Source organism: Corynebacterium coyleae, from assembly GCF_030408635.1.
In the GTDB taxonomy this organism is placed as follows: domain Bacteria; phylum Actinomycetota; class Actinomycetes; order Mycobacteriales; family Mycobacteriaceae; genus Corynebacterium; species Corynebacterium coyleae.
The window spans coordinates 1-115,343 of record NZ_CP047198.1 but is presented as its reverse complement, the minus strand read 5'-3'; the positions used below and the strand labels follow the sequence as shown (position 1 = coordinate 115,343).

Below are 115,343 nucleotides of genomic sequence, written 5' to 3'. Positions count from 1 at the left end.
CCTGATCAAACAGCTCCCTTCCGCCCTGTCGGTCCACATCTACCGGCTCGTGTGGCGCCAAACGCTGTTCCTCGCCCACAACATGGTCATTTGGGTGATCCTGGCGCTGATCTTCCGCATCCCCATCACCCTGAACACCCTCCTGTTCTTCCCGGGTATGGCCCTGCTGCTGGTCAACGGCGTGTGGGTCGCCATGTTCTTTGGCATGGTGGCCACCCGCTTCCGCGACGTCGCCCCGCTGCTCGAAGCCCTCGTCCAACTCCTCTTCTACGTCACCCCAATCGTGTGGACGACGAGGACGCTGAAGGACCAGGGTGGTGTCGTCGAGAAGCGTGCAATGCTCGCCGAAATCAACCCCCTGTTCCACTACCTCGAAATCGTCAGAGCACCGCTTATCGACGACCCCGTCGCCACCTACAACTGGCTCATCGTCATCGCCTGCACCATCGTCGGCGTACTCATCACCCTGCTGGCCATGAAACAGTGGCGCTTCCGCGTGCCGTACTGGGTCTAGGAGTTACACATGGTTTCCATCGACACCTACAACGCCTGCGTCGACTTCCCCATCTTCGACGCCAAATCCCGCTCCCTGAAAAAGGCCATGATGTCCTCGGCCGGCGGCAAAATCGGCCAGAACGCCTCCAACACCGTCGTCGTCGAAGCGCTCCGCGACATCAACCTGCATTTAAGGGAGGGCGACCGCGTCGGCCTCGTCGGCCACAACGGCGCAGGTAAAACCACCCTGCTGCGACTACTGTCCGGCATCTACGAACCAACCCGTGGCGTCGCCGACGTCCGCGGCCGCGTCGCCCCCGTCTTCGACCTCGGCGTCGGCATGGACCCCGAAATCTCCGGCTACGAAAACATCATCATCCGCGGCCTATTCCTCGGCCAGACCCGCAAACAGATGAAAGCCAAAATGGACGACATCGCCGAATTCTCCGAACTCGGCGACTACCTCTCCATGCCCCTGCGCACCTACTCCACCGGCATGCGCGTCCGCCTGGCGTTGGGCGTGGTCACCTCCATCGAACCCGAGATCCTGCTACTCGACGAAGGCATCGGCGCCGTCGACGCCGCCTTCATGTCCAAAGCCCGCGTGAGGTTGGCCGAAATGGTCGAGCGCTCCGGCATCCTCGTGTTCGCCTCCCACTCCAACGACTTCCTGGCGCAGCTCTGCAACACCGCGTTGTGGGTGGACAAGGGCGAAATTAGGGAGGCCGGCCTGGTTGCCGACGTCGTCCGCGCCTACGAAGGCCCCGAAGCCGGCGACCACGTCGCAGAACTGGTGCAGCGCTTCCACGGGTAGGTGTCAACCATCTCCCGAAGAAAGTTCCCCGCCCGGGAACTTTCTTCGATTTCGGCCCCCAAAAGTTTCACTTTCCCCAGGACGCCGGGCGACACACCCCATAAAAGTTCCACGAATCCCATTATCGCTGGGAACTTTTTTGCATCAGGGACTCGACGAGGCCCAGGCATTCAAACATCGTCCTGGACGAGCACCTCGCGGGCGTCCATCCCGCCAAGGTCATCTTGAGGTTGATGGAGGAGTCTTTGTTGCGCTGCTTATAGTCCGAGTGGTGTTCGCCGTCGTACATAACGGCAATCTTCAGATCAGGAATGGCCAGGTCAAACGTGGTCACTGTCCTGCCGTCGACGACCAGCGGCACCTGCTCCTGCACAACGTGGCCATACCGGGCCGCGAGCACCGCAACGAGAAGGCGCATCTCGGTCTCCTTGGGGGAATCGGCAAGAGAGCTGCTGAGCCGCAAGACCTTCCCCAACCAACTGGCGTTGATTTTGTGGCAGGCAGCGGCCTTAATGTCGGCGGGTGTGATGTCCCAGAAGCGGCGGACACAGTCGACGAGTTGCACCGCTCGGACTTCCTCGGCAGACAGGCCCTCTACATCGACGACATTCCAACAGTGCTCCCCGCGTTTGACCTGGATCAACGCCTGGACAACTGCCGCCACTGGGCTAGCCGTCCGAAGGCCAACGCCACGGTGGGTGACTTTCCAAATGGGGAAGGTTGCTCGGGAGTGGCGTCGGATCGTCGGTAAGCAAGGCCCTGCGAGTTGGTTGCGTCCCGAGGAGGCGAGCAGCGTGGTGTCGGCTCCTTCGACCAGGTAGGGCAAGCCATAGAGGGCGAGTGCCGAGAAGCCGGAGACGATGCTGCCGGGGCGTTCGACGGCGTGGGCGATGGCACGGGCGGCGGCGCAGCCGTGGTAGCGCACGCCGCGTGGGTGGTGACGGGCGTCGTTGTCCACCCGCCATTCTTCACGGCAGTGTTCGGTGGCGAGGTAGCGGTCGGCGCTGACTTGGTGGTAGGTGAGGTCGGGTGTGCGTTGTTTGTCGTGGATGAGGATTGCTTCGATGTCGACACTCATGCCGTTTCGTAGGTTCGTCATGGTTATTAGACGCAAGAGCGACGGTTTGGGATCCCTCGGGCACAATAAATGTATGACTGCCTTGAATCGCAACGGTACGACTGCTGCCGTGATTGTGACCCATAAGCGCGTTGACCTGCTGCGACACTCGTTGGAGCAGGTGGTGTCGCAGACGCATCCGGTGGATTGGGTCATTGTGGTGGATAACGGTGATGAGGATGCGGTGCGTGTGCTTGTCGGCGAGCTCGCCAACGACAAGGGCGTCTACCTACCAAGCAAGACCAATCTGGGCGGGGCGGGTGGCTTCGCCTACGGATTCTTGCACGCGCTGGCGTTGGGGGCGGATGCGATTTGGTGCGCGGATGATGATGGTCGCCCGAAAGACCACACCGTCCTCGAAGAGCTCTACCGAACCGCAGAGAAGCATCAGTTGTCGGAGGTGTCGCCGGTGGTGGCGAACATTAACGACCCGGAGAAGCTGGCGTTTCCGCTGCGGCAGGGCACGACGTGGCACCGGCGTGTGGATGAGTTGCAGGGCGATTTTCTGCCGCAGTACGCGAGTTTGTTTAATGGCGCGTTGATTTCGGCGAAGGCGATGGAGCGCATCGGCGTGCCGGATTACCGTTTGTTTATCAGGGGCGATGAGGTGGAGTATCACCGTCGTCTGGCGCAGTCGGGCCTGAAGTATGGCACGGCGTTGACGGCGTTTTATCTGCACCCGGATGGGTCGGACGAGTTCCATCCAATTATGGGTGGGCGGGCGCATGCGCAGTTCCCTGACAATGAGACGAAGCGGTATTTCACATACCGCAACCGTGGCTACATCATCAATCAGCGCGGTATGAAGAAGATGCAGTTGCAGGAGGTTGTCCGGTTCGGGTGGTTCTTCCTGGTGGAGAAGAAGGATCCGAAGGGCTTCGTCGATTGGCTGAAGTTGCTTAGGCGGGGGGCGCGAGAGGACTTTCGTCGCCCTTAGCGTCCTTAAAGATCCAGTAGCGCTGGAGGAGGAAGTTGGTAGTCGTCGCTACGCCTTGTGCGATGACGAAGGACACGGCGTTCTTCCACGAATCTTGCAGGCCTAGCGACGACAACGGCTCGTCCGTCACCCTCCACAGCAGCATCTGCACCGCAAAGGTGGTGGCGTAGAGGATGAATACGGCGCTGGCTTTTTTGGCGTCGATTTTGGCGTTGAAGGCGAACTTGGAGTTCAGCACGTAGGCGGAGATGGTGCCGAAGACCCAGCCCACGGCCTTGGCAAGGTCGCGCTGGACGTCGAGGGCTTGGTCGAGGGTGTTGGTGATGCCGAAGTCGATGACAGCGCAGCCGATACCGATGACCAAAAACGGGATGAGCTGCTGTTTTAGGGAAGCGTTCGAGGACACGGGCGTTTACCCTACTAGGCTCATGTGCCATGAGGAAGCATTACAAAGGTGATGACCCGGACGCGATCCACGAGGCAGCACAGCGTGTGGAGGTCCCCCTGTCCGACTTCATGGTGCGCCTGATGGCCGAGGAGCTGCCGTTTGTGGACTCCAAAGGCCGCACACGTATCTATGAGATTCTTCGCGAACACGACGGACCTGTGATTTCGAGCCAAGAAGAACTGCCCGCGGAGATTCGTAGCATTATGGATCTCTAGTCCGGCGGTAGGGTTGTGGGCATGGAACTGACAACCCAATCCCTCTACGGATGGGGCCGTACCGCCCCATCTACCGCCCAGGTCCTGTCCACCCCTGACGTGGACACGATTGCGGAGGCAGTCAAGCGGGTCGCGGATGAGAACGCGGACCTGCCCGAGCACAAGCGCCGCGGCGTCATCGCCCGTGGTCTGGGTCGCTCCTATGGTGATCCCGCCCAGAATGGTGGCGGTTTGGTCGTCGATATGACGCCGCTGAACCGGATCCACTCCATCGACCCGGATTCCGGCATTGTCGACGTCGACGCGGGCGTGAGCCTTGACCAACTCATGAAGGCCGCCCTGCCGTATGGCCTGTGGGTCCCGGTGCTGCCGGGTACCCGCCAGGTCACCATTGGTGGCGCGATCGGCCCGGATATTCACGGTAAGAACCACCACTCTGCGGGCTCGTTTGGCAACCACGTGTTGTCCATGGAGCTGCTGGTGGCGGACGGCCGCGTGCTGCACTTGGAGCCGACCGGCGAGACCGCTGAGCTGTTCTGGGCCACTGTTGGCGGCATGGGCCTGACCGGCATCATCCTGCGCGCCCGGATCCAGATGACCAAGACGGAGACCGCCTACTTCATCGCGGACACCGACCGCACCAACACGCTCGACGAGACGATCGCGGTGCACTCCGACGGCTCTGAGGTGAACTACACCTACTCGTCGGCCTGGTTCGACGCGATCTCCGCACCGCCGAAGACGGGCCGCTCCACCATCTCCCGCGGCTCGCTGGCCACCTTGGATCAGTTGAAGGAGTTCGCCCCGAAGCTGGCTAAGGACCCGTTGAAGTTCAACGCCCCGCAGTTGATGACGGTGCCGGACATTTTCCCGTCCTGGACCATGAACAAGCTCTCCCTGATGGCGATCGGCGAGGCGTACTACATGATGGGCTCCCCCGCCCGGAACCAGGTGCTGAACCTGACGCAGTTTTACCAGCCGCTGGACCTCATCGGGAAGTGGAACCGCGGCTACGGCAAGGCTGGCTTCCTGCAGTACCAGTTCGTCGTCCCGACCGACGCTGTGGAGCCGTTCAAGGACATCATTTACGACATCCAGTCCTCCGGCCACTACACCGCCCTGAACGTGTTCAAGCTGTTCGGCGAAGGCAACCAGGCACCGCTGTCCTACCCGATGAAGGGCTGGAACGTGTGCGTGGACTTCCCAATCCGTCCGGGCCTCAACGAGTTCCTCGACCGCCTGGATGACCAGGTCATGCAGTTCGGCGGCCGCCTCTACCTGGCTAAGGAATCCCGCACCAGCGCGGAGAAGTTCCACAAGATGTATCCGGAACTGCCAGGCTGGTTGAAGACCCGCCGCGACATCGACCCGACCGGCGTGTTCGCATCCGACATGTCCCGCCGTCTTGAGCTCAACTAAGGAGTACCCATGCTGAACGCAGTAGGCCAAGCCCAACACATCCTCCTCCTCGGCGGCACGAGTGAGATCGGGCTCGCGATTGTCAGCGAGCTCGTCTCCCGCGGCGGCAACCCCACCGTCACCCTGTGTGCGCGCAAGGACTCCCCGCGTATCGACGACGCCATCGCCGAAGTCCAGCGCGCCGGCGCCGGCCATGTACGCCTGGTCGATTTCGACGCCCTGGATTTCGCCTCCCACCCTGCGGTGATCGAGGCAGCCTTTGAGGACGGCGAGGTCGACGTCGCCGTCGTCGCCTTCGGCACGCTCGGCGACCAGGAGCAGCTCTGGCAGGACCAGGCTGCCGCCGTCGCTTCGGCGCAGACCAACTTCACCGCCCCGATGTCGGTCGGTGTGCTGTTGGGCCAGGAGATGAAGCGTCAGGGCCGCGGCAACATCATCGCCCTGTCGTCGGTGGCGGGCCAGCGCGTGCGCCGTTCCAACTTTGTCTACGGCGCATCCAAGGCCGGCATCGACGGCTTCTACCTGCAGCTCGGTGAAGCTTTGAAGGACAGCGGCGTGAAGGTCACCGTGGTCCGTCCGGGCCAGGTGCGCACCAAGATGACCGATGGTCTCGACGAGGCCCCGCTGACCGTAAACAAGGAGGACGTCGCCGAGGCTGCCGTGGAGGCCGCCCTGGCCGGCAAGCCATCGGTGTTCGTGCACAAGCTCTTCGGCCCGATCTCCCTGGTCCTGAAGGCGATTCCGGCGCCGATCATGAGCAAGCTCAACTTCTAGCGCCAAAATAGTTCCCAGCCGGGGAACTTTCTTCAACAACGACCTGCAAAAGATTCACTTCCTGCAGGTCGTTTTCGTCTTGGTGGAAGATAGTTCACACCCCGGGAACTATTTTCTAGTCGTTAGCCCTGCCCATCCCCATCAGCACCTGCTCGCGGAGCCGACCGGTCCCCACCACCGCCAGGACACAACCAACCAGCGCAACCGCAACAAGCGCAGCGAACAGCGCCACCTTGTCCAGCACGTTGACGTAAACCACGACCATGATGGTGCCCATCAGGCCACCCATGCCGAATCCCAGCAGGGCCACCACCAGCATGGGAACCCCAACCTCGCGCACGGCAACCTTGGTGTGGAACGCGGCCGGCGCGCCAATGAAGTAGAGCGATTTGGTCAGTTGCTTCTGCTCCACCACGGAAAGTGCCTGGGTGAGCAGCGTGGACGACACCAACAGGACCGCCGCGAAGACAGCGGTGATGACCACGCCGGAGGGGATGTCCCCTGTGATCATCTTCAGGGCGGGCTGGTCGTCGATCTCCGGCACCGCGGAGATCCAGGCGCCGACGCCGCCGATGAACGCCACGAAGTACAGGGCGGTGACGCGCTTCCAGGTGGTTTTCGCTCCCCTGCCGACCCGGCGCGTGGCCACGTAGTTCGCGGCCCCGGGGACTCGGTAGCTCAGGCGTGCGAGGAGTTGGATCAAACCGACGGCGATCAGTGCGTTGACGGTGAGAATGCCGCCTGCGACCACCAACAAGGCGCCGAACTCCAACGCGTCTGCCTGCGGAGCGATGGTGAGCGAGCTTAGGTAGCGGTACAGCACCACCGCACCAACCACTGACAACACCAGCGTGATCATGTTTTGTCCCTTCGGCGGGATTTTCTTGGTGACGCCGAGTGGGGTGACGGCGACTCGTCGCAAAGCAAGCCACACGGAGCAGGCGGCCAGCACGAGCACGACGATCCAAGCGATGGGGATGACCCACCAGGTGAGCATCTCCCAGGCGCCGACGCGCTTTTCCTGGAACGTCAGCAGCGACCACGCCGGGCACGTAACTATGTACAGCACCGACCCGAGCACCAACCCAACCAGGGCCTGGCGCAGCGACTCCAGGATCATCATTCCGCGCACCTCGCCGGCGGTCGCGCCGATGAGGCGAAGCACCGCCAGGTGCTCCTCGCGCCCGCCGAGGTTCGCCCGCGCGGCTTGGGTGAGCAGCCCCAACAGGCTTGGCACGAGGAGCACGCACGCGAACAGCGCGAGGAAGATATACGCGATGGAAATCGGCCCGCCCATCGACTCTGCGATTTCCACCAGCGCCTCGTGCGGGTGCAGGTCGCGGGCGAGGAACATCCAGGTGCCGCCCATGAGCGTGCACAGCATCCAGGTCGCTACGGTTACCGCCACCAGCGACAACGCACGGACCCAGCGTTCGCCGATCTGCCGTTGCGAGCGCCCTTCGCTTGTCTGCGACACCGCCGAGCGCATCAACGTCACCGCACTCATCGTGTCACCTCCGAGTGGATCAGGCCGTCGCGGATTTCGACGCGGCGGCTGCACCAGTCGGCGATCTTCGGATCATGCGTGACCAGCACGAGTGTCACACCGAACTTCTGCGCGATTGCCACGATCTGCTGCATAACCTCATGCCCGGTGGCTTGGTCCAACGCCGCCGTCGGCTCGTCGGCAAACACGACCGACGGCGGCCCGGCCAACGCGCGCGCGATGGCCACGCGCTGCACCTGGCCGCCGGAGAGCTGCCCCGGGTACCGATCTACAAAGGCGCCCAAGCCCAACCGGGTGAGCATGTCGATGGCTTCAGCGTGTGCCTCGGCCCGCGACACCCCGCGCATGATCTGCGGCAGGGCGACGTTTTCGGTGGCGGTCAGCTCCGGCAGCAGTTGGCCGTCTTGGAAGATGAAGCCAAAGTTTTCCAGGCGCAGGCGAGACCTTTCGGCGTCGCTCATTGCGGCCACATCGCGGCCGTCGAAAAGCACCTGGCCGTCGTCGGGCACGAGCACGCCGGACATGCAGTGCAGCAGGGTCGACTTGCCGGAGCCTGAGGGACCCATGATCGCGACGGATTCGCCTCCGCCAACCGTCAGGCTGATGCCTTCGAGAACCCGTTGTTGGGTGAAGGACTTCGTGATGTCGTTGAGTTCAAGCATGGTGTCTATTCCACAGGTGGTCGTCGATAAGCGCTATGGCCCTGGGTCCCGAATATGGGTAGTGCTAGCTCTACCTGGCTACGCTCGGGGCCATGCGGCGACATAAACACGAGGAGCGAGCTGCCACCAAAATCCACCAACTGACGGTTTCGCGGCGCAGGATCGCGGAGGCGTATGAGGTGGAGCGGCTGCGCATCGAGCGCGATCTGCACGACGGCGCGCAGCAATATTTTGTGGCCGCCGCGATGAAGTTGGGCGAGGCAAGGTTGGACATTGCATCGCAGCTTCTCGACGACGCCGCCCGCGACCTCCACAACGGCCTCGACGCACTCAGAAGAACCGTACGTGGCATCCACCCGCGGGAACTGTCGGACCACGGGCTGGTTGCCGCGATCGAGACCGCAGCCGCACAACACGGCCCGCATGTCACGGTCCGAGCCCCGCACGAGCTGCCGCGTATCGACGCCTCCGTCACCGCCGCCGCCTACTTCTTCACCACCGAAGCCTTAACCAACGCCGCGAAGCATGCACCCAAGGAAAACGTGAGCGTGCTCGTGACCTGCGACCACACGTTGAATGTTTCCGTCACCGACCAGGGCGGCGGCAACGCGCGCATCACGCCCGGCGGCGGACTGGAGGGCATGCGAGAACGCATCGCCGCGTTCGGCGGTGAGATGGAGCTGCACTCGCCGGACGGTGGCCCGACCACTGTCACCGCACGTATTCCGTTGCTGTTGTTCCGAGGAGAAAGTGGGATTGCGCCATGAGGATCGTCATCGCGGACGACTCCGCGCTGCTGCGGGAGGGTGTTGCAGGGTTGCTCACCCGGCGCGGCCACGAGGTTGTGGCGCAGGTGGAGAGTGCGGATGAGTTGCTGGGGGTCGTCGATAAGCATGGGCCCGACTTGGTGATCACGGACGTGCGCATGCCGCCGAACATGCGTGACGACGGCCTCCAAGCCGCCCTGGAACTGCGCAAACGCGGCCCAGTGAATGTGCTGGTGCTGTCGCAATACGTCGCGCCTGCTTATGCCCGTGAGTTGTTTGCGGACGGCGACGGCGGCACCGGCTACCTGCTCAAGGACCGCGTCGCTGAGGTGAAGGACTTCATCCAGGCCTGCGAAACCGTGGCAGGCGGCGGCGTGGTCATCGACCCGGACGTGGCGGGCGCACTCATGGCGGCGAGCTCACGCTGGTTAACCACGCTCACCCCTCGCGAGGTGGAGGTGCTCGAACTTATGGCAGAAGGCCTGTCCAACAGTGAGATCGCGGGCAAGCTCTACCTCTCCGGCGCGGCGGTGGCGAAGCACGTGTCCAGCATTTTCTCCAAACTGGGGCTCACCCCAGACGAGGACAACCGGCGCGTGCGCGCCATTCTTATGTACCTGGCGGAACGTGGCGTGGGGTGAGTGTCGGCAGCGTATGCGACACTATTACGCATGACTACCGCTTATCATCCCGACGAGCTGTCACCGGGGCAGGCAGCCGTCCGTACCGTCGCGGCGGGACTCGCAGGCGGCATTCTCGCGCTCGCTGCGTGGTTTGTGCTGCACCGGATCTCGCTGCCGGCGTTCAATACCTCCATGGTGACCAGGTCGTTGGCCACCGGTGTGTCGTTCGTCCTGTTAGGCATTGCTGCTGTGTTGGCGGTGCTGTGGACGCGCGGGAAGAAGCACTGGATCATTTCGGCGGTGATGGCGTTGGTGCCGGCGGGGTTGGTCGTCGCAACGCTTGGCATTCCGCTGTCTGCCACCAAGCTGTATCTCGACGGCATCCAGGTTGACCAGGGGTTTAGGACGCAGTTCCTGTCCCGCATGACTGAAAACCTGGGCCACGCGGACATGGCCTACAAGGACCTGCCCACCTTCTACCCGATGGGTTGGTTCTGGGTCGGCGGGCGTGTGGCCAACGTGCTGGGCATGGACGGTTGGGAGGTGTACCAGCCGTACGCGATTGCCACCCTGGCGGCGGGTGCGGCGATGCTGACGCCGATCTGGCGCAGGCTCGTCGGTTCCCTGCCGGTTGCTACCGCGATTGCCGTGGTGACCACCGCGATCGTGCTGACGGAAGTCCCAGAGGAGCCTTACGCGGCAATCGTGGCGATGTTCCTCCCGGCCGCGGCGGTGTGGGCCCACAGGGCGCTGAGTGGCTCGTGGGCAGCCACCGCCGCGTTGACGATCTACCTGGGCATTTCCGCGTCGTTCTACACCCTGTTCACCGCCATTGGCGCGCTGACCGTTGTAGTGATCGCGGTGGTGATGTTCTTCACCGGCGAGCGCACCCTGACCCCGCTGAAGCACCTGCTCATCGTCGGGTTCGCCTCCATGGCCATCGCTGCGATCTCGTGGGGTCCGTACATCTGGCGTGTAGTCACCGGTGACGAGGCGCTGAAATCTACCGCGAACCACTTCCTGCCCATCGAGGGCACCTACTTTGCCCTGCCGTTCCTGTCGTTGTCCCTGGTAGGCCTGCTGTGCCTGTTCGGCCTCATTGGACTTATCGTGCGGTTCCGCGACCCGGAGATCGCCTCCCTGGGCGCGGCGATTGGCGTGAGCTACGTGTGGGCGCTCGCCTCCATGGCGATCACGCTGCTGGGTACCTCCCTGCTGGGCTTCCGCCTCGAGGTGCTGGTTGTGTTGCTGTTTGCCACCCTCGGCGTGATTGCGGTAGCGAACTTCCGCCTGACCTGGCTGGAGCAGCAGGTGAAGAATAAGACCGCCCTGAACGTGGTGGCGATCGTCCTGGTGGCCGTGGCGTCGCTGCAGATGGTGCAGCACATTGCGGTGAAGAACGAGGCGTACATCGACCAGGCCTACGCCGATACCGACGGCTACGGCGAGCGCGCGGACCGCTTCCCGCCGGATGCGGGCCGGTTCTACAACGAGATCGCCGACTACATCGAAGAGCACGGCCACATGAAGAACGACGCGGTGATCTACACCGACGAGATCAACTTCATGGCCTTCCAGCCATTCTTCGGATTCAACGCGTTTACCAGCCACTACGCCAACCCGCTCGGCGAGTTCGAGCAGCGCAACGGTGAGCTGGAGTCGTGGTCGCAGATTTCTTACGACGACCCGAAGAAGTTCACGGAGGCTATCGACAACAGTCAGTGGGAGCCGCCGACTGCCTTCATTTTCCGCGGCAGTGAGGATTCTGACTTTAAGACCCACATCGCCCACGACATTTACCCAAGCCAGCCAAACGTGCGCTACCAGGGGTTGTTCTTCAACCCGAAGGCGTTTGACAAGGCGAATTGGGACGTGAAGTTCATCGGACCGTTTGCTGTCGCGGTGAGGAAGTAAGGTGACCGGAGTGAAAACTGGATCTACTCGTCTTATTGCGACCGTTTCTGGTCTCATCGCGTTTGTGCTTCTGCTGCTCACCCCGTTTTTGCCGGTGAAGCAGACGGAGGCGAGCGTGTCGTGGCCGCAGAACGACACGGTTGGTTCGATCAACGCGCCGCTGATTTCGTTGGCTCCGCAGGACCTTGAGGTCACGGTGCCGGCCAGCAGCGTCGGCGAACTGCGTGAGGGCCAGAGTCTGATCTTCGGTACGTTGCCGGAGTCGTCGAATAAGGCGAGCGACCGCGGCCTGTTCATCACCGCTCCCGACGGCGGTTTGGTGGTGACTTCCCTCAACGACGTACTTTTCGAGCTCACCCCAGCCGAAGTCCGCAACCTCCCCGACGATGCGAAGCTGCATGTCAGCGTGACGCACGAGGAGACCACGGTTGAGATCCCGGGCACGTCCCACTCGGAGACCAGCGAGGATGATTACCGCCCGCAGGTCACGGGCATGTACACGGAGCTCGAGAATAAGCACACGCTTATCGACGACGGCCTTGCCGCCCACATGAACATCAACTCCCGCTTCACGTCCTCCCCGACGCTGATCAAGAGCATTGCGATGTGGGGCGGCCTGCTGAGCGCCCTGGTCAGTTTGTGGGCGTTGCGGAAGTTGGATGGTCCGGCGCGCTATCGTCGTCGCCAAGCAAAGGGCTTGAAGCCTCTCGACGGCGTCGTAGCCGGTGTCCTTGGCTTTTGGCACATCTTCGGCGCGAACACCTCCGATGATGGCTTCCTGCTGACCATGGCGCGCGTGGCCGCGAACACGGACTACATGGCCAACTACTACCGCTGGTACGGCGTGCCGGAGGCCCCGTTCGGCTCCCCGTTCTACGACGTGTTGTCGTTGCTGTCGGAGGTCACCACCGCGTCGATGTGGATGCGCCTTCCGGCCCTGTTTGCAGCGCTTGGCACGTGGTGGTTGCTGTCGCGCGAGATCCTGCCAAAGTTGGGCCCGGAGGTCGCCGAGCGCAGAGTCGCCCACTGGACGGCGGCGTTTGTGTTCCTGGCGTTCTGGTTGCCGTACAACAACGGCACCCGCCCGGAGCCGATCATCGCCGTTGGCCTGATGGCTACCTGGGCGCTGTTCGAGCGCGCGATTGCCACGAACCGTCTCACCCCGGCAGCCTGGGGCACCGTGACCGCCGCGTTTACCCTGGCGTGCGGCCCGACCGGCCTCGCAGCGGTTGGCGTGTTCCTGATTTCGCTGCCTGCGGTGCTGCGCATGATCGGTTCGCGCCCGCAGCCCCGAATTTCTTACGTCGCGCCGTTTATGGGCGCGGGCCTGGCGGTGATGGTGCCGGTGTTCCACGACCAAACTCTGGCCACCGTGCTCGAGGCGACGGAGGTGCGCTCCGAGGTCGGCCCTGCCCTGAGCTGGTTTGAGGAGTGGACCCGCTACGCAACGCTTCTAGAGCAGACCGTCGACGGCTCCATGTCGCGCCGCTTCCCCATGTTCGTGCTGCTGCTGTGCACCGGCCTGATCCTGTGGGCGCTGGCGAAGGGCGACAAGACCACCGGCACGACCAAGCGCATGATGCTGATCCTTGGCATGGCGACGTTCTTCCTGCTGTTCACCCCGACGAAGTGGACGCACCACTTCGGCATCTACGCGGGTCTCGGCGGTGCGATCGCGGCTGTGGGTGCGGTGGTGCTCTCCCGGATTGCGATGAAGTCGGACCGCAACCGCACGTTCGCTATGGCTGCGGTGCTGTTCCTCATGGCGTTTACCCTGGCGGGTTGGAACGCGTGGTGGTACGTGTCCTCGTTCGCGGTGCCGTGGTGGGACCGCACTGTGCAGTTCAAGGCCATCGAGGCCAACACCGTGGTGCTGGCGATTGCCCTGGTGGTGTTCGCAATTGGTGTGGTGCAGTCGATGCGCGGCCCGCGCGCGATCAGCACCCGTTGGTCGGGCGTGATGGCTGCGCCGATCGCCGTGTTTGCGATCCTCATGGTGACGTTCTCGTGCCTGACGTTTGTGAAGTCGTTCGTCTCCCAAGCCCCGGCGTATTCGGTGGGTATGGGCAACGTGAAGTCGTTCAAGGGCGACGTGTGTGCCCTCGGCGGCGACGTGCTTCTGGAGGACGACACGAACGAGTCCTTCCTCACCCCCGTCGGCGGCGTTCCACTGGGCAAGTCCCTGGATGCGGGCAAGAACATCGGCTTCACTCCGGACGGCGTGCCGGCGTTCATCGCTTCGGAGACGGCCGATACTTCGGACCGCACGCTGAGCGACACACAGTCTGACGACGACACCGCCGACGTCGATCCCGCTTCCGACGAAGCCCAGTCCACCTCCCGCGTGAACACCCAGGGCAACCGCCCGAAGTCGATGCGCGGCGTGAACGGCTCGACCGTGCGCCTGCCGTTCGGCCTGGACTACAACCGCATCCCGGTTGCCGGCACCTTCGATGACGAGCCGAAGCAGTCCGCGTCGCTGGAGACCACGTGGTACGAGTTGCCGCAGCTTAGCGACGACCGCCCCCTCCTGGTCACCTCCGTCGCCGGCCGCATCGCCCACCACGACATCAATGGCGTGGAGCAGGAAGGCACCGAGCTGAAGCTGGAGTACGGCACCAACAAGGACGGTGTGGTGCGCAAGCTCGGCGAGGTAGAGATGCTGGACCAGGGCCCAACCCCGCTGTGGCGTAACCTGCGCTTCCCGCTGGCGGACCTGCCGGAGGAGGCGAACGTGGTGCGTCTCGTCGGCGAGGACACCTCCCTTGCGGAGAAGGACTGGCTGGCGGTCACGCCACTGCGCAACCCGAAGCTGATCCCACTGTCTGAGCGTTTCGATTCCGACACCCCGGGCCTGCTCGACTGGACCGTCGCGTTCCAATACCCCTGCCAGCGCCCGTTCTTCCACGCCAACGGTGTCACCGAGATTCCGGAGTTCCGCGTCATGCCGGACGGACCGGGCAAGCAGCAGCTCTCTGGCTTCATGGACTTCCTCGGCGGCGGCGCGCTCGCCCCTGCGGAAGCCGTGAACACCTCGTACGAGATCCCGGGCTACCTCAAGGACGATTGGCAGCGCGACTGGGGTTCGGTGGCGCAGTACGAGCCGCGCCGCAACTCTGTCGGCGACGTTCCCGAGTTGGCACACGTGGACACCGAGGTGACCACACGTTCCGGCCTGTACACCCCCGGACCGATGAAGGTGCGAAACCCTGACGAGCAGGGTTAGGATGCACATGTCATGAAACTCAGAAATGTTCTCGCAGCCTGCGTCGCTGCCCTCAGCGCCATCGCCACCGCAACCACCACTGCGGAAGCACAGCCCTTCAAGCAGCAGGGGTGCTCCGCGCATTACCTGGTTGCGGTGCCGGGCGGAGCGAACACGGCTGAGGGGATCCCCGACTACGTGCCGCACGGTGGCAACGTGTTCATGACGGGCATCCTGACCAAGCTCGGCACCGCCGGCGAGATCGATCCAGTCTGGGTTTCGTACCGCTCCACCCCGTTCGCGGCTACCCCGTACAAGCAGGCGTCCGCCACTGGCTACAACAAGGCGCGTGCAACTGTCACCCGCCTAGCCAATGCGTGCCCGGACGCCCGCTTCTCCTTCACCGGTTACTCCCTCGGCGCCGACATCGCCGCCCGCTTGACCAGCGATATTGCGCACGGTCGCGGCCCGATCGCGCCGGAGAAGGTCTCGGGTGTGGCACTGTTTGCCAACCCGTACCAGGGCGACAACGGTGCGGTGCTGTCCCACGGCACCTCCCCGCACGCACGCGGTTCCCTCGGCCCGCTCCCGGAGGGCTACGGCGAGCTCGGCCCCCGCGTGCTGGAGATCTGCAATGCCGGTGACCTGGTGTGCAACATGAACGAGGCGCACCGTGGTCTTGTCTCCCCGGCGATGCGTACCAACGTGGCTGCGGGGCAGATCCCGTTCGGGGAGTTCAACAACCTGTTCCGTTCCCTCGGGTTGGGCGCGTTTGCTGTCTTCCACGACATTGGTTTGCACGGCAGCTACACCCTCGGCCAGCAGCGGGAGGCATCCAACTGGATTATTGAGCAATCTTTGGCCCCGATCCAGGTGCCAATTCCGTAGCATGGTGGCATGCATGACCTCTTTGAAGTAGTAAACGGCGAGTGGGTCGCCAACCACGAAATCCCCGCTGACCGCGGCATTGACGGCGCGTTTTACGCCCTGCGCGATAAGGCGGAGGAAGATGTCCACGCCATTCTTGCGGACGGCAACGCCCTCTACACCTCCTTTATGGACGTGGATGCGGTCAACGCTGCAGGCATCGACGCCCTCAACGCCGACTTGGAGTTGATTGAGGTGGCGAGCGTTGAGGAGTTCGTCGAAAAGCTAGGGCTCTTGGAGCGCACAGGCATTGGCGCACCGCTAACCTACTGGGTGGAGAAGGATTCCCAGGGCGAGGATTCCGTCCCGTACCTCGTGCAATCGGGGCTTGGGCTTCCCGACGAGGCCTACTACCACGAGAAACAACACGCACAGACGCTCGCTGACTATGAGAAGCACGTCGCGCGCATGCTCGAGTTCCTCGCCCCGAAGTACCTGCTGGGGCTGAGCCCGGAGATCGCCGCACAGCGCATTATCAACGTGGAGAAGGCGCTGGCAGACTCCCACTGGGATGTGGTGAAGTCGCGCGACGCGATCGCCACCTACAACCCGGCCGAACTCTCCGACATGCCGCCGCTGGTGCAGAAGATGCTTCGCGCCTCCGGCCTCCCCGACGGCCGCGTCATCGACATGATGCCCTCCTACACCGCGGATCTGGATGCAATGCTGCGCCGCGAAACGCTCGCCGACTGGCAGCTGTGGGCTGCGTGGAACATCCTGCGTTCCCGCGCCGGCGTGCTCAGCGAGGAGATCGGAAAAGCAAACTTCGAGTTCTACGGCAAGAAGCTTTCCGGCGCGACCCAGCAGCGCGACCGCTGGAAGCGCGGCGTGGCCCTCGCAGAATCTCTCATCGGCGAGGACATCGGACGCGAATACGTCAAGCGCCACTTCCCGCCGCAGTCCAAGGAGCAGATGCTGGAATTGGTGCAGTACCTTATCGACGCCTACCGCACCCGCATCGCCGACCTCACCTGGATGAGCGAGGAAACCAAAAAGAAGGCCGCGGAGAAGCTTTCCCAGTTCAACTCCAAGATCGGCTACCCCGACAAGTGGCGCAGCTACGAAGGCCTGGAGTTCACGGACAACCTCGTCGAGAACGTGCGCCGCGGTGCCGCGTTTGAGCACGACTACCAGCTGGGCAAGATCGGCAAGCCATCCGACCGCGACGAGTGGGTGTCCAGCCCGCAGACCGTCAACGCGTTCTACAACCCGGTAGTCAACGACATCACCTTCCCGGCCGCGATCCTGCAGCCGCCGTTCTTCGACCCCGATGCCGACGCCGCCCAGAACTTCGGCGCGATCGGCGCGGTGATCGGCCACGAGATCGGCCACGGTTTCGACGACCAGGGCTCGCGTTACGACGGCCAGGGCAACCTCAACTCCTGGTGGACCGAACAGGACCGCGCCAACTTCGAGAAACTCACCTCCAAACTGGTCGATCAGTTCAACGGTCTCGTCCCGTCCGTCTTGGAGGGCACCGACACCTCTGGAGTGAAGGGCGAGTTCACCCTCGGCGAGAACATCGGTGACCTTGGCGGACTCGGCATCGCCGTCGTGGCGTACAAGAAATACCTCGCCGACAAGGGCCTCGAAGAAACCCGCGAGGGCTTCCAGAACCTGTTCTACGCGTGGGCTCGCGTGTGGCGTTCCAAGGCCCGTCCGGAGATGGCGGCACAGCTGCTGGCCATTGACCCGCACGCCCCGAACGAGTTCCGCTGCAACGTCATCGCTGCGAATATCGACGAGTTCTACGACGCCTTCGACGTAGAGAAGGGCTCCAAGATGTGGATCGAGCCCGAGGACAGGGTGATGATTTGGTAAACGAGTACCCGCTCAACGAACAGGGCGACCCGAACTTCAACGTCGGGGGCGTTAAGCGCGACCTGCCGCCGGAACTGCAGTTGGAGCAGCTCACCTCCTACATCGAGGCGACCTACGAGGACGGCCCGAACTACCTGGCACTCCTTCCAGACAGGATCACACACGCCGCCATGCTCATGCTTGGCAGTGCGGTGGATCATGCGATGCCGGCGACGAAGTGGTCGGGTGAGGTGGTCGTCGAGAAGCATGAGCTCGGTGTTGTATTCACACCGAGCAACCCGACCGGCGCGTGGGCCGTCTCCGTGTGGGACGGGCCCGACAATGCCAAAGAGATGCTGTGGCGCCCCGACGTGGCCGCCGCCGCTGAACTCTCCGGCACGACGATCCTCGACGTCGACCGCGCAGAAGACGCCCAACGCGCCGTCGACCAACTGCCCGGCCCCGTCACCGCCTGGGTGCTTGGGGATACCCCAGCCCCCACCGCCGACGACTACGTCTTCACCTTCCCCACCACCAACCGAGAGGGATTCGTGCAGGTCCCGGCAGGTTCAGGGCTCGAAGGCACCGAGTACTACGCCAAGGGGTTCATTTCCACACCGGCAGAAATCCGCCGTCGAGTGCAGGATGTCGCGGAGCATCTCCGTCGTTGACCTGGTTGATACCCACGTTGGTATCCACCGTGTTTTCATAGGCGGTGCCGTACGTCAGTGCGGCCACCGCCCACGTTTCCTTGCCGATCTCACCCCAGGACACCGAGCCCGTCGCACTCTCTCGGTCGTCTGACCAACCCATCTTCGAGCCCTTCACACGCTTCAACCGGGCCGTGCCAAACCCCTGGATGAAACCGTCCGACGCCACCGCGGTCTGCTTCTCCATGCCCGCGAACAGCGGTTTCGCCGCCGGGTCCCACACAATCGACGCGATGAACGTGGCCAGATCCCGCGCCGAAGTTTGCGACTTCCCCCACGACACACCACGTGCCGTCTGCTTCAAGTCAAAGTCCTCGGCAATCTGATCGATCGCCTCCGGATACTTCGCATCCAACGTGCTGGCAATCCCGTCATCAGAGGAGGCAATCATCTCCTCCACCTGCTTCTTCTCAGCCTTCGTGCCGTTGTACAGCACGTAGTAGCCCAGATAGAGCTTCGCCAGCGACAGCGCCGGCCGGGCCTCCTCCGCCTTCGGCGAAATGGACACACGTCCGTCCGGATGCACCACCGCAAGCCCCGTCCGATCCCTGTTATACGACGGGTCCACGTGGTACGCACTCAGCGGAAAACTTAACGACGCCACCAGCAACGCCGCCCCTACACGTTTCACAGCACAGAGTCCGCTTCGCTGATCTCCTCAAACGTGGGTGTTTCAACCTCGACGATGAAGCACTGCGCCCCATTCGGGTCCGCAATGCCCGCCATCGGCCCAAACGCGCCCTGGCCAGGCCCGACGAGCACCGTGCCGCCGTGCGCCTCGACCGCCTTGCACGCCGCCTCGAGGTCTTCCACACCGAAGTAACTCACCCACGACGCCGCCTCGCCGACGTACATACCCAAGAACGGCGCACCGTCCTCGAACGCCAGGAAGTAACCGTCTTCCTCGCGGATCTCCCAGTCGAACAGGTCGCCGTAGAAATCGATGGTGGCCTGGTCCGTGGTCACCAACTCGTACCACACCGGCACCCCCGGCTCACCGGCCGCGACGAAGCGTTCCTCCGGATCCATCAGGCCAAACAGACCGCCGGACGGGTCCTCACACAGCGTCAACTCATCGTCGGCGCTCAGGACACGGCCACCGAGCTTTTCCACCTCGCCGCCGCCCATAAACGACGTCACCCAGCCATCAGCCTTACCCGACACCAGACCCGCCACCGGCAACCCATCCTTGCGAGCAGTGCCGTCGACAATCTCCCAGCCGAATACGTTGCTGTAGAAGTGCGTGGACTTCAGCACATTCGTGGTCATCAGGTCCTGCCAAAACGGCATGCCGTCCTTGCCTTCGAATGCAGGCATTACATGTTCCTCCACTTCTCCGGATCGAAATCGTCGTTGGCGGTGCGCTCATCGAAGTAATCGTCACCGTCCGAGTCCGCCATCACTGTTGCGGAGGCGTCGCCGATCGAGACGGTGTCTTCGTCGTAAAGCAAATGCCCCCGCGAGGTGACCACATCACCGTTGACCAGCACCTCTCCCCCAGCAATCGCTTCCTTCGCGTGACCACCGGATTCCACCAGGTTGGCCAGTTTCAAGAACTGCCCGAGCTTGATTGATTCGCCCGAAATCGACACGTCCATATGCATGTAGGGCAGTCTAGCGGTCTGCCTGGTCGACCGGCATGATGCTCATCGTGTCGATGTTCACCCGCTTCGGCAGGCTCGCCACCCACCGCACCGCCTCCGCAATGTCCTCGGCGGTGAGGTTCACGTTGCCCTCGTAAACCTTCTTCGCACGCTCCTCATCACCACTGAACCTGTTCAGCGCGAAGTCGGTCTTGACCCGGCCGGGGTCGATCTCGCACACGCGAATGTTGTTCTCCGCCTCTTCCCTCCTCATCGCGCGTGTGATGCCGCGCAGGCCGTACTTGGCGGCGTTGTACCCCGAACCGCCCTTGTACGCGTCGGTGCCCGCCACCGAACCAATGTTGACCACAAGCCCCTCCGACGCCTTGAGCTGCGGATACAGCGCACGCGTAACCCGCATGGTGCCCATCACGTTGGTTTGGAACATCCACTCCCAGTCCGCTTCGTCCGCGTCCCGCAGGTAGTCAGTCTCCTTCGCTCCACCCGCGTTGTTGACCAGCAAGTCCACGCGTTCCAGGCCCGCAAGCCTATCGACGCTCCCCTGGTCCGTCACGTCCAACTCCACCGCAACGCCGCCGATGTCGTCGGCAATCGCCTGGCACTTCTCCAGACGCCGAGCCGCCACGATGACCTTCCAGCCGTCGGCGGCAAGGGCCCGACACGTCGCCTCGCCAATACCCGCGGAACCACCTGTAACTACTGCAACCTTTTGTTCGCTCATGCGCCGAAGTGTAGGCCCTCCAACAGCATCCATGTGGCCAGAAGAATAAAGATGACGCCCGTGACCACGTCGATCCACCTGCCGTAACGCTCAATCTTGGAGGCCATCGCGCGGACTGCCAGTGCGAACCCGACGAACCAGACGATTCCGGTAGCTATCAGCAACGGAGCCGCCCACCAGCCCACGTGTGCGAACTGGGCGAAGATCGCCCCGAAGAACAGGACGGCCTTCGGGTTGGACAGGTTCGTCGCCACACCGGTGAGGAACGGTCTGCTCACCTGCTGCGCTTCCGGCAACTCCGGGTCGCTCGCCCGAATCGCGCCTATGCCCATCCACAACAAGTAGGCGCCACCGACGATCTGCAGCACCGACAGGATCTCCGGGAACGCTTGAATCAACGCACTCAGACCCGCCAGCGACGCGACGATCCACACCGTGTTGCCCAGCATGATGCCGAGCGCGCACAGGATGCCATCCCGTCGATTCTTCGCGCCAACCCGGATGATCTGAAACAGGTCCGGACCTGGGCTGACGATTGCCGCGAACCAGACTCCAAGCAGTGCGATCATCACTTCTCCATCTGTCGCATAGTGATGTTGAGTCTTCCTTCTAGCAGCGTCGACGTCCCCTTCTTTGCCCCCAGCACGCCGTGTCTCGCGCGGCGGGCTGGGCCACCGAACACGAGGGCATCCCCGGACATCAGGAGAGTATCGTGCCCCTCGATGCGGAACACACAGTCCTGACCGAACGACAGGCTGACCACCGCGTTCTCAGATTCTTCCTCCGCATCGACGTGCATGCCCATTCCTTTGCCCGGCGGGTAGAAATTCACTAACGCCGTTTCCACACGTGGAGTCTCACCAACCCGCGGGTCGATCTCGCGTGCCCGATCCATCACCTCCCCTGCGATCCGCTGGAAATTCTCCGGCACCGGCGGTACCTGATATCCATCGACTTCCTGCAGCATGCGGTACGGGTTCGTCGCCCAGAACCACCCGAGCGACAGCATCCACGCATCCATCTTCCCTTTGCCTACCCGTGGTTGGCGCATCGCCACCGGCGTGCCGGCAACCGACCTCGCTAATTCGCGCGCTTGTTCGATAATTTCCCGCTGCTCATCAGAGGTGAAAAACGCAGGTAAATGCACCACCCCAGGCATGACGCGGTTGGGTTCGCGTGGGATCACGGTGGCGTCGAAAAGCAATTGCTCCACCTTGCGTGTCGTGGCCGTTTTGTATGATCTTCATGTCAGATGCGGGTTTTTGGTACCGGTGTTCCGGAGACCCGGTACTGCTGTGTTCCGGGTAGTTGGTACCGGGGCCGGGCCGACGGAGTCGGCCCGGCTGTTTGTCTTATTCGTCCGGTTCTATTGGGGCGGTGGCCTTGCGCATGTCGAAGTCTCCGATGCGGATTCGGTGGCCGTTGTTGAGGCGGCTAACGAGTGAATCGGCTCCGACTCTGTCGGGGAGGGCTTCGACCCAATAGGCGGCGGCCGATTGGGAGGAGATCAGTGTTGGGAGTCGACCGTCGCGGTCGAATATGATCTTGCTCAGGTCTTCTTGCCCGCGCTGGTTGATGCTCATGGTCATAAAATCGTCGATGATAAGGACATCGACATTGATCAGTTTCCGCATCTTATCGAGGTAGTTTTGGTCAGTCGGTGAGAAGACCGCCAACATGTCTACGAGTTGGTCTAGCCGGTAGTAGGCCACGGAGTATCCGGCTTGGCATGCGGCGACGCCGATGGCGCAGACTATGTATGTTTTCCCTGTTCCGGTCGGTGCGAGGATGTGAATGTTGGTCGGGTTTTCCCGCCAGTTGGTCGCCGCGATTCGTTTCAGTTGGCGCATGTTGATGCCGCGTTGTTCTGCTCGGGTGACTTCAGCAAGGCTCGCGTCCGGGTATCGGAATTGTGCCTGGGTGATGGCTTTGGCGATGTTGCGTTGTTGCCGTTGTGTGTAGGCCTCTTCGACTGCTGCGAGGAAGATGTCCTCTGGTAGCGCATCCGCGTAGGCCTCGTCGTTGACAATCTCGTAGAAGACATCAGCGAAGGTCGATACGCGAAGCTTTCGCATTTTTGCCCGTACTGTTTCGTCATTGATGTTGCTCATGGTTCACGCTCCTTCTAGTTTTCGTAGTGGTCAGCAGGCCGGATGAAGACGGCGTCAGCTGCGTCGCTGGTAAGCGGGGCGCTTGGGCGTTGTTGGTTCTTCGTCGCGGGCTGTGTCTTTCGCCCTGGTGCAGCAGGGTGCTGCTGAGCGTGCGCAATGTCAGTCTGGATGCGCTTGATCACAGCCATAGTTGGAGCCAGCTTCTTTTCTAAGACCTGCTGGCACGCCGGCTCGAGGGTGGCTTTGCTGTGCTTTTTGCCCAGGTTGGCCAGCACGTTGCGAGCTTGAAGAAGTCCGCGGGGTACGGCGGCACTATTACGATCGAGGATCATCGCTATGACTGTGTGCGTTGCAGAACCGAACGACGAGGCCCAAGCCAAGAGTTCGTCGCGGGTGAGCGCCTTGTGGCCTTCGTCATCGCTGCTTGGCCCATGGTTGGGATCAGTGGAGTACCGGTATTTGAATCCGTGAAGGCGTGTGTGTTCAGCAACTAGTTGATCACCGTTGAAGATGCTCACCAGTTGCGGGGTGAGCCTGACCGTCACTGCCTCTCCTACCAGCTGAAATGGCACAGAATAGTACTGGTAGTCACAGGTGATGTGCCAATTACGGTCGACTTTGAGCCGCTTGTATGACACTTCCGTAAACGGTGTCGGCGGCAGATCGCGCATCACTGGTGCTTCTTCTTGCTCAAAGCGCATGCGCCGTGTTGTGCCATCAGCCCGTGTCATTGCGCTGTTGATATCGGCAAGCCGGTCAGCGATTGCCTCATTGAGTTCATCGAGATTGTAGAAGACCTCGTCGCTGAAATACCCGAGTATTTTGGTGTAGGCGATTTTCACAGCACGTTCTACTGCCGCTTTGTCGCGTGGCCTGCCAGGTCTTGTCGGCACAATCGTGACCCCGTAGTAGTCGGCAAACGCTGCGTAGCGGTCAGTGACCATCCGGTAGCCTGAATGCTTCCTCGGCCGGTAGGTCGCCGTAGAGGCATTATCCGGCACGATGACCGCCGGTAATTTGCCAAGATAGTTCAACGCTTTGACGTGGCATGCAATCCAAGCCGGCATCTTCTCATTCGCAGCAGCAGTGACGTACATCAGCCCTGAGTACGGGCATACCGCGACAAACAGCGACGCCTTGAATGCGGTATCACCACTGGCCTGATCCACCACCGGCACTTTGTCGCCAGCCCAGTCGACGTAAAGCTCTTGCCCCGGCTCATGGGTGACGACTTCGACAAGATCATGAGCACGGAGAAATTCATTGAGCCCACTGCAAAACTGGGAGTACTGGTACTTTGTCTTGTCCGTCGGACACGGCTGCGACAAGTAGTCCATCCACAGCTTGTGCCTGGTCACGTGCTTTTTGCTTTGGAGCTTGCGTGCAAGGGCTTGAAAATCAGGCTGGTCGTAGGACATCGTCCGCTTACTCCGGCCGTCGCTGAATCGATCATCGAACCATCCCGGTGGGAGTTGGCGGAAACGCTCTGGCGTTAGTGCCTCATCAGCGATGACTTTCTTTGCGCGGGATACTTCTCGTCGTGAACATCCCAATGCGTGTGTGATCTGCGCGTAGCTTGCACCGTCAAGGCACATCGCGATGATCTGTTTGAAGTTAGCCACAAGGACCGGCTCCTTCCAAGTAGATGTTGACGCGACACCACCGGATTGTGGTGTCGCCAACATCAACTATGAAAGAAAACCCCTTGCAGTACCGGGTACGTGGAACACCGGTACCAACTACGCGGACTCGCGGTACCAACTACCCCGAATCGACACTTCACACAATAACTCAAAGTGTGCGAACGGGCAAACGTATTTTTTTCCATTTCTGCTGGCTAATCCTCTGACGCTCGGTCGTGTGTTCGATATTGCTATTGACAACCCTGCAAATGGGGCCATGACTACGGCAATCGAACCGATGTTTCGCAACCAACGCACTAACGACCCGCACGCAAGCGGCGCCCAAGCGATCCGCGACATCTACTGGGGAATGTTCCGCATGTACGCGTACGAAGGCCACGTTGAAGACGACTTTTACATGATCTACCTCGACTGTCACTTTCTTGACGTAGCCGCGGCTTGCGGATTGGCAGAATGCGGACTGCACAGGCTTCGTGGCTGTAGTGGTCGTCTTCTTCGTGACTTCTAGCTGACGCCAAGAGCCTTTTTCCAGACAGCGAAAGTACTCCGCCGAAACAATTAGCTCAGTTCAGGAGAGCTATAAGTTCCGCCCTAGAGCTACAGTCCATTTTTTTCAGAAGAGAAGACACTATTTTCTTTATATAGGATTCAGAATAAAATAACTCTTTTGCTATTTGTCTATTGCTGTTTCCTCGGCGCAACAATTCCATGACAGCTTCCTCATTATCGGTTAATGAAGCGTGTGCCATTCGTTCGACAAACCGTCCCCACGGGGATTGAGCTACCAGCCGTTTCACGCATTGGGGTGAGAGACTGGTCCCTCCGTTAAGCGCATCTCTGAGTGCCTGAATAATTACCTGCGGAGGTTGTCCTTTAATGACGTACCCGGACGCCCCACGCGCAAGAGAAGTAATCATCGTGTCGTCAGTGTCGTAAGCTGTCATCACAACAAAAACAGGTGGTTCATCGAAACTGTTCGTCTGTTTCAGTAATTCGACTCCATCCATATCGGGCATGCGGACATCGGACAACACAACGTCACAGGTATGACTATCGAGCCATGTCAGCGCGCAGCGCCCGTTCGCGGCGGTGGCAACAACCTCTAGGTCTGGGGTTTTAGAGAAGTAAAGCGGAAAGGATTCCCGGATTACGGGATCATCATCAACAAGGAGGATCCTGGCGCTCATTTACTACACCAAGGATGGGTTTGACCTTTACTGCACCCCAGCCAGTCCTTAATAATCTGGTATGTATGAGTCACCGGTTTCCTCTCAGCGGGAGGTACCTCGACTGTTACGGGGGATCCTGCCACAAGGCTAACGGTAAGCATAAGAGAGATCACGGAATTCATATTTACGACGAAACCTTTCAGACGGGGACATGGAAAGTAATCGACCAACGGGCGTCAGCGCTATCCAGTGTCATGCTTCCGCCTACGGCGGCAATCGTTCGCTGCATAGATACTAAACCAAAATGGCTGGAACCAGCTCGCCCACGCCCCGGTCTATAAGTGTTAGCGATAGTCACAATGATTTGTTTGGCATCTGCAGTTGCAGTCATTCTCACCATGGAATCAGGGACGGCATACTTGATGATATTGGCACTGGCCTCAGACAAACATCGACTGAGCGCCTTGTCGATAGACTCAGTGCCGGGATCCACGCTGACATTCGCGGTGGATTCAACATGAAATCCGGCCTCCTGAAGCGCGCGATTAGTTTGTATCAGTGTCGTGGTTAGCGCTGGCACAGTCGCTTGCTGATGATTGATCGCCTGGGCATTGAGCTCGTCCACTAGCGCGCGAATACCGCTTATTGACTTACGCGCTGTGGTAGCACACTTCTGTAGAGCTTGCTCTATCTCCGGCGTGGAGATCGCCAATGCTTCAAGCCTAACTATCAGCGCAGTTAGATCAGCAGCTACCGTGTCATGGAGAAGCCCAGCTACTTCTGCCTTACGTTGGCGTATCTGGAGATGCCGTTGCCTTTCTTTTGTATTCACCGTGTTGATAAACCACCCAACGGCAAATGCGCAAACCATCATGAGGCTAAAGATGGTCACAGACTGCGAATCCACACTAAACGACTTTTTATCCGGGGAGTAAAACCCAAGTAGCGTCGTAAAAACTGCAAGGACTACTCCAGTCTTATACCTGCGTTGCGCAGTAACTACAGTAACCATCAGAATGGACGTCAACGTCACCAAATCTGGAGAACGAGCGGAAAAGCTTGCGACCGCAAACAGCGCAAGATGCCCCAGAGCGGCGACAGTAGGCCGATATGCCGCCAGAGGCAATGTAGCTGCTAGCAAGAAGAAAAGCACCCCAGTGCCAATGTCGACAGGAGCGACTACCGAAACGCGCAAGCCCCACAGAGTAAGAGCCAGCAAGCACAACACCAGCGCTATTACTACGCGGCCAGAATGAAACGCCTTAATAAACACATTAAGCACCCAGAGTTGCATCGGTGGAAACCATAGAAGAAGTGAAGCATGAAAGTTACGGTTCGTCCCGCCACCCAGCAATCGAATTTTCAACTATCAACTTATCGACGTTGAATCAAAAGCGATGCCAGAACCGGCCGATCAGAACCCCCAATATCCAATCGAAAAGCGAGGCGATAGCACTTCAAACTAGAGCACCCCTAGGCTTTGTTCCGCGACCCAAAGTACCTTTCCACTCTCCTTGATTCTCTCCCTCGTCGTTGGCCAGTGTGTAAGACAGCATCGCTAGAGATCACCCCCATTCTGAAGCCCATGGGGCGCTGTCCATGTTTTATCTGTTTGGCACCATCCCAGAGCCTCAACAAAAAGGGGGACAACGACCAGCAGTACCCGAACCAGGGAATTTGCCACCTTCGCGGTAAAACTTTCCCAAGATAAGCAAACTAGATAGGGTCGCATTTTCCATTTTTAGCATCTCGTTTCTGCAGCTCAACAATTGATTCGGTGAGCGAGAAGTCCGGATTGTCTTGTCGGAACTGCTTGATTGCAGACGCCGAGGGGATGGGTAGGCTCGAATCGATTTCTTGGGCCTTCGAGAGGTTTCTGTTTGGCTTTAGTCCCCACACTCCGATGATTGCGAGAACAAGCGCTAAGACGAACTGCCCCGTAACGATGGCCACTACTGCCGCCCCAATTGACAAACAAGACCCTATGTACTCTAGTTTTTCGAGCATATCTTCCTCTTGTGCAACTATTGCTACATGCGTGCGCTAGTCGAAGCACTTTTCCTGCACGCCAGCGATTCCTACGAGCTCCGCCGCGAGTGCACCGACAGCTCCACCGAGAGCTTGCAGCTTCTCGTAGCTGAAGCTCGCCCCCCACATGACGCGAACGGCTTCCGCCACTCCTCCAAGTTCTTTGATATAGCGCTTTATCTTGAGAAGTTTGGCGGCTCCAACCAAATTACCTGCGATCATCCCCGTAATTGCCCCAGTACACCCAAGAACACTGGCGTAAGTAGTTACCCCCGGTGTCCCTGTCACAAGGTTTTGCTGGACCCATGTTTGAGTAGCAGCATCGCCTTGAAGGAGGACTTCATCTGGAATAGACATGATGGTTTTCAGGTCGGCTTCCATTTGCTGTGCCTGTTCGGCAAATGCAGGGTCAAATTCAGTGCTGGTGCCCGCTGCATGCTTCGTGGAAATCCCTTTACCATTGCTCTTTTGAGTGCTGATAGAGGGGGCGTCGGTGGGTGACGGAGTAGCGTACGCGGCTGACACTGACGCGACCGAGCATGCAATGGTCAGCGTGACTGCCCCTGCGAGGACACGATTACGGTGAAAAAACATAGTACCTCTCTAGTGGTGGACTGGATTGGAGACACTTTTGAAACTAACCGCCTACCTGCAGAAAGGGCAATAGTTCAGATCACTTCTGGAACTTTAGTATCCACAGTGGTTCCAAAGGTTGCACTCCTTTTTGGAGCGCCTTAATCTTTTCGGCTCAAAAACAACTTGACGCTGTCGCCGTTGGCGCCCCAGGGAGTGGTGGGAAATAGATCAGTGGTTAAAGAATTCGCCCAGAACCAGCCGAACGACAGCATCCACGCATCCATCTTCCCTTTGCCTACCCGTGGTTGGCGCATCGCCACCGGCGTGCCGGCAACCGACCTCACTAATTCGCTCGCTTGTTCGATAATTTCCCGCCGCTCATCAGAGGTGAAAAACGCAGGTAAATGCACCACCCCAGGCATCACCTGGTGTGGCTTGCGCGGGATCACGGTGGCGTCGAAAAGCATCTGCCCAACATACCGTGTCGTGGCCGTTTTATATGATCTTCAAAATAGCCACCCAGGATGTTCGAACACCTGAACTCTTTATTCTTCATTATTCCGTTATACCCCCTTGCGTATCGCTTGTTTGTTCGATACTATAGCACCATAGACGAAAGGGGGGACCATGACAACGGCAACCGCACCACCGAAAATTTTCCGCAGTCAGCGACCAGATGATCCAGACAGCCGAAACGCTCAAATGATTCGCGATATTTACTGGACAATGTTCGGCGAGTACGCATATCCGGGCCTCGAGGTGGATGATTTCGACCTCACTGTTGAGAAGGTGCAATCGGCCACCAGTTGGAACAAGGGGTTTGTAAAGAACGCGATCCTCGGACATGCAGTCCTACAAGAACTTCCACGGCTTCGCGCGCTACAGAGCAACACACGGGTGATGGACATCGGCCACCTGACCGCTGCATATACCGCGATCGAGGAGCTCGGCCCAGATCCAGACGAGGAAGCACTCACGCTTATCGACGAGATCCTGGTTGACACCTTCACCCCCAAGCGCAACAACCAGCAGGTTCCGCAACGCAAGACGGTCACCGACCGCATCCGCGCTGCAATTAAACGCCTGGACAAGTCGCGCGGGTACAACGCAAAGAAGCGCGATGAACGCGAACAGGATACGAGCGACACGTTCCGGATCGACTGCTTCTCATTCGGTGGAGAGGACCGCGCGTCGATAGAGATATTCACCAACCCAATCGCCGCAGGTCGCGTCGGCGCAAGTGTGAAGGCTGTCGCCCGCGAACATGGCATCAGCATGCCCGAAGCCGCTTTGAAGTTGCTGTGTGGTGAAATCGCCGGCACATCCGTCACACCGGTGCTCAACGTGTACAGCCCGAAAGACCGCGAGGAAGGCGACCCGGTTTTTCTGCCAGGTTTGGGTTGGACCGATGCTGAAACCACCGCAGCCTTCGAAGACTGGTTGGCGTCCACCGACCACGTCGAACGCGACCTCGACGCAGCAGCCGTACAGAAACTAGGTGGCTACGCCCCGAACGAGGCGATGCGTCACGCTGTCATCGCCCGTGACGGCACCTGCATTTACCCTGGCTGTAACCGCGCCGCTCAGCAGTGCCAGCTCGACCACCGCATCCCTTACGGCGAAGGTGGCGAAACCGCAGTGGAGAACCTGTTTGCACTATGCCAGCACCACCACAATCTGAAAACGGATCGTCGCGGGTTCTACATTCCCGATCCGGTCACCGGTGACATCGTCTGGCTTTTCGAGGACGGAACATACGAAATCTGCACGCCGGAAGGCCTCCTCCACGAGCAAGTCACTCCGACGAACCCGCGGTGGAAGTCCAGCCTGGCCAACGTACGTAAAAACCGTGCCCGGGCCGCCGAGTTCTACGCCAAAGGCCACCGAATCCTGGACATTTTCGACGACACCCTCGACGAAGAAGCAGCCACCACCGCGATCGAAGAACTCGAGCAGGAATACAACATGGAATTCCCATTCGCACCCGAAATGCCGTGGGAAGAGCCACTCCCTCCAGAACCGGACGACGAGGAACCGCCGTTCCCAGACCCGGAAGACTACTACCCAGAGGAAAACCCGTTCCACGAACAACCAAAGATTGATCTGCCTTACTTCGCTCGCAGATTCAGATTTGATGACCTTAAAAACCTGGTGCTTGATATCGATGGGGACAACTTTGGGCTGGCAACGTAGATCACCGCAGGTAGAACTTGTCCACCACGTCGTATTTCGGCCCGCCACTTCTCCCCTTGCCCAGGTGGGACTCGAGCAGGAGCACTTCGTCGACGGCGAATTCTGGTCCGGTGTAGATGGCGAGGGCGTGGGCGTGGTCGTCGAGAAGCAATGGGTCCCGAGTTCGCGTCCCGGTGCGGGCGACGGTGAGATGCGCACGTTGGCGGCGGTGGGCATCTGGGTCGAGTTGGCAGTCCGCCATGAGGTCTTTCAGAGGTGCTTTGTCGCCGCCGACTCCGATCCACATGGTGCGGCGTTCGAAGCAGCCGGCGCCCCGCAGATGCAAGCGGAGGGGCCGAGTGAAGGCAGTCGCTTGGGAGAGATGGTCCGTGACCAGGGCAGCATCGTTGGGCTGGTTGCCGTAAAACGCCAGCGTGATGTGCCAATTGTCGGGGTCAGACCAGCGCACTTCGGTGCCGGAGAAGTCCCGGATGGGGCGCAGGGCGGTGATGAGGTGTTCGCGGACTTCGTCGGGTGGGACGATCGCTGCGAAGAGGCGTCTCATGCCCCACACGCTACCCTGGATTGCCATGTTCGACCTGGCGAAAATCGGCCGCGACCTTCCGGTGTCGCAAGTCGTGGACAAGATCCCCCACCGCGGTCCCCTTGTAGTGGAAGCGCCTCCGGGTACGGGCAAGACGACGTTGATCCCGCCGGCGATCGCAAATATTGCCGGAAAGACGCTGGTCACGGCACCACGGAGGGTCGCGGTGCGGTCGGCGGCGAGGAGGCTTGCGTTTCTCGACGACACCCCGCTGGGCACCAAAGTCGGCTACTCCATCCGCGGGGAGCACAAGGACAGCTCCGAGGTGGAGTTCGTCACCCCCGGGGTGTTGCTGAATCGCCTGCTCAAAGACCCCGGCTTGGAGGGGGTTGGGGCGGTGGTGATCGACGAGGTGCACGAGCGCCAACTGGACACGGACCTGGTGTTGGCGATGTGCATGGAAGTGGCGTTGCTTCGCGACGACCTCTACCTCGCCGCCATGTCCGCCACCCTGGACGCACAGAAGTTTGCCGACCATATGGGCGCGCAGGTCCTATCCACGGAGGCGGTGACCCACCCGCTGGACATCACATATGCGCCGCATTCGGACAGGATCCGGGGCACGCGCGAGTTCTACAAACACGTGGCGCAACAGACGCACGGCACGGAACGGACCTTGGTGTTTGTGCCGGGTGTGCGCGAGGTGGATTTGGTGTGCGGGTTCCTGGACGATGCAGTCCCCCTGCATGGACGGCAGAGCAGCAAGGAGCAGGATGAGGCGCTGAACGGATCCAAGAGGGTGGTTGTTGCGACGTCGGTGGCGGAGTCGTCGATAACTGTGCCGGGTGTGCGCAAGGTGGTCGACGCTGGGCTGTCCAGGGTGCCCAAACGTGACAACAGGGGCATGACTGGCCTGGTCACGGTGTCGGAGGCGAAGACAAGCGCGGATCAGCGAGCCGGTCGCGCGGGCAGGCTCGGGCCGGGCGAGGTGGTGCGGGTGTTTTCGCGCGACGATTACGCCAACTTCCAGGCGGACATCACACCCGAGATCCTCACGGCGGATCTGACGGGTGCGTTGCTGACTATGAAGGCGTGGGCGTCGCCGGACCTGCCGCTGTTGGATCAGCCGAAGGACTACACGGAGGCGGAGCAGAATCTGGAGGCGATTGGGGCGCTAAGCAACGGAAAAATCACCGATTTTGGCAAGAGGTTGGCCAGTTTCCCGCTGGATCCGCGGCTGGGCGCGGCACTGTTGACGTTCGGTTCGCAGGCGGCGGGCACGATCGCGCGGCTTGCTGGTGAGGTGGATACGAAGCGGCTGCGCAGGCTTGTCGACGACAAAGGCCCGGCGGACCCCGGCGAGGTGATTGCGGCGGCGTTTCCGCAATGGATTGCGAAGAAGGTCGGCGAGGGCGAGTACCTGTTGGCGTCGGGGACGCGCGCGAAGTTCAACTCGCATAGTGAGTGGATCGCGGCGGCGGAGATCCAGCGCACACCGACACAGGTGATCATCCGAGATGCCGAACCGATCGCGTTTCCGCAGGACAGGGTGACCGAAACCAAGAAAGCAATGCTTGTCGACGACAAGGTACGCGGCCGGCTCGTCACCTCCGTCGGTGCGATTGAGCTCTCCTCCACCCCGATCAAACTGACTCCCGACGAGGCGGCGGAAGCGCTCACCCACCTGCGGTTTGAGGACTTCCCGCTCAACGACAAGGAGCAGCACCTGAAGGAACGGCTGGACTTCCTGCACGCCACCCTTGGGTGGCCGGATGTGAGCGAAGGGGACTATTCGGTTGAGGTTTCCGAGGTGGCGAGGGGGTCGTCGATAGGCAATTGCGATATGCGGGCGGCGATGTTGCGGCAACTGGATTGGAAGCAGGTTGCGGAGTTGGACCAGGTGGCGCCGAAGGAGTTTGAGTATGCGTCTGGCAGGCCGGTGAAGCGGGTGAAACTGCAGCACATGTTTGGCAAAAACGGCCAAACAGTCGCGGGTGTGAAGGTGCTGTACCACCTGCTGTCGCCTGCGGGTAGGCCGCTTGCGGTGACGGATGACCTGGACAGTTTTTGGGCGGGGCCGTACCAGCAGGTGCGCAAGGAGATGCGGGGCCGCTACCCCAAGCACGCGTGGCCGGAGGACCCTACTTCACACACTGGGAAATAATCGCGCCTGCGCCGGCGAGGCCTGCGACGGCGAGGATGGCGGCGATGCCGAGGTCAACGTCGCGGGAGTTGAGATCCCGAAGTTTCAGATCGACGCTCAGGGCGTTCTCGACGACCAAGTTGAGGTCGTTCTGACGCGCGGCCAGCGGCAGGCTCATCTGGGAGGCGAACCCAAGCGGCAGTAGCACGAGCAGTGGCAGGCCGACGCCGATGGCGGTGGCGGAGCACTTCGGGGAGACCTCGGGGGCGTATTCGACGAGCGCGTCGATGATCGCGCCTTCCTGGTTGAGTTCCGACGAAGCGTCCTTGCTGATGGTGACGCGGACGGGGAAGACTCGCTCGGTCTCGTCGGCAAGCACTGCGCGGACGGGCCACTCGTACACACCGGGGGTAACCCCCTCCCCCGGCGTGAGGTGGATGGAACCGTCGGGGTTCAAGGTTGCCCAACGCGGTAAGTCTTCGGCTTCGTACCAGGCTTCGCCGATGGGCAGGGGTGCCTCGATGGTGGCGGTCAGGCCCGGCACGACTGCTGTTTGTTTGTATCCGTCATCGGCATACGCTGGGGAAACGGTTGCCAACGACAGTGCAATGGCACATGTCATTGCCGCAATTTTCTTGCGCATTTGCCGCCTCCCTCAGTTGTTTATGCTTTAAACGTTCTGTATCGATTGATGATTGTAGTAGACAACCCCTGGGGTAGTGTTAGTCGCCATGACAAAGCGCACCGTTTCGGTCTGGACGCTGGTCTCCCTCATCATCGGATCGACCATTGGTTCCGGCATTTTCGCGCTCCCCCAAAACATCGGCTCGGTCGCGAGCCCCGGAGCGATGCTTGTTGGTTGGGCAATTGCCGGCGTCGGCATGTTGTCCATTGCTTTCGTGTTCCAGATCCTGGCGGTGAGGAAACCCCACCTGGACTCCGGCGTGTACGCCTACGTGCGCGCCGGCTTGGGTGACTTCATCGGATTTACCGCAGGTTGGGGCTACTGGCTCGGCTCGGTGATGGCCCAGGTTGGGTATGCCACCTTGTTCTTCGGCACACTGAGCCACTATGTGCCGGTGCTGCAGAACCGCTGGGTGTTGGCAATCGCGGTGTCCGCAATGAGCTGGCTGATCCTGTGGGGGCTGACGCGCGGCCTGAAGCAGGCGGCGGTGATGAACGTGGTCACCACCGTGGCAAAACTCGTACCCATCCTGGCGTTTATTGTGCTGGTGGCGTTCCTGGGGTTCTCGTGGGACCGCTTCACCACCGACTTCTGGGGCAACGCCAACAGTGCGCCGTTTAGCGCTCAGTTGAAGGGCATCATGCTGTACACGGTGTGGGTGTTCATTGGTATTGAGGGCGCGTCGGTGTACTCCAAGCAGGCTCGCCGCCGCAGCGATGTGGGCCGTGCGACCATCATCGGCTTCCTGTCGGTGTTGGCCCTGCTCGTGGCGGTGTCCACCCTGTCCTACGGTGTGCTCAGCCAGGAAGAGTTGGCGGCGCTGCCGGACAACTCGATGGGTGCCGTGCTTGAGGCAGTTGTCGGCCCGTGGGGTGGCGCGCTGGTCTCTATCGGTCTGTGCTTGTCGGTGCTGGGTGCGTACGTGTCGTGGCAAATGCTGTGTGCCGAGCCGATTGTGATGATGGCCCGCGATGGGTTGTTGCCCAAGCGATTGGCGACGACCAAGAACGCCCAGGTTCTGTCCACCATCGTGATCCAGCTGTTCGTGGTCGTGTTCTTCGTCTCGGCGGCGTCGTACAACGGCATGGTGCAGTTGGCCACGATCATGTACCTGCTGCCCTACATCTTCTCCTCTATCTACCTGGTGCTCATCGCGCGTGATCATCACGTTCACCTGGTGGTGGGGTTGATCGGTTCGGTGTACTCGCTATGGCTGATTTACGCGGCGGACCCGGTATACGTGCTGTTGGGCGCGCTGGCGGTGGTGCCGGGCATGGTGCCGTACGTGGCTACCCGGCGCGCCAACAACGAGCGTTCCTTCAACACCTTTGAGTGGTTCGTTGTGGCGTTGGTTCTGGTCGGCGCGGTTGCGGCCATTTATGGCCTAGCCAATGGCTCCCTGGTCCTTGAGTAGTTTCACGCACAGCACCACCACGAGGATGAGCAGGGCGACGCGCACCAGTTTGGAGCCGCCCTTGAGCACCGTTCTCGTGCCGATCTGCGCGCCGATCACGTTGGCCACCGCCAAGATCAGCGCCAGTTTCCAATCGATGTAGCCACCCACGCCAAAGACAATCAGCGCGCCGAGATTCGTGGCGGTGTTGACCACTTTGGCCATCGCCGCCGACTGGAGAAACTGCTGCGTGAAAATGGCGGTGAACGCCATGATCAAAAACATGCCGGTGCCCGGGCCGAAGATGCCGTCGTAGGCGCCGATCAGCGCCGCTGCTGCGACTCCCAGAGCAATTCTTATCGACGACACCCTTCTCTCCCCGGTCGTCCCAAACGTCGGTTTGACCACCACGAAGATGCCGACGGCGATTAGGAGGGTGATGATGATCGGGTTGGCGATGGAGTCGTCGATAAGCGAAACTGCAGTTGCTCCAAGCGCGGCGGCGATGCCTGCGATGAGGGCATAAATCCACGTGAACTTGGGCACCCCGACGCGGCGCACGAGCGACACTGCGGCCGAGGCGGTGCCGCTGATCGCCGCGACCTTGTTGGTGGCGAGCACGGATGCGGCGGGCATGCCGGTCGTCGCCATGAGTATCGGGATGAGCACGAGGCCGCCGCCGCCGATCACCGCATCGATCCAACCGGCGAACGCTGAGGCTGCGATAAGGAAGGCGAGCATACGACTACTATGCACCACATGAACCGTTGGATCGTCGCTGCCCCGCTGTCGGTGCTGTGCGGTCTCGTGTTCACCTACCTTCACGTGCCGGCCGCATGGATTCTCGCCGGCATCGTTGGTGCTGGAACGGTCGCGATTGTCACTGAGCGTGACCTGCGGATCAACGAACACCTGTTCACCCTTGCCCGCGGTGTGATTGGCGTGGTGGCGGCGCTGCCGCTGGTAGGAATTCCACCGGGTGATTTGCTGCCGTTCTTGGTCCCTGGCCTCATCGCGGCGGTGTTGGTGATTGCAGTGGCGTTCTTCGGTGGTTTGGTGTTGGCGAACCATGGCGTCTCCAGGAAGACGGGAGTGCTGTCGCTGCTGCCTGGTGGGGCGTCGCTGATGCCGGCGCTCGCGCGAGACCTAGGGGCGGACATGCGCTACGTCAGCCTGAGCCAATACCTGCGGTTGCTGACGGTGTCGATAACACTGCCGGTGGTGGTGTCATTTTTGGATGCGCCCGCCGCCGGCGAAGTCATGCACCTCAAACCCTACTGGTGGATGTGGCTGCTGGTCCCAGCACTGATTGTGGTGGGGATTCCACTCGGCAAGGTTTCTCGGCTGCCCAACCCGTCCATTTTCGGACCGATGCTGGTCACGGTACTGGTTGGGTCGTTCGCGGACTTCACCATTGTTCCCCCGGAACCACTGAGCATTACGGCATTCCTAGCGCTTGGCTGGATGTGCGGCGGCGGCCTGTCCGTGCCGGCGTTGAAGGCGTTTTCCAAACTGCTGCCGGCGACGATGGCCTACATCGTCGGCCTCATGGTGTTCTGTGCGGGCATCGGGTGGGTCGTAGCCAAGTGGCTGGGTCTGACCCTCTACGAGGGCTACCTCGCCACCACACCCGGCGCGCTCGAGACCGCGCTGGCACTGTCCGCCGAGGGTGGAGCCGGACCCGCCGTGGTGGCACTGCAGCTCATCCGGCTGATCTGCGTGTTGATCTTCGCCGGGTTCGTCCCCCGAATCCTGAAACGAATCGAGCGAGACGACTAGTGCAGGATCGCGTGGGCCAGGATATCCATCGGCATTGAGCCCAGGCTCAGCGCCTTCGTGTGGAACTCGTCCTGAGTCATGCCGCGGCTGAGAGCCTGGTCGCGCAGGTCGATCCAGTCCTTGAAACCCAGGGCATACGACGGGGCTTGGCCCGGCCAGCCCATGTAACGGTCCAGCTCGAAGGCCAGGTTGGCTTCCGCCATGGCGGTGTTGTCGCGCAGGAAGGCCTTGGCGTACTGGGCGTCCCACACGCCGGTGCCTTCCGGGGTGGTCTTCTTCAGGTGTACGCCGATGTCCACCATCACGCGCGCGAGGCGCAGACGCATGGAGTCGAGTAGGCCCATGCGGTAGCCGAGGTCTTCGCGGTAGCCATCCATGAGGTGCTCGGCGTAGAGCGCCCAACCTTCGCCGTGGGCGGAGTTCCAGCAGACGGAGCGTCGCCAAATGTTCAGTTCACCGCGGTTGAGCAGGGCGTAGGCGTGCTGCAGGTGGTGTCCCGGGATGCCCTCGTGGAACACGGTGGTCAACTCCTGCCAGGTGTGGAACGTCTCCTGGCCTTCTGGGACGGACCACCACATGGTGCCGGGACGGATCATGTCGTCGCTTGGCGGGGTGTAGAAGATACCGCCGGAGCCGGCGCGGTCGATGGCGCACTCCACCGGGGGCATGCCCTCGGGGATCGGGAACACCTTGGCCACGTCTTCGTTGACGCTGTTCATCCAGGCGAGGAGGTTGTCGGTGCCGTGGATGGTGTAGCGCTCGTCCTGGTTCAGGTGGCGGTATGCGGCGGCGACGGAGTCGTCGTCGTAAAGCTTGCGCGCGATCTGCTTCTGCTTATCGACGGTGCGCTTCAGTTCCTCCTGCGCCCAGGCGTAGCCCTCGTCGAGGTCCACATTGCGGCCGTGGAAAAGTTCGGCGAACAGTTCGTAGCGCTCGCGGCCCACGGCATCGTCGTGGGGCGACTTGGGTCCGAGTTCGGTGGAGAGCCAGTCGGCCATCTGTGTGAACGCGGCCTTCGCCTCTTCGACGATCTTGGACTCCGGCGGGAGGCCCAGTTCGTCGAGTTGGGAGTCGCTTTCGCCCAGCGCCTCGCACTGGTTGATCACGGTGTCAATCTGGCGGTGGGATGCCACATCGCCGGCAGAGGCAGCCTCTGCCAGGGATTCGCGGTAGCCGGCGAGCGCTGCCGGGATGCGCGACATGCGAGAGGCGATGGCGTCGAAGTCCTGCTCCGTCACGCGCGGCATCAGCGCGAACGAGTCGCGGATCTCCTGAATCGGTGAGGCAATGTTGTTGAGCTGGCGCAGGAGCTCGCCGCGGTGGTGAAGCTCGAGCTTCATACACAGGCGGTCGCGCAGGATGGCGGCTGTGAGGTTGTCTACGTCGTCGAAGTCGTCTTCGTCGTCGGAGTCATCGGTGGAGTCGTTCAACGCGTCAACGTCGGCGATGAGGTCGCGCATGCGGTCTGCGACCCGGTCCCAGTACTCGGGGGAAAAGTCCTGCAATTCGCCGTCGTGGCCATCGATGCCAATTTGGGTTGCCAGCGTGGGAGAGATGGCTGCGAGGTCGTAAACGAAATCCTCGCAGGTGGCGTCGAGAAGCGACGGCTCGCGCATGGGTTGGCTCATGCTGGGCGATTGTATAGGAGCTGGCCAAATGGACAATTCGTCGCACCATCCAGTAAATATATTCATCATGACTTGGGCTTCGTTTTCTCGTCCACGTACCCCCGCGGCGAAATGCCTGCACCTCATTCGCCTGCAGGAACTCACCTCCCGCAGCGAGCTCGTCCGCGCGACCGGCCTGTCCCAGCCCACTGTCACCCGCGCAATCGCGGCGCTTGTCGACGCCGGATACGTCACCGAACGCAACGACCTCACCCAATCCCAAGGCCGCGGACGGCCCACCATCCCGCTCGAACTCGCTGAAACCACCGAAACGCACGCGGGTGTGTCCGTGGGCACCGACTCCACCTACATCGCCCTGTTCGACCTCAAGGGCCGCACCCTGCGCAGCGTGGACGTGGACCTGCCGGTCTCGCGTATGAGCGAGGACGACTTCATCCAGCACATCATGGCCGGCCTGAACAAACTGACCACCAGCGTCGGCCGCCCGCTCGCCACCGTGGGCGTGACCACATCCGGCACGGTGCGCGGCAGCGGCGACGTCTACGCCCCCAACCTCGGCTGGGACGGGGTAAACATCGGCGATCAGATGCGCGAGCAGTTCTCCGTGCCGGTGCAGGTCACCTCGATTTCCAGCGCGATTGTCGGCTCTGAGATGCAATCCACCGCAGACCTGGACACCCCGTCGGTCATGGCGCTGTTTGCCGACGACTCCCTCGCCTGCGCCATCTCCAGCCCCGAAGGGGTCAACCCCATCGAGGTCGAGCAGGGCGAGCTGACCACCCAGGGCCTGCTGGACGCCATCGATGTGCCCACGATCCGCACCCTGCGCCAGGCGGTGGAGGACGCCGGGGAGGCAACCCGTTCCGCGCTCGACAACCGCGCCCGCGGCCTTGGCACGCTCGTGGCTGGGCTGTGCTCCGACCACTGCCCCAACACCGTGGTTGTTGCTGGCAGTGCGTTTATCGACGACCCCCTCGCCTCCGCCCCCTTCGCCCGCACCGTCCGCGAACATACCTCCGGCCCTATCGATCTGCGCCTGATCCCTAGCCACAAGGATGTGGTGCGCGACATCGCCCGCGCCGTGGCGTTGGATTACGTGCTTCGCGAGCCCCTGGCGGTTGCGGGGGCGTAATGCGCAAGGTCGCCTGGGTTGCCGTGCTACTGCTGGCCGGCTGTTCCACAGAAGTTCCGGTTGAGCCGTTTCAGACCGAGGCAGTACCGACGCAGACGCAGGAGCAGTATGAGGGCCTTGAGGGGGTCGTCGCAAAGATTGAGGAGGCGACAAACACCGAGGTGGGCGTCGCTCTTTACGACGGCACCACCCTCACCCAAGCCGGCTCCCTGGACACCCTGCCGGCCTGGTCCACCATCAAAATCCCCATCGCACGCGCCGCCGAACGGCACTGCGAATACGACCACGCCACCATCGCGGACTTCACCCAGGCCTCCATCGAATGGTCCGACAACGACTCCGCCCGCGCCCTGTGGGACTGCATGGGCGACGACCTCGAAGCCGCCAAACTCGTCGGCGAGGAAATCGAAAAAGCCGGGCCGCACGTCAACGTGCGCGGCGCGTTTGGCACCACCAGCTGGACGTTCGCCGACCAGGCGAAATATGCCCACTACTTAAGCACCCGCGACCAATCCCAACCCGTCCTGGCGGACATGCGCAACATCACCGAAGACCAGGCCTACGGGCTCGGCCAGTTGGGGGTTCCGTTCAAAGGCGGCTGGTCAGACGTGGAGGAAGACGGCTCCTGGCACACCCGCCAACTCGGCTGGATCAAACACGTTGGGGTAGCCATCGGCGCGCGCAGCGCCGACGGCAGCTACGAGGACACCATGGATGCCCTCGACCAAGTCGCCGAGGCTATCGCCCCATAAACTTATCGGCGATCGGGCGCAGGTACGGCTCGATGAACTTCACAATCGCGGCCAGGATCGACAGCACCGTCAACACAATGCCCACGGTCCGGCGCACGTCGTCCGGCGACTTATCGCCGACACCCGCGAAGACCAACTTCTTCGGCGTGGTGTTCGGGGTTTCGTTGCCATCCGCCGGACGGTGCAGAACCACCTTCTGGGAACCCTGCGGCATGGATTCCACGTCGGTCGGCTTGTATCCCACCACCGCAGCCGATGCCTCGCCCTCAGCGGTGACCGCACCGGCGAAACCGACACGAGTCACGGTGGGGTTCAGGAACGTGTGCAGGTGGCCGGTCATGCTGTTCTTGTCGTCGGACCACTTGCCGTTCAGACGCTTCAGGTCCGCCAGCTCGCCATAGCCCCACCCCTGCATGGCGCGGCTCATGTTAGCCGTGCTGTGCAAGTTCGCGCCCCAGCCTCCTTTGCCGCCGATGGTGGCGGTGTCCTCCGGGCCGCAGTTGTCCGTACACGTTGCGTTGAACGGGCGGACGTGCGCGAACTTCTTCGCCGCCTCCACCGCACGCTGCAGTGCGATCAGGTTGTAGCCGGTGTCCAGTTGCACCGCGTTGACGTACTTCTCGCGGGTATCCAGGCCCTGTTCTGCAGCAACCGTGCGGAGCGTTTTTCCGTCGTATGGCACGTTCTGGTCCCACATGTCGCCGCGGAGCTTGCGCAGTTCACTGATGCCGGTTTCCGCATCGTTGGTCAGGTTGAACTTCGTCTCAAGCGCGATGACCTGGTCGGCGGGCTGGTTGAGTTCCACGCCGGTAACGGGGGCCGGGTCGGCGGAGGCTGCTGGGGCGAGGACGAGTGCTGTGGCTGCCGCGGTCGCTGCGGCGTATAAACGGATGCGCATAACCCGAGGGTAGCGCGTACCACGCCATAAAGAGCACTGGCACGGCAATGTAAAGGAACTGCGGGGCGCCAGGCCAGAGCACCACCGAAGCGTACGGGGCCATCAGCACCATGAGCGCCACCGAGCCGTAGCGTTCGAAGACGAACACGCCAAGCGGCACGATCCATACCCAGTGGTGGTACCAGGAAAACGGACTAACCAGGCACGCGGTCAGGCCGATGAAGGAGACGGCGAGGGGTGCGGGGGCTCGTCGACAAGCAAGAAGCGCAAGGATGGTCACGGCGGCACACAGCGTGAGCCACAGCAGCGTCGAATCCATCCCGGCGCGGGCCAGCACTTGGCGTATGGACTGCGCCCCCGGATTCTCGTCCACCCCAATCCGTTGCGTGCTGAAGATCGCGCGCGTCCAAAAGTTCGGCGCGTCCACCACATTCATCCCGCTCGCCGCAGTGCACACGAACGTGAACGCGGCAACGAATGCCGAGCCCCACCTGCGCTGATAGATCAACAACACGATGAAAAACGCGGGCGTGAGCTTGATCCCCGCAGCCAGGCCCGTCCCGATGCCCGGCAGCCTGTTCTTCGGCAGGAAATCCAGGCACACCAGCCCCATGAGCAGCAGGTTCACCTGCCCGAAGTACAGCGTGCCCTGCACCGGCTCCGTGCACAGCACGAAAAAGGCCACCAGCGGCACCACGTGCTTCTTGCTTATCGACGACCCCCACACCACCCCGGCCAACACCACCACACTGACCAACTTCCAGGCGACGCCGAACCACTCCTCGGTTGGCAGCCACGAAAACACCACGCCCGCAAACGGCGGATACGTAAACGGCAAGCCCGGCAACAGGTCGTGCGCATAGAGCGGCAGGTGGTCCTTCACCTGCTGCCCGCCCAGCACGTAGACGTGGAGGTCACTTGGGTAGGCGGTGGAAAACGCAGTCTCCAACGGCGTAGTGACGTAACGATAGACCGCTACTGCAACAACAATGAGCAGGAGAATCACAAGTCGAGCCCGTCCAGGATCGCATCCATGGCGTCAGCGACGTCAGTGCGCCACAGCGTGTCCACCTTCGTATCCGCACGCCCCGGCCCGCCATTGATCACGGCGGTAGGTTTGCCCTGCTTCTTCGCATCCAGGATGAACTTGTAGCCGCTCATCACCGCAAGCGACGTGCCAATCGCAACCACACCCGTCGACTCCGCCAGCCACTGATCCGCCAGTGTTCTCGTGGCCTTAGGCACGTTCTCGCCGAAATACACCACGCTAGGCTTCAGGCGCTCCGAACCACAGTTCGGGCACGTGATCATGCGGAAGCGCTCCACGTCCTCTTGGCGCAGTTCCACGTCGCCGTCCGGGTTGATCATCGTCCCGACCACCTCGACAGAATTGAAGTAGTTGGGGTTGGCGGCGGTGAGGAGGTCGTCGATAAGCGATCGCTCATGCAACACATTGCAGTCCAGGCACACCACATGCTCCATATCGCCATGCAACGCAATCACGTTTCGCGAGCCCGCCTGTGTGTGCAGTCCATCGACGTTTTGCGTGACAATGCCACGAATCAGGCCGGCCTGCTCGAGCTCCGCAAGCGCAAAATGCGTCCGGTTTGGCCGCGCCGCCCGCATGAACTGCATACCGACGAACGCACGCGCCCAATACCGACGCACCTGACGCGGCGAATGCGCGAACTCCTGAAACGTCATCGGACGGCCCTTGGTCAAACGGCCGGTTTCGGAGCGATAGTCGGGAATGCCCGAATCCGTCGACACGCCCGCGCCCGTGATGACCAGCGTTTTTGGGTTCCTTAACTGTTCTATGACGCGTTGCTGCGCGTTCGGGGTCGGCGTTGCCGTTTCCTTGACCACCCGCTCAATCGAACGCACAGCGGACCGATGCGCCATCGCAATCGCGGGGTCGTCGAAGAAAGTTTCCATCGCCAGGCAGTGTACAAACCACCTAGGATTTCCCGCATGGGGGAATGGAAAACCGAAATCAGAACCAACCTTGTCGACGTCCGGGGGCAGACATATCTCAGCAGCGACCTACTTCGCCTATCCACGTCACACGCGCTGGCGCGCCGCTCGTTCGACGCCTTGAAGGTCCACCAGCAGCACTGGGCCCGGGCCTACTGCGCGGGCCTTGCCGTCCACGCCGCCGTGATCACCGGTCGCGCCTCCGCGTACCTCAACGACATGTGGGTCGTGAACACGCCGCTAGACCAGGTCGCGCTGGTGTTGCCGTCGGTGCCACGGCGCTCAACATGGCCCGCCGGCGTACGCTACGTGCAACGCACACTCCCCGCCTCCCGGATCCGCCGCGGGGAAGCCATGTCCACTACGTCACCATTGCAAACCTTTCTAGACATTGCCCGCCTCGACGGCTTCACCCACGCACTCGTCGCCGCAGACTGGCTCGTCCAACGCGGTGGCTTCACACCGGCCCAGCTTCAGCACCTCGTCGAAACTGAGCCGCGCTTCCCAGGCAAACCCGCCGCCCGCATGGCGGCGAGGCACGCGTCGACCCTGTCCGAATCCGCACCCGAGGCCTACGCGCGCGCCCTGCTCATCGAAGCCGGCATCACCGACGTCCGCGCCAACGTCACACTCACCCGGTGGAGGTACCGCGTTGACCTGCTGATTAACGGGTGGTTGGGAGTTGAGATCGATGGGCGCGTGAAGTACGACGACACCACCTTCGGCCCTGCGCACAAGGCACTTCTCGACGAGAAAACGCGCGCCGACCGCCTCGGCAACGCCGGCCATCCCCTGCTCCGGTACGCGCCGCGCTACCTGGAGGAGCACCCCGAGGAGTTCGTCGGAGCGGTGCGGGCGCGCCTCGAACTTGGCCGTTAGGTGTGCGGGGTTTTGTTCATATGCAGGGCTCGATATGCGTAAGTGCAGGTCAGCGCGTTTTCAGAAATTTCGGCCAATTTTCCGCAAAACGCCGTGACCAGGGGTTACGCATATCGAGCCCTGCATATGAAGCCGCGAAGGGCCTACCGGAACGGGACCTCACCGATCGTGCGGCGCAGCTTCCGGGTCCGGAGACGTTCGGGGCGCCGGGCAAGCTTCTCCATCGCACGCACGGCACACATGACGTGGGCTTCCTTCGAGTTGGAGTAGAACGCCTGGGCGCCGGCGGGCAGTTTCGGCACAGCGTGCAACGGCAGGTCGGATACGGCCAGCAGGGTGCCGTAGGGGACGCGGTAGCGGTAGCCGTTGGCGGCGATTGTGCAGGACTCCATGTCTACGGCTGCGGCGGTGGATCCCCGGAGCCATTCCCACAGGTCCTGCGGGTCTTTCCACTCCCAGTTCCGGTCGCCGGTGGACAGGACGGTGCCGGTGCGCATCAACGACGCGTCGTCGCCGTAGACCTTGGTCACGGCCTTTTCCAGGGTGCGTTGCACTTCGGGGACGGCGGGGATGGGCAGTTCGCGGCGCAGGTAGTCGTCGAGAACGTGGTCGTGGCGTTCGTAGGCGTTGCCGAGGATGAGGTCGCCGATGCGCATGCGGGCGTCCAGGCCGGCGCAGTGGCCGATCATGATCCACGCTTCCGGACGCAGAACGGCCAGCGAGTCGGTGATGGTTTTGGCGTTGGAGGGGCCGACGCCGATGTTGATCATGGTGATGCCGTCGCCGTTTTCGGTGATCAGGTCGTAGCGCGGCATCTGGAACTTCGACCCCAGCTCCAGGTCTTCGAGCGCGACGGTGTCGGAAACTGTTTCGCCGGAGGGGAGGACGAGGCGGGTGTAGCGCGAGTCGGGGTCGGAAAGTTCACGCAGGCCGAAGCGCACGAATTCGGTGACGTGCATGGCGTAGTTGGTGAACAGGATGTAGCGCTGCAGGGTGTCCACGTCGATGCCGGTGTAGTGCTCGAGTCGCGCGATGGCGAGGTCGAAGCGTTGCGGGCCGAAGTGGAACAGGGGTTTTTCCGGACCATGGAAGGCGTCCCAGTGGCCGTCGACAATGGCGTCGTGGACGTCGTCGAGGGCGGGTCGGGGCAGGTTGCGTGTTTCGTCGATAGGCGGTGTGCCCTTGATGTAGGCGGGCGGGATGACGATATCGGAGTACTCCACACGCATGGAGCACGGATAGTTCGAGGTCAGCGCTTCGAGTTGGGCGGTGAGGTAGTCCTCGAGCAGATCGGGGCGGGAGAGGACTGCGGAGTAGGTGCCGGCTTCGTCGACGTAGCCGAAGGTTTTGGAGCGGTCGATGGGGCGCCATTCGAGCACGTCAACGGTCAGTTTGGGGTAGCGCACTTCCCCGTAGCGTTCGAAGTCCCCGGCGCGTGCGATGTCGCACGACGTGTTGTACAGGGCTTTTAGCTTTTCGACGACCTCACGTGCCTGGTTCATACCCCGCCAGGCTACTCACGAATGAGCACGCGGCGCACGGCTTCGGCGCGGCGACCAAACTCCTCTGCGGGAACGCCTTCGCGGATGCACTGCTCAATGAGTTGCTGCATGCCTGCGATGTAGAACCGGGCCATATCGTCGACAAGCTTCATGTCCGCGTTTTCCCAACGGGCGGCGCGGGGCAGGAGTTGTTCGCGCATGGTGGGCAGCATGACCTCGTAGACCTGGTTATCCAGGAGGCTGTGGATCGGCGAGTCGATGATGCGCGTGGCGGCGGTGTAGTGACCAGCGGTCGCCTGTGCCAGTGCAGTGACCGACGCTTCAAAGTTCTTGTCAATGCTGAATCGTTCCGCGAAACTGCCGTAGGCCGCCAAGACCCACTGCGCTGCGGTGGCGAGCACGAGGGCGTCGCGGTCCTCAAAGTGCTGGTAAAACACCTGACGGCTCACGCCTGCTTCTTTCACGATTTGCGAGACATTCAGATCAGCGACCTCGTAGTCGTTGAGAAGGCGCATGGTGGCGTCGATAAGCGCCTTTCGCGTGCGCAGCGCGCGCGGGTCTTGGCTGTCCGAGCGGCGGCCCGGGAGGGTAGTTTCAGTCATCCCATGTCTCCAAAAGATTTCCGACATTAGTGTTATGTGGTATGAGCCTAACCGATGACACCCTGGAACTGTTACATGCCCTTATTAGAAATGGATGCGTCAACAACCTAACGGCAGATTCTGGACACGAGGAAAGAAACGCCCGCACGCTGCAGGAATTCTTCGGGGATACCCGTGTAAACGTGGAACGCTTCGAACCCCATCCGGGTCGAGTTTCTGTAGCGTTTTCCATCGAAGGCACCGACCCCAACGCCGAGCCACTCACCCTTTTGGGCCACACCGATGTCGTGCCCGTCGACGAGGACAAATGGACAGTTGACCCGTTCGGGGGTGAGATCAAAAACGGCCGCATCTACGGGCGCGGCGCCACCGACATGCTCTACATCACCGCAGCGATGGCGGCGGCTGTGCGCGACGTTGCCCTCTCCGGCACGCAACCCAAAGGCACCCTGACCTTCGTGGGGTGTGCCGACGAGGAGGCCCGCGGTGGCCTCGGCGCGGCGTGGCTCGCCGAAAACGCGTCGTTCGCCTGGGCGAACTGCCTATCCGAGGAGGGCGGCTCACACCTGCCTGTGTCCGACGGCTCTGACGCACTCGTGGTTGTCGTTGGCGAGAAGGGCGCCGCACAGCGCCGCTTGACCGTGCATGGCGACGCCGGCCACGGCTCCGCACCCTTCGGCCGCGACATGGCGGTCACCAAGATCGGCGAGGTCGCCCGCCGCATCGCCGCCATCACGCCCGAAGTGCGTAGCGACGACATCTGGGAGGGCTACGTCCGCGCCTGGAAATTCGACCCCGACACCGAAGCGGCCCTGCTGCGCGGCGAAGGCTACGAGACGTTCGGTCAGCTGCAGAGCTACTCCCACGCCATGAGCCACCTCACCATCTCCCCCACCGTGCTGCGTGCCGGCGAGGCGATCAACGTGTTGCCGTCCGTCGCTTGGATGGAGCTCGACATCCGGCCCTTGCCTGGCCAAACGCAAGAAGAGATCGACGATCTGCTGCGGGAAGCGCTCGGCGACCTTGCCGACGAGGTGGAGATCACCCACCTCATCACCGAACCCGGCACCGTCTCCCCCACCTCGGGCCCGCTTTACGACGCCATCGTGGACACCTTCCACGAATTCTTCCCCGACGTCCCCGTCGTCCCGACGATCGCGGCGGGTGGATCCGACCTGCGCTTTGCTCGTCGTAAAGGTGGCGTCGGCTACGGATTCGCCCTCCACGGGCGCGGCGAAACGCTGGGGTCTGTTCTAGGTGAGCTCCACAGCCACGACGAATCCGTCTCCCTCGAAGACGTCGACCTCACCGTCCGGGCGTACCGTTCCCTGATCCGCCGCTTCGTCGGGGCATAGTTCCGCTATTTCGGTTCATATGCAGGGCTCGATATGCGTAACCGCTGGTCACCGCGTTTTCCGAATTTCGGCCACAATTTCTCGAAAACCCCCCTACCTGGACTTACGCATATCGAGCCCTGCATATGAAGGTTTCACGCCCTTCCAAGGCTCGCACCACCTGTCACATCTGCCCCATCCGTGACATACTGTCCCGCATGAAGTTTCGTACTCTCGCTATGACCGCGGCGCTGGCCGGCACGATCGCCGCCGCGCCGACCGCCCAGGCTGACGCCATCGACGACACCCTGGCGAAGCTGCCCGCGGGTCCGATCTCCTGCGACCAGGCCTCCCGCTACTGGACCAATGACGCCGACTACCAGCAAAAAGTCCGCCAGGCGCGCACAATCGCGATGTTCGACCGTCGCGGCCCGCAGATCCTGGATGCGCTTTCGCGTGTCGACGAAGCCGCCAACCGCTGCGGCCTCAAAGGTACAACCGGCGGCAACAACAGCAACTCCAACAACGCCAACAACACCGCGCCGAAGCAGAACGCGCCCGCGCAGCAGCCAGCACCTGCCCAGCAACCAGCCCCGCAGCCAAAGCAGCAGCCGAAGATTCAGCCGCAGTTCCCGGAGCGCATCAACCTCACCCCGGCTGGTATGCCGTCGGTGGATGTGCCGGTCGCGGGCGTGACCACGCTGCAGTTGCCGGACCTGCTGAAGTTGCTGCAGGACGCGTTGGCGCAAATCCTGGCTTACTTCAACATCCAGCTGTAAAGCTCGTTGCCGTCGGCGTGGATTCGCACGCCGGGCGTGGGGTCAAGCCACAGGTCGGTTTGCAGTGAGTGTTCGCCGTCGGTGCAGGTAAACGAGATCGTTTCGTTGGTCTTGTCCAGCACCTCAACGCGAGCCCGCGTGAGCCATGCGTTGCGACGACGCACCCCAATCAGCTTCTGATACTCCGTAAAAATCCACCCACCCAGTGGTGAGAGTTCCGCCGGGGTGGCTGGCAGGGCGGGCCGGACGGCGTCGTCGGCAGACCAGCCCTCCCCGCGGGTGCCGGTGAAGCCTTGCTCGTCGCCGTAGTAGATCGACGGCATGCCAGGCACCGTCATCAGGATCGCGGCGGCGAGGACGAGTTTGTTGGTTCCAACCGTGGAGGCGATCCGGTCAACGTCGTGGTTGCCAATGAACGTGTTGGTTAGCAGGTCGGCGGGGTGGCGTTCGAGGGCGTGGGCGAGCTCCCAAAAGTTGGCGTCGACAAGCGATGACCAGATGGCTTTCCATAGTTCATACTGGGTGACTGCGTCGAGCGTGCCAGCTGCGGCGATCTCTTCGTAGTCGCCGTGGATGACCTCCCCGAGAAACATTGCGTCAGGGAACTCCTCGCGAACGCGGGCGAGCACGTCGCGCCAGAATTCGGGCGGGACGGCGTAGGCGACGTCGAGGCGCCAACCCGCAATGCCGCGTCGCAGCCAGTGGCACATGATATCGACGACCGCGTCTCGAATTGCCGGCTCATCGTGGTGGAGGGTGGCCAGTTCGTTGTGTCCCTCCCAGTCCGTGTCGCCGGCAAGGCCTTGCTCGACCCAGGGGTGGGTGCGGGCCACGTGGTTAAACACCCCGTCGAGCATGATGTTGATGCCACGTGTGGTGCAGGCGTTGATAAGCCAGTCGATGTCGGTGTCGTCGCCAAGCCGTGCGTCAATGCGCATGTGGTCGAGGGTGTCGTAGCCGTGGGTGACCGACTCGAAGATGGGGCCGAGCAGCAGGCCGTTGCAGCCGAGTTCGACCAGGTAGTCCAGCCACGGCTCGAGGCCGCGCAGGCGGTGTGCGGCGTCTTTTGTGTCGCGGATCGGGGCGCCGAGCGCGGCCAACGGGTAGACGTGCCACCAGATTGTGCGGTCCAACATGAGCCCGAGCCTACGCACCGAGCAGCGCCAGCGGTACGACCGCGATTCCGTCGGGGCGGCGGTAGGCGCGGTTGCCGGTGGTGAGGATCACCGCGTCCACAACATCGTCCGGGAGTTTCTCGCGCAACCAAAGCAGGTGCTTGACGTCGTCGTCACCCACGTTGGCGGCCAGTTTGACCTCCAATGCCACGATCGCACCGTCTTGGTCCTGCGCAATGAGGTCGACCTCTCGATCCCCTTTGACCGTGCGGAAGTGGCCGACGGTACCGAAGGATGCTTGCGCCGCTACCCGCACGGTGAGGGTGGCGAGCGACTCGAACAGTGGTCCGAGCAGATAGTTGAACCGCCCCGTGAGTTTCGCAGCTGGAATCTCCAGCAGACGCAGGACAAACGCTGGGTCCGCAAGCTGGTGTTTCGGTGCTTTCGCGAGGCCAGCGAACGGGGAGCGTCGCATGTCCCAAGCTGGCACGGGGTCCAGCATCCACAACTCGGCGAGTTTTTCTCTGTACACCATCGTCGTGGATTTGGCGGGTTTGTTGGTTTGTCCGGGCGTGGCTGCGTCGAGAATCTCCTGGTAGCTCGTCGTCGTGGAGCTGGCTGCTGCGTACGCCGCTAGCCAGTTCATCAACGCTGTTGGGTTGCGCGCGGTGTAGCCCTGCTCAGGGAGGTCGCGATCCACCACACGGGTGAGGTAGGAGTCCAGCTGCTGGTTGCGGAGTACCGGTGGCGCTTCATAGAACCCCGGGAAGCCGCCGGACGCTATCGCGTCAATGTAGTCTTTCAGGGTTTTGTCGGTCTCGCCTGCGATGGTTGCGTCGCCTTGAAAAAGTTCGCGCATGCTTATCGACGACTCCCAGCCACGCCGTTCAAACAACGCCAACGGTCTCATCCGCATTGACAAGATGCGCCCTGCTCCGCTGTGAGTATCAGTCCCGGCTACGGGAGTGGCTGAGCCGGTCAGGAGAAAACGCCCGGCGGGAGCACCATTATCCACCGCCCGCCTGACGTAATCCCAGGACTCGGGGTGGCGCTGCCATTCATCGATCAAGATCGTGCCATCAGGGCTTGCGGTGAACGCCGGATCGGAGGCGAGAACTCCGGCACCCTCATCCGTGTCGAGCTTGAGCACCGTCGGCGCTCGCCGGCGCGCAGTTTCGGTTTTGCCGACACCTTTCGGCCCCTCAACCGCAATAGCAGACGCATACGGAAGGAGCTGGTCAAGTTGTGTGTCTACAGCCCGTTGCAGGTATCCCATAGATATGAACCATACCAATTTTCCGTCTTGAATCGGTCGTTTTTTCCGTCATGAATCGGTCGAATTTTCCTCCCTGCGCCCGATGAGCGGCTGCAGACCCTTGGCAATGCGTTCCTTCCATGCGGAGGCAATTTCCTCGTAACCGCTGTCGTGGGGGCGCATGCCGCGGTGGGTGAAGTTGACCTTGGTTTTGCCGGACTCGTCCTCTTCGATGTCGAAGATAAGCGACGTGTCGTCCCACTCGTGGTCTTCCTTGGGGTTGTCGGTTGGTTCGACGTCCCAGACGATGCGCTTGCCGTCGTCGGCTTCCTTGACGGAGAAGCCGACGTAGCGGTCGTCGTCGGAGTAGTGGAACTCGGAGCCTTGTTCGGCGGCGTCGCCTTCGACGCGTTCGTCCCACCAGGTTTTGGGTTTGGTGATCGCTTGGTAGACCTCTTCGCGCGTGGCGGGGACGGAGAAGGAGGCGGTGAAGTCGCGGATGGCTTGGGCTGTGGTGCCGTCGGCAAACTCGTAGTCCGACAGCGTGTGGTCCGGGTCGTAGATGGAGATGTTGTAGCCCTCGTCCCGGTACTGCATGAGGCCGTCTTTGATCAGGTCGCGGCCGGCCTTGTTAAACGCGGTCACGCCAGAGACGTCAAGGATGAGGTTTGTGCTGGTCAGGCGACGCTGGGAAAGACCACGGAGGATCTTCTCAGCGGAGGTGAACGTGATCATGCCTTGTAGTTCGACGATTTCGGCGTCATCGCGGCGTTCGATGCGGCGGATGCCCGGCGCGAAGTAGAAATTCGACGACAGCAGGTTCAGGCCCATGGAGCTGGACAGTTCCTGGAAGATTTTTACTCCGCGCACGGAGTTGCCCTGTTTATCCAGGCGCGGGCTTAGCGACGCAATACCTAACTGGCCCGGCAACGTCCCGATCAAGCCACCGGCCACGCCTGACTTCGCGGGGATGCCGACGTTGACCATCCAGCGCCCGGAGGCGTCGTACATACCGGCGGAGACCATCACGGCTTGGGCGAGTCGGGCCGCTTCCGCCGAGACGATGCGCTCCCCGGTGACGGGTTGGATGCCGGCGTTGGCAAGGGTTGCCGCCATCACCGCGAGGTCCTTGACGGTGGCCAGGATGGCGCACTGGGCGATGTAGGAGGCGACGGCGTCGTGGGCGTCGTCGCTAATGGTTCCGGCTTCGCGCAGCATGTGGGCGAACGCCTTGTTGCGGTCGGCAGTGGCCTTTTCGGATTCGAATACCTGCTGGTCGATGCGCAGTTCGCGGCCGGCGAGGCGGGAGAAGTAGGCGCGGATTTTCTCGCTGCGCTGCTCCACGGGGATGTCGGGGCCACCGATGAGTTGGTTGACGGTGATGGCGCCGGCGTTGATAAGGGGGTTGGCGGGCCGGCCTTCGCTATCAAGCGAAAGTGCGTTGAAGGCCTCGCCGGAGGGCTCGACGCCGACGTGGGTGTGGACCTCGTCGGGCCCGTACATGTCCAGCGCGAGCGCATAGACGAACGGTTTGGAGATGGACTGGATGGAGAACTCGTAGTCGCAGTCCCCGACCGCGTAAAGCTGTCCGTCTGCGGTGCACAGCGCAAGGCCAAGCTTGTCGGGGTCGGCGTGTTTGAGCACGTCGATGTAGTCGGCGCGGTGGCCGGAGTCGTGGTCACGCACCGATTCGACGATGTCGTGCAGGTATTCAGTCACAGGCGAACGCATGCCGCAAGTGTAGGACCTGCGGAGGATACTAAGGCCGCTTGGTCAGACGGGCCCCGCACTCCCCTGGCCGGTCGTGGGGGCGCAACTGCACCTTGAAGCCGTCGAGGCTTTCCTCCAAGAACCCTTCGTGCAGCGCACAGATGACCGGGGCAGGGCGCTTGCCACTCTCCGTGATGAAGGGACAGGCGTTGAGGCCGAGTTCCCGCACTTTCCGCGTTGTGGCGTCGGGGCGGTGCAGCGGATCGAAGCCCATCTCCCGCAGCATCTCGGCGGCCTGTCGCTCCGCACAGTCCAGGTCTGTTGCGGTACCGCTTTCAGGGCGGGCGTTGATCCGGTTGGCCCATTCGCGGCCGATGGCCTTAGCGGTGGTGGCGGTGGCGTCGTCAGGCAGTTTGCTCGCAAGCACCTCCACCAGTGCCACAATTGCGCGCGACGCACTGCTCGTGCGTGCAACCCGAGCGGTGTACACGTGCGACGGGCGGCCCCTGCCAGATCCGGTAGCGACGTGGCGGCTGACCACGCCTGCGCTCATCAGTTCGTCGAGGTGGCCGCGCACTGTGTTGGGGTGCATGCCAAGCGCCTCGCCGATCTCGGCGACTTGGACTCCCTCAGGGTGGCGCTGCACCTCGTGGAACACGTCGACCTGTTTCGCGGTCAGCCGGTGAACGGCTGCGATCAGCTCACCAGATGGTCGCGGTGCATGTCTGCGTTCCATGCGCATTCTCCTGGACGTGTTACGGGCATTCCTGAAATTATATGCCTTACTGAGTTGTATCCCAATTTGATTTTCACGGGTCGTACAATGAGTTCTACGCAAACTCACTACTAAGGAGCCGTCCGTGGCGCGCAACACCCACATCGCAGCTTGGTCCGTGGTCGCGGCACTCATAGCTGGGACTGCATCCGCAGCAACACTCCTGGCGCCTGCCCAAGGCGAGCTTCCAACTGGCGACGACGTCGTCCACGTTGATGTGGACATCGAAGGCATGCGGTTTATCCCCGACCGTGTCGAGGTTCCACGTGGCATCAAACTCGTGGTCAACCTGACAAACTCCGGCGACAAAGAACACGACCTGAAAGTTGGCGAGGGATACTCGGGCCGACTCAGCCCAGGTGAGAGCGCGAGCGCCTATTACGGCGAGTTCAACGTTGACACGCTCGGGTGGTGCACCATCGCCGGGCACAAAACAATGGGGATGCTCTTTAGGGTCGACGTGACGCCTTAATCAACGCCACCTGCGCCTTCACGGCCCGCGCGAGCAGCGGAATGAACGCCACGAGCACGCCAAATACGACGAAGGACAGCACAATCCGCGCGTAGGAATTGTTCACCGCCAGCCATGCCAACAGCGCCACATTGAACAGGCCGACGCGCACGTAGGCAGCCCGGTTGAGTTCACGGAGCCCGGCCTTCACCGCTGCCGGCCCACCGCCCATCATGGTTGGCATGAGGTAGCTCATCGCGCCGATGAGCAGTTGTGCTGCAAACCCGAGCAGCAGCGGCAACGTTGGAATGTCGGCAGATCCGCCGAACAGGCGCACTGCGTACCAGGTCAGCCCGCCAATCAGCCACGCAACCGCGAACAGGGCCGATAGCGCTGGGTAGGTGATGCGACCTCGGGGATCGCGAAGCACCGTCAGCGCGTTAACCACAAAGCCCTGGTAGAGCCACGCCCAGCCCGCAACGATCACCATGGTGCCGATGCCGGTAACCACGGACATCCGCAGCAGCGCACCCGCGACCGCCACGGTGACGCCAGCGCCAGCGAGCACCAGTGCCACACCGACCCTCCCCACGGCGCGCGTGCGCCACATCGCGGGAAACAGCACGCTCAGCGCGCCCATGGCTGCAAAGCCGACGAAGCCGCCAACGTTGATGAACATGTGCGCCTGGCGCACCGCACCGTGCCACTGACCAGGCAGTCCGGCCGACAGCGCCGCGCCGAACAGCGCACCGACCGGCAGACAGCACGCCGAGGCCACGAAGCCGTACACACTCGCATTGCTTCGTTGCGACGCCCTGACCTGCCCCGCCAACACCACCGCATGCCACGCCACCACAACGCCGACGACCAGCGCGCCGACCCAGGTCAGCCAGTACCACAGCAGCATCTGGCCAATCAGCGTTGCGACGATGCCGGCGTTGAGCAGATAGGTGCGGGTGAGTTGGGCGGGGCGGGTGGCGTCGTCAAGCTTGCGCCCCAGGAAGCGCTCAGTGAGCGTCTGCGACCACAACAGGATCGAGTTTGTCAGAATGCCCAGCGTAAAAATGTGGATGAGCAGCCACGATCCCTCAGGGATGAACGGGTGGACAAGCCCCACGATGATGAACACGCCCATCCAAATGCTCACCGGCTTGGAGGCTTTGCGGTGCCACGCCCGCGGATTCATATCAGGCATTGACCGACCCCGACTTCGGGTTGTCGCGGAAGCACCACCACGTGGCCGCCGCGAACACAACCGCAGATACGGCCAGCACGAACAGCACATTCTCGTACGACTCGGTGTACGTCGCGCCACCATCCAGACCCCGCTGGAGCAGCGAACCGGTCAGCGCGACGGTGGTCAGGGTGCCGAACTCGTAGGAGACCTCCTCCACACCCGCCGCCATGCCGGAACGGTTCATCGGAGCCGCGCCAATGATCGCAATCGACGACACACTCATCACCGAGCCCACCGCAAAGCCCAACACCGCAAGCGACACAACCTCGAACAGCACGCTATGCGACGACGCGCCCACCACCAGCAGACCAGCCCCCACCACCGATAACGCGAAACCACCAGCGATCAACGGCATGAAGCCAACCTTGTGCAAAAACGCACCACCGAGCGTCGACGCGGGAATGGCGGCCACGGCCATGGCGACGACGGTGGTGCCGGCCTTCAGGGGCGTAAATTCGTCGACAAGCTGCAGCTTCTGCGTCGTCATCAATTCCGCGCCCGCCATGATGAACATGCCACCCGCCGCGGCAACAACGCCGCCGGTGAACATGCGGGACCGGAAGATGTCGAAGGTGAGCAGCGGGTCATCGAGGCGCGCCTGACGCCGCACAAACAGCCACGAGCCCAACACGCACGCCACGATCGAGCCGACCAGCAGCGCGACGCTTTGGGTGTTCGCAGCCTGCTTGATCGCCATCGTCAGGCCCGACAGCGCAACCAGCGAATACAGCGAAGATATGACGTCCCACGCCTTGTTCGGATTCGGCAGATTCGGCGGCGCCAGCCACACCGTAAGCACGAGCGCAAGCAACACAATCGGCACGTTGATGAGGAACACCGAACCGACCCAGAAGAACTCCAGAAGCAGACCACCAACCACCGGTCCGAGCGCGCCGCCAACCACGGCAACCGCGCCCCAAATACCGATGGCAAGGTTGCGCTCGCGCTCGTCGGAAAACGTCAGACGGATCAACGCCAACGTCGCCGGCATCATCACAGCCGCACCAACACCCAACATGGCGCGCGCCGCGATCATCTCAGCCGTGCCCGGCGCGAACGCCGCACCCAGCGACGCCACACCGAAAATCCCGAGACCGATCAGGAACATCTTGCGGTGGCCCACCCGGTCCCCCAGCGTGCCTGTGCCAAGCAAAAGGCCCGCAAGTGCAAGCGGGTAGGCGTTAATGATCCACAGGCCCTCGCTGGGACCTGCGCCGAGACTACGTTCAAGCGCGGGCAACGCCGTGTACAAAATTGAATTATCCAGCCCGATCATGAGCAGGCCGAGAGATACAACAGCAAAGAAGCCCCAGCGCTGCGCGGGTGTGCTGGTGGATTCCATGCGGGGAATACTACCGCGCGGTTCTTTTTCACCTTGTCGCAGGATCTACGCCAGGTAGGCCGCACCTTGCTGCATAAGTCGCTCTAAGTACAAATAGCGCTGCTTAGTCACCCAACCACTGCCTTTACCGGACGCAGTATTTTCAATTTCACTTGGCAAAGTCCGATGCGCTCCAAGTGGTTGCGTTTCGTCCTTTGAGGTCAACACAAACGCTTGATACCGACCTTCAACCCCACTGCCATCACACCATCCATTTTGAGATAGCTCTTCAATGGCTTGCGCGATTTTCCGCAGTTCAGGCCTGTTGCGGTCTTTTGCCTCTTTCCTTAAGAGCCGCGCCTCGTTCAAATTCCAGGTGATATTGTCCTGCCGATACTTGACCGCAGGAATCTCAGTTTGAATCTTTCTGTCAACATAAAACGCAAGATGACGCACAGGACGAAACGTTCGTCCTGATTTACAGACATACACAGACGTCTTTTTATAAAGCTCCCATTCCTTCTTTCCAGGAACTAACAAAGTATCTGCTGGTTCGGTCGGGCGCCGGTTGTACAGGGACTCAACGCGGTCTACTGCCCTAAGAAAATGCTCGAACGCAGGATCAACATAGTTCGCTACGGCAAAAATCCGATCGCATTCAAACGGGACATCGGTATCAAGAATCGAATCGTGGTGAGCCACGCGATTACGAAAGTTTCTAATCCCTTCCACTGCGGCGCCGACTTCGCTACGGCTTCGGGCATAAGGGAACGCACCTTGCAAACAGAGGCGCCAAAGCTCGTCGTTGCCTTTTCCAAGCATTCGAGTCCAAAATCCGAAATGCAAGTTCGCGGTTATCTGCTCCCGCGAATCTCGGTGGTGGGGACTTAATCCCTCCCTTGTGTCTTCAACCCTTTCCCGGACTCCTTCTCCAATTAAAGGATTTCGAGAGAATATCCACGGCACTGAGCCAGCATCGTGTTCGAAATGCTCCCTAAGAGCCTTATCGATGACGTTTCTCAGCCCAACTTCAAAATGGGCAAGTAACTCCAGACCTGCAGCGGCAACCTCCCCAGCCCACAGATAAAGCTCTCTAGCTTTCTGCACATCGTTGTTTGCTTCCTGCAGATACGGCGCAAAGCGCGAGTCACTGACGAGCTTTGAGAAGAAAAACTCGGAGCCAGAACCTTCAACCCCATCTAAGGACCCCAAAGTGTCAACCCCCTTGACCTTTTATAAATGTGCGCACAAATACAGCACCTATGCTTGGACGTAGCGCCCTTTAAGTGTAATCTCTTTCTCGTACGCCCCGGTGTCGCCTCTGCTCAAGCAAGCGCCCGGGGCTTAAAATTTCCTACCACCTTCAGGGGTCAAAACAGCAAAAGTCCCGACCCACACTCCGGGGAGTATGTGTCGGGACTTGGTTTGTGCCCGGGGGGGGTGTCTGGTTCGGTGACATCGTTCCGCATGTCTCATGAGATCGTTCCGGTTTGTCCTGCGGGTATGTCTCGCCACATCGTTCCGGTTTGTCCTGCGGGTATGTCTCGCCACATCGTTCCGGTGGAAAACGAGCCCACTGAAAATGCCCCACCGGGCCGAAAACCGATGTCTCGAGTCATCGTTCCGCCCATGCTTATCGGATGGAGAAACCAGGCAAGCCCACACCGAAAATCATCATCCAGACCATGCTCGCCACAGGCATGAGCCAAGCCGAGGCGGCTGAGCACTTCGGCGTTTCGACCCGGTGGATCAGAACACTGCAAAAGCGCTACCGAGAAGGCGGCATGGACGCGCTTACACCTCGATCAAAACGGCCAAGAACAAACCCAAGGGCGCTCGACAAAACAGTTGTCGACCGCATTCTTCAACTGCGCGACGAACTCACCCACCGCGGCACCGACGCCGGCGCTCACACCATCCGTTGGCACCTACAACAAGACGGAATAGACCCTCCACCAGCAGTATCAACCATCCACCGAGTGCTTGCCAACAACGGACGCATCACACCACAGCCCCAAAAACGCCCACGCAGCTCTTGGCGTCGCTTCCAGGCAGACCAGCCCAACGAAACATGGCAAATGGACTACAGCGACTGGACCATCGCCGGACACAAACGCGTAGCCATCCTGACCATCCTCGATGACCACTCCCGATTCATCATCTCCTGCCGCGCCTACCACACAGCCACCGTCACAAACGTCATCACAAGCTTTATCGCAGCAGTTCAGGTACATGGCTGCCCACAATCAACGCTCACCGATAACGGCCGAGCATTTACCACCAACACCGACCGGAAAAACCCGTCACGAAACGGCTTCGAGCAACTGCTCATCGACTTGGGCATTACCCAGAAAAACGGCAAGCCCTACCACCCGCAAACCCAAGGCAAAGTCGAACGCTTCCACCACACACTCAAACTCGCGCTAAACAACAAGCCACCAGCACAAACCATCGAGGAGCTCAACGAAGATATCAACGAGATCATCGACTACTACAACTACAAACGCCCACACAGAGCACTCGCCCGCATCACCCCAGCCGAGGCCTACAGCGCACTGCCCAAAGCCAAACCGGCAGCAGCAAACTTCGACCACCACTACCGGCTACGCACCGACAAAGTCAGCATCAACGGCAAGACCACTCTGCGATGGGGCGGGAAATTACGCCGCCTCTACATCGGCCGACGCTGGGGCGGCGAACCCATCACCATGGTCTGCGTAGACAACCACGTCGACATCAAAATAAACGCCACCGGGGCACAAATCGCTGCCTACACACTCACCGACGAAAAGATCTACTACAACCAATCAGACAACGAACTAAACCCCAAACGGGGCAACTCCAAAAACAAAAATCTCGAGACACCGTAGGAACGATGTCTCGAGACAACACATTGTGCCCGGGGGGGGACTTGAACCCCCACGTTCTTGCGAACACTGGCACCTGAAGCCAGCGCGTCTGCCAATTCCGCCACCCGGGCGGGCGACTTGATAAATATAGAACGAGCCGTATGGAAATTACAAACCGCCAGCCCACACTATGTTTTAGACACGCGCACTGCGTTTTCAGATAGGTCGTGTCGGGGTGGGCACCTATACTGTCCGAGTTACTTAAATTTGCATGTGAAGAAAGGAGGTGCGTGGGAAGTGGCGGTAATGGACAAGCTGGCAAAGCTCGATAGTTCTCTGCAGCGCGGCTTGGATAACTCTATGGCTGCGCTGTTTGGCGGCAAGGTTGTGCCGGAGGAGATTGAGGTGCTGGTCAAGCAGGAGGCACAGGACTCGCTGGTGGTCACGGATCGGGACGAGTATGTCGCCCCGAATGTGTACGCCGTGGGTGTGTCTTCGAAGGACTTGGAAAACTTGTCCAAGAATCGTGACCTTCCTGCGGACCTCGCCGATCAGCTCATGCGGTACGTACGCAACAAGCAGTGGTTCTTGGATGGGCCAGTTGTTGTGCGTATTGCCGAGGAGTCGGGTTTGAGGACGGGCCAGCTCCGTGTGTCGTCGTATATCGACACGATGCCGGATGTGGTGAGTGGATTCGACGCCATTGTGGCGGAACCGAAGAAGCGTGCCCGTGCCTTGGGCTCGGAGAGTAAGGAGGATGCAATGTCCGAACCGAATACTGGCGAGTCAACTGGGCAGAATGCCACGGTGAGCCTGCTGCTGCAGGATGGCTCTTCGCGTACGTACTTGGTGCACGAGGGGTCCAACATTTTGGGCCGTTCGAATGATTCTGATTTCCGTCTGCCGGATACGGGTGTGTCGCGTCAGCACGCTGAGATCACCTGGGATGGCCAGGTTGCGGTGTTGGTGGATTTGCAGTCCACGAACGGCACGACGGTCAATGATGAGCCGGTGGATAACTGGATGCTGGCGGATGGCGACGTGATTACGCTGGGCCATTCCAACATCGAGGTTCGTATTGTTGGCGGCCAGGATGAGGTGCCGATGAATGCGAATGAGCCGGACTTCACGGATTCGGTGTCGCACCCGAGTACTGAGTATTTCCAGCCGTAGAGCACCGGAAGGTTTGAGATGGATTCCACAATTATCCTCAGCGCGCGTTTTGGTTTGTTGGCGCTGTTGTGGGTCTTCATCCTGCTGGTGATGTGGACGCAGCGTAAGGATGTTGTCTCGGCGGGTGGGGCGGTTCGTCGCCAAGCGGTGGCTTCTTCGCCTGCGCCGAGGGAAAAGGCGCGCACTCTTGCGGTTGTTGCGGGCCCGTTGCAAGGCTCCCACATGGAGATTGCCAGCTTGGAGGAGTTCACTGTTGGTAGGGCTGGTGACAATGACTTCCAGCTGGGTGACGATTATGCGTCGTCACGCCATGCGCGCCTGTTCCGGCGTGGCAGTGACTGGTTTGTGGAGGACTTGGATTCGCGCAACGGCACCTTTGTCAATGGGGTGCGAATTGATCAGCCTGAGCGGGTGACCGTGGGTATGGATATGAAGATGGGACGCACGATTGTGAGGCTAATGCCGTGAAGCTCGCGCTAGATTTCGTCGCCGCGTCCGATCGCGGCTTGGTCAGGACTAATAATGAGGACTCGGCGTATGCGGGTCCGCACTTGTTGGTGCTTGCGGATGGCATGGGCGGCCACGCTGCTGGTGAGGTTGCTTCCCAGTTGATGGTGGAGCACATGGAGCACCTCGACCGCGACCCGAAAGATGCCGACATGTTGGCGTTGTTGGGTGCGGCGGCAGAGGACGCGAATGCGTCCATCGCGGAGTCTGTGGGGACTCACCCGGAGCAGGCTGGCATGGGTACGACGCTGACGGCGTTGATGTTCAACGGCCAGCAGTTCGGTCTGATTCACGTGGGTGATTCGCGAGGCTATTTGCTGCGCGACGGAAAACTTACGCAGCTCACGGTGGATGACACGTTTGTGCAGTCGCTTGTCGACGAAGGCAAGCTCGCCGCCGAGGACGTGTCCAGCCACCCGCAGAAATCCCTGATTCTCAAGGCGTACACGGGCCGCGAGGTCGAGCCCCACCTGGAGCTCGTAGAGGTCAAGCCGGGCGACCGCGTGTTGTTGTGCTCCGACGGGTTGTCGGATCCGGTCACGCGCGAGACGATCGAGATCGCGCTCGGCGACGGCACGCCTGAGATGGCAGCGCAGCGCCTGATTGAGTTGGCGTTGCGTTCCGGTGGTCCGGACAACGTCACCGTAGTGGTGGCCGAGGTCATCGAGGTTGACGACGACGCGGACGTCCCCGAAACACCCGCCGCAGTGAAGGCCGGCGCGTTGGTGCCGGCTGTGGAACAGACACACCCAGATTCCTCCGCGAGCCGGGCCGCGGCGCTGCTGCGCAAGTCGGAGACGATCACCCCGGACCACAACCGGGCGAAGACGCAGGAGTCGGATTCCGCCGACTCCGACGAGGAGTCCCACTCAGCAACCGCGAAGGCTAAGCAGCCGAGCTCGGTGTGGCCGTGGGTCGTCGCCACGCTTGTGCTGCTGTTGGCGCTGGTTGTTGGCGGTGCGGTGTGGTCGAAGTCCCGCATTGTGGACGAGTACGCGCTGACAGTAAACGACGACAGGCAGTTCGTCGTGGAGCACACCTCGCGCAGCAACCCATTCGCCGCAGAGAAGGTCGAGCGCATCCAGCACGCCTGCCTGGGCAAGGACGGCGATCTGCGTGTGATTTCGGCGAACTCGACGCCGGAGGACTGCCACCTGTTTAGCGTCGATGACCTGCCGCAGGAAGAGCGCGAAGCAATTGTCGACGAGGGCTTCACCGGCACGTACGACGAAGTGCTTGGCCGGTTGAAGGACTTGGCGGATGATGCCTTGCCGGGTTGTGTGGATAAGCAAAAGCCCGAGGACAACAAGTGCCGGGAGGTTCAATGAGCAGGCTGACTGCACGTAGCCGCGAACTGCTGCTGCTCCTGTTCGCCACCGGCCTGCTGCTGCTCATGCTGTTCGGGCTGGAGACCAGCCAGGGGCACACCCTGTCCACCGAAATGCTGTACCTCGTGGGCGGGTTCATCGGTGTGTACGCGATCGCGCACCTGTCGCTGGCGTTTCTTGCGCCACACGCGGATCAGGTATTGCTGCCGATGGTGGCGCTGCTCAATGCGATCGGACTAGTGGTGATTTACCGGCTTGACCTCGCCGAACGCCCTGGATACGGGCCTTTGGCAGAGCGGCAGATGATGTGGTCGCTTGTCGGCGTGGGGCTGATGGTGCTCACCCTGCTCGTCGTGCGCGAGCACCAAGCGCTGTCGCGGTACTCGTACCTGCTAGGCCTGGTTGGCCTAATTTTCCTGGCGCTGCCACTGGTGTGGCCGCAGCCGGAAGGCCACGCGGATGCCCGCATCTGGCTGTGGCTTGGTCCGTTTTCTATCCAGCCGGGTGAGTTTTCCAAGATCCTGCTGCTGATCTTCTTCGCTCAACTGTTGGCGCAGAAACGCGCCCTGTTTACGGTGGCGGGTCGCAGGTTCCTGGGGTTGACGTTCCCGCGTGTGCGCGACCTCGCGCCGATTCTGATGGTGTGGGCGATTGCCATTTTGATCATGGCGGCATCCAACGACTTCGGTCCGGCGCTGCTCCTGTTCGCCACCGTGCTGGGCATGGTGTACTTCGCCACCGACCGCATCTCCTGGCTGGCCATCGGCCTGGCCCTCGTGGCCGTCGGTGGCTACGCGGTGTACCAGGTGAGCGGGAAGATTCAGGAGCGAGTGGCCAACTTCATCGACCCGTTCGCAGACTTTGAAGGCATTGGCAACCAGCCCGCCAACGCCCTGATCGGCCTGAGCTGGGGCGGTATGACCGGCACCGGTTTGGGCTACGGCCACCCAGAACTCGTGCCGGTGGCGCACTCCGATTACATCCTCGCCGCGATCGGCGAAGAGCTCGGCCTGGTCGGTATCGCTGCCGTGCTGTGTCTGTTCGCCATCTTCATCACCCGCGGATTCCGCACGGCGATGCAGGTGCGCGACTCCTACGGCAAACTGCTGGCTGCGGGCCTTGCGCTGACGATTGCGATCCAGATCTTCGTCGTCGCCGGTGGTGTGTCTTCCATGATGCCGATGACAGGCCTGACCACGCCGTTTATGTCTGCCGGTGGTTCGTCGGTGATGGCGAACTACATCCTGCTCGGCCTGCTGCTGCGCATCTCTAGCAGCGCGAACCGCCCGGCGGAGTACGACGAAAGCACACAGCGACGCCAGGTGGTGGGTGCCCGATGAACAAGTCGATCCGTTACGGCGCCGTCGTCTCCTTGTTGCTGATTACCGCGCTGCTTGTGAACTTCACCATCATCCAAACCATGCGTGAAGACGAATATGCCCAGGACCCGCGCAATTCCCGCACGGTGATGGAGCTCAAGCAGATCAACCGCGGCAACATCAAGGCCGGAGATCTGACGCTTGCAGAGTCGTTCAAGAACGAACAGACCGGCTACTTCCAGCGCACCTACCCGAACATGCCGTGGTCCTTCGCCCCGGTGGTCGGCTACGTGTCCGACCAGTACGGCACCGCCCAGCTTGAGGCGGGCCTCAATGGGGAGCTCACGGGTGAAGGTGGGTCGTCGTCACGCTTCCTGCGCACCGGGCTCGAGGATTCGAAGAAGGGCGACGATGTCGAGCTCACCATCAACCCGAACCTGCAGGCGCTCGCTTTCGACCAGCTTGCACAGCCTGGTTACAACGGTGCTGTGGTGGCGCTGCGGCCGTCGACGGGCGAGGTGCTGGCCATGGCCTCGACACCGAGCTACGACCCGAACGAGATCGCCAACCCTGCTACTGCCGGCGACACGTGGGCGCGGGTGAACAACGACCCGGGCCGCCCGCTGCTCAACCACGCAACGCAGGAGCAGCTGCCTCCGGGATCGATCTTCAAGATCATCACGACTGCCGCTGGCCTGCGCAACGGTTACACGCCAGAGTCGCCGCTGACCGGCGACGCGCAAATCATCCTGCCGGGCACCGACAACCTGCCGCTGACCAACTACGGCGGCCAAGCCTGTGCGGGCGGCGGCCAGGTGCCGCTGCGCACCGCGTTCGGCCTCTCATGCAACACGGCGTTCGTGCAGATGGCGCTCAACCTTGGGCCCGATGCGCTTCGCGACGCCGCCGCCCGCTTCGGCGTCGGCCAACAATACGACCTCGGCCTGCCCAACGCGGCAGGTTCCCTGGGTGACCTGCCCGGCGCGGCGGAGCTTGGCCAGTCCGCGATCGGCCAGCGCGACGTCACCATGACCGCCCTGCAGGCTGCAGTGATGACGGCGGCGGTGGCGAATAAGGGCCAGCGCATGAATCCGTTCGTGGTCGCCCAGGTGCGCGACGCGAACGGCAAGGTTTTACGTGAAACAAAGCCGAAGTCGCTCGGCGAGGCCGTAACGGAAGAGGAAGCCGCGACGATCACGGACTTGATGTACGGATCTGAACGCTGGACCTACGGTTACGACGGCAACGGCTTCGCCTCGAAGACCGGTACCGCCGAGCACGCCGAGGGCGCCGCCCCGCACGTGTGGTACGTGGCGTTTGATCCGCAGAAGGACGTGGCGGTGGCGGTCGTCGTCAAGAACGGCGGCAACTTGGGCGAAGCCGCGACCGGCGGCCAGGTCTCCGGACCGATTGGCCGCGCCGTACTGCGCGCTGCACCAGCACCTGCACCCGTGGAAGGAGACAAGTGATGAACACCGAAAGCCGCGAGGACCTGCAGAAACTTATCGGGTCGAACTACGAGCTGCAGTGGATCATCGGCCACGGCGGCATGTCCACCGTATGGCTCGCCGACGACATCAACCGTGAGCGCGAAGTGGCCATCAAGGTGCTGCGCCCGGAGTTTTCCTCCAACGAGGAATTCCTCACCCGCTTCCGCAACGAGGCCCAGTCCGCCCAGGGCATCAACTCCGACAACGTGGTGGCCACCTACGACTACCGCGAGGTGGAGACCGAGGGCGGGTTCACCGTCTGCTTCATCATCATGGAGTACATCCGCGGCGAGTCGCTGGCGGACCTCATCGCCCGCGAGGGCCAGTTGGATGAGGCGGTCGCGCTTGACGTCCTCGAGCAGGCCGCGCACGGTTTGGCGGTGATTCACCGCATGGGTCTGGTGCACCGCGACATTAAGCCGGGCAACCTGATGATCACCCAGAACGGGCAGATCAAGATCACGGACTTCGGCATTGCCAAGGCGGCGGCCGCAGTGCCGCTGACGCGTACTGGCATGGTGGTGGGTACTGCCCAGTACGTCTCCCCGGAGCAGGCCCAGGGTATGAAGGTGACGTCTGCCTCCGACGTGTATTCGCTGGGTGTGGTGGGCTACGAGATGCTCTCCGGCAAGCGCCCGTTCACCGGCGATTCTTCGGTGTCGGTGGCGCTCGCCCACGTGTCCGCCGAGCCGCCTGCGCTGCCGATTTCGGTGTCTGCCCCGGCGCGTGAACTCATCGAGATCGCCCTGCGCAAGACCCCCGGTCAGCGCTTCCGCGACGGCAACGAGTTCCAGCTCGCCATCGCCCAGGTCCGCCAAGGCCTGCGTCCCGCCCAGCCTGGTGGGAACACGCAGGTGGTGGCCATGGAGCCGTCCGCCACCGCGTCGACTCAGATGTTGGCCAACGTTGCCAGCGAACGCACTGCCCGTCCCGCCGGCGCGTACCCGCCGTCCGCAGCTCGCGCAGTTGCTTCTCGACGACCCCCCGCACCCGCACCCAAACCAGCCCCGGCTGCCCCGGCTCCGCAGAAGAAGTCGGCGGCTGGGCCGGTCGTCGCTACGCTGCTCGGGCTCGCGCTTGTTGGTGTGATCGCAGCTTGGGCGTACACCGCAGGCGTGTTCGACCGCTTCATCGGCGGCTCCACCCCGACCACGACTCCGACCGTGGCCACCCAAACCGCAGTGGAGGAAGAGGAGCCCGAGACGGAAACCGTGGCTACCACCACGCACCACGAGCGCACCACGGTCACCGAGACGCACGCGCCCGGCACCGTGAGCTTCGTCGAGCCACCTGAGCAACACGAACCGACGCGGGACGACGAGGCACCCGAAACAACCGCGCCGACCTCGGCAGAGCAAGCCCCCACGTCGGCACCGGCAACCAGCGTGGCACCAGCCCCGACGCAGGAGACGAATGCGCCGGCGCCTGGGATAGAATTGCCAGACCTTGAAAACTTGTTCGGAGGTGGCAGGTAAATGCTGATCGCGGACCGATATGAACTCGGCAACATCATCGGCACCGGCGGCATGTCAGACGTATATGCCGCCACTGACGTCGCGCTTGGGCGCGACGTCGCCGTGAAGATGCTGAAGATCGACATGGCGCGCGACGAGAACTTCCGCGAGCGCTTCCGCCGCGAAGCCCAAAACTCGGCGCGGCTGAACCACGAGAACATCGTGGCGGTCTACGACACCGGGTCGGTGGAAACCTCCGGTGTGGACGTGCCGTACATCGTCATGGAGCGCGTCAACGGCATGAACCTGCGCGACATCGTGCGCAACGAAGGCCCGCTTACGCCCGAGCGTGCGGCGAAGCTGCTGCTGCCGGTCACCCGCGCGCTGCAGGCCAGCCACGACGCTGGCATCATCCACCGCGACATCAAACCCGCCAACATCATGGTCACCAACACCGGCTCGGTGAAGGTGATGGACTTCGGCATCGCGCGCGCGTTGGACGATTCCACCTCCGCCATGACGCAAACCTCCGCGGTGATCGGCACCGCTCAGTACCTCTCCCCCGAGCAGGCCCGCGGCAAACCGGCCGACGCACGCAGCGACATTTACGCACTCGGCTGCGTCATGTACGAAACCGTCACCGGTGTGCCGCCGTTTGAGGGCGAATCCCCCTTCGCCGTCGCCTACCAGCACGTGCAGGAGGACCCGGTGCCGCCGTCCGAGCGGATCCCGAACCCGCTGACGGACAACGAGGCCGTCAACGTGGATTCCGTTATCCTCACCGCGATGGCAAAACACCCGGCGGATCGCTACCAGACCGCCACCGAAATGGGCGAAGACCTGCAGCTCCTTGAGCACGGCAACGTCACCACCGCTGCGCGTAATCACCTGTCCGCCGCCGAGCACGACGCGGGTGCGCATGCTGTGGACAACACGGTTGTGGTTGAGGGTGCGGTCAGTGGGCCGGCTCCGCGTCGCAGAGAAGCAATGGCTCCAGAGGCCGCACAGCACACCCGTTACGCCGACCACCGCGCCGCCAACGAGAAGACCTCCTCGAACACGCTGAAGTGGATCGCGGCGCTGCTGAGCCTGGTGCTCGTCGGCGCAGTGTCCTGGTTTGCGTACGACTACTTCTCCGAGGGCAACAAACCCGCCATCACGCAGGAAAAGATGGTGCAGATCCCCGATCTGACCGGCAAGCCGCGCAACGAAGCCGTCCAGGAACTCGAACGTCTCGGCTTCCAGGTCTCCGTCATGGACGAGCCGAGCCCGGACATCAAACGCGGCGACGTCATCGCAACCAATCCGGCAGCAGGCTCCGAACTGAAGCAGGGTGCGGTGGTGAAACTGACCGTTTCCTCCGGCAAGGAGATGACAGACGTGCCAGACGTGACCAACCTGACCACGGACGAAGCGATCGAGGAGCTGGAGAAGGCGGGCCTCGAGCTCAACCCGAACGTGCGCCGCGAATCCAGCGACAACATCGAAGAAGGCATCATCCTGGGCCAGCAACCCGCTGGCGGTACCCAGATTGCCAAGGGCTCGCGCATCGCAATCACCGTCTCCTCCGGCCCCGACATGGTCCAGGTGCCGTCGCTGGTGGGGCTGAACGTGGAGCAAGCCACCGCGACCCTGTCGTCGCTGCAACTGCGCGCCACTGTGACCAAGGTGGATTCCGAGCGTCCCGAGGGTGAAGTGCTCGCCGTCGCCGGTGAAAACACCGACGTGCCCACCGGCACCACCATTGAGCTGCGCATTTCCAACGGAATGCTGATGAAGATGCCGAAGATCACGCACCTCGAGCCGTCGGACGCTGAGCGCGTGCTGCGCGACGCCGGCTGGAGCGGCCGCATGGTCGCCGGGCCCACCGTGCCCACCGGCGCGCTTGTCGACGCCGGGCAGATCGGCCACCAAGAAATCCCCGCCGGCGACCTGATCCGCAAAGACCAGGCCATCAACTACAACCTGTGGAAGTTCGACGCCGGCGCCTTGCTGCCGCAAAATAACGCAGCTGCAGGTGAGGCTGATACAGTTTCACCCCAGAACGCGGTAAACGCGGCAAACGCGGTACGCAACATGGAACGCAGGCTCGGCCTGTAACCCCAGAAAGCAACGGAGACAACGATGCCTAAAGCGAAAGTAACCAAGGACCCGGTCCGCCCGGTCAGCAGCACCTCCACCGGCGTGTCCCGTACCCCTGTCAAGGTCAACACCGGTGGCACCCCAGTGTGGTACAAGGTCATCATGTTCGGCCTCATGATTCTCGGTCTGGCGTGGCTGATCCTGTACTACCTCGCCGGTGACCAAATTCAGTTCCTCGCCGAACTCGGCCCGTGGAACTACGCCATCGGCTTTACCGGCATGATCCTCGGTCTGCTGATGACCATGGGCTGGCGCTAAACCGGTTTTCCCTGCTTAAACGGGGCGTCGCGGAGTGTTTCCGCGGCGCCCCGTTTGTTTCGTTTACCCCCGGATTCGGTGAATTCTACAACAGTTTTCTGCACAAACCTGTGCACTCGATTATCACTTTATCAGTGAGAGTTAAATCTCACCTCAACGTTTTCAAAGGAAAAGTCACCGAGAAAGGACCGCCCGTGCGCGCAATCCGTTCCGCCGTTGCAGCACTCGCAGCCGTCGCCATCGCCGGCTCCGCAGTCACCGCAACCGCTCAAACCCTTGAAGAGTCCTATCCGGAGACTCCGGCAACCAACGATGCTCTGCCGATCATCCACACCTACCGTGGTTCTGACCACCTGAAGGCCAACGTCCTCAACCCACGTCCGGTCTGCAACTCCACCGAGGACTACCGCACCGTCGTGTACAAGGTGAAGGACAACTTCCTGCCGGTGGGCACCATCTCCACCACCAACCTGTCCGACAAGGCCATCCCGCTGTCCCAGGATCTGTCCCGTACCCAGTCCATCTCCGCGTCCGTCAACGGTTCTAAGACCGAGACGATCACGCTCGGTGGCTCTGGCTCCAAGGACGGCCTGCAGGGCAACATCGGCTACTCCCTGGCCAAGTCCCTCGGCTGGGACGTCTCCGGCTCCCTGAGCTGGTCCGTCGGTCAGCAGATCGGCCCGTACGAGGTGCCGGCAGGCAACACCGGCGAGGCCACCTACGGCTTCCGCACCGTCACCATGACCGGTACCCAGCAGCGCTGCCGCCCGAACGGCACCTGGGCCACCCCGACCGCCTGGATCGCCAATATGCCGGTCAAGAACGAGGTGCGTGTCAAGAACTACGCCACCCCGGCCGGCTCCTGGGCACCGAACAAGGGCGCACAGGTGACCACCCCGGTGGACAACCCGAACCCGGCGTACAACGAGGACGTCAAGAAGATCGAGACCGGCGCGAACCTCGATGACGTTGACAAGGTTGAGGACGACAAGGCAGCAGACGTCACCAACAACGACATCACCGACGAGGGCACCAACATCATCGACGAGGTCGAAGAGACCAACACCGGTGAGGTTGAAGAGGTCATCGAAGCAGAAGAGAACGCTGTGCGCGAGCTCGACCTGCAGCCGCACTTCACCACCTCCACCTGGAAGGCTTCCGGCTTCGCAGGCTCCGTCGCACTGCGTGTGAAGAACGTCGGCGACAAGCGCTACTGGGGCGAGTTCCCGGCCGTGACCTTCCGCGTTGAGGTCGGCACCTTCGCCGGCCCGGAGGGCGTCGACCGTCTGATCACCACCACCCGCTACAACGGCTCCCACGTCCGTGACCTTGGCTACGACTTCGACCGCAACGTCCGCGTCTTCGAGGTCACCCTGTCCAACCCGGTCAACGCTGGCGACGACATGCTGCTCGCCGGCTTCTCCTTCGGCGACGGCAACACCAAGGAAGGCCGTCTCCACAACACCCTGACCGTCACCCAGACCGGCCGCCTCGCAGGCGACACCTCCCTGTACAACGACCAGAAGGTGTCCTCCCTCGACGCAACCACCTCTGACTTCGGTCGCCAGGTCCGCGGTACCTTCTAAACCCTTCTAAAACCGCGAAGCTGACAAAGCCCGTTGAGTCTGTTGACTCAACGGGCTTTACCTTGCGCTAGTTGTTCTGTGCCGCGCGCTTCTTCGCCAGCGACTCACGAACCCTGGTCTCAAGGTCAGCATCGACCTTGCCCCAGTACTCGTAAACGCGCTCCTCGACGTCCTTGTTCTTAATCGCCATCATCTTGTTGGTGATGTTGTGAACGAAGCGCTCCTTCTCCCCGTCGTCGAACACGTCGCGGTAGAGCGTGCCGGCCTGGCCGAAGTCGTCGTCCTCCGCGTGCTTGACGTACGCAGCACGCACAAGGTCAGTACCCTCCGGATCCGGGTTGACGTAGAGGTTCTCCGCCTGGCCGTAATCGGTGAAGTTGGAGGAGGAATCCTCGCCGTTGTCCAAGTAGCCGGCGCCCTTGTCGGTGCGGTTCGGCGAGTAGTTCGGCTCATTCTCCTCGTTGAAGAAGTACGCCATGGAACCACGCTCCGCGTAGGTGTTCACCTCGTTGATCGGGCGGTTGACCGGCAGGTCCTTGTAGTTCGTACCGATGCGGTAACGCTGCTGATCCGAGTAGGCAAACACACGCGCCTGCAGCATACGGTCCGGCGACAGACCCACACCCGGCACCAGGTTCGCCGGATCAAGCGCGAGCTGCTCGATCTGTGCGTGGAAATTCTTCGGGTTGCGGTTCAGCACAAAGTAGCCGACCGGGATCAGCGGGTAATCCTTCTGCGACCAGGTCTTGGTCAGGTCGAAGGGGTTAAAGCGGTAATCCTTCGCCTCCTCGAACGGCATGATCTGCACCTTGACGTCCCAGATCGGGTAGTCGCCGTCCGCAATCGCGTTGAACAGGTCCGCACGCTGGAAATCCGGATCGGTACCGGCCTTCTCGGTGGCCTCCTCGTCGGTGAAGCACTCCCAACCCTGACGAGTCTTGAAGTGGTACTTCACCCACACCGGCGTACCTTCCTCGTTGATCCACTGGAAGGTGTGGGAGCCGAAACCATCCTGGTGGCGCGACGTCTTCGGGGTGCCGCGGTCGCCCAGGAGGTAGGTCACCTGGTGTGCGGACTCCGGGGTGCGGGTCCAGAAGTCCCACTGCATCTCGTCGTCACGCAAGCCCGAGTTCGGCTGACGCTTCTGCGAGTGAATGAAATCCGGGAACTTCATGCCGTCGCGCAGGAAGAACGTCGGGGTGTTGTTACCCACGATGTCGTAGTTGCCGTCCTCCGTGTAAAAACGCAGCGCGAAACCGTGCACGTCACGCCAGGTATCCGGCGAGCCAGCCTCACCCGCGACCGTGGAAAAACGCGCCGCCATCGGCGTAACGGTGCCAGGCTGGAACAGCTTCGCCTTCGTGTACTGCGACACATCCTCCGTGATGTGCAGCTCACCAAACGCGCCATGACCCTTCGCGTGCGGAATACGCTCCGGGACGTTCTCCCTGTTGAAGTGGGCTAACTTTTCGATCATGTGGACGTCGTTAAGCACATTCGCACCCTGACGACCCTGCGTCACCGAAATATTCTCCGACGCAACCGGCTGACCACTCAACTCAGTGGTACGGCCCTTACCCGCAGGACGCTCGCCCTTAGCGACGATCTCCTCCGCCTTGCTCTTGTCAGTCACGACTTGCTCCTTACTTCACTGTTGTTGACATGTACCCCTCCCAGGGTAGGTACTTCCGCATGAACCGGTTGCCGAAACATTCGTAAGCAGCCTCGACGGTGGCTACCAAGTACGTTTTCTACGCTTCTCCACGTCGCCACCAGAAGGCGGCTCCACGTTGTAGCCGAGGTCTCGAAGCGCCTCCGCTGCCTCCGCAGGATGATCCCGAACCGCAGCGCGGAGCTGCTTGTCCAGCCACCCCTCTCGCGACTGCAGCAATTTGCTCTCCCACCCAGGTTTTCCTCGGAAGCCACATTCGCGGACAACGAAATATAAGAAGTCCTCCAGTGAAGGACGGAACCGTCGCCCTCCTACGGGAAAATGCAGGGCTTGTAGGTCGCCTTTGCGCCTGTCCTTGGCCTTTGTTCCCTCGAAGTTCGCCATAAGGGCAACACTTAACAACCCGGAGATCCCCGAAGAGTGAATATGCGCCGTAGGGGCAGAGGTATATCCGCGTTCATACTCGAACCTGATACCAGGTGAAGTGCGGACGCGGATCTCGAACTTGCTTCGATCGACGGCCAGATACTGTTCGCCTGAACCGATCGCGAGCTCATATTCGATAAAAACCTGATAGATCGCACTGTAATCAGATCTTGAAACCCCCTGATCAGACTGTCCAGCTCCGTAAACAAGTGGCAGTTGAAAACTACCGACAACGCGATCTTCATCCGTATTAGATTCGGCGTTGTACCGAACGTCGCGAATGGACGCGACTGGCAATACATCAAGCGCCAAGTCGAGCGCCTGCTGCAGGAACTCTACAGCCTCTTTCTCCACGCTTAACGCTCCCCGAGAAGTGACTCCACCCTGCGCAACTCGTCGTAGATGTCTCGCTGCTCGTAGGTGAACCCGCCTGACCAGGCAAGATCCTTCAGTACGTCATCAGATGGCAACGCCATCCCCAACGATTCAGTTAACTTCGCGCGCAAACCGCGTTGGCGTGCTCGCAGCTCTGCATTGGTAAAGCGGCGCACTTTCAGCTTCATGAGAATCACCTTCTTCCTTTTGGCTTTGATCCTAACCAACGGCAGCGACATTGCTCTCCCGTTATTCGAACACTAACTATCCACACCTGTGGATAACTCTGTGCACAACTCCACAGGCGCCGTGGATGTGCTGGGGATTATTCGAAAACACCAGGTAACTTCGGCGTGTCATTTTCACTGTTCGACGTGTCGTTCGAGGAACAACACGCGTGTAGTTCTCCACATTGTGGATAACGCTTGTGGATAACTCCGGTTAGTACACAGGGATCGTCGACGGCAACGTCAACACCCACACCACCGGCACCGCAGCCACCAACGCCGAACACGCCGCCACCCACCGCGTGCGCACATTCGGCGAGGTCAGCCACCACCCCACAACCAGCCCCACCACAAGCCCACCCAGGTGCCCCCACAGCGACACCGTCGGCGACATCAGCGAATACGCCACGTTCACCGCTACCAGGGTGAGCGGGGCGCGCAGGTCAGTTGATCGTCGATAAGCAACTGCGATGAGCACCGCCATCAGCATGTACAACGCCCCCGACGCACCCGCCGTCGGCGTTGTGAAATTAAACGCAAGCACGCTAATCGACGACCACAGCACCCCCGCGCAATACGCCACCACAAACGGACCCGACCCCACAAAGCGCTCCACCTCCGCGCCAATGAACACCAACATGAACATGTTCAACGCAAGATGCGTAATGTCCAGGTGCAGAAAACCCGCGCTCAACGTGCGCAAATAGCCCCAGTCGTACACCAACGGGCCAAACAGAATCATCTGCTCCCCCACCGGCGAATCCCAAATCACGTCCATCACACTTCTCGACTGCACCGCCGTCACCACAAACACCAACGTGCACAACGCAGCAATAACGGAGGTGGCCGGAGCATTCTTCAACGTGTTCTTCATGGCATTGGGGAACATGGCCCTCAGCGTACTTTGGGCACGAAAAAGCCCCCGCCAACTGGCAGGGGCTGGTCGAGACGTGTTACTTGACCTCGACCGAGTTGATCACAACATCCTCAACCGGACGGTCCATGCGGCCGGTCTGCACGTTCGCGATCTCGTCGACAACCTTCTTCGACGCCTCATCCGTGACCTCACCGAAAATGGTGTGGCGGTTGTTCAACCACGGGGTAGCGTCCACGGTGATGAAGAACTGGGAACCGTTCGTGCCCGGGCCCGCATTCGCCATAGCCAGCAGGTACGGACGATCAAACTGCAGCTCCGGATGGAATTCATCCGCGAACTGGAAACCCGGGCCGCCCGTGCCGGTGCCGGTCGGGTCGCCGCCCTGGATCATGAAACCCGGGATGATGCGGTGGAAAATCGCACCGTCGTAGAACGGGCCCTCGGTCGTGCCCTGGGCGTTCTTGGTGGCGTACTCCTGCTCGCCCGTCGCCAGGCCAGTGATTACCTCTACCGTCTTCGGCGCGTGGTTGCCAAACAGGTCAATCACGATATCGCCGTGGTTCGTGTGCAACGTCATCGTTTGTGTCTTCTGAGTCATGCCGACCAGACTACGCGGAATCGTCCGAGGGCGTTCGCCGGGTCGGCGGTTGGGCGTGCCGGGCTGTCTTGGTGTCCTGGGCTGTCCTGGGCGGTCCTGGGCGGTCCAGGACTTTGATCGCAAACCCAGCGAACCAGTCCCAGCGAATCGTCGAAAATTGCCGATTCGCTGGGACTGGTTCGCTGGAAACTCGATCGGAGGCCTCGGCTAGCACGTTGCTCTTGTGCATCGGCTCCCCAGCGGATACTTTTAATCCAGCATCATAAACCGGGGGGTCATATGGTTGGGGAAAAGTTGACGCAATTGCTCGTCGGCCAGGCGGTCGCCGAGGCGGAAGCATGCGTAAAAGTTGCATCGCGTCGATACGTGCGCCTCGAAGCGTGGAACGCGCTGCGGCCGTACGAGCGCGAGTACTTACGCTGCTACGCAGCAGGTTCATCGGCCCATCGCTCGGTGTTGGTGAGTCGCTCGGCCGCCCGCCTACTGAACATGTGGACCATCCCGGACGGCAAGGAAGTCATCGAGCTCGCACAAACGCACGGTACGCCACCATCCACGAAAGACTGGCCCGACGGTCTGCGTTACCGTCACATGCGGATCCCTGAATCGGACGTCTACTGCATCCACCGGACCGACTGCATCGGTGCGGACCGAAAAATACAGGTGACAAGCCCAGAGCGCACCGCGATCGACATCGCGCGGTTTCACGGCGTGCGTCAGGGCGCGGTCGCGATGGACTGGCTTCTAAGCTTCGGCACCCTCCAAGAAAAGCGGAGACGATGGGAGACCATCCAAGCGAAAATTGCCCGTCTCAAGGGAAAACGAGGGATTGCGAACGCACGGCGGGCACTCGAACTTGCGTCTCCTTGGTCAGAGTCACCGTACGAAACTCTCCTGCGTGTGATTCTCCACGAAAACGGTATTGAGGTGGAGATGCAACTGTGGATCGGACCAGATTTCCGAGTCGACCTGATCTGGGGAAATCTCGTTATTGAGATCGATGGCCTCGATAAGTTCGAGAACAAGCCTCACGATGCCGTCCTCTCTCAACTCAAGCGCGAAACTTGGATTCGTGAGCAGGGATACGAGGTCATCCGATTTTTCACACGGGAGATACTCCGGAATCCGGAGGAATGCGTCCGCCGGATACGGGAGGCGAAAGCACGGGCAGACAAGCGCGGTGAGCCGCAAGTCGCCGCGACCCGGCAACGTCCAAGGCAACGCCAATCCCGATTCCCGTAAAGCGCGCCGCGCCGCACCCCTGAAACGAAAGAAACCAGCGAACTACACCCAGCGAATCGCGGTTTTCGGGCGGTTCGCTACAACTAGTTCGCTGGAAACTCGAAGCGGGGGCGGGGGCACCGGCGCACCGGCGCACCGGCGCACCGGCGCGGCAGAGCACGCCCCGGCGCGACCGGAACCTACAGGCCGGCGACGACCTCGTCGCGGGCGGCGACCAGGTTACGCAGGGACGGGTCGACTTCGGCGTAGCCGCGGGTCTTCAGGCCGCAGTCCGGGTTGACCCAGAGGCGCTCGGTCGGCACGTGTTCGAGCGCGGCACGCAGCAGGCCTGCGATTTCCTCGGTGGACGGCACGCGCGGGGAGTGGATGTCCCACACGCCGGGGCCGATTTCGGAGTGGAAGGTCTCGTCGATATCTTCCAGCAGTTCCATCTTGGAGCGGGCTGCCTCGATGGAGGTGACGTCGGCGTCGAGGCCGGCGACGGCGTCGATGATCTGGCCGAACTCCGAGTAGCAGAGGTGGGTGTGGATCTGGGTCGACGGCTTCGCGTTCAAGGACACGAGGCGGAAGGCGCGGACGGCCCAGTCGAGGTAGGAGGCGCGGTCGTCGGCACGAAGTGGCAGCAGTTCGCGCAGGGCTGGCTCGTCGATTTGGATGACGTTGATGCCGGCTTCCTCGAGGTCGGCGACTTCGTCGGCAAGGGCGACGCCGATCTGGTCGGCGGAGACCGAAAGCGGCACGTCGTCGCGCTTGAAGGACCAGGCCAGGATGGTCACCGGGCCGGTGAGCATGCCCTTGACCGGCTTGTCGGAGAGGGACTGGGCGTATGCGGACCAGTCGACGGACAGGGCCTTCGGGCGGGAGACGTCGCCGACGACGATTGGCGGGCGGGTGCAGCGGGAGCCGTAGGACTGGACCCAGCCGTTTTCCGTGACGACGAAGCCGTCGAGGAGTTCGGCGAAGTACTGGACCATGTCGTTGCGCTCGGCTTCGCCGTGGACGAGGACGTCGAGACCGATCTCTTCTTGCAGTTCGATGACCTGCTTGATTTCGGCCTTGAGGGCTTCCTTGTAGTCGGCGTCGGAAAGGGAGCCTTCGCGGTGGTCGGCGCGGGCCTTGCGGATTTCCTGGGTCTGCGGGAAGGAACCGATCGTGGTGATTGGCAGGGTGGGCAGCTTCAGCTCGTCGCGCTGGATCTTGATGCGCTCTTCGAAGGCCGGCTCGCGCTTGACTTCGCCCTCCGGCAGCTTTGCCACGCGGTCCACAACCGCCTGGTTGTGAATCGTCGTGGATTCTGCGCGGGTGCGCACGGCGCGGTCGGACTGGGCGAACGCCTCGGCTGCGGCGTCCGGGCCGGCGACGAGCGCCTGGATTTCGGCGAGCTTCTCGTCGGCAAACGACAGCCACGGTGCGACCTCAACCGGCAGGTTGCGCTCGGCCTTGAGGGTGTGCGGCACGTGCTGCAGCGAGGTGGAGGTGGAGACGGACACCGGGCGGCCGAGGGACTCGAGGACCTCGGTGCGTTCGCGCAGGTTGGCGGCCCAGACGTTGCGGCCGTCGATGATGCCGGCGACGAGGTGGGTGGTCTCCGGGATGGTGGTGCGGATGCGCTCCGGGTAGTCGGCGTCGGCGTCGAGGGTCCACGGGGAAAGGTCGACGTGCAGTGCTTCGACGCCGAGTTCGCCGAGGACCGGCAGGGCCTCGCGGGCGGAGCCGTACGGGGTGGTCAGGTAGACGTTCGGGCGGTTCTCCGCGGCCAACAAACCAGACCATGCCGAGCGCAGGTACTTGGCAATCTCGGCGTCCGGGGTGGACAGGTCGGCGACCACGGCCGGTTCGGCGATCTGGATCCACTCCACGCCGGCGTCCTTGAGGGCCTTGAATACCTCAGCGTAGGCGTCGACAAGCGCTGGCAGCAGCGACCACTCGGCAGGCTTGGACAGCGCAATGAGGGTGACCGGGCCGACGAGGAACGGGCGAACCTTGTGACCGGCCTCGGCAGCTTCCTCGACGATGTGCAGGATGCGCTCCGGCACGGCCTTAATCTCCTGACCAGCCTCGATCTCCGGCACGAGGTAGTGGTAGTTGGTGTCGAACCACTTGGTCATCTCCAGCGGCACGCGGGTGGCGTTGCCGCGGGCGAGCGCGAACTCCTCGTCCAGATCCACCCCGCCCGGCACGAGGCCCACGGTCAGGGCGGTCTCGAGCACCTGGTCGTAGAGGGCGACGTCGGCGGGGATGGCGTAATCCTCGGTGAGGCCGAGGTCGCGCAGATGGTTGTAGTTGTTCACGCGGAGGGCGCGGGCGGTGGAGCGGAACGTGTCGGCGTCGATACGCCCTGCCCAGTAGCTCTCAAGCGCGTGCTTCAGCTCGCGGTTCGCGCCGATGCGCGGGTAACCCTCGATGGTTGCCTTGGGGAAGGTGGTCATGGTTTGTCCTTTATCTATTGGATGCCGATGCGGTCCAAGAAGTCCCGCGTGACGGCCAGGTTGTTGTGGGTGTACACGTGGAGTCCGCCGGTGCCGGCGTCCAAAATCTCCCGCGCAAGGTTGGCGGTGAGTTGCATGCCGGTTTCGTATTCGTCGTCAGCTTCGAGCAATTGCTTCTCGACGACCTCAGGCACCTCCAACCCCGACAACTCACCCATCCGGCGCACACGCTTCAGGGAAGTCATCGGCATAATCCCCGGAATCAACGGGATACGCACACCCGCCAGGCGTGCTACCTCGACAAAGTCCAGGTAATCCTGCGCCTCGAAGAAGAGCTGTGTAATCGCGAAATCGGCACCCAGGCGCTGCTTAGTCAGCAGCACATCCAGGTCATGGTCGAAATTTCGCGACTCCTCATGCCCCTTCGGGTAGCACGCAACCGACAGCGCGAGCTTGCCGGCGGCGAGGCGAAACGCCTCCTCTTCCTGCACTTCCTCGATGAGGTTGAGCAGGTCGGTGGCGTACTGCAGGTAGTGCTCCGGCATGCCCGTTTCGGGCAGGTCGCCGCGGAGTGCGAGGAAGCCGCGCACGCCGGCGTCGATAAGCGTGCGGATCCACTCGGTGAGCTCCTCGCGCGTACCCGCCGTGCAGGCCAGGTGTGCGATCGGGCGCAGGTCGGTGGTTTCCGCAATCCGGGAGATCACCGCGGCAGTGCCTTCGAGCCACTCGCTGCGACGCGAGCTGGTCACGGAGACGTAATCCGGGTTGTAGGCGGCCAGGCCGGCAATGAGTTCGTCCATCTTGGCCACGCTGTCGGAGGGGCGCGGCGGAATGATCTCGAAACTCAACGCGGTGCGCTGGCGCTTCGGACGAGGGCGGCGGATCACCGGAGCGCCCTCGCGGTCGATGGGTGCCGAGGCGGAAAGCCGGGTCGAAGGGGAGGCTTCGAACATGGCGGACCTTTCTCTCGGCTGGCTGTCATCGGGACTTGTTGCACCGTGGTTAAACGGTGACTTGAAACTTATGTTGCCCGTTTCCGCGCCACAATCAAGGTTGTCTATTTTGCCCGTTTGCGCAGGTCATGCGGCCGGTTTTCGTGAATGTAAATACCACAAACTGAACCGCTTGGTTCATTTTTACGTAACGCTTGGTACGGAGCCGTTCTGCGGGGGCTTCGCTACGCTAGACACCGAACCAATCGAACAAAACTTGAACCCACTAAACAAAGGAGCCCACATGAACCTCAGGACCATCGGCATGGCCTACGCCCTCGCAAACCAAGGCCTGAAGTACTTCCGCGACCAAAACGACAAACGCGAGCGCGACATTTACCAGTCCCTCATCGACACGCTTAAAGACGGCGACCTCTCCGACCTCACCGACAAATTCGACCGCGACCAACTCCAGGAGCTCTACGGCGCCGCCCGCGCCGAAGCCGGCGAAATCACCCGCCAGGCCCACGAGCGCCTCGACCGCCGCCGCGCCGCCTTCGACGCCGACGCTCCCCTGCGCGCCGCCCAACTCGCCTTCCTTAAAGACCACGCCAAGGAGAAGAAGGACGAAGGCCGCAGCGTGCTCGGCACCATCGGCTCCGTGATCAAGTGGTCGACGCTCAGCGCCGTCGCCGCAGGTAGCGCATGGGCTGCCTGGGAGTTCTTCCTCAAGGACAAGATCGCTGAACTTCGCGACGACTCCCCCGCCGACCTCGACCTCGTCTCGGTTGCCGAGGGCGGCGCTGGTCGTGCTGGCGGTGCTGGCGTTGGCGGGACCTCCACGCTGGTCTACTCCACCACTACCGAGGACGACCGCGAAGCACGTTCGGCCGACGATTCTGACGATTCCGCAGGTCGCCACCGCCTGGAGGACTAGCGCCACGTCCCTTCCGGGCCCAGCCCCGCCCCCGAACGCCTATACGTTCGCGCGCCAGCCGGCCATGAGGTGGCGGACGAGGCGATCGCGCACGTCGGGGAGCAGATCGGCCAGGGGTGAGGCAAGCGGTCGGGTGGCCACGATCAGTTCGGTGGCGAGCTGCAGCGCGGTTTGGCCGGGGGCGACGATGTTGTGGGGCACGGCTTCGTCGATAAGCAATTGCACGTTGTGCATGAAGGTCTCGCGGCGTTCGACGATGATGCGGGGGCCGTCAGCGGAGGGTTCGGCGGCAAGGGCGGTGGCGAGCATGCCGACGCCGGAGTCGACGATGGCCCAGACGAAGCGTTCGAAGCTGCCTTGGGGGTCGCGGTGGAAGTCGGCGAGGGTGTCGTCGAGGAGGGTTTGGAGGTCATCGATGTAGACGATGGCGCAGGCGTCGTAAAGCGATGCGCGCGATGGGAAGTGGCGGTAGAGGGTGGCGATGCCTACTCCAGCGTCAGCGGCGATGCCTTCGAGTGTGATTTCGGAGTTCGGGCGGGTTTGGATCTGTTGGAGGGCGGCCGTGATGATTTGGTCGCGTTTTTTGCGGGCGTCTGCGCGCATGGGCCCACTCTCGGTTTGACAGTGATTGAATTGGGAAGCACCATATCACGAGTTAAGTGATAGTCCACCCTACGGTTAGGGGACCGAATGTCTGCAATCCTGTCTGCACAGGATCTTGTCCTGCGCAGTGGCGACGACCCGGAGTCGTTCGACATCGGCCGCGGTTTGACCCTGCTCAACACGGCGCGCGAGTCCGATTCGACGCTGCTCAGCCTTGCGCTGGCGGGTCGCTTCCGCCCTGCAGAGGGCACCATTCTGCTTGATAGCGAACCCACCACCCACCACGATCGCTTCCGCGATGTCGCGTTGGCGGGCGTGCCGGAGATCGACTCGATCGATCGTCTGGTGCGCGTGCGGGATGCGATGCGGGAGCAGATTGCGTGGTCGCAGAGTTTCTTCAAGCGCACCCCGCGCAGCCCGGAGGCGATTAAGGCGCATCCGTACGTGGAGAAGTGGTTGGAGCCGCTGCAGTTGGAGGAGCTGGATCTGCTGGCCAAGGTCGGCGACATTACTCCGCTGGAGCGCTTCCGCTTGCGCGTGTTGCTTGCGTTGATTTCGCGTCCGGAGGCGAAGTTGCTCATTGTCGACGACATCGATCAGGTCCGTGACATGAAGTTGCGCAAGTTGCTTCTTAGCGACCTCCGCGGCGTCGCGGTCCACCTTCCCGTGATGGTGAATACGGTCAATGAGGAGGGGCTATGAGCGGCCTGCATATCGGAACCGATTTCCGGAAGTTTTTGAACGGCAAGCTCCCACCGCTTGCCCTTGTTGCCATCATGTTGCTGCCGTTGCTGTTCGGTGGCTTGTTTGTGTGGTCGTATTGGGATCCACTGGGCAATTTGTACAAGTTGCCGGTTGCGTTGGTGAACTCGGATGAGGGTGAGAACGGCGACCAGGTGGTTGACGAGCTGTTGGAGCAGCGTCCGTTGGATTTCCAGTTGGTCAGTGCCGAGGAGGCCAAGGAGGGCATTGCTAACGGCACGTATTACCTGGGGATGGAGATTCCGACGAACTTCTCTGAGGCTGTGACCAGCGTGAAGTCGGAGGATCCGCATTCGGCGAAGATCAACATCACCTTGAATGAGACGAATGGTTTCATCCCGACGGTGTTGGGTGATAAAGCCGGTGAGGCGGTCGCGGTTGCGGTGTCGAACTCGGTTGGCGAGAAGGTGGTGGACCAGCTGTTCGTCGGCATTAATACGTTGTCGCAGGGTGTGCAGGACGCCGCGGATGGCGCGGGCAAGCTCGACGACGGTGCGAATAAGGCCAAGGACGGCTCGCAGAAGCTCAACGACGGCGGCACGAAGCTCAACGACGGTATCCAGCAGCTCAATGACAAGGTGCAGCAGATGCCGGGTGCGGTGGGCAAACTCGACGGCGGTGTGGCCAAGTTGCAGGACGGTGCGGCGCAGCTTAATGACGGCATCACCACCGCATCCGGCGGCGCCTCCAAGCTCTCTAACGGCCTGGATCAGTTGCAGGCGGGTACCCAGCAGTTGGGTGCCGGTGCGACGAAGATCGCAGGTGGCGTGGATAAGCTCACCGGCTTTGCTGGCACGTTGAACCAGGCGCAGGCGGCGTTGGCTGACGTCAATGCGAACCTGGACCGCGTGATCGCGGATCTGGACCGCTCCCCTATCCCGGGCTCGAACGAGTTGGCCGCGCAAGCCCGTGGCGTGAAGGCACAGTTGAACGCTGGTCCGCTGCAGGCGGTGCCGGGCAACGACCTGGTCGGCCAGTTGATGCAGTTGCAGGCTGGCGCGCACGAGTTGGCCACGCAGTTGTCTGATCCGACCGCGCAGTACCGCGGCGGCGTGGATAGCGCCGTAGCGGGTGCCCGCACTCTTGCGGAGGGTCTGGCCCGCCTGCAGGACGGTTCGGGCACGCTGCTGGCCGGCATTACGACGTTGAAGGACGGTACGTCGAAGTTGGTCGTCGCTGCGAATACGGCGACGGATGCGACCTCAAAGTTGGCGGCCGGCTCGAACCAGTTGGTGGTGGGCCTGAGCGATTTGAACGACGGCCTGGTGAAACTTTCTGACGGCACCGGCGAGCTCTCCATGAAACTTGCGGACGGCGCCAAGGAAGCCCCGAAGTGGGAAGGCGAACGCCTGGACAAGGCGATCCACGCCGCCGCGGATCCGGTGACCCCGCAGCACACGGGCGACGGCGTGACTTACTTTGGTAAGGGTTTGAGCCCGTTCTTCCTGGCCCTGTCGCAATGGTTCGGTGTGCTGATCACCTACATGATCATGAAGCCGTTTAGCCGCCGCGCCATCGACTCGGGCGTGAGCGCGTTCCGCGTGATGCTGTACACGATGATCCCTTCCGTGATCATTGGCTTTGCGCAGTCTGTGGCGCTGTGGGTGGTGCAGGTTGGTGTGCTGAAGGTGGAGCCGCAGCACCCGGTGGCGCTGTTCGGCGTGTTGGTGTTCGTGTCGTGGGTGTTTATCTCCGCGATTATGGCGTTGAACACCACGTTGGGCCCGGCGCCTGGCCGTTTGGCCACGATGGCGTTGATGTCGCTGCAGTTGGTGGCGTCGAACGGCCTGTATCCGCCGGAGGTGCAGCCTGGGTTTATCCAGTGGGTGCACACGTGGGATCCGATGCGCTATTCGGTGGATTTGGTGCGCTACGCCCTGTTCGGTGCGCCGTCGTATGACCCGCGTCTGTGGACTGCGCTTACGGTCCTGTTGTTCGTGGCGGCCCTGTCCATCGCCCTTACGTGTTTCGCGCTGCGGAAGCGTCGCACGATGGCGTTCAAGGACCTGCACCCCGAGTTGACGGTGTGAGACGCCCCCTAGCCATCCTGCTGTCCGCCGCGCTTGTGCCGCTCGCGGTGCCACAGGCGCAGGCGTTGCAGTTGCGGTGCCACCCCGTGCATGTGATTCAGGCGGCGGGGTCCGGGTTTTCGCATTCGTGGCATCCGTCCGCGCGCGAGTCGCTTTTCGACGACGCCTCCTCCCCCGCCGACGACCTCCAAACCCGCTTCGGCGCCCGGACGGTGTCCACGTTTCAGGTGAAGTACCCGGCCTCGCTGGGCCGCTTCAGCGTGTTCGGTACCTCGGGCAACGTCCCGGAAGGCACCGAGGCGGCCACGTATGGGGAGTCGGTGCGCTACGGCCGGGACGTGGCCACCTTGGAGATGGAGACCGTGGCCCGGCATTGCCCCGGCACCCGGTTCATTTTGATCGGCTACTCCCAGGGCGCCCACCTGGTCGGTGATGCGGCGGCGGAGGTTGCCGCCGGTCGCGTGCGGGGTGTGGGTGCGGATGACATCGCCGCCGTCCTTCTCTTCGCCGACCCCGCCCGCGCGCCGCTGGGTGACCCGGCACCGCAGCAACCTTCGCGCCTCTACACCGAACCACCTGCGGGCGTGCGCGGCCGCAACGGGGAGACAGTCCAGACCGGTGGCACGACGCTCAACCCCGCGTTCGAGGGCCTCGCCGGCACCCGCACCACGCCGTTTACCGGCTTGGAGGGCAAGGTGCTCTCCCTGTGCAACGGCGCGGACATGGCGTGCGCGACCGACCCCACGAGCCCGCTGCGCACGCTTGCGGATGTGGCCATGCGCGATGTCACACCCGGCCCTTTCAACGCCATCACCGGCATCCGCGTCGCCCGCTTCCGCGACTTACGCGCGCAGGGGCTGCCGGTGCCCGAGGCGTTTGAGCAGTCGGGCCTCTCACGTATCGACGCCACCCTCATCCCCCAAATCATCATCGAAGCCACCACCGCCGCCACCGCCCTCGGGCAGCACGCGGCGGGCACCAGCACCACTCCCCCAGCCGAACAAGCCGCCATCGCGCTGCTCGCCGCACTGCCGGAGTTGGCCAAGGAGGGCGTGACCTGGCCGTGGTTGTTCCAGGCGCTTGAGCCTCTGCGCGATCAGGCGGCGCAATTGCTTGACGACGACACCACCGCCTGGCTCGATCTCACCCTCGAAATGTTTCGCACCATCCATGCCGTGGAGCAGTTCAGTTGGCAGCTGCATCGCCTCGGCGTGATCCCCCGCACCCCAACCGGCACCGAGGGCCGCCAGGCCTGGGCGCATAGCACCGTGGCGGTGTTGTGCGGGCAGGTGCTGGATGTGACCGGCCTGCGCGCCACTTACGAGGATCCCCAGAACGCAGTGTTGGTGTCGTCGGCCCAGCGTGCTGGCGATTTCGGGCCGCGGCACATGTCGTATTACAAGTTGGGCTTCACCGACATCCCCGGTGGGTTCAAGGTGGGCGGTCAGACGGGTTATGACTATGCGTTGGGGTGGCTGGACCGGGTGGTTCGTGGGGTCGTCGCAAAGTAAATGCGCAAGAGAAAACCCGCCGGGCTTTCGCCTAGCGGGTTAGCTCACTGCGGGTTTACTTGTCCTCAGCGGGCTTGTTCTCTTCGGTGCCCTTGTCCTTGGACTCCGGCATCTTGTCGGAGGAGCCCTTCATCAGGGTCTCGTTGCCGGTCGCCTTGCCCACCATGTAGGAGGAGGTGTACTCACCTGCACCACATGCGCGCATGACGCCGTCGACTGCCAGGAGGCCGAGGGTGATCGCACCCAGAGCGCCGGCTGCGAGGCCGATCATCTGCGGGTTCTCGATAGCGAACGCACCCTGGATGCCAGCCGCGCGACGTGCACGGTCGTCGTCGTGAATGCCCAGACCGCGCTGGATCTGGTCGTTCGCCTGACGGATCGCGGCGTTGACCTGGGCGGAGACCTGCTCCAGGCCCGGGATCTGAACCTGCGACAGGATACCCAGCGGGATAGCCAGCAGCAGCGGCGCGGTCATGCCGACGATGCCGGCGATGCACTTGCCGTCGAGCTCAGAGGAGCCCTTGGTGGTCTGGTTGTCCGTCTCACCGGTCACGTTGACCTTGAGCTTCAGATTGCGGACGTAGGACTGGTTGCCATTCTTGTCAACCAGGACGTAATTCAGGCTGTCGCCAGGTGCGCCCAGATCGGTCTCGACAACGACCTTGCCGTCCTTTTCCTTGACGCTCTTGACCTTACCGCCGTTCTCAACCGGAACGAAGCTCTTCACACCATCCGGCAGGGTGATGGTGATCGTGCCGGTGGTCGGGTTGTTCGTGTAGGTGATCTCCGGCAGATCCTTGTTGGTACCAGTGGACTTGCCGTTGGAGACCAGCGTTCCAGACTCTGCAGTGTCCACCGGAACAATGTCCAACAGGATCGTGCGCAGAACGGTGCCTTCGCCGTCACGCTCTTCAACGCGGATGACCTGGCCGACGGTATCCGGCTTCGCCGTGACTCGGAAGTTGCCGTCCACCGTGCTGGTGGTCACGTACTCGCTGCCCGAGGTGATGAAGAACTTACCGCCATTCTTCATCGGCGGGATGTCGGTGTAGCCGGTAACCGGGATCACCGAACGCTGCTGACGGTTGGTAGAGACGCGGCCCTGTACGACGTTCACCGTGTAGCGGTTCAGCACAGAACCGTTGGAGTCGCGCTCTTCAACGACGCCAGTCTTGCCTGCGGCGTCAGCCTTCGGCTTGAGGATCCACTCGCCATCGGTGGTCTTCGGCTCCTGGAAGAACTCGCCGCCCTCAACGAGCAGGAAGCTGTTCTTGCCGTTTACAAGGGTCGCACGGAACTCGGAGTTCGTGGAGACGGTGTAGGTGGACTCGCCCGACTTCGGAGCGACCATGTTCAGGTGGTACTCGGCCCAAACGCCACGGGCGTCCTTGACCTGGATCTTGACCAGACCAGTCTTGTCCGGCAGACCCGTGATGATGAACTGGTCGTTCTTCTCATCACGCTCGACCTTGACAAGGTCCTTGCCCTCGTTGATGACAGCCTCGTCATCCTTCGCGCCCGGAATGCGTGCGGTTGCGTTCCAAGCCATCTCGCGCACGAGCGGCTTGACCTCAGCGTCGCGGCCCGGGGTGACGTTGATGGTGTAGCGCTCGAAGACGAAGCCCTCGTCCGTGAGGTTCTCCAGAACGATCTTGCCGTCGGCGTTGCGGTTGAACTCGATCTTCACCGACTTGGTATCACCCGTCGGCAGCGAGTTCTCGTCAACAACGAGCTTCTTGGCCTCGTCCTTGTTGTCATCGACAACACGAAGGTTCTTGCCTTCCAGCTCGAGCACGTTGTCGGAAGTGACATCGTATTCGAGGTTGCGGACCGGAGCCGGGGAGACGTTGTAGGTGAACTTGGTGATCTTCTCGTACTTGCCGTTGGCGTCGTCCTTGAAGTTGAGCGCGGTCTCGAGAACCTGGACCTGGCCCTTTGCACCCGGCTTGAAGACGAGCTTCCAGTCGCCGTCCTCGGCAATCTTCGACTTCTCGAAGTCGATGATGTCCTTGTAGACAGTCTTGTAGTGCTCGAGCATCTTGTCGAAGGAGTCGAACTTCTCATCAACATCGAAGGTGAAGCGGTTCGAAGCCCTTCCTTCGGCGTCCTTGATGCTGTAGCCCAGGGTGAGATCCACAACCGCACGGTCGACGATGTTGCGAGGCTCAAGCTCCTTGAAGTCGAAGCCATCAAAATCCTGAGCAGGGTTGACCTGGATCTTCCAAACACCGATCAGGGTGCCGGTCTTCTTGTCGACGATGTGGATGATCGCCTCACCCGTGAAGCCCTCGTTCGGCTTGACGGTCCAGACGTCCTTGTCGGCGCCATCTTCGCCAAGCTTGCCGCGCTCTTCGGTGACATCAACGTCACCGGAGATGACCTTGATGTCCCACTCGTTGCTACGCTCGATGTTGACCGAGCCGTTGCTCTGAATCTCGTAGTTACGGATGCGCGGGCCAGAGTGGACATCCTTCTTGATGTCAATCGTGTACTTGTATTCGACACCGTTCTTGTCGGTGAAGACAACGACGACCTTGCCCTCGCGGTCCTTATTCTTCGGCGTGATGACCCAGGTGTCGTTGTCACCCTCCTTGATGTCCACCAAATCCTCGCCTTCGACGATCTTGAAGGTGCCGCCGCGACGCTCCACGATCGCCGTGGAGGTGCTCAGGATCTCGCGAACAACCTCGAACTTCGAGGTGGTGTTCTCGATGGTGACGATGTTCTCGCGCTCGTTGCCGCTCTCGTCGACCGTGGTAACGACAACCTGGCCGCGCAGGTTGGTGTCGGTAACCTCGACCTTCACACCCTGCTCGTCCTGAACAACCTTGATGCTGCCCGGCACAACCTCGTGCTCCACGCCGTTTTCATCGATGTAGACGCGCTTCTTAATCTTGTCGCCCGGGTTCAGCGGGATGACCTTGACGCGGTTCTCGCCGTTCGGGTTGAGGGTGTAGAAGAAGTTGTTGACCGTGACGTTGGTCTGGGTCTTCACCGTGATGGTGTCGGACACCTTCACGCGGTAGATGTACTGGTTGCCGCGCTCATCGGTGATGAGGATCTCGACGTCGCCCTCGCCCTCGAAGCCCGGCTTCGGGGTGATGATCAGCTTGCCATCCTCGGTGCGCTCCACGATGACGATGTCGCGGCCCTTGGTGACCTCGAAGGTCCAGGAGCCCTTGATGCCACCCGGCAGCTCGATCTCCTTGGACTTGTCCTTCTTGGTAAAGCCAGCGAAGTAGTAGTACTCGTGAATTTCCTTGACGGACTCGTAAATCTTCTCGGTGTAGTAGTTCTCCGTGAGGGTGACCTTGTTGGTGGTCGTGACCGGCTTCGGAGTCTCGGTCTTCGTGGTGGTAACCGTCGTACCCGGAACGTCCACAACGGTGGTACGCGTCGGGGTGGACCAGTGGGTTGCGGTAACCGTGGTAGCCGGCTTGGTCACGACGACCGGGGTGTCGCTGATCGTCTCGGTGACAGTGGTCGGCTCGCCCTCAACGGTGGAGGTGACAGTCTTCGGAGCCGGGGTCTCGGTAACCTTCTTGGTGACGGTCTCGCCACCAACGACCTCGGTCGTCGTCGTGACAACCGGGGTGGCCTTAACAGTTTCGGTAACCGTCTGACGCGGGCGGGTCGTGCGAACCGTCGTGTACGCGGTCGGGAGCTCCTTGCGCTCCGTCACCGTCACCTCAGGGTGGGTGTAGGTAGCGGTTACCGTACGCGGGGTATCCGTGACCGTCGTGGTGGTCTTGTGCGCCGGAAGCGTCTCGGTGGTGGTGACGGTCGACGGATCCTGCGGGATCGTCGTCGTCTCCTCGATGATTTCCTTCTGCGGTGGCGGCTTCGGGCCCGGCAGGCCCGGCTGCACGATCGTGATGATGCGCTGGAAGGTCCAGTGCTTCTTCGGGTTCAGGTTGAGGTTGTAGTTCTTCGGAACCAGAACGGTGACGTACTCGCCCTCGGTGTAGTTCTCCTTCACCGTCTGGAAGTTCGCGTTCTTCACCAGAACGTAGTTCGGGGTGCCGTCGCCCTGAACGTCCTGACGCTTCCAGATGATGTCGAAGCCGGTCAGGGAGGAGAAGAGGTACTTGTTCAGGCGGTTCTGGTGGAAGTAGCCACGGATCTCGTTCAGCGAGCCGAGATTGTTGGAGAGCAGTGCCTGGAGGATGCGGTTCTTCGTCTGAATCTGGTACACGAGGTTCGAAGACGGGTTCTTCTGGTACTGCTCGTAGTCCTTGATCAAGGACTTGGTGACGTTGATCGCTGCGAGACGTACGTCGTCGTTAATACCCAGGCCATCGCCGAAACGGCCGGAGGCACCGGTGAGCTTACGGACCTCGTAGCCACCGATCTCATTGTTCCAAGGGTTGTCGATACCCCAGTCGATGCACCAACCCGACGCAACCTCGTTCGGCAAGACAAACGTGTTGACGTCGAACGGCTGGTTACGGAGGTCTTTGTAACCATCAGAGTAGAACTGGCGCAGTTCCTGCTCGCTGAGCGACTGGTAAGCACCGACGATCTGTGCGCTGGAACCGGTGTAGGTAAGTGCCAACGCGTCAGGCGCAACACTCACTGCGGTACCGGCAATCAGGGTGCTCGAAATGAGCGCAGCCATAGCGCGCTTCTTCAGATGTGCGTTCTTCAACGGCTTCATTCCTTACAACTCGGAGGAGATATTCGAAGCAGCCTTGAGATCACCTGAACACGGATCTCCAAACTGATAACTACATATTTAAGCGCAATATCGGCTTGGAGAATAGTCCGAAACTCCCTACAGAAAGCCAAAACGCCAGATCAACATCAAAAACTTAGAAACCTGACCCTCTGAACTGGACGTTTAGACGGTACTCAGGAAGAAAACTACAAGGTGATTTTCACCACAATCCGAGCAATTGTTCAACAAATCCTAAAACAACGCCGAAAGCCCGAAGCCGACTTGGCTTCGGGCTTTCAGGGATCAGAACGATTTACTTCTTGGATTCGTCCTTCTTGTCCTTTGCACCAGCTTCCTCGGACGGTTTTTCAGCCTTGTCCTTGGAGCTCTTGCCGGAGGAACCGTGCATCATCCAATCCTGACCGGTCGCCTCACCGATCTTGTAGGACGAGGTCATCTCCTCCTGGCCGCAGGCACGCAGCACACCGTCGATCAGGAACAGACCGAGCGTGATTGCACCGAGGGAACCGGCGGCGAGGCTCAGCATCTCCGGGTTGGCAACGTTGAACGCACCCTGGAGACCGGCTGCGCGGCGAGAACGGTCATCGTCGTGGATGCCCAGACCGCGCTGGATCTGGTCATTTGCCTGACGGATAGCGTCGTTCACCTGAGCGGACAGACCCTCCAGGCCCGGGATGCGGACCTGGGAAAGGATGCCCAGCGGGATAGCCAGCAGCAGCGGTGCAGACAGGCCGATGATGGAGGCAATGCACTTGCCGTCGATCTCAGAGGAGCCCTTCTCGGTCTTGTTGCCCTGGAGGTCAACGCCAAGGTCGATCTCGACGTAGTCTTCCTGCTTGTCGCTGCGGACGCCGTTCTCAATCGGAACGACGACGAGCTTGCCGCCAGGAACCTTGCCAGCATCAACCTCGAGATGACCGCCCTTGTCCACCACCTTGTCGTTCGGGACGATGGTGCAGCTGCCGTCGCCGGTGCAGATGTTGATCTCAACGTTGTTCGAGCCACCCTCGAAGTCAACGATGTAGCTGCCGTCCTTGCCCGGGTTCGGCTTGATCGACGGACGCGGCTTCGGAAGCTCGCCTTCCGAGGTGTCCGGGATGACAGCGTCGACAACGCGGACGAGGTTGCCTTCCGGATCGCGGATCTCGATCTGCGCCAGACCACGCTTGCCAGGCTGTGCCTCGATGGCGAGCTTGCCCGGCTCTGGCTCGGTGACCGTGACCAGGTCCTTGCCGTGAACAACCTTGTAGGTGTGCTTCTCGCCGAAGTCAACGGAGTCCTTGATGTTCTTGTACAGAACAGTGCGGAACTCTTCGAAGTTCAGCTGCTTGCCCTCCGGGAGGACCTCGATGTTGTAGCGGCGGACCACAACATCACCGCGGCGCTCGATGACCTTCACGGTCTTGCCGATGGACTCCGGGCCCTTCGGCACGAGGATCCACTTGCCGTCTTCCTCGACGACCTTGACCCACTCTGCACCCTCGATGATCTCGATCGGGTTGTTGTTGATGCGGGTGATGGTGAAGCGACCGTCAACGCTGAGTTTGTAGTCGTCGGAAGACGCAGTGTTGCCACCATTCTTGCCCGGAACAACCGTGTAGATGTAGCGCTCAACGACAGTGTTGCCAGACTTGATCACAACGGTTGCGGTGCCGGTCTTGCCGTCCTTCGGCGTGACCAGCAGAGTGTCGCCCTCGCGCTTGACGTCAATGACATCACCCTCGACCTCGTAGGTGAACTCCGAGGAGTTCATGGTGATCGAGGACTCGGACTTCGGCGTGAGCTCGAACTTCTCCTCACGTGCACCCTGCGGGGTCACGACGAAGATGTAGCGCTGGTACGCGATACCGCGGGAGTTAAGGACCTCAACAACCACTTCACCGTTGGCGCCGTCGACGAACTTCAGGGAGTTGTTCTTGATGTCGCCGCCATCGAGCAGCTCATTGCCCTTGGTGACCTTGAGGTTGTCGCCCGTGATACCGACGGTTGCGCCGGACTTGACGTTCTTGCGCACCTCGTCGATCTTGCTCGGGGTGACGTTGATGGTGTACTCGACGAGCTCATCATCACCGAACTTCTCGACGATGACGATCTTGCCGTCCGTGCCCACCTTCGGCAGGACCTTCCAGTTGCCGTTCTCGTCGACTTCCTTGTCGAAGAGATCCTCGCCTTCCTTGACCTCAAACTCGTTAACCGGGGTACCGAGGTTCAGGGTGACGGTGTTGCGGTCCAGAACATCCTGGGTGACCTTGGCGGTCGGGTACTTGGTGTCACTCTTCACCTTGGCGACGATGGTGTAGGTACCAATCAGGACGCGACCGTTATCGGTCTCCTTGTACACGTTGAAGACCAGGGTGCCGTTGGTGACGTTCGTGACCTTCCACGGATCCTGCTCGTCCCACTTCCACTCACCGGACTCGGAGACGATCTCCTTGGTCAGATCGGAGGTGTCAGTGCCGTAATCGATCGTGACGGTGTTGCCCTCGTCCATCAGGCGGGTGACGTTGTCCACGGAAACGTTCGTACCGTGCTCGATCTTCAGGTTGAAGGTGTAGGTCTTGCCGTCCTTGTCAACGGCCTTGATCACTACATCGCCGGTTGCGTCCTTCTTCGGGGTGACAACCCAGGAGTCGCCGCGCTTCTCGATCTTCTCAATCTTGTCAGCGCCCTTAACGATCTCCGGCTTCTGCTCCACATCCTTGACCTCGAGGATGTAGGAGTTCAGGTTACCGATGATGCGGGTGTAGGTGGATTCATCGGTGCTGGTGTTGATCAGGAAGATGTAGTTGTTCTCAGCGCCGGTCGGCTTGCCGTTGACCTTCTCAAAGACGGTGACCTTGATCTGACCCTGCGTCAGGCCATCAACAACCTTCAGCTTGTACTGGTTGGAGGAACCCTCAACCTTCACCAGCTCGCCCGGGCCGTCAACCTTGTAGTCCCAGCCAGCCGGGACGGTGATGGTCTGGTCGATGTTGGAGACACCCACGTTGAAGAAGTGGTTGTTCACGGTGACGTCGTTGACGGTGACCTTCTCGGTCTTCTCGTTGACGATGTTGACCGTGTACTCGTGGCGGTTGCCTTCGCTGTCCGTAATGACGAAGCGAACGGTGCCCTTGCCCTCACGCTTCGGCACGATCTCGATGACGTACTTGCCGTTGCGCTCAACCTTGCGGATATCAACGAGGCCGTTGGAGTCGTCGATAATCTCGAGCTTCCAGTCACCGAGCTTGTCAACGTCGATGATCTGCGTCTTGTCGGTGCCCTCGAAAGCGAAGGCGTAGGTGAAGTGGCGGGTGTAGCGCTCAACAGTGGAGGTGCGCTCAACCGTCTTGTAGTTCTTGTTCACCACGGTGGTCTCAACAACCTTGGTGGACGGCTCAGCGGTCACCGTCTGAGTCTCGGTGCGCGGGGCACCGCTCCGCTTCACGGTCTCGACGACGGTAGTGGCCGGCTTGGTGACGGTCACCGTCTCGGTTGCACCCTCGACGGTGTCAGTTGCGCGGGCCGTGGTGGTCTCGGTGACAGTCACCGGCTCAACCTGCTCAACGGTGACGGTCTTCTGCGGAGCGGTCACCGTCTCGGTTTCGACCTTGGTCGGCAGCGTGGTCTTCGCGGTTGCGGTGACCACATCCGGACGACGGGTGGAGGTAACCGTGAGCTCCTCCGGCGTCTCAGTCACGGTCTTCTCGACGATCGGCTGGATGTACTGCGTCTTCGTCGCGGTACCGCCCACCGTCTTGGTCACGGTTGCGTTACCCGGACGCACAGTCTCCGTCTCGGTGACGGTCGACTGCACCGTCGAGGTCACGGTCTTGGTCTCCTGCGGAGAAACGGTCTTGGTGACCGTCTCGCGGATCACGTCCGGCTGGTAGTTGTCCAGACCCGGCTGCGCGATGATGAGGATGCGCTGCTTCGTCGGGTCGCGGAGAACATCCTGGTAGATGTTGTAGTTCAGCGGAACGAGGACGGTGACGTACTCGCCCGGGTTCACCTTCAGCGCGTTGAACTTCGCGGAGTTCTTCACCAGGTAGAAATCCGACTGACCAACCGTTGCGGTGGCGGTGCGGCGGATGCTGAAGCCGGTCCAGCTCTCAAACTCTGCGGCGGTCAGCTTCGGCGGGTTGTTGGACCAGCCGAAACCATAAGCAGCCCAACGCGGCTTAATGTCGCCAGTAATGTAACCACGGATCTGGTCGAGGACTTCCTGGTTGTTGGACACCAGTGCCTGCATGGCCAGGGCCTTCTTACGGACCTCTTCGTGGCGGCCAGCGTAGTAATCATCCAGCATCAACTTGGTCAGGCTGATCGAAGCCTTCTCAATGTCCGGGTGGATATCAAAGCTGCCGCCCGAAACAAGGTTGAAGCCGTAAAGACCGGAAACACCGTCGAGCTTGCGGACCTCGTACTGGGTATCCAGGCTCGGACCCGGCAGCGCAGCGTCGATGCACCAGCCCGGACCGTACTGGGTCTGGAGCATGTCCATACGGCCCTTGAGCTTGGCACCCTTGTTGTACTGCAGTGCAGCCTTGTTAGCGTCGCTCGGCAGCGCGGAGTATTCGCTAGTTACTCGCTCGTCAGCGTCAGCGGTCGGAGCTACGACCGTTACGCCACCAAAAGCCACCGTGGCGGAAACCAGGGTGGTCAGGACGCGCTTCTTCAGATGTGCGTTCTTCAACGGCTTCATTCCTTACAAGTCGGAGGAGATATTCGAAGCAGCCTTGAGATCACCTGAACACGGATCTCCAAACTGATAACTACATATTTAAGCGCAATATCGGCTTGGAGAATAGTCCGAAACCCCCTACAGAAAGCCAAAACGCCAGATCAACACCAAAAACTTAGAAACCTGACCCTCTGAACTGGACGTTTAGACAGTACTCAGGAAGAAAACTACAAGGTGATTTTCACCACAATCCGAGCAATTGTTCAACAAATCCCATTTCAGGCGCTGAGAGGGCCTGGGCTTTTGTCGCCGCGCAGGCGCTTCAGCACATTTTCAGCGGAAATCAAGCACATCGGCACGCCCACCCCAGGAACGGTCGTGGCTCCGGCGTAGTACAGCGCTCCCAGCTTCTTCGAAGCATTCGCGCCGCGCAAAAACGCCGACTGCTTCAGCGTGTGCGCCGGCCCGATCGCCCCACCCGACCACGCGTGGTAGCGGTCGCGGAAGTCTGCAGGACCGAGCGTCTGCTTAACGACGACCCTCTCGCCCAGGCCCTCAACCCCACACCACTTCTCGATCTGTGCAATGGCGGCGTTGGCAATCAGGTCCACCTGCGGGGAGGCCTCATCGCGGTACATGTTGCCGTGGCCGATCGTCTCCTCGGCAGCGACGGGCACAAGCACGAACAGGTTCTCGTCGCCTTCGGGCGCCACGCCGGGGTCGGTCGCGCTCGGCTTGGACACGTAGATCGACTGCGACGCCCCCAACGGCCGCGCAGCCGGTTTGCCCTCGAAGACGGTGGCGAAGTCATCGTCCCAGTCCTCGCTGAACAACAGGTTATGGTGGGCCAACTCGGGGATCTCACCCTTCACGCCCAGCATGACCAGCACGGTGCCCAGGCCCGGATCGCGGCGAGAGAACCACGACTCGTCGTACGTGCGCAGCTTCGGCGGCAGCAGCCGGGTCTCGGTGTGGTGCAGGTCGGCACACGAGATTGTGAGGTCGGCGGGGATGAGGGTGTCGTCGATAAGCGAAATGCCCGTGGCGCGCCCACCGCTGTACGTGATGGAAGCGACGTCCGCGTTGAAGCGGAACTTCACGCCCTGCTCGAGCGCCAGCTCGTAGAGCGCATCCATCACCGCCGCGAACCCACCCTGCGGATACAGCACGCCCTGGGTGAGGTCCGTGTGGCTCATCAGGTGGTACATCGACGGCGTGCGCGCGGGATGCGACGACAAAAACACCGCCGGGTACGTCAGCATCTGGCGCAGGCGCGTGTCCTTGAACTGGCCTGCGACGAAGCGATCCAGCGGCTCCATCAGGTAACGCAGCAACTTGCCGTACTGGCCGCGGATCTTGGCAAAGGGCTTCAGCGTGGAAAAGGTGGTGTAGAGGAAGTAGCGCAGCGCCAGGTCGTAAGTTTCGGCGGCGCGGTCGAGGTAACTGGCCAGTTGGGCGCCGGCGCCGGGCTCGATGCTGTTGAAAAGCCGGATCGCATTGTCGCGGCCCGACTCCACATCGATCGGGTCATGGTGCTCGGGGAAGAGACGGTAGGCGGGCGTGAGCGGCTTGAGATCCAGCACGTCCTCGGTGCGCTTGCCAAACAGTGCGAAGAAGTGGTCGAAGGCATCCGGCATGAGGTACCAGCTCGGGCCGGTGTCGAAGCGGAAACCTTGGACGGTTTCGTTGCCGGCGCGGCCGCCATGCGAGCCGAGGCGCTCGACCACCGTGACCTCGTAACCCTCCCGCGCCAGCAGCGCCGAGGTAGCCAAACCGGCAGCACCCGCGCCGATCACCACCGCAGTTGTCATAGCCCAACCCTCGCAATCGCCTTCGCCGTCAGCGCAATCTTGCGACGCTGCGGCACGCTGATGCGCTGCTGCGTCAACTGCGCGGCCGGGGTGCGCTCCGCGATCTCGGTGAGTTCACGAAACAGCGCCTCCGCGGCCGCCACTCCCCCACGCACCCCGCGGGGCAGCAACGGGATCGCCTCCAAGGCCTGATCAAGTTCGGTGTGGATGGTGGTGGTGATGGCGTGCTTGGTGTCGTCGTCAAGCATGCGCCCAAAGTACGCCCGCCCGAGACTGCCCTGATCCTCCCCGAAATCGCGCAGGAAGTTGATGCGCTGGAACGCCGCACCGAGCGCGCGGGCGCCACGCTGAAGTTTCTCGGGATGGGGTGTCTGGCGCTCTGGGAAGAAAATGTCCAAACACATCAAGCCAATCACCTCGGCCGACCCATATATATAGGTCTCCAACTCCGCCGGGGAAAAAGCGTGCGGGTTGAGGTCCGCGCGCATCGACGCGAAAAACGCCTCGAGGTGCTCCGCGTTGAGGCGACAACGCCGATACGTATTCGCCCACGCGTGCAGCACCGGATCCGTGTGAAAGCGCTGGTTAGGGGCCTGGAGGACCTGCTCCTCGTAGGCGTTGAGCAGGGTCTCGGGGTCTGCGTAGGCCTGCTGCGCGGCACCGTCGACGATCTCATCTGCGATACGCACCACCGCGTAGAAATTACGAATATCGCGCCGCACCCCCGGCGCCAGCACCTTCGTCGCCAACGAAAAACTCGTCGAATACTGCGCAATCACCTGAGCAGCCGCACGATCCGCCATCGTGTCGTAACGGGAAAGGTAAGAGTTCACGCAGGCGCTTTCTATTTGCAGACTTTTCCGGGAGCTTACCGCGCAGCAACCGCTGCCTGGGCCCCTGGTGACCACCAACGCCAAAGGCCAGATCCCCGGGAGGACCTGGCCTTTGTGTTCCTTGTGGAGCATAGGAGAATCGAACTCCTGACATCCTGCTTGCAAAGCAGGTGCTCTACCAACTGAGCTAATGCCCCGTGCCCTTTCGGGCTGTGGGCCTAGCAAGAATCGAACTTGCGACCTCATCGTTATCAGCGATGCGCTCTAACCGACTGAGCTATAGGCCCTGGGAACGAATAGGAATATTACAGAGCACTGCTATAACCGCCAAATCGCCAGGTTGTTGCGTGTTTTTATGCTTATCGTCTAGCTGCTTGTGCATTGCTACTAGACGACCCGCCTGCACCCTCCACATATCCCCAGGTGATGTTGGCGTTGGTTTTCAGTATCAGCGTGATCGTCTGGTTCGCCGGAACGGGAGCTAGACGATCAGGGCACAACAACCGCACTCCAACGACACCTCAACGACACCCTCGCGGAACGGGGGTAATTTGCGGGGGTAGGAGGCCTGCACAAATTGGTGAACAATCCGCCCAACCTGGCCTTTTCGCCACTCAGCAGCGCCCCAAGACGGCGCCAAAACCTGTTTTTATACGAGCGTGACAGGCAAAACTCCTGGTGAGGGCCAGATCCCAAGTTGTATACCCATCAGTATACAAATCAATGCATAGTATGCTGCTTCTCTGGATTGTTGAACGAACCGAACCGGAACGAAAAAGATCGTTCAACAACCCAACGCGACAGCCCTAAAATCAGCTCGGATTGATGAACAATCCGCACGATAAACGGGGTGAAAACGTTGAACAATCCAAAATAAACGTTGAACAATCCGGCCTCGAAAGGGCCGAAAATTCGGCGGGTTTACCAGCGCATACTTGGTGCATAAACTCGAGGGCAGCAAAGGAAATGCGGTGTTTACCGCAAACACCGCAGATAAGTAAGGAGCAGGAAAATGCGCGCAGCACTTCGTACCGGTCTCGCAGCAGCCCTCGCCGCCACCGTCGCCTTCGGTGGAGTTGTTCCGGCTAAGGCTGCAGAGCCTGCTGACGTTGTCGTCGATAATCAAGCGATCTCCGCGGAGCTCATCGACTCCGACGGCGACGGCATCCCCGACATCTGGGAGCGCAACGGCGTTGTCCTCGAGGACGGCACCGTGCTTAACCTGCCTGCTTACGGTGCGGACCCGAGCCGCCCGGACCTGTTCCTCCAGCTCAACTGGATGGAGTCCGAGTACAAGACCCTCGGCTGCGACGTCGAGCCCTCCGAGGCTTGTGCCAACGCCAACACCAGGGAATACGGCGTGAAGGCCGAGTCCCTGCAGGAGATGGTTGATCTTTTCGACGACCACGGCATCAACCTCCACGTCGACGCCGGCGAAACCTTCAACAACATCCCCGGCTACGAGGCTCGCGGCGGTGAGACCCTGAAGTACGTCAAGAACTACTTCGAGAACGAAAGCCAGGGTTCGAAGCTGCTGAACAACATCGACGAGATGCTCGGTGAGCGCCAGAACATCTTCCGCATCGGTGTTATCGGCGACCAGATCGACGCCTACAACCTGTCGTCCGGCGCCTCGCTGGTCAACGACACCTCGTTCTTCGTGGCTAACCACCGCTTCATGAACTCGGAAGAGATGCTGCGCAACACCATCCTGCACGAGCTAGGCCACACCCTCGGCCTGCGCCACCAGGGTGCGCACGCGGTGGTCAAGGACATCCAGGGCATGCGTCTGGATACCTCGGCCTACAAGTCGGTGATGAACTACGACTACCAGTTCGACTACTTCAACTACTCGGAGAAGCCATACCTGCTCGACACCCCGTTCGGTGTGCGCGAGGTTCCGGCGGACTGGGAAGCACTGGCCATCAACGCTTGGCGCATCGGTGCCCGCGGTGTTGCCTCGGCTCCGTCGCAGGAAGGGGCGGTCAACGACCCGGCTCCGAACGAGCAGCCTGAGGAGGAGAAGCCGGCAGAGCAGCCAGCACCTGAGGCCGAGAAGCCCGCTGAGAACCAGCCGGAGAAGCCCGCCGAAAAGCCAGCCGAGCACGAGCAGCAGGCTGAGCAGAAGGACAAGCCGGCTCCGGTTGTTGAGAAGGACGTCAACGTCGCGGCGATCGTCGCCCCGATCGTGGCAATCCTGGCCCTGATCGGCATCGGCTTCGCGGTGATGAACATGATGCCGGGCCTGGGGTTCTAACCCAGCGCAGGCCAGCACAGAAAAGACTTAACGCGCCCCGGGAGGTACGACCCGGGGCGCGTTTTGGTGTCGTCGATAAGCGCTATTTTGCCCTGTTAGACATGGTGTAGCGCACACCACCGACGAGGTCCGCGACGGCGTTGTACATGATCGCGGTCAGTGGCGCCATGATGGACATGAACACCACGCCGGCCAGGCCGAATAGGGCCGCGGCCATCATGGCGAGTTTCATGTCCACGACCTGGTCGCCGCCCACGCCGCCGATGAGCGAGTTGATGGACTCGACCACCCCGGCGCGGTCCAGCGCGAGGTACACCAGCACTGCGGCGAGCATCCAGGCGATGAACCCGAACAAGGCAAGCAGCGTCGCAACCTTAAAGACGGATCCGGCGCTGACGTTCCGGATTGTCACTTTGCGAGCGGCCATGGGCTACTCCTTCGCATCGTCGAGGGTCTTCTGGCCGGTTGCCACGGCAGTGGCTTCCTCTTCGCCCTCGTCTTCGACGTTGCGGTCGATGGCGAGCAGCTCGACACCGTCGTTGAGGTCCACGAGGCGCACGCCCATGGTTGCGCGTGACGACGGGCGGATCTGGTTGACCTCAGTACGGATCACGCCACCCGCGGAGGTGATGGCGAAGATCTGGTCCTCCTCGGTCACGGCCAGGGCACCGATGAGCTTGCCGCGCTTCGGGGTGTACTTGAAGGTCATCACACCCATGCCGCCGCGGCCCTGGGTGTTGTACTCCTCGATGGCGGTGCGCTTGCCGTAGCCGCCGGAGGTGGCCACGAGCAGGAACTGGCCGTCTTGGACGACGGTCATGGCGAGCAATTGGTCGTCGCCACGGAAGCGCATGCCCTTCACGCCGGCGGTTGCGCGGCCCATCGGGCGCAGCTGCTCGTCGTCGGCGGAGAAGCGGATCGCCTGGCCCTGTTCGGAGACGAGCAGGATGTCGTCGTCCTCACCAACGAGGGACGCGCCGATGAGGGCGTCGCCTTCGTTGAGGTTCAGGGCGATCAGGCCGGAGGAACGTGCGGATTCGTAGTCGGTCAGGCGCGACTTCTTCACACGACCATCGCGGGTGGCCAGGACCAGGTACGGAGCGTCCTCGTAGGACTGGATCTGGATGACCTGGGCGATCTTCTCTTCCGGCTGGAACTCCAGCAAGTTAGCCACGTGCTGGCCGCGGGCCGTGCGGCCTGCTTCCGGCAGTTCGTAGGCCTTGAGGCGGTAGACGCGGCCGAAGTTGGTGAAGAACAGGATCCAGTCGTGGGTGGAGCAGATGAAGAAGTTCTTCACCACGTCGTCCTGCTTCAGCTCGGCGCCGCGCACGCCCTTGCCGCCGCGCTTCTGGGACTTGTAGGCATCCACCTTGGTGCGCTTGGCGTAGCCCGTGGAGGTGATCGTGACCACGACGTTTTCGCGGGCGATGAGATCCTCTTCGGTGACGTCGCCGGTTGCGGCAACGATCTGGGTGCGGCGCTCGTCGCCATACTTGTCGACGATCTCACCCAGCTCCTCGCCAACAATCTGACGCTGACGCTCCGGCTTGGCCAAGATGTCCTTGTAGTCGGCGATTTGTTCCTCGATGGCGGCAAGGTCGTCGACAATCTTCTGGCGCTCCAGCGCTGCCAGGCGGCGCAGCTGCATGGCTAGGATTTCGTTGGCCTGGATCTCGTCGACATCGAGAAGCTTCATCAGGCCCTGGCGGGCGTCGTCGACAGTCGGCGAGTTGCGGATCAGGGCAATGACCTCATCCAACGCATCCAGCGCCTTGACCAGACCACGCAGGATGTGGGCGCGCTTCTCGGCCTCGTCCAGGCGGTACTGGGTGCGGCGGACGATGACTTCGATCTGGTGCTTGACGTAGTAACGCAGCATCTGATCCAGGCGCAGGGTGCGCGGCACACCGTCGACGATGGACAGCATGTTGGCGGAGAAGTTCGTCTCCAGCTGGGAGTGCTTGTACAGGTTGTTTAGCACCACGCGCGGCACAGCGTCGCGCTTGAGGGTGACCACGATGCGCATGCCCACACGGTCGGAGGACTCGTCCTCGATCTTGGAGATGCCCACCATCTTGCCGTTGGTGACCTGCTCGGCGATGTTGTGGATGAAGTTATCCGGGTTGACCTGGTACGGCAGCTCGGTGATCGTGATGACCTGGCGGTTGCCAATCTCCTCGATCTCCGTCACGCCGCGCATGCGGATGGAGCCGCGGCCGGTGGTGTAGGCGTCCTTAATACCCTGATCACCCACGATGAGGCCGGCGGTTGGGAAGTCCGGGCCCTTCACGCGCTCCATGACGGCGTCGAGCGTGGTCTGCTCGTCCGCGTCGTGGTTGTCCAGGATCCACTGGATCGCGGCCGCCAGCTCATTCAGGTTGTGCGGCGGGATGTTGGTGGCCATACCCACGGCGATGCCGTTGGAGCCGTTCATCAGAAGGTTCGGCACACGGGACGGCAGCACGGCTGGCTCTTGGGTTTTGCCGTCGTAGTTCGGGTTGAAGTCGACGGCGTTTTCGCGGATGTCGCGCACCATCTCCATGGCCAGCGGAGTCATCTTGCACTCCGTGTAACGCATGGCGGCCGGGCCATCGTTGCCCGGCGAGCCGAAGTTACCCTGGCCATCCACCAGCGGGTAGCGCATCGCCCACGGCTGCGCCATACGCACGAGGGTGTCGTAGATAGCGCTGTCACCGTGCGGGTGGAAGTTACCCATGGTGTCTGCCACCGGCTTTGCACTCTTCACGTAGGAGCGCTCGGGGCGGTAGCCGTTGTCATACATTGCGTAGATGATGCGGCGGTGGACCGGCTTCATGCCGTCGCGCACATCTGGGAGTGCACGACCGACGATCACGCTCATGGCGTAATCGATGTAGCTGGTCTGCATCTCCTCGTTGATGTCGATTGGTTGAATGCGGTCCAAGCCGCCAGTGGTGTCATCAGCCATGTGATTGAGTCTAGCGGGCTTCTGTGGCTTTTTCCGCCACGACCATGGATCGCCGTGGTATCAAAGTGGTATGGCTATGACGCTCCGGTTGACCGCAGACGAAGACAAAGCGCTCGTTTTACTCGCATCCGCATGGGGTTGCTCCAAGCAGGAAGCCGCGCGCCGTGCGGTGGTCTCCTCCGCAACGCGTTTGCTTGACGACGCCACCGTCACCGACCTCGCACGCTCCCTCATCCCCGGCTACACCGCCATGGAATCACGCATCCGGCAGGCCCGCTCGTGATGGGCTTGAGCCGGGGGTTCAGCAGAGGCTTGAGTGCAGAGCAGTTGCTGGCCATCGCCGACGAGTACTGCGACTTCCACGGATGCCACATCACGTCCTTCGGGTTCCTGGCAGCATGTGCTGCCGTGCCAGGCTCCCGGTTCCACGGCGTGCCGGTCTTCGACTCGGTGGACGCCGCAGCCGAGGCCTTGTCCTCTTCTATTACTGTGCTCGCACCGCTGTCGTCTGGCAACGAGGGATTCGCCGTGGTCGCCGCAGAGGTGTATCGGCGCTGGGCGGGATAAACGGGATAAATCCAAAAACTCGCATTACAGGTGTCTAGGGGTATAGTCGAAAAGTTCTTATAACTTATTGGAGGCAGCCATGAAGTTCAGTCGCACCGCCATTGCGGTCGCCACCACCGCCGCGTTGTTGGGCGGCGGTGTTGCCCTGCCCCACTCCCCCGCAACCGCCGCCACCTCTCAAGCCTTCCTGTCCGGACTCACGTGGCCGGTCAAGCAGGTTACGCCCGGCGGTACCGTGGAGATCGCCCCGCAGGGCTCCATCCCCAGCAACGTGCGCTTCGAGGGTTCCGACGACTACCTGGGCTACCGGTTCAGCACCAACCCACGCACCGGCGTGGTCACCATGCACGTCGCCGAAGACGTGATCCCGAACCAGCGCACCCAGTTCATGATCACCGGCAGCGACGGCGTGCGCGCACGCAGTTTCCCCATCATGATCCACGTCGTCGACACCATCGGCGAGATGGCAAAGAAGTATCCCCTGTCGTACTACCCAGCGTTCACCGTCGAAGACAGCTCCGATTCGGTGCTCTCCGTAGCGCAACTGCAGGGTGACTTCCCCGAAGGCACCCGATTCGAAGTCACCGCTCCCGACCATTTCAAGGTCACCGCAGCCGCCAACGGCGATCTGTCTGTCACGCAGCTCGATCCGGTCAAACCAGGCTCCAAGAGCGCAGCCAGCGTGAAGGTGATGTACCCCGACGGCTCGTTCCGCAACGTGCGTGCAGATATCTACGCCTACTCCAAGAAGTCAAGCGAGTCCCTTGGCAGCGGTGCGTCTATCGAGGACTTCTTCAACAACATCTACGACAACGCCTTCACCCCGAAGTGGCACGACAAGACAATGAGCGGCAGCGAGCAAGCCTCCACCGCGTTGGCGGACGCCCTGCCCGAAGGCACCACCTTCAAGGCACGACCCGATCTCAACCCGAGCATCTTCCGCTTTATTGATGTCGATGTTGACGAGGCCAGCGGGGTTGTCGTCGTCAAGCCAAAGCGCCCACTGACAGCACCTTGGACCTTCCAAATCCCAGTCGAGGTCACCACCCCGGACAACCTCGTCGGCATCGGATGGGCAACCTTCACCGTCACCGAGGACGGCAAGTGGAACTCCGAAACCTTCACCGTGAAATACCCCGCCGCGAGCGCCACCACCACGGAAATCGCCACAGCCAAACCGGTCGGCGACTTCCCCGAAGGCACCACGTTTGAGATCAACCAAACGCCCCCGGCCGGCTGGCAGGTGAAGATCGACCGCCACACCGGCGAAATCAACCTGACCCCGCCGCAGCGCACCAGGGCCGGCACCACCGTGACCATGCCGGTAACCGCTCGCTTCCCCGACGGGTCGCGCACGTACCTTGAGACCAACTTCACCTTCACCAAACCCGAGGTGGAACAGGCATCCGTGACCACCGTGCGCTACCCCACCGCAAGACTCCTTCCCGGGGAAAGCGTGACCGTGAAGCCAAACAACTGGCCGGACGGCGCCGTAGTGAGCATCACTAACTTGGTCATCCGTGACCTCACGTTTACGGCCGACACCTCCACGGGTGCCATCACCATCACAGCAGGTAAAAACGCGGACGTTGCGCAAATTGCGGCGAATGTGGTGGTGACCTACAAGGACGGCTCGCAAAACACGGCCCGCCTGCCAATCGCCATCCGCAGCAACACCACGACCGCAACGCAGCCTTCTGATGCGCCTGGTCCTGGTTCGCCCGCTCCTGCGCCTGCGCCGAAGCCGGGGACGCCGTCCACCGCCAATCCGGCACCCGCTCCTGCGCCTGCACCGACTCCTGGCGGTACGGACAAGGAGGGGTCCAGCACCGGCGGCATCATCGCCATTGTGCTCGGCGTCCTGGCCCTGCTCGGAGCCGCAGGGTTCGCAGTGACACAGATGGGTTCATTGCCCTTCTAACGGTCCCGAGCGCTTAACATGTCTGCCATGAAGAAAATCGCCACCGCCGCCACTGCGATTGCCGTGGCCGCTGCCGTCGTCACCACGGTCGCACCAGCTCACGCCGAACCCGCCGTCACGCAGCTCTCCACCACGAGCTCCGGTGGTTCCTCCAAGCCGAACTACCGTCCGGACTACGACAAGGACCTCGACGTGCCAGAAAAGCGCCCGCTTGAGGGCTCCTACACCGGCTCGGCTCCGATCTCGTTGACCATCGCGTTGGTGACCACGCTGGTTGCCATCCAGGCCATCGTCGATTTCGTGCCGCCAGTGCGCCAAGCTGTCGACGACGTAGCCAAGCAGTTCAACCTCACCCACGTCGCGGGCTCCTCCGAGAGCAACCGAATCTTCCCGGCACAGTTCATCACGTCCCAGGTCACGCAGGCGATTGACCAATTCCAGAAAAATCCTCCGTCGTTTAAGTAACGCCCCGCAACCGCGTATGTTACGGTTGTGAACTGTTGTGGTTGCAGTGACTTATGGGGCTGCGGAGGAAGAACTGCAACCAAATAGACCGCGTCCAGTCCTGGACGCGGTCTTGTCGTTTACCTCCGGTTCTAGCCCCAGTAATAGAAGTTGTACTGACTCAGGTACTCAAGCACAGGGCCGATTGCGGCAGCACCGATTTGGGTAGCATTCACCTTCGGTCCGAAGGACAGGACACCTGCGGCGTAGCGGCCATTCGGCCCCTCAACCCACACTGGGCCGCCGGAATCGCCGTGGTCCGAAATGTTCCGGAACCGGAACACCAGCGGACTCGGGGTGTCAATGTAGTAGCCACACGACAAGCCGCTGCGCCAACCTAGACGGCAAAGCTTCGGCTCAGTCCTATCGATTGCCGGCAAACCAGCAACACCCTGCACACGGCCAACACCTGGAACGGTCGGGTCAATCTGCACATTGGGGTTATCAAGGAAAATGACTGCGAAATCAGCATCGACCCCAATCCGATTCGGCATGCCGGTCGAAGAGATAAACCGACCCGCATACATGAGCTGGTTATTGGGAAGCATCACAAACGCACGGTCCCCTGTCACACCGCAGTGACCGGCGGTCAGGTTGAACACACGGTTAGTGTTCTGCTGGCGCAGCATCCACCCAAAACTGCATTCGCCTTTAGGACGACCCGCCTGGTCAAACACCGTATATTTGGCGCCCGGCGCCACCTTGCCCAGATTGACAAGCCGTTCGAAGCCCTGGGACTGGCGGTACACTTCGGTGTTGCGCATACCAGCGGTTACACGCGGTGCAGGCTTCTGCGGCTGCTGCGAAGGCCGAGGCTGCGGCGCAGGGTTGGGCCTCTCCCTGTCCGGTTGCGTAATGTTCTGCTGCCCTGGGTTTTCTGAACTTAACTCCCCCGATGACAATCCGCCGATGAGTCCGAGAACCGTCAGAATCGCGATGACAATACCTGCGATCTCAGGAAGCCGAGAAGCGATGTCTTTAAAATCAGGCATAACGTTTCCTGTCAATTAGTGCCGAAGATACTGAATACTATATCCCTGCTCCCTGACAGCTGCTTGTTTTCCTGCAAACACGAATCGTGTCGTACGGCAAGTACACTGCCCACTATGAGTGATCTATCCAAGCTTCTCGACGCCTCCACCCGTTCCAAGCTCGTCGAGGACCTGACCCAACTGACGGAAACCACCGTGGCCAACCAGTCCGGCCTGACCGGCATGGCCCTCAAGTCCGCCATCGCTGCAGGTAAGAAGGCTGATGCAGACGCCGTGAGCAAGGGGCTGAACAAGTTCCTGCCGGACCTCGTCGAGTCGCTGAACCCGCACTGGAACGCCTTCAAGGCAAGCGGCCAGCAGGACTTCGGTGGGTTCCTCGCCGCGAACGAGGACTCCGTGATCGATTCCGTCCTCAAGGCTGGCGATACCGCCATCGAATCCATGCCCAGCGCGCTGAAGAAGGTCTACTCCACGCTGCGCGGCAAGGCGAAGAAGATTGTGAGTCCGGCGTTGCCGGACCTGGGGCGTGTCGTCGAAAAGTACGCGTAGCGCAAAGCACCCGCAGCACCTCACAACCACCAACGCCCCGGCACTTCCACCAAGGGAAGTGCCGGGGCGTTGCTGTACGCGCCTACAGCCTAGACGTCGAGGAAGCGGACGTCCTTCGCGCGGCGGGTGATGAAGCTGCGGCGTGCCGCGACGTCGTCGCCCATCAGGATGGAGAACAACTCGTCGGCGCGCTGCGCGTCCTCGAGCTCCACGCGGCGCAGGATGCGGGTCTCCGGGTCCAGGGTGGTCTCCCACAGCTCCTTGGCGTTCATCTCGCCCAGACCCTTGTAACGCTGGATGCCGTCATCGGTGTTGATCTTGCGGCCGGCCTCCAGGCCCTCCGCCAGCAGCTCGTCGCGCTCGCGGTCGGAGAAGGCGTAGCCCGGCTCGCCCTTGCCCCACTTGAGCTTGTACAACGGCGGGTTAGCCAGGTACACGTGGCCGTTCTCCACCAGTTCCGGCATGAAGCGGAATAGCAAGGTCAGCAGCAGGGTGGCGATGTGCTGGCCGTCCACGTCAGCATCGGCCATGAGCACGATCTTGTGGTAGCGCAGTTTCGCAATGTCGAACTCTTCGTGGATACCCGTGCCCAGGGCGGTGATGATGGCCTGGACCTCGGCGTTCTTGAGCACGCGGTCCATGCGGGCCTTCTCCACGTTCAGGATCTTGCCTCGCAGCGGCAGGATCGCCTGGTACTTGGAGTCGCGGCCGCCCTTTGCGGAACCGCCTGCGGAGTCACCCTCTACGATGAACAGTTCGGACTTTGCAGGGTCCTTCGAACGGCAGTCCGCCAGCTTGCCCGGCAGGCCACCCAGGTCCGTCGCAGACTTACGACGAACCAGGTCACGCGCCTTACGCGCCGCCTGACGAGCCTGCGAGGACGCCACCGCCTTGTTCACGATGACCTTCGCCTCAGCCGGGTTCGCGTCGAACCAATCGGACAGGTTCTCGTTGATGGCGCGCTGGACAAAGCCCTTGACTTCAGTGTTGCCCAGCTTCGTCTTCGTCTGGCCCTCGAACTGCGGGTCAGCCACGCGTACGGAGACGACAGCGGCGAGGCCCTCACGGCAGTCGTCGCCAGTAAGATTCGGCTCCTTGTCCTTGAGCAGCTTGTGCTCGCGGGCGTAGCGGTTCATCAACGTGGTCAGCGCGGCACGGAAACCTTCCTCGTGCGTACCGCCCTCATGCGTGTTGATGGTGTTGGCAAAGGTGTGGACAGACTCCTTAAAGGAGCTGTTCCACTGCATCGCCACCTCAGCCTCGAGGCCGTCACCCTTCTGGTCGAAACCGACGATGGTCGGGTGGATGGCGGTCTTCGACTTGTTCAGGTAGTTGACGTAGTCAATCAGGCCGTCTGGGTAGTGGTAGACAACCTTCTTCTCGCGCTTCTTCTTGACGTCCGGCGCAACCTCATCGCCAGCCTCAACCGGGTTGCCGTCGCCGTCCTTATCCACCTCGGACGCGTCGACGGTTTCGGTGTTGTCGTCGAACGAGTCGCCGCCGATAAGCGCCGCAGTGTCGCCCTCTTCCGCAATCGCCTCGAGCTCGAGCTCCTCATCGGTGACGCGCTGGTCCGTCAGCGTAATCGTCAGACCCTTGTTCAGGAACGCCATCTCCTGCAGACGGCGCGCAATGGTGTCGTAATTGAACTCGACCGTCTCAAAAATCTCCGGGTCCGGCCAAAAACGAATCGCCGTACCAGTACCGCGGGCATTACCGCCCTCTTCCAACTCATCCGGCACGGCCATGTTGAAGCGCTGGTACCAGTGCCTACCGTCACGCTTAATATCCGCCTCAACGCGAGTGGACAGCGCGTTCACCACGGAAATACCCACACCGTGCAGGCCACCGGAAACCGCGTAGGACTCCGAGTCGAACTTGCCGCCGGCGTGCAGCTGGGTCATAACCACCTGGACAGTCGGGGCGCCGGACGGGTGCATCTCCACCGGAATACCACGACCATTATCGACGACCTCAACGCCGCCATCTGCCAACAACGTCACATCGACCTGGTCGGCGTAGCCCGCCATCGCCTCGTCGACAGAGTTGTCCACGACCTCCCACACCAAGTGGTGCAGACCGCGCACACCGGTGGAACCGATGTACATGCCTGGGCGCTTACGCACCGCCTCAAGGCCCTCGAGAATAGTAATCGACGACGCGTCGTAATGGGGTTGCTGTTCAGCCACTGCGGGACGCTCCTCCATGCGTGAAATATGGGCCCTAAGCCCGTTGAACTCGTTTCATCTTACACGCCGAGGGGGACATAACGGGCACTCGTCCAACCCGCGAGCGGGCGTTTCACGCCCCAATTTCACGTTTTCGGGTTTTAAAGGACAGTCAATCCGTCAAGGAAATCTTGTTGCTGGGCGATCACAGAACGAAAGCGGTTGTTTTGTCGGATAACCTCCGCAACGTCCTTGTCGATATAGCTCGCGATACTAACGAGGTTATCCGCATCACTATTAAAGTTGTGCCGTCCGAGAAGATGTTCATGATGAGCGATCCGGTTCCGTAACTTGGCAAACTGGTTTAATTCGTTCCTCAGCTGGGAACGCTTGCCTTGATAGTTCGGAAAAGCCTCAACCAAACACGGCTCCCATAGCGTCTGTTCGTAGTTGAGATAGCCGCGCCCTGGACCCGAGTCTCCGTTATTCAACAAGCTAAGCCACATTCCTAGAGAAACTTTTCCTACAAAATAGTCCCCCGAAATAGCAGAACTGGGACGCTTCCGTTTAATCTCACTCAGTTTCTGTTCAAATGCACGGTAGTCTTTTCGCGTCAGAAGGATGTACTTGCTCTTGAGCTGATTCCCTTCTTCGGAAGACGATATGGAGTCTTCTCCATTCATCACTAACGTATGCCAACCGTCTTCGTGGTCTATATCGAAGTAGTCGCACAGTTCGTCGTTCATAGCGTTGCGGACGAGAACCTCCACCAGCGCCACTGCGGGCCAAAAAGACCCCGCGATTTGTGAGTCCCAGAAATACAGTCGACTTGCAGCCCGGTTAATTCTTTCAGAAAGTTCGAGGTGTTGTTCCGCCCTTGGTAAGCGATCAACTGGCGCTTCCTGTCCATTCTTTCCTGGCGTTAAAACATAATCCCGAAACGTTGACATTCTCGGCGAAGAAGCGATGAGATTCATATTCAGATCGCTGAAATTCATTTCCACCCCCAGAAATTTCAAATGCCCCGAGCGTCCTGAAAACTCAGAACCTTCGCCGTTACTGGCTCAATCTGCGGGGCTTACATGGAAAACAATAAGCGACACTTTTCCCCAACGCAAGCTCTAACTGCGTGAGGGTATTGACATTCAAATCAGTAACCCCTACCCGTAGGTATCCCGCGGGCCGCGGCCTTTGACGTGCAGCGGCCCGTAGCGCCAACTTTTCGTCTTCGGTCCGTAGATGTGCAGTTTGGTCACCACGTCCGGCCCGACTTTCTCGGCGATGGCGCGCAGCACTTCGCGCTGCATGTACTTCATCTGGGTCGCCCACGCGGTGGAATCACAACTCACGTGCACTTCGTCGCCCTTGATCATCTCCACGTGCGTGTGCTGTGCGATCTTCTCCCCGACCAGGTCCTCCCAGTGCCCCATCACCCAGCCATGCGCCATCTTTTCGGTCCAGTCGCGTTTGCGCACTTCTTTGCCCAGCAGGTTGGCAAAAGAGGAGACTTTGTAACTCCTCGGCAGCGCGCGTCCGTCCAGGCCGGTGGGAATCCCCCGAACATCTGCTTGTCGACGACCCCCTTCCGGCAAGTCCAACCCCGGCACCGTGATGGTGCGGTGGTCGTCGATAAGCGTTGGCTTGTTGCGCCTTGGAATCACACTTGTGCCCTGCCGGGAGAGGTCCGGCAGGCGGCCGCCGCGTTTGCGGGCGGTGGCGCGCAGGTTGTCGAAGGTGGTTTTAATGAGATCGCTCAATCGAACTCACCCCATCCTCCATGGTCACGGCGTAGCGGGCGGTGACGGCGTCGTCGAGGTTGCCGGGCAGATCGTCGCCAACCGCAGCGGTAATCAGGACCTGCTCGGCCTCTTCGGCCACGTGAACGAGGCGCTCGCGGCGTTTGGCGTCGAGTTCGGCGAAGACGTCGTCGAGAATCAGCACCGGATCCTTGCCGTCGCTGGACAACAATTGGTATTCGGCCAGGTGCAGTGACAACGCATACGACCAGGTCTCCCCGTGCGAGGCGTAACCTTTCGCAGGGTTGTCGCCGAGCATGAGCGCCAGGTCGTCGCGGTGCGGGCCGACCAGCGTGATGCCCCGGTCGATCTCCTCCTTGCGGCGCCGCCCCAACTCCGTGAGCATCGCCGCCTCAAACACCGCAGGGTCCCGCGAGGGCCCGCCGGCGAGCTCCGTGACAGCTTTGTCCAGCGTAGAGCGGTATTCCACCGACGCCGGCCGCGATTCCGGCGCCACCGAGTGGTACGCCTCCGCGATCAGGGGCCCAAGCGTATCGACGAGCCCATGCCGCCCCGCCACCACCTGCGCCCCAAAATGTGCAAGCTGGCCGTCCCACACGTCGAGGGTGCTCAAGGCGCTGGCGCCGTCGTCGTCACCATAGCCCCTGCGAAGCGCCATGTTTGAGTGCTTGAGCAGTGCGTTTCGTTGGCGCAGCACCCGCTCATAATCCGCGCGGGCCCCGCCAAGACGCGGCGTGCGCAGCGCCGCCAGGTCGTCCAGGAAGCGACGCCGCTCCGCCGGCTCACCATTGATCAGCCGCAGGTCCTCCGGCGAAAACATCACCGTGCTCAACACGCCCAGGATCTCCCGGGCGGACTTCAACTTCGTGCGGTTGATCTGCGCCTGGTTCGCCCCATGCGGCTTGATCAGCAGATGGGTTGTGAGTTCGCGGCCGTCGTTGACCGTGGTGACCGAGACGCGCGCGTTCGGTCTGTTGGTGGCTACGAGGGGTGCGTCCGTAGATACGCGATGGCTCGACAACGTGGATGTGTAGTGCACGGCCTCCACAATGTTGGTCTTGCCATGGCCGTTGCGCCCGGCGATCACCGTCACCCCCGGCTCGAGCTTGAGATTCAACTCGGGCCACGAGCGGAAATCACGCAGATCAAGCTCGCGGACGTGCATACAGGCCGCCCGCGACTAACCCGGCAGGCGAACCGGCATCAGCAGGTACGTGAAGTACGTATCCGGGGTGGGGAACGTGCCGTTCTCGTCCGCCTCCGGCAGCTCCTCCGGCTCCGGGATCATGATCGCCGGACGCGACGGCTCCGTGAAGCCGAACACCACGCGGTTCGTGCCAATCACCGACAGGCCCTCGCGCAGGTAGCCGGCGTTGAAGGCGATGAGCAGTTCGTCGGCACCGGTGAAAGCAGCGTCGATGGTCTCCTCAGCCGCACCCGAATCCGCGCCGGAGGAAAACAGCGTGACCTGGCCTTCCTTGAAGTGCAGACGCAGCTGCGCGTTGCGGTCCGCGACCAGGCTGACACGACGGATCGACTCCATCAGCGGCGCAACCTCAACCGACGCGATCGACGTGTGCTCCTTCGGCAACAGCGGCTCCACATTCGGGAACTCCGCATCCAACATGCGAGTTGTGGTTTCGCGGTTGCCGGTGTGCAGGCCAAACAGGCCCTCGCCGCCAATGTTGTCCTCGGAACCGACAGCGATCTCCACCGGCTCGTCGATACTCGTGTCCAGCGTACGAGCGTTATCCAGCAGCGTCTTCGCCGGAACCAGCAGATCCGCCTTCACGTTCGCGCTCGCCGGCTCCCACGTCAGGTGACGCTGCGCCAGACGGAAACGGTCCGTGGCGGTAAGGGTGACATTCTCGCCGTCGATCTCCACATGGATACCCGTGAGCATCGGCAGCGTGTCATCACGACCTGCCGCCGCCGCGACCTGAGTGACAGCACCCGTGAGCGACGCCGGCGAAATGCTACCCGTGACCTGCGGCAAGTGAGGCAACTGCGGGTAATCATCCAAGGACATAATCGGCAGCTCAAAGCGTGCCGCAGCACCCTGCAGCACCAGCTTCTGACCATCCGTGGTCACCTCAACCGGCTTGTTCGGCATGTTCGCCACAATGTCCGCCAGGAGCTTGCCCGCCACAGCGACGCGACCAGGGTTAGACACCTCTGCGCCGATACGCACACGGGTGGACACCTCGTAGTCGAAGCCCGCGAATTCCAAACCATTGTCATCCGCAGTGATCACCACCGCGCGAAGCACCGGCTGCGTGTTCTTCGTCGGCAAACTGCGCGCAACCCACGCCGCGGCGTCAGAAAGGTCGTCCCGTTCGACGCGGAACGACACGTTGTTGTCACCGTTGATGTCAACCATGGCGGCGCAGACTCCTTGCACGTGGGTAGGGGCCGGATGTAATTACGCAACCACTCTAGGCGGGCACCCCGACACACGCCATTTACGGGTGCCAGTTTTGTCATTCGCTCTTTGCTTCTCGACGAAGCCCCGGCGAGTTCTGCACACCCTCTCTTTCTCTTAGAAGAATTACAAGTAAATAGATGGGAACAACAGTAAGTCCTGGGGAATCTGTGGATTACACGTTATCTTGGCCGGTCATCTCGGCGATCCGTCTTGTGATTCAGGGTGTGGATAACTTGTGGATAACTGCCCTTGCCTGTGGATAGATTTCTGCGCTTTTTGGAATTACACAATCTGTCCCGAGCTATCCACCGTTTGTACACATCTCGCTCCCCAGCCGGTCAAAGGCGTTTTGTGACCAAGATCGCCTAATTACAACGGTGTAATTACACAGGTGTGGATAGGTCTGTGGATAGATCTAGGTTGGGTGGGGTTTGGGGGTTCGATTTCAAAAAAGTTCCCGGGTTCTGGCTGGGTAGTGGAACTTTCTCTTGGTGCTATCAGTTCAGCCCTGGGGAAAGTGAATTTTCTTGGGGTTCCGGACGCAAATAGTTCCCAGGCGGGGAACTATTTTGGTGAACAGGGCCTGGAGCGGGAGCAGGCCCCGAAACCACAAAAAAGGGAGCCCACCGGAGTGGACTCCCCTATTAACTCAACCGCCTACCGCGCGCGGGCCCGGTTCTTCACCAGTTGCGTGAGCTCCTGGATCTCGTCGTAGGTGCCACGGTTTTCTGTCATTTCCTTGCGGATCTTGCGGTCGGCGTACATGACGGTGGTGTGGTCTTTGCCGCCGAACTCGTCGCCGATCTTGGGCAGTGACAGGTCGGTGAGTTCGCGGCAGAGGTACATGGCGATCTGGCGGGCGTGCGCTACCTGACGGGTTTTACCTGCGCCGACGAGCTGCTCCATGGTGACTTCGAAGTATTCCGCGGCGGCTTCTTTGATGGTGGCGGCGTTGATGTTCACGTCGCCTTCGTCGGGAAGAATGTCGCGCAGTGCTACCTGCGCAACTTCCATGGTGATTGGCTCGTTGATCAGCGAAGAGTAGGCGGAGACGCGGATTAACGCGCCTTCGAGTTCGCGGATCGACGACTCGAACTGCGACGCGATGAGTTCGAGCACGGCGTGGTCGACTTGGGTGCCGTCGGCGGCAGCCTTCTTCATCAGAATGGCGATGCGGGTTTCTAGGTCTGGTGGCTGAACGTCGGTGATCAGGCCGCCTTCGAAGCGGGTCCGCAGGCGATCTTCCAGCGTGGTCAGTTGCTTCGGCGGGCGGTCGGACGACAGGATGATCTGCTTGTTTGCCTGGTGGAGGGCGTTGAAGGTGTGGAAGAACTCTTCCTGGGTACCTTCTTTGCCTTCGAGGAATTGGATGTCGTCGACCATCAGAATGTCGAGGTTGCGGTAGCGCCGTTTGAAGGATTCTTGGCGGTCGTCGCGCACGGAGTTGATGTAGTCGTTGGTGAATTCCTCGGACGAGACATATTTAATACGCAGGCCTGGCTGCAGGACGCGGGCGTAGTTGCCGGCGGCGTGCAGCAGGTGGGTTTTGCCGAGGCCGGAGCCGCCCCAGATGAACAGGGGGTTGTAGGCCTTGGCGGGGTTTTCGGCGACGGCGACGGCGGCGCCGTTGGCGAAGCGGTTTGAGGAGCCGATGACGAAGTTTTCGAAGGTGTATTTCGGGTTGAGGCTGGCTTCGCGGTCGGGGTCGTGAGCTGGCTTTTCGCGCGGGATGCGGCGGTCGACGGTGGGGTGAGCAGCTGCTTCTCGACGACGCCCCTCAACCTGAGCGGCATGCATCCGCGCCAGCTCGTCGAGGCCCATTGGGATTTGTTCGCCGGCGGCGGGTTGTTCTGCTTCGTACTCCCCCGCCACGGTTTGGGATTGGCCCCAGGAGTGCTGCTGGACCGGCGGCGTGGGTGGCTGCACCGGTTCGGGTTCGGGCTGTGGTTCAGGCTCGGGCTCGGGTGCGGCGACGGAAACGGCCAGGTTGTAGGGCAGTCCGGTGTGGGAGGTCAGCAGCGCGGTGATGTGCGGGGAAAGGGAGTCTTCGACCACGTTTTTGGCGGCTTGGTGTGGTGCGGAGAGGAGGGCGTAGCCGTCGACAAGCACGACTGGCTTCATGAGCCGCAGGTAGGCGCGCTGCTGCGGGGTGAGTGTGGGGACCGAGGAGGAGGGTTGTTCGGAGAGTCTGAGGAGTTCGTCGACGATGCCACGCCAAAGATCCTCGAGGTGTTGATCCGCCAAGGTCCGCTCCAGTCTGTCAATTTCCTGTAATTCCAAATTCACCGCTTGATCCAC

The 115,343-nt window shown here is 61.5% G+C and carries 98 protein-coding genes and 3 tRNA genes (1 of these 101 running past the window's edge); 45 read left to right on the top strand and 56 right to left on the bottom strand.

Features of this window, described 5'->3' with window-relative positions; genetic code table 11:
• Positions 1 to 514, top strand: partial view of a galactan export ABC transporter permease subunit Wzm/RfbD gene (gene wzm, locus CCOY_RS00505; RefSeq protein ID WP_092101163.1) — the 3' portion only. It extends 395 nt beyond the left edge of the window; the window shows 514 of its 909 coding nt (coding positions 396–909); its start codon lies beyond the left edge, outside the window; it ends in the stop codon at positions 512 to 514.
• A 9-nt stretch (positions 515 to 523) separates the two neighbouring features.
• Positions 524 to 1,309: a galactan export ABC transporter ATP-binding subunit Wzt/RfbE gene (wzt, locus tag CCOY_RS00500; protein WP_070422008.1), complete on the top strand. Its 786-nt coding sequence runs from the start codon at positions 524 to 526 to the stop codon at positions 1,307 to 1,309.
• A gap of 121 nt (positions 1,310 to 1,430) precedes the next feature.
• On the opposite strand, the gene CCOY_RS00495 is transcribed toward wzt, so the two are convergent.
• Positions 1,431 to 2,387, bottom strand: a complete 957-nt coding sequence (locus CCOY_RS00495) for a putative endonuclease domain-containing protein (RefSeq protein ID WP_143028445.1) — start codon at positions 2,385 to 2,387, stop codon at positions 1,431 to 1,433.
• A 73-nt stretch (positions 2,388 to 2,460) separates the two neighbouring features.
• On the opposite strand from CCOY_RS00495, the gene glfT1 reads away from it, so the two are divergent.
• The gene (gene glfT1 / locus CCOY_RS00490) at positions 2,461 to 3,363 is read left to right on the top strand and encodes a galactofuranosyltransferase GlfT1 (protein WP_092101159.1); all 903 of its coding nucleotides are present in this window, start codon (positions 2,461 to 2,463) and stop codon (positions 3,361 to 3,363) included.
• Here glfT1 and CCOY_RS00485 read toward each other — a convergent pair.
• The gene (locus CCOY_RS00485; RefSeq protein ID WP_092101157.1) at positions 3,326 to 3,769 is read right to left on the bottom strand and encodes a GtrA family protein; all 444 of its coding nucleotides are present in this window, start codon (positions 3,767 to 3,769) and stop codon (positions 3,326 to 3,328) included. The genes glfT1 and CCOY_RS00485 overlap by 38 nt on opposite strands.
• 29 nt (positions 3,770 to 3,798) lie before the next feature.
• On the opposite strand from CCOY_RS00485, the gene CCOY_RS00480 reads away from it, so the two are divergent.
• From CCOY_RS00480 to dprE2, 3 genes are read left to right on the top strand one after another with little or no spacing between them, the layout of a single operon-like run.
• A complete protein-coding gene (locus CCOY_RS00480; protein WP_070613890.1) occupies positions 3,799 to 4,026 on the top strand; it encodes a hypothetical protein in 228 nt (75 codons plus the stop codon).
• Positions 4,027 to 4,047: 21 nt separating this feature from the next.
• Positions 4,048 to 5,445, top strand: a complete 1,398-nt coding sequence (gene dprE1, locus CCOY_RS00475) for a decaprenylphosphoryl-beta-D-ribose oxidase (RefSeq protein ID WP_070484962.1) — start codon at positions 4,048 to 4,050, stop codon at positions 5,443 to 5,445.
• A 9-nt stretch (positions 5,446 to 5,454) separates the two neighbouring features.
• Positions 5,455 to 6,219 (top strand): decaprenylphospho-beta-D-erythro-pentofuranosid-2-ulose 2-reductase, encoded by a 765-nt coding sequence (gene dprE2 / locus CCOY_RS00470; RefSeq protein ID WP_092101155.1) that lies wholly within the window; start codon positions 5,455 to 5,457, stop codon positions 6,217 to 6,219.
• Between the two features lie 115 nt (positions 6,220 to 6,334).
• On the opposite strand, the gene CCOY_RS00465 is transcribed toward dprE2, so the two are convergent.
• Together CCOY_RS00465 and CCOY_RS00460 are read right to left on the bottom strand one after the other, a co-directional pair.
• Positions 6,335 to 7,726 carry an FtsX-like permease family protein gene (locus CCOY_RS00465; protein WP_092101153.1) on the bottom strand — a complete coding sequence of 464 codons (1,392 nt, stop codon included), beginning with the start codon at positions 7,724 to 7,726 and terminating at the stop codon, positions 6,335 to 6,337.
• On the bottom strand, positions 7,723 to 8,388 hold the full coding sequence (locus CCOY_RS00460) for an ABC transporter ATP-binding protein (RefSeq protein ID WP_167594486.1): 666 nt from the start codon (positions 8,386 to 8,388) through the stop codon (positions 7,723 to 7,725). Before CCOY_RS00460 ends, CCOY_RS00465 begins: the two co-directional genes overlap by 4 nt.
• Positions 8,389 to 8,480: 92 nt before the next feature.
• On the opposite strand from CCOY_RS00460, the gene CCOY_RS00455 reads away from it, so the two are divergent.
• From CCOY_RS00455 to CCOY_RS00425, 7 genes are read left to right on the top strand one after another with little or no spacing between them, the layout of a single operon-like run.
• The gene (locus tag CCOY_RS00455; protein ID WP_070829766.1) at positions 8,481 to 9,155 is read left to right on the top strand and encodes a sensor histidine kinase; all 675 of its coding nucleotides are present in this window, start codon (positions 8,481 to 8,483) and stop codon (positions 9,153 to 9,155) included.
• Positions 9,152 to 9,796, top strand: coding sequence for a response regulator transcription factor (locus CCOY_RS00450; RefSeq protein WP_092101149.1), 645 nt, complete (start codon positions 9,152 to 9,154; stop codon positions 9,794 to 9,796). The genes CCOY_RS00455 and CCOY_RS00450 overlap by 4 nt, the downstream gene beginning before the upstream one ends.
• A gap of 30 nt (positions 9,797 to 9,826) precedes the next feature.
• Positions 9,827 to 11,692: a galactan 5-O-arabinofuranosyltransferase gene (locus CCOY_RS00445; RefSeq protein WP_092101147.1), complete on the top strand. Its 1,866-nt coding sequence runs from the start codon at positions 9,827 to 9,829 to the stop codon at positions 11,690 to 11,692.
• A gap of 10 nt (positions 11,693 to 11,702) precedes the next feature.
• Positions 11,703 to 14,918 (top strand): arabinosyltransferase domain-containing protein, encoded by a 3,216-nt coding sequence (locus CCOY_RS00440; RefSeq protein WP_244268659.1) that lies wholly within the window; start codon positions 11,703 to 11,705, stop codon positions 14,916 to 14,918.
• 12 nt (positions 14,919 to 14,930) lie between these two features.
• On the top strand, positions 14,931 to 15,785 hold the full coding sequence (locus tag CCOY_RS00435) for a cutinase family protein (protein WP_092101144.1): 855 nt from the start codon (positions 14,931 to 14,933) through the stop codon (positions 15,783 to 15,785).
• 9 nt (positions 15,786 to 15,794) lie between these two features.
• The gene (locus tag CCOY_RS00430; RefSeq protein ID WP_092101142.1) at positions 15,795 to 17,645 is read left to right on the top strand and encodes a M13 family metallopeptidase; all 1,851 of its coding nucleotides are present in this window, start codon (positions 15,795 to 15,797) and stop codon (positions 17,643 to 17,645) included.
• Complete coding sequence (locus tag CCOY_RS00425; protein ID WP_092101140.1) at positions 17,639 to 18,295, top strand: hypothetical protein; 657 nt, start codon at positions 17,639 to 17,641, stop codon at positions 18,293 to 18,295. The genes CCOY_RS00430 and CCOY_RS00425 overlap by 7 nt, the downstream gene beginning before the upstream one ends.
• Here CCOY_RS00425 and CCOY_RS00420 read toward each other — a convergent pair.
• The 8 genes from CCOY_RS00420 to istA form a co-directional block, all read right to left on the bottom strand.
• Positions 18,231 to 18,965: a hypothetical protein gene (locus CCOY_RS00420; protein WP_070484951.1), complete on the bottom strand. Its 735-nt coding sequence runs from the start codon at positions 18,963 to 18,965 to the stop codon at positions 18,231 to 18,233. The genes CCOY_RS00425 and CCOY_RS00420 overlap by 65 nt on opposite strands.
• A complete protein-coding gene (locus tag CCOY_RS00415; RefSeq protein WP_092101136.1) occupies positions 18,962 to 19,651 on the bottom strand; it encodes a VOC family protein in 690 nt (229 codons plus the stop codon). The genes CCOY_RS00420 and CCOY_RS00415 overlap by 4 nt, the downstream gene beginning before the upstream one ends.
• Complete coding sequence (locus tag CCOY_RS00410; protein ID WP_070451948.1) at positions 19,651 to 19,938, bottom strand: RNA-binding S4 domain-containing protein; 288 nt, start codon at positions 19,936 to 19,938, stop codon at positions 19,651 to 19,653. The genes CCOY_RS00415 and CCOY_RS00410 overlap by 1 nt, the downstream gene beginning before the upstream one ends.
• Positions 19,939 to 19,948: 10 nt before the next feature.
• Positions 19,949 to 20,659, bottom strand: a complete 711-nt coding sequence (locus tag CCOY_RS00405) for an SDR family oxidoreductase (RefSeq protein ID WP_092101134.1) — start codon at positions 20,657 to 20,659, stop codon at positions 19,949 to 19,951.
• Positions 20,656 to 21,228 carry a LysE family translocator gene (locus CCOY_RS00400; RefSeq protein ID WP_092101132.1) on the bottom strand — a complete coding sequence of 191 codons (573 nt, stop codon included), beginning with the start codon at positions 21,226 to 21,228 and terminating at the stop codon, positions 20,656 to 20,658. Before CCOY_RS00400 ends, CCOY_RS00405 begins: the two co-directional genes overlap by 4 nt.
• Positions 21,228 to 21,872, bottom strand: coding sequence for an alpha-ketoglutarate-dependent dioxygenase AlkB (locus CCOY_RS00395; protein ID WP_244268658.1), 645 nt, complete (start codon positions 21,870 to 21,872; stop codon positions 21,228 to 21,230). Before CCOY_RS00395 ends, CCOY_RS00400 begins: the two co-directional genes overlap by 1 nt.
• Positions 21,873 to 22,011: 139 nt before the next feature.
• On the bottom strand, positions 22,012 to 22,770 hold the full coding sequence (locus CCOY_RS00390) for an ATP-binding protein (RefSeq protein ID WP_092100363.1): 759 nt from the start codon (positions 22,768 to 22,770) through the stop codon (positions 22,012 to 22,014).
• Positions 22,771 to 22,784: 14 nt separating this feature from the next.
• Positions 22,785 to 24,392: an IS21 family transposase gene (istA, locus tag CCOY_RS00385; RefSeq protein WP_092101128.1), complete on the bottom strand. Its 1,608-nt coding sequence runs from the start codon at positions 24,390 to 24,392 to the stop codon at positions 22,785 to 22,787.
• A 277-nt stretch (positions 24,393 to 24,669) separates the two neighbouring features.
• Here istA and CCOY_RS00380 point away from each other — a divergent pair, with 277 nt between their 5' ends.
• A complete protein-coding gene (locus tag CCOY_RS00380) occupies positions 24,670 to 24,921 on the top strand; it encodes a hypothetical protein (RefSeq protein ID WP_070421987.1) in 252 nt (83 codons plus the stop codon).
• Positions 24,922 to 24,976: 55 nt separating this feature from the next.
• Here CCOY_RS00380 and CCOY_RS00375 read toward each other — a convergent pair whose 3' ends face one another.
• The 5 genes from CCOY_RS00375 to CCOY_RS00355 all read right to left on the bottom strand — a co-directional run bounded on the left by CCOY_RS00375 (position 24,977) and on the right by CCOY_RS00355 (position 28,653).
• Positions 24,977 to 25,600, bottom strand: a complete 624-nt coding sequence (locus tag CCOY_RS00375) for a response regulator (RefSeq protein WP_070484946.1) — start codon at positions 25,598 to 25,600, stop codon at positions 24,977 to 24,979.
• 181 nt (positions 25,601 to 25,781) lie between these two features.
• Positions 25,782 to 26,948, bottom strand: a complete 1,167-nt coding sequence (locus CCOY_RS00370; RefSeq protein ID WP_143028444.1) for a sensor histidine kinase — start codon at positions 26,946 to 26,948, stop codon at positions 25,782 to 25,784.
• 350 nt (positions 26,949 to 27,298) lie between these two features.
• Complete coding sequence (locus CCOY_RS00365) at positions 27,299 to 27,589, bottom strand: hypothetical protein (RefSeq protein WP_070421984.1); 291 nt, start codon at positions 27,587 to 27,589, stop codon at positions 27,299 to 27,301.
• Between the two features lie 36 nt (positions 27,590 to 27,625).
• Positions 27,626 to 28,204 (bottom strand): hypothetical protein, encoded by a 579-nt coding sequence (locus CCOY_RS00360; protein WP_083279376.1) that lies wholly within the window; start codon positions 28,202 to 28,204, stop codon positions 27,626 to 27,628.
• 140 nt (positions 28,205 to 28,344) lie between these two features.
• Positions 28,345 to 28,653 carry a hypothetical protein gene (locus CCOY_RS00355; RefSeq protein ID WP_092101124.1) on the bottom strand — a complete coding sequence of 103 codons (309 nt, stop codon included), beginning with the start codon at positions 28,651 to 28,653 and terminating at the stop codon, positions 28,345 to 28,347.
• A gap of 160 nt (positions 28,654 to 28,813) precedes the next feature.
• Here CCOY_RS00355 and CCOY_RS00350 point away from each other — a divergent pair, with 160 nt between their 5' ends.
• Positions 28,814 to 30,379 (top strand): HNH endonuclease signature motif containing protein, encoded by a 1,566-nt coding sequence (locus CCOY_RS00350; protein ID WP_143028443.1) that lies wholly within the window; start codon positions 28,814 to 28,816, stop codon positions 30,377 to 30,379.
• 1 nt (position 30,380) lies between these two features.
• On the opposite strand, the gene thpR is transcribed toward CCOY_RS00350, so the two are convergent.
• Positions 30,381 to 30,923, bottom strand: a complete 543-nt coding sequence (thpR, locus tag CCOY_RS00345; protein ID WP_092102905.1) for an RNA 2',3'-cyclic phosphodiesterase — start codon at positions 30,921 to 30,923, stop codon at positions 30,381 to 30,383.
• Between the two features lie 25 nt (positions 30,924 to 30,948).
• Here thpR and CCOY_RS00340 point away from each other — a divergent pair, with 25 nt between their 5' ends.
• Entirely contained in the window at positions 30,949 to 33,066 is a 2,118-nt protein-coding gene (locus tag CCOY_RS00340) for an ATP-dependent RNA helicase (RefSeq protein ID WP_092101120.1), read from the top strand.
• Here CCOY_RS00340 and CCOY_RS00335 read toward each other — a convergent pair.
• Positions 33,044 to 33,688 (bottom strand): Rib/alpha-like domain-containing protein, encoded by a 645-nt coding sequence (locus tag CCOY_RS00335; protein WP_092101118.1) that lies wholly within the window; start codon positions 33,686 to 33,688, stop codon positions 33,044 to 33,046. The two genes, CCOY_RS00340 and CCOY_RS00335, sit on opposite strands and share 23 nt — an antisense overlap.
• A gap of 88 nt (positions 33,689 to 33,776) precedes the next feature.
• On the opposite strand from CCOY_RS00335, the gene CCOY_RS00330 reads away from it, so the two are divergent.
• Positions 33,777 to 35,144, top strand: a complete 1,368-nt coding sequence (locus tag CCOY_RS00330; protein ID WP_070484943.1) for a basic amino acid/polyamine antiporter — start codon at positions 33,777 to 33,779, stop codon at positions 35,142 to 35,144.
• Here the strand turns inward: CCOY_RS00330 and CCOY_RS00325 are convergent.
• Positions 35,115 to 35,864, bottom strand: coding sequence for a TSUP family transporter (locus CCOY_RS00325; protein WP_070815844.1), 750 nt, complete (start codon positions 35,862 to 35,864; stop codon positions 35,115 to 35,117). The two genes, CCOY_RS00330 and CCOY_RS00325, sit on opposite strands and share 30 nt — an antisense overlap.
• Positions 35,865 to 35,882: 18 nt before the next feature.
• On the opposite strand from CCOY_RS00325, the gene CCOY_RS00320 reads away from it, so the two are divergent.
• Positions 35,883 to 36,902, top strand: coding sequence for an AbrB family transcriptional regulator (locus CCOY_RS00320; RefSeq protein ID WP_092102902.1), 1,020 nt, complete (start codon positions 35,883 to 35,885; stop codon positions 36,900 to 36,902).
• Here the strand turns inward: CCOY_RS00320 and CCOY_RS00315 are convergent.
• Entirely contained in the window at positions 36,899 to 38,530 is a 1,632-nt protein-coding gene (locus CCOY_RS00315) for a DUF885 domain-containing protein (RefSeq protein WP_244268657.1), read from the bottom strand. The genes CCOY_RS00320 and CCOY_RS00315 overlap by 4 nt on opposite strands.
• Positions 38,531 to 38,597: 67 nt before the next feature.
• On the opposite strand from CCOY_RS00315, the gene CCOY_RS00310 reads away from it, so the two are divergent.
• Together CCOY_RS00310 and CCOY_RS00305 are read left to right on the top strand one after the other, a co-directional pair.
• Positions 38,598 to 39,662 (top strand): ROK family transcriptional regulator, encoded by a 1,065-nt coding sequence (locus CCOY_RS00310; RefSeq protein WP_092101114.1) that lies wholly within the window; start codon positions 38,598 to 38,600, stop codon positions 39,660 to 39,662.
• Entirely contained in the window at positions 39,662 to 40,414 is a 753-nt protein-coding gene (locus tag CCOY_RS00305; protein WP_092101112.1) for a hypothetical protein, read from the top strand. The genes CCOY_RS00310 and CCOY_RS00305 overlap by 1 nt, the downstream gene beginning before the upstream one ends.
• 764 nt (positions 40,415 to 41,178) lie before the next feature.
• Here the strand turns inward: CCOY_RS00305 and CCOY_RS00300 are convergent.
• Positions 41,179 to 42,318 (bottom strand): glycosyltransferase 87 family protein, encoded by a 1,140-nt coding sequence (locus tag CCOY_RS00300; RefSeq protein WP_092101110.1) that lies wholly within the window; start codon positions 42,316 to 42,318, stop codon positions 41,179 to 41,181.
• Complete coding sequence (locus CCOY_RS00295) at positions 42,315 to 43,247, bottom strand: Sir2 family NAD-dependent protein deacetylase (RefSeq protein ID WP_092101108.1); 933 nt, start codon at positions 43,245 to 43,247, stop codon at positions 42,315 to 42,317. Before CCOY_RS00295 ends, CCOY_RS00300 begins: the two co-directional genes overlap by 4 nt.
• Positions 43,248 to 43,283: 36 nt before the next feature.
• Here CCOY_RS00295 and CCOY_RS00290 point away from each other — a divergent pair, with 36 nt between their 5' ends.
• On the top strand, positions 43,284 to 44,165 hold the full coding sequence (locus tag CCOY_RS00290) for a hypothetical protein (protein WP_092101106.1): 882 nt from the start codon (positions 43,284 to 43,286) through the stop codon (positions 44,163 to 44,165).
• 143 nt (positions 44,166 to 44,308) lie between these two features.
• On the opposite strand, the gene amn is transcribed toward CCOY_RS00290, so the two are convergent.
• A complete protein-coding gene (gene amn, locus CCOY_RS00285) occupies positions 44,309 to 45,667 on the bottom strand; it encodes an AMP nucleosidase (protein WP_092101104.1) in 1,359 nt (452 codons plus the stop codon).
• Positions 45,668 to 45,678: 11 nt separating this feature from the next.
• Entirely contained in the window at positions 45,679 to 46,269 is a 591-nt protein-coding gene (locus CCOY_RS00280; RefSeq protein WP_070815852.1) for a TetR/AcrR family transcriptional regulator, read from the bottom strand.
• Positions 46,270 to 46,310: 41 nt separating this feature from the next.
• Here CCOY_RS00280 and CCOY_RS00275 point away from each other — a divergent pair, with 41 nt between their 5' ends.
• Both CCOY_RS00275 and CCOY_RS00270 read left to right on the top strand, forming a co-directional pair.
• Positions 46,311 to 47,624 carry a M20/M25/M40 family metallo-hydrolase gene (locus tag CCOY_RS00275; protein ID WP_092101102.1) on the top strand — a complete coding sequence of 438 codons (1,314 nt, stop codon included), beginning with the start codon at positions 46,311 to 46,313 and terminating at the stop codon, positions 47,622 to 47,624.
• Positions 47,625 to 47,821: 197 nt separating this feature from the next.
• Entirely contained in the window at positions 47,822 to 48,382 is a 561-nt protein-coding gene (locus tag CCOY_RS00270) for a hypothetical protein (RefSeq protein WP_092102900.1), read from the top strand.
• Here CCOY_RS00270 and CCOY_RS00265 read toward each other — a convergent pair.
• Genes CCOY_RS00265 through CCOY_RS00250 form a run of 4 tightly spaced genes read right to left on the bottom strand, consistent with a single transcriptional unit; the run spans position 48,361 to position 53,198 of the window.
• On the bottom strand, positions 48,361 to 49,518 hold the full coding sequence (locus CCOY_RS00265; protein WP_092102898.1) for an alpha-amylase family protein: 1,158 nt from the start codon (positions 49,516 to 49,518) through the stop codon (positions 48,361 to 48,363). The two genes, CCOY_RS00270 and CCOY_RS00265, sit on opposite strands and share 22 nt — an antisense overlap.
• A 10-nt stretch (positions 49,519 to 49,528) precedes the next feature.
• Positions 49,529 to 50,773, bottom strand: a complete 1,245-nt coding sequence (locus tag CCOY_RS00260) for an ATP-binding protein (RefSeq protein ID WP_092101100.1) — start codon at positions 50,771 to 50,773, stop codon at positions 49,529 to 49,531.
• 48 nt (positions 50,774 to 50,821) lie between these two features.
• Positions 50,822 to 52,483 (bottom strand): glutaminase, encoded by a 1,662-nt coding sequence (locus CCOY_RS00255; RefSeq protein ID WP_092101098.1) that lies wholly within the window; start codon positions 52,481 to 52,483, stop codon positions 50,822 to 50,824.
• 28 nt (positions 52,484 to 52,511) lie between these two features.
• Entirely contained in the window at positions 52,512 to 53,198 is a 687-nt protein-coding gene (locus CCOY_RS00250) for a helix-turn-helix transcriptional regulator (RefSeq protein WP_167594485.1), read from the bottom strand.
• 124 nt (positions 53,199 to 53,322) lie between these two features.
• Here CCOY_RS00250 and CCOY_RS00245 point away from each other — a divergent pair, with 124 nt between their 5' ends.
• Positions 53,323 to 53,709 carry a cupredoxin domain-containing protein gene (locus tag CCOY_RS00245; RefSeq protein ID WP_167594484.1) on the top strand — a complete coding sequence of 129 codons (387 nt, stop codon included), beginning with the start codon at positions 53,323 to 53,325 and terminating at the stop codon, positions 53,707 to 53,709.
• On the opposite strand, the gene CCOY_RS00240 is transcribed toward CCOY_RS00245, so the two are convergent.
• The 3 genes from CCOY_RS00240 to CCOY_RS00230 are packed head-to-tail and all read right to left on the bottom strand — an operon-like array spanning position 53,687 to position 57,458.
• On the bottom strand, positions 53,687 to 54,883 hold the full coding sequence (locus CCOY_RS00240) for a hypothetical protein (RefSeq protein WP_092101092.1): 1,197 nt from the start codon (positions 54,881 to 54,883) through the stop codon (positions 53,687 to 53,689). The genes CCOY_RS00245 and CCOY_RS00240 overlap by 23 nt on opposite strands.
• Positions 54,876 to 56,267: an MFS transporter gene (locus tag CCOY_RS00235; protein ID WP_070421960.1), complete on the bottom strand. Its 1,392-nt coding sequence runs from the start codon at positions 56,265 to 56,267 to the stop codon at positions 54,876 to 54,878. Before CCOY_RS00235 ends, CCOY_RS00240 begins: the two co-directional genes overlap by 8 nt.
• Before the next feature lie 45 nt (positions 56,268 to 56,312).
• Positions 56,313 to 57,458 carry a hypothetical protein gene (locus tag CCOY_RS00230; protein ID WP_092101090.1) on the bottom strand — a complete coding sequence of 382 codons (1,146 nt, stop codon included), beginning with the start codon at positions 57,456 to 57,458 and terminating at the stop codon, positions 56,313 to 56,315.
• A 428-nt stretch (positions 57,459 to 57,886) separates the two neighbouring features.
• Here CCOY_RS00230 and CCOY_RS00225 point away from each other — a divergent pair, with 428 nt between their 5' ends.
• Complete coding sequence (locus tag CCOY_RS00225) at positions 57,887 to 59,116, top strand: IS481 family transposase (protein WP_070771103.1); 1,230 nt, start codon at positions 57,887 to 57,889, stop codon at positions 59,114 to 59,116.
• Positions 59,117 to 59,142: 26 nt separating this feature from the next.
• Here the strand turns inward: CCOY_RS00225 and CCOY_RS00220 are convergent.
• A tRNA-Leu gene (locus tag CCOY_RS00220) sits at positions 59,143 to 59,226 on the bottom strand.
• 166 nt (positions 59,227 to 59,392) lie between these two features.
• Here CCOY_RS00220 and CCOY_RS00215 point away from each other — a divergent pair.
• The 9 genes from CCOY_RS00215 to CCOY_RS00175 all read left to right on the top strand — a co-directional run bounded on the left by CCOY_RS00215 (position 59,393) and on the right by CCOY_RS00175 (position 70,352).
• Entirely contained in the window at positions 59,393 to 60,268 is an 876-nt protein-coding gene (locus tag CCOY_RS00215; protein ID WP_070483376.1) for an FHA domain-containing protein, read from the top strand.
• Between the two features lie 18 nt (positions 60,269 to 60,286).
• Positions 60,287 to 60,736 carry an FHA domain-containing protein FhaB/FipA gene (locus CCOY_RS00210; protein ID WP_070421956.1) on the top strand — a complete coding sequence of 150 codons (450 nt, stop codon included), beginning with the start codon at positions 60,287 to 60,289 and terminating at the stop codon, positions 60,734 to 60,736.
• A complete protein-coding gene (locus CCOY_RS00205) occupies positions 60,733 to 62,103 on the top strand; it encodes a PP2C family protein-serine/threonine phosphatase (RefSeq protein ID WP_070613815.1) in 1,371 nt (456 codons plus the stop codon). The genes CCOY_RS00210 and CCOY_RS00205 overlap by 4 nt, the downstream gene beginning before the upstream one ends.
• Positions 62,100 to 63,443 carry an FtsW/RodA/SpoVE family cell cycle protein gene (locus CCOY_RS00200; RefSeq protein ID WP_070449915.1) on the top strand — a complete coding sequence of 448 codons (1,344 nt, stop codon included), beginning with the start codon at positions 62,100 to 62,102 and terminating at the stop codon, positions 63,441 to 63,443. The genes CCOY_RS00205 and CCOY_RS00200 overlap by 4 nt, the downstream gene beginning before the upstream one ends.
• Complete coding sequence (locus CCOY_RS00195) at positions 63,440 to 64,891, top strand: penicillin-binding transpeptidase domain-containing protein (protein WP_092101088.1); 1,452 nt, start codon at positions 63,440 to 63,442, stop codon at positions 64,889 to 64,891. Before CCOY_RS00200 ends, CCOY_RS00195 begins: the two co-directional genes overlap by 4 nt.
• Positions 64,891 to 66,387 carry a serine/threonine-protein kinase gene (locus CCOY_RS00190; protein WP_092101086.1) on the top strand — a complete coding sequence of 499 codons (1,497 nt, stop codon included), beginning with the start codon at positions 64,891 to 64,893 and terminating at the stop codon, positions 66,385 to 66,387. Before CCOY_RS00195 ends, CCOY_RS00190 begins: the two co-directional genes overlap by 1 nt.
• Complete coding sequence (gene pknB / locus CCOY_RS00185; RefSeq protein ID WP_208856574.1) at positions 66,388 to 68,466, top strand: Stk1 family PASTA domain-containing Ser/Thr kinase; 2,079 nt, start codon at positions 66,388 to 66,390, stop codon at positions 68,464 to 68,466.
• Positions 68,467 to 68,490: 24 nt separating this feature from the next.
• Positions 68,491 to 68,766, top strand: coding sequence for a cell division protein CrgA (crgA, locus tag CCOY_RS00180; protein WP_070449902.1), 276 nt, complete (start codon positions 68,491 to 68,493; stop codon positions 68,764 to 68,766).
• Between the two features lie 194 nt (positions 68,767 to 68,960).
• Positions 68,961 to 70,352, top strand: a complete 1,392-nt coding sequence (locus CCOY_RS00175; RefSeq protein ID WP_070421949.1) for a hypothetical protein — start codon at positions 68,961 to 68,963, stop codon at positions 70,350 to 70,352.
• Between the two features lie 67 nt (positions 70,353 to 70,419).
• Here the strand turns inward: CCOY_RS00175 and CCOY_RS00170 are convergent, their stop codons facing one another.
• From CCOY_RS00170 to CCOY_RS00150, 5 genes are all read right to left on the bottom strand, one after another.
• A complete protein-coding gene (locus CCOY_RS00170) occupies positions 70,420 to 71,985 on the bottom strand; it encodes a catalase (protein ID WP_092101084.1) in 1,566 nt (521 codons plus the stop codon).
• 102 nt (positions 71,986 to 72,087) lie between these two features.
• Positions 72,088 to 72,804, bottom strand: coding sequence for a hypothetical protein (locus tag CCOY_RS00165; RefSeq protein ID WP_070815863.1), 717 nt, complete (start codon positions 72,802 to 72,804; stop codon positions 72,088 to 72,090).
• 2 nt (positions 72,805 to 72,806) lie between these two features.
• Positions 72,807 to 73,013: a hypothetical protein gene (locus tag CCOY_RS00160; protein WP_143028442.1), complete on the bottom strand. Its 207-nt coding sequence runs from the start codon at positions 73,011 to 73,013 to the stop codon at positions 72,807 to 72,809.
• A gap of 253 nt (positions 73,014 to 73,266) precedes the next feature.
• Entirely contained in the window at positions 73,267 to 73,941 is a 675-nt protein-coding gene (locus tag CCOY_RS00155) for a rhomboid family intramembrane serine protease (RefSeq protein ID WP_092101080.1), read from the bottom strand.
• Between the two features lie 64 nt (positions 73,942 to 74,005).
• The gene (locus tag CCOY_RS00150) at positions 74,006 to 74,527 is read right to left on the bottom strand and encodes a peptidylprolyl isomerase (RefSeq protein ID WP_070421945.1); all 522 of its coding nucleotides are present in this window, start codon (positions 74,525 to 74,527) and stop codon (positions 74,006 to 74,008) included.
• A 294-nt stretch (positions 74,528 to 74,821) separates the two neighbouring features.
• On the opposite strand from CCOY_RS00150, the gene CCOY_RS00145 reads away from it, so the two are divergent.
• A complete protein-coding gene (locus CCOY_RS00145) occupies positions 74,822 to 75,769 on the top strand; it encodes an endonuclease domain-containing protein (RefSeq protein WP_167594483.1) in 948 nt (315 codons plus the stop codon).
• A gap of 179 nt (positions 75,770 to 75,948) precedes the next feature.
• Here the strand turns inward: CCOY_RS00145 and metE are convergent, their stop codons facing one another.
• Both metE and CCOY_RS00135 read right to left on the bottom strand, forming a co-directional pair.
• Positions 75,949 to 78,198, bottom strand: coding sequence for a 5-methyltetrahydropteroyltriglutamate--homocysteine S-methyltransferase (gene metE, locus CCOY_RS00140; RefSeq protein ID WP_092101077.1), 2,250 nt, complete (start codon positions 78,196 to 78,198; stop codon positions 75,949 to 75,951).
• 14 nt (positions 78,199 to 78,212) lie between these two features.
• Positions 78,213 to 79,151: a methylenetetrahydrofolate reductase gene (locus CCOY_RS00135; protein ID WP_070421942.1), complete on the bottom strand. Its 939-nt coding sequence runs from the start codon at positions 79,149 to 79,151 to the stop codon at positions 78,213 to 78,215.
• A 283-nt stretch (positions 79,152 to 79,434) separates the two neighbouring features.
• Here CCOY_RS00135 and CCOY_RS00130 point away from each other — a divergent pair, with 283 nt between their 5' ends.
• Entirely contained in the window at positions 79,435 to 80,067 is a 633-nt protein-coding gene (locus tag CCOY_RS00130; protein WP_092101075.1) for a hypothetical protein, read from the top strand.
• Between the two features lie 39 nt (positions 80,068 to 80,106).
• On the opposite strand, the gene CCOY_RS00125 is transcribed toward CCOY_RS00130, so the two are convergent.
• A complete protein-coding gene (locus CCOY_RS00125) occupies positions 80,107 to 80,670 on the bottom strand; it encodes a TetR/AcrR family transcriptional regulator (protein ID WP_070483348.1) in 564 nt (187 codons plus the stop codon).
• A gap of 87 nt (positions 80,671 to 80,757) precedes the next feature.
• Here CCOY_RS00125 and CCOY_RS00120 point away from each other — a divergent pair, with 87 nt between their 5' ends.
• The 3 genes from CCOY_RS00120 to CCOY_RS00110 are packed head-to-tail and all read left to right on the top strand — an operon-like array spanning position 80,758 to position 84,973.
• The gene (locus tag CCOY_RS00120) at positions 80,758 to 81,372 is read left to right on the top strand and encodes an ATP-binding cassette domain-containing protein (protein WP_092101073.1); all 615 of its coding nucleotides are present in this window, start codon (positions 80,758 to 80,760) and stop codon (positions 81,370 to 81,372) included.
• Entirely contained in the window at positions 81,369 to 83,462 is a 2,094-nt protein-coding gene (locus CCOY_RS00115) for a YhgE/Pip domain-containing protein (RefSeq protein WP_092101071.1), read from the top strand. Before CCOY_RS00120 ends, CCOY_RS00115 begins: the two co-directional genes overlap by 4 nt.
• A complete protein-coding gene (locus tag CCOY_RS00110) occupies positions 83,459 to 84,973 on the top strand; it encodes a cutinase family protein (protein WP_167594482.1) in 1,515 nt (504 codons plus the stop codon). Before CCOY_RS00115 ends, CCOY_RS00110 begins: the two co-directional genes overlap by 4 nt.
• A gap of 55 nt (positions 84,974 to 85,028) precedes the next feature.
• Here CCOY_RS00110 and CCOY_RS00105 read toward each other — a convergent pair whose 3' ends face one another.
• From CCOY_RS00105 to CCOY_RS00080, 6 genes are all read right to left on the bottom strand, one after another.
• Positions 85,029 to 89,621: a hypothetical protein gene (locus CCOY_RS00105; protein ID WP_143028440.1), complete on the bottom strand. Its 4,593-nt coding sequence runs from the start codon at positions 89,619 to 89,621 to the stop codon at positions 85,029 to 85,031.
• Positions 89,622 to 89,943: 322 nt separating this feature from the next.
• Entirely contained in the window at positions 89,944 to 94,326 is a 4,383-nt protein-coding gene (locus CCOY_RS00100) for a hypothetical protein (RefSeq protein WP_143028439.1), read from the bottom strand.
• Between the two features lie 266 nt (positions 94,327 to 94,592).
• Positions 94,593 to 96,125 (bottom strand): phytoene desaturase family protein, encoded by a 1,533-nt coding sequence (crtI, locus tag CCOY_RS00095; RefSeq protein ID WP_092101063.1) that lies wholly within the window; start codon positions 96,123 to 96,125, stop codon positions 94,593 to 94,595.
• Positions 96,122 to 96,958 (bottom strand): phytoene/squalene synthase family protein, encoded by an 837-nt coding sequence (locus tag CCOY_RS00090; protein ID WP_167594481.1) that lies wholly within the window; start codon positions 96,956 to 96,958, stop codon positions 96,122 to 96,124. Before CCOY_RS00090 ends, crtI begins: the two co-directional genes overlap by 4 nt.
• Before the next feature lie 124 nt (positions 96,959 to 97,082).
• Positions 97,083 to 97,155, bottom strand: a tRNA-Ala gene (locus CCOY_RS00085).
• A 16-nt stretch (positions 97,156 to 97,171) separates the two neighbouring features.
• Positions 97,172 to 97,245: transfer RNA gene (locus CCOY_RS00080), tRNA-Ile, on the bottom strand.
• A 725-nt stretch (positions 97,246 to 97,970) separates the two neighbouring features.
• Here CCOY_RS00080 and CCOY_RS00075 point away from each other — a divergent pair.
• Positions 97,971 to 99,215 carry a hypothetical protein gene (locus tag CCOY_RS00075; RefSeq protein ID WP_092101059.1) on the top strand — a complete coding sequence of 415 codons (1,245 nt, stop codon included), beginning with the start codon at positions 97,971 to 97,973 and terminating at the stop codon, positions 99,213 to 99,215.
• Positions 99,216 to 99,297: 82 nt separating this feature from the next.
• Here CCOY_RS00075 and CCOY_RS00070 read toward each other — a convergent pair whose 3' ends face one another.
• Complete coding sequence (locus tag CCOY_RS00070) at positions 99,298 to 99,642, bottom strand: DUF3566 domain-containing protein (protein WP_070421925.1); 345 nt, start codon at positions 99,640 to 99,642, stop codon at positions 99,298 to 99,300.
• A 3-nt stretch (positions 99,643 to 99,645) separates the two neighbouring features.
• On the bottom strand, positions 99,646 to 102,162 hold the full coding sequence (gene gyrA, locus CCOY_RS00065) for a DNA gyrase subunit A (RefSeq protein WP_092101057.1): 2,517 nt from the start codon (positions 102,160 to 102,162) through the stop codon (positions 99,646 to 99,648).
• A gap of 70 nt (positions 102,163 to 102,232) precedes the next feature.
• On the opposite strand from gyrA, the gene CCOY_RS00060 reads away from it, so the two are divergent.
• From CCOY_RS00060 to CCOY_RS00045, 4 genes are all read left to right on the top strand, one after another.
• On the top strand, positions 102,233 to 102,445 hold the full coding sequence (locus tag CCOY_RS00060; RefSeq protein WP_070421923.1) for a CopG family transcriptional regulator: 213 nt from the start codon (positions 102,233 to 102,235) through the stop codon (positions 102,443 to 102,445).
• Between the two features lie 29 nt (positions 102,446 to 102,474).
• Positions 102,475 to 102,729 carry a TetR family transcriptional regulator gene (locus CCOY_RS00055; RefSeq protein WP_425284107.1) on the top strand — a complete coding sequence of 85 codons (255 nt, stop codon included), beginning with the start codon at positions 102,475 to 102,477 and terminating at the stop codon, positions 102,727 to 102,729.
• Positions 102,730 to 102,808: 79 nt separating this feature from the next.
• Positions 102,809 to 104,650, top strand: coding sequence for a Rib/alpha-like domain-containing protein (locus tag CCOY_RS00050; RefSeq protein WP_092101052.1), 1,842 nt, complete (start codon positions 102,809 to 102,811; stop codon positions 104,648 to 104,650).
• A 27-nt stretch (positions 104,651 to 104,677) separates the two neighbouring features.
• Positions 104,678 to 105,115, top strand: a complete 438-nt coding sequence (locus tag CCOY_RS00045; protein WP_141761000.1) for a hypothetical protein — start codon at positions 104,678 to 104,680, stop codon at positions 105,113 to 105,115.
• 131 nt (positions 105,116 to 105,246) lie between these two features.
• On the opposite strand, the gene CCOY_RS00040 is transcribed toward CCOY_RS00045, so the two are convergent.
• Positions 105,247 to 106,146 (bottom strand): chymotrypsin family serine protease, encoded by a 900-nt coding sequence (locus CCOY_RS00040; protein ID WP_143028438.1) that lies wholly within the window; start codon positions 106,144 to 106,146, stop codon positions 105,247 to 105,249.
• A gap of 114 nt (positions 106,147 to 106,260) precedes the next feature.
• Between CCOY_RS00040 and CCOY_RS00035 the strand changes: the two genes are divergently transcribed.
• Positions 106,261 to 106,695 carry a DUF6918 family protein gene (locus tag CCOY_RS00035; protein ID WP_070421918.1) on the top strand — a complete coding sequence of 145 codons (435 nt, stop codon included), beginning with the start codon at positions 106,261 to 106,263 and terminating at the stop codon, positions 106,693 to 106,695.
• Between the two features lie 89 nt (positions 106,696 to 106,784).
• On the opposite strand, the gene gyrB is transcribed toward CCOY_RS00035, so the two are convergent.
• From gyrB to dnaA, 6 genes are all read right to left on the bottom strand, one after another.
• Entirely contained in the window at positions 106,785 to 108,902 is a 2,118-nt protein-coding gene (gene gyrB, locus CCOY_RS00030; RefSeq protein ID WP_244268656.1) for a DNA topoisomerase (ATP-hydrolyzing) subunit B, read from the bottom strand.
• A 122-nt stretch (positions 108,903 to 109,024) separates the two neighbouring features.
• Positions 109,025 to 109,861 (bottom strand): Abi family protein, encoded by an 837-nt coding sequence (locus CCOY_RS00025; RefSeq protein WP_143028437.1) that lies wholly within the window; start codon positions 109,859 to 109,861, stop codon positions 109,025 to 109,027.
• A gap of 162 nt (positions 109,862 to 110,023) precedes the next feature.
• Positions 110,024 to 110,620, bottom strand: a complete 597-nt coding sequence (locus CCOY_RS00020) for a DciA family protein (RefSeq protein ID WP_070613778.1) — start codon at positions 110,618 to 110,620, stop codon at positions 110,024 to 110,026.
• Positions 110,604 to 111,785, bottom strand: coding sequence for a DNA replication/repair protein RecF (recF, locus tag CCOY_RS00015; RefSeq protein ID WP_070828879.1), 1,182 nt, complete (start codon positions 111,783 to 111,785; stop codon positions 110,604 to 110,606). The genes CCOY_RS00020 and recF overlap by 17 nt, the downstream gene beginning before the upstream one ends.
• Before the next feature lie 15 nt (positions 111,786 to 111,800).
• Positions 111,801 to 113,000: a DNA polymerase III subunit beta gene (gene dnaN / locus CCOY_RS00010; RefSeq protein ID WP_070839181.1), complete on the bottom strand. Its 1,200-nt coding sequence runs from the start codon at positions 112,998 to 113,000 to the stop codon at positions 111,801 to 111,803.
• Positions 113,001 to 113,702: 702 nt separating this feature from the next.
• The gene (gene dnaA, locus CCOY_RS00005) at positions 113,703 to 115,289 is read right to left on the bottom strand and encodes a chromosomal replication initiator protein DnaA (protein ID WP_070613775.1); all 1,587 of its coding nucleotides are present in this window, start codon (positions 115,287 to 115,289) and stop codon (positions 113,703 to 113,705) included.
• Positions 115,290 to 115,343 lie beyond the last annotated feature (54 nt).

Excerpts from the sequence above, each read along its gene's own strand:
- wzt (WP_070422008.1), top strand. The coding sequence starts at position 524 with ATGGTTTCCATCGACACCTACAACGCCTGCGTCGACTTCCCCATCTTC.
- CCOY_RS00495 (WP_143028445.1), bottom strand. The coding sequence starts at position 2,387 with ATGAGTGTCGACATCGAAGCAATCCTCATCCACGACAAACAACGCACA.
- glfT1 (WP_092101159.1), top strand. The coding sequence starts at position 2,461 with ATGACTGCCTTGAATCGCAACGGTACGACTGCTGCCGTGATTGTGACC.
- CCOY_RS00480 (WP_070613890.1), top strand. The coding sequence starts at position 3,799 with ATGAGGAAGCATTACAAAGGTGATGACCCGGACGCGATCCACGAGGCA.
- dprE1 (WP_070484962.1), top strand. The coding sequence starts at position 4,048 with ATGGAACTGACAACCCAATCCCTCTACGGATGGGGCCGTACCGCCCCA.
- dprE2 (WP_092101155.1), top strand. The coding sequence starts at position 5,455 with ATGCTGAACGCAGTAGGCCAAGCCCAACACATCCTCCTCCTCGGCGGC.
- CCOY_RS00465 (WP_092101153.1), bottom strand. The coding sequence starts at position 7,726 with ATGAGTGCGGTGACGTTGATGCGCTCGGCGGTGTCGCAGACAAGCGAA.
- CCOY_RS00460 (WP_167594486.1), bottom strand. The coding sequence starts at position 8,388 with ATGCTTGAACTCAACGACATCACGAAGTCCTTCACCCAACAACGGGTT.
- CCOY_RS00455 (WP_070829766.1), top strand. The coding sequence starts at position 8,481 with ATGCGGCGACATAAACACGAGGAGCGAGCTGCCACCAAAATCCACCAA.
- CCOY_RS00450 (WP_092101149.1), top strand. The coding sequence starts at position 9,152 with ATGAGGATCGTCATCGCGGACGACTCCGCGCTGCTGCGGGAGGGTGTT.
- CCOY_RS00445 (WP_092101147.1), top strand. The coding sequence starts at position 9,827 with ATGACTACCGCTTATCATCCCGACGAGCTGTCACCGGGGCAGGCAGCC.
- CCOY_RS00435 (WP_092101144.1), top strand. The coding sequence starts at position 14,931 with ATGAAACTCAGAAATGTTCTCGCAGCCTGCGTCGCTGCCCTCAGCGCC.
- CCOY_RS00430 (WP_092101142.1), top strand. The coding sequence starts at position 15,795 with ATGCATGACCTCTTTGAAGTAGTAAACGGCGAGTGGGTCGCCAACCAC.
- CCOY_RS00415 (WP_092101136.1), bottom strand. The coding sequence starts at position 19,651 with ATGCCTGCATTCGAAGGCAAGGACGGCATGCCGTTTTGGCAGGACCTG.
- CCOY_RS00410 (WP_070451948.1), bottom strand. The coding sequence starts at position 19,938 with ATGCATATGGACGTGTCGATTTCGGGCGAATCAATCAAGCTCGGGCAG.
- CCOY_RS00405 (WP_092101134.1), bottom strand. The coding sequence starts at position 20,659 with ATGAGCGAACAAAAGGTTGCAGTAGTTACAGGTGGTTCCGCGGGTATT.
- CCOY_RS00400 (WP_092101132.1), bottom strand. The coding sequence starts at position 21,228 with ATGATCGCACTGCTTGGAGTCTGGTTCGCGGCAATCGTCAGCCCAGGT.
- CCOY_RS00390 (WP_092100363.1), bottom strand. The coding sequence starts at position 22,770 with ATGAGCAACATCAATGACGAAACAGTACGGGCAAAAATGCGAAAGCTT.
- CCOY_RS00380 (WP_070421987.1), top strand. The coding sequence starts at position 24,670 with ATGACTACGGCAATCGAACCGATGTTTCGCAACCAACGCACTAACGAC.
- CCOY_RS00375 (WP_070484946.1), bottom strand. The coding sequence starts at position 25,600 with ATGAGCGCCAGGATCCTCCTTGTTGATGATGATCCCGTAATCCGGGAA.
- CCOY_RS00365 (WP_070421984.1), bottom strand. The coding sequence starts at position 27,589 with ATGCTCGAAAAACTAGAGTACATAGGGTCTTGTTTGTCAATTGGGGCG.
- CCOY_RS00360 (WP_083279376.1), bottom strand. The coding sequence starts at position 28,204 with ATGTTTTTTCACCGTAATCGTGTCCTCGCAGGGGCAGTCACGCTGACC.
- CCOY_RS00355 (WP_092101124.1), bottom strand. The coding sequence starts at position 28,653 with ATGCTTTTCGACGCCACCGTGATCCCGCGCAAGCCACACCAGGTGATG.
- CCOY_RS00350 (WP_143028443.1), top strand. The coding sequence starts at position 28,814 with ATGACAACGGCAACCGCACCACCGAAAATTTTCCGCAGTCAGCGACCA.
- thpR (WP_092102905.1), bottom strand. The coding sequence starts at position 30,923 with ATGAGACGCCTCTTCGCAGCGATCGTCCCACCCGACGAAGTCCGCGAA.
- CCOY_RS00340 (WP_092101120.1), top strand. The coding sequence starts at position 30,949 with ATGTTCGACCTGGCGAAAATCGGCCGCGACCTTCCGGTGTCGCAAGTC.
- CCOY_RS00335 (WP_092101118.1), bottom strand. The coding sequence starts at position 33,688 with ATGCGCAAGAAAATTGCGGCAATGACATGTGCCATTGCACTGTCGTTG.
- CCOY_RS00330 (WP_070484943.1), top strand. The coding sequence starts at position 33,777 with ATGACAAAGCGCACCGTTTCGGTCTGGACGCTGGTCTCCCTCATCATC.
- CCOY_RS00325 (WP_070815844.1), bottom strand. The coding sequence starts at position 35,864 with ATGCTCGCCTTCCTTATCGCAGCCTCAGCGTTCGCCGGTTGGATCGAT.
- CCOY_RS00320 (WP_092102902.1), top strand. The coding sequence starts at position 35,883 with ATGAACCGTTGGATCGTCGCTGCCCCGCTGTCGGTGCTGTGCGGTCTC.
- CCOY_RS00315 (WP_244268657.1), bottom strand. The coding sequence starts at position 38,530 with ATGAGCCAACCCATGCGCGAGCCGTCGCTTCTCGACGCCACCTGCGAG.
- CCOY_RS00310 (WP_092101114.1), top strand. The coding sequence starts at position 38,598 with ATGACTTGGGCTTCGTTTTCTCGTCCACGTACCCCCGCGGCGAAATGC.
- CCOY_RS00305 (WP_092101112.1), top strand. The coding sequence starts at position 39,662 with ATGCGCAAGGTCGCCTGGGTTGCCGTGCTACTGCTGGCCGGCTGTTCC.
- CCOY_RS00295 (WP_092101108.1), bottom strand. The coding sequence starts at position 43,247 with ATGGAAACTTTCTTCGACGACCCCGCGATTGCGATGGCGCATCGGTCC.
- CCOY_RS00290 (WP_092101106.1), top strand. The coding sequence starts at position 43,284 with ATGGGGGAATGGAAAACCGAAATCAGAACCAACCTTGTCGACGTCCGG.
- amn (WP_092101104.1), bottom strand. The coding sequence starts at position 45,667 with ATGAACCAGGCACGTGAGGTCGTCGAAAAGCTAAAAGCCCTGTACAAC.
- CCOY_RS00280 (WP_070815852.1), bottom strand. The coding sequence starts at position 46,269 with ATGACTGAAACTACCCTCCCGGGCCGCCGCTCGGACAGCCAAGACCCG.
- CCOY_RS00275 (WP_092101102.1), top strand. The coding sequence starts at position 46,311 with ATGAGCCTAACCGATGACACCCTGGAACTGTTACATGCCCTTATTAGA.
- CCOY_RS00270 (WP_092102900.1), top strand. The coding sequence starts at position 47,822 with ATGAAGTTTCGTACTCTCGCTATGACCGCGGCGCTGGCCGGCACGATC.
- CCOY_RS00265 (WP_092102898.1), bottom strand. The coding sequence starts at position 49,518 with ATGTTGGACCGCACAATCTGGTGGCACGTCTACCCGTTGGCCGCGCTC.
- CCOY_RS00260 (WP_092101100.1), bottom strand. The coding sequence starts at position 50,773 with ATGGGATACCTGCAACGGGCTGTAGACACACAACTTGACCAGCTCCTT.
- CCOY_RS00255 (WP_092101098.1), bottom strand. The coding sequence starts at position 52,483 with ATGCGTTCGCCTGTGACTGAATACCTGCACGACATCGTCGAATCGGTG.
- CCOY_RS00250 (WP_167594485.1), bottom strand. The coding sequence starts at position 53,198 with ATGGAACGCAGACATGCACCGCGACCATCTGGTGAGCTGATCGCAGCC.
- CCOY_RS00240 (WP_092101092.1), bottom strand. The coding sequence starts at position 54,883 with ATGCCTGATATGAATCCGCGGGCGTGGCACCGCAAAGCCTCCAAGCCG.
- CCOY_RS00235 (WP_070421960.1), bottom strand. The coding sequence starts at position 56,267 with ATGGAATCCACCAGCACACCCGCGCAGCGCTGGGGCTTCTTTGCTGTT.
- CCOY_RS00225 (WP_070771103.1), top strand. The coding sequence starts at position 57,887 with ATGGAGAAACCAGGCAAGCCCACACCGAAAATCATCATCCAGACCATG.
- CCOY_RS00210 (WP_070421956.1), top strand. The coding sequence starts at position 60,287 with ATGGATTCCACAATTATCCTCAGCGCGCGTTTTGGTTTGTTGGCGCTG.
- CCOY_RS00200 (WP_070449915.1), top strand. The coding sequence starts at position 62,100 with ATGAGCAGGCTGACTGCACGTAGCCGCGAACTGCTGCTGCTCCTGTTC.
- CCOY_RS00195 (WP_092101088.1), top strand. The coding sequence starts at position 63,440 with ATGAACAAGTCGATCCGTTACGGCGCCGTCGTCTCCTTGTTGCTGATT.
- CCOY_RS00190 (WP_092101086.1), top strand. The coding sequence starts at position 64,891 with ATGAACACCGAAAGCCGCGAGGACCTGCAGAAACTTATCGGGTCGAAC.
- pknB (WP_208856574.1), top strand. The coding sequence starts at position 66,388 with ATGCTGATCGCGGACCGATATGAACTCGGCAACATCATCGGCACCGGC.
- crgA (WP_070449902.1), top strand. The coding sequence starts at position 68,491 with ATGCCTAAAGCGAAAGTAACCAAGGACCCGGTCCGCCCGGTCAGCAGC.
- CCOY_RS00160 (WP_143028442.1), bottom strand. The coding sequence starts at position 73,013 with ATGAAGCTGAAAGTGCGCCGCTTTACCAATGCAGAGCTGCGAGCACGC.
- CCOY_RS00155 (WP_092101080.1), bottom strand. The coding sequence starts at position 73,941 with ATGTTCCCCAATGCCATGAAGAACACGTTGAAGAATGCTCCGGCCACC.
- CCOY_RS00150 (WP_070421945.1), bottom strand. The coding sequence starts at position 74,527 with ATGACTCAGAAGACACAAACGATGACGTTGCACACGAACCACGGCGAT.
- metE (WP_092101077.1), bottom strand. The coding sequence starts at position 78,198 with ATGACCACCTTCCCCAAGGCAACCATCGAGGGTTACCCGCGCATCGGC.
- CCOY_RS00135 (WP_070421942.1), bottom strand. The coding sequence starts at position 79,151 with ATGTTCGAAGCCTCCCCTTCGACCCGGCTTTCCGCCTCGGCACCCATC.
- CCOY_RS00130 (WP_092101075.1), top strand. The coding sequence starts at position 79,435 with ATGAACCTCAGGACCATCGGCATGGCCTACGCCCTCGCAAACCAAGGC.
- CCOY_RS00125 (WP_070483348.1), bottom strand. The coding sequence starts at position 80,670 with ATGCGCGCAGACGCCCGCAAAAAACGCGACCAAATCATCACGGCCGCC.
- CCOY_RS00120 (WP_092101073.1), top strand. The coding sequence starts at position 80,758 with ATGTCTGCAATCCTGTCTGCACAGGATCTTGTCCTGCGCAGTGGCGAC.
- CCOY_RS00115 (WP_092101071.1), top strand. The coding sequence starts at position 81,369 with ATGAGCGGCCTGCATATCGGAACCGATTTCCGGAAGTTTTTGAACGGC.
- crtI (WP_092101063.1), bottom strand. The coding sequence starts at position 96,125 with ATGACAACTGCGGTGGTGATCGGCGCGGGTGCTGCCGGTTTGGCTACC.
- CCOY_RS00075 (WP_092101059.1), top strand. The coding sequence starts at position 97,971 with ATGCGCGCAGCACTTCGTACCGGTCTCGCAGCAGCCCTCGCCGCCACC.
- CCOY_RS00070 (WP_070421925.1), bottom strand. The coding sequence starts at position 99,642 with ATGGCCGCTCGCAAAGTGACAATCCGGAACGTCAGCGCCGGATCCGTC.
- gyrA (WP_092101057.1), bottom strand. The coding sequence starts at position 102,162 with ATGGCTGATGACACCACTGGCGGCTTGGACCGCATTCAACCAATCGAC.
- CCOY_RS00060 (WP_070421923.1), top strand. The coding sequence starts at position 102,233 with ATGGCTATGACGCTCCGGTTGACCGCAGACGAAGACAAAGCGCTCGTT.
- CCOY_RS00050 (WP_092101052.1), top strand. The coding sequence starts at position 102,809 with ATGAAGTTCAGTCGCACCGCCATTGCGGTCGCCACCACCGCCGCGTTG.
- CCOY_RS00045 (WP_141761000.1), top strand. The coding sequence starts at position 104,678 with ATGAAGAAAATCGCCACCGCCGCCACTGCGATTGCCGTGGCCGCTGCC.
- CCOY_RS00040 (WP_143028438.1), bottom strand. The coding sequence starts at position 106,146 with ATGCCTGATTTTAAAGACATCGCTTCTCGGCTTCCTGAGATCGCAGGT.
- CCOY_RS00035 (WP_070421918.1), top strand. The coding sequence starts at position 106,261 with ATGAGTGATCTATCCAAGCTTCTCGACGCCTCCACCCGTTCCAAGCTC.
- gyrB (WP_244268656.1), bottom strand. The coding sequence starts at position 108,902 with ATGGAGGAGCGTCCCGCAGTGGCTGAACAGCAACCCCATTACGACGCG.
- CCOY_RS00025 (WP_143028437.1), bottom strand. The coding sequence starts at position 109,861 with ATGAATTTCAGCGATCTGAATATGAATCTCATCGCTTCTTCGCCGAGA.
- recF (WP_070828879.1), bottom strand. The coding sequence starts at position 111,785 with ATGCACGTCCGCGAGCTTGATCTGCGTGATTTCCGCTCGTGGCCCGAG.
- dnaN (WP_070839181.1), bottom strand. The coding sequence starts at position 113,000 with ATGGTTGACATCAACGGTGACAACAACGTGTCGTTCCGCGTCGAACGG.